The organism is Streptomyces sp. NPDC014006 (assembly GCF_043088925.1).
GTDB lineage: Bacteria > Actinomycetota > Actinomycetes > Streptomycetales > Streptomycetaceae > Streptomyces.
The window spans coordinates 328,082-441,309 of sequence record NZ_JBICAJ010000006.1; the positions used below are offsets into that span (position 1 = coordinate 328,082).

General features: G+C 71.7%; 104 protein-coding genes and 3 pseudogenes (1 of these 107 cut by a window edge). 46 read left to right on the top strand and 61 right to left on the bottom strand.

Annotated elements, in window-relative coordinates; translation table 11 throughout:
* Positions 1-324: 324 nt before the first annotated feature.
* Both ACF1GV_RS22395 and ACF1GV_RS22400 read right to left on the bottom strand, forming a co-directional pair.
* Positions 325-1,965 (bottom strand): DUF3152 domain-containing protein, encoded by a 1,641-nt coding sequence (locus tag ACF1GV_RS22395; protein ID WP_391683585.1) that lies wholly within the window; start codon positions 1,963-1,965, stop codon positions 325-327.
* A gap of 8 nt (positions 1,966-1,973) precedes the next feature.
* On the bottom strand, positions 1,974-2,990 hold the full coding sequence (locus ACF1GV_RS22400) for an alpha/beta fold hydrolase (protein WP_391683587.1): 1,017 nt from the start codon (positions 2,988-2,990) through the stop codon (positions 1,974-1,976).
* A 300-nt stretch (positions 2,991-3,290) separates the two neighbouring features.
* Between ACF1GV_RS22400 and ACF1GV_RS22405 the strand changes: the two genes are divergently transcribed.
* The 4 genes from ACF1GV_RS22405 to ACF1GV_RS22420 all read left to right on the top strand — a co-directional run bounded on the left by ACF1GV_RS22405 (position 3,291) and on the right by ACF1GV_RS22420 (position 5,269).
* A complete protein-coding gene (locus ACF1GV_RS22405; RefSeq protein WP_361631287.1) occupies positions 3,291-3,515 on the top strand; it encodes a hypothetical protein in 225 nt (74 codons plus the stop codon).
* A 190-nt stretch (positions 3,516-3,705) separates the two neighbouring features.
* A complete protein-coding gene (locus tag ACF1GV_RS22410) occupies positions 3,706-4,350 on the top strand; it encodes a TetR/AcrR family transcriptional regulator (RefSeq protein WP_363262667.1) in 645 nt (214 codons plus the stop codon).
* 166 nt (positions 4,351-4,516) lie between these two features.
* Positions 4,517-4,744: a DUF3107 domain-containing protein gene (locus ACF1GV_RS22415; RefSeq protein WP_363262668.1), complete on the top strand. Its 228-nt coding sequence runs from the start codon at positions 4,517-4,519 to the stop codon at positions 4,742-4,744.
* Between the two features lie 258 nt (positions 4,745-5,002).
* Positions 5,003-5,269 carry a hypothetical protein gene (locus tag ACF1GV_RS22420; RefSeq protein WP_363262669.1) on the top strand — a complete coding sequence of 89 codons (267 nt, stop codon included), beginning with the start codon at positions 5,003-5,005 and terminating at the stop codon, positions 5,267-5,269.
* A 93-nt stretch (positions 5,270-5,362) separates the two neighbouring features.
* On the opposite strand, the gene ACF1GV_RS22425 is transcribed toward ACF1GV_RS22420, so the two are convergent.
* The gene (locus tag ACF1GV_RS22425) at positions 5,363-6,100 is read right to left on the bottom strand and encodes a ferritin-like fold-containing protein (protein WP_391683591.1); all 738 of its coding nucleotides are present in this window, start codon (positions 6,098-6,100) and stop codon (positions 5,363-5,365) included.
* A 539-nt stretch (positions 6,101-6,639) separates the two neighbouring features.
* Between ACF1GV_RS22425 and ACF1GV_RS22430 the strand changes: the two genes are divergently transcribed.
* Entirely contained in the window at positions 6,640-9,360 is a 2,721-nt protein-coding gene (locus tag ACF1GV_RS22430; protein WP_391683593.1) for a DEAD/DEAH box helicase, read from the top strand.
* Positions 9,361-9,489: 129 nt separating this feature from the next.
* Complete coding sequence (locus ACF1GV_RS22435; RefSeq protein WP_391683595.1) at positions 9,490-10,386, top strand: alpha/beta fold hydrolase; 897 nt, start codon at positions 9,490-9,492, stop codon at positions 10,384-10,386.
* A 4-nt stretch (positions 10,387-10,390) separates the two neighbouring features.
* Here ACF1GV_RS22435 and ACF1GV_RS22440 read toward each other — a convergent pair whose 3' ends face one another.
* Positions 10,391-11,296, bottom strand: coding sequence for an NYN domain-containing protein (locus ACF1GV_RS22440; RefSeq protein ID WP_391684043.1), 906 nt, complete (start codon positions 11,294-11,296; stop codon positions 10,391-10,393).
* A gap of 222 nt (positions 11,297-11,518) precedes the next feature.
* On the opposite strand from ACF1GV_RS22440, the gene ACF1GV_RS22445 reads away from it, so the two are divergent.
* The gene (locus tag ACF1GV_RS22445; RefSeq protein ID WP_155060754.1) at positions 11,519-11,671 is read left to right on the top strand and encodes a hypothetical protein; all 153 of its coding nucleotides are present in this window, start codon (positions 11,519-11,521) and stop codon (positions 11,669-11,671) included.
* A gap of 80 nt (positions 11,672-11,751) precedes the next feature.
* On the opposite strand, the gene ACF1GV_RS22450 is transcribed toward ACF1GV_RS22445, so the two are convergent.
* From ACF1GV_RS22450 to ACF1GV_RS22460, 3 genes are all read right to left on the bottom strand, one after another.
* On the bottom strand, positions 11,752-12,357 hold the full coding sequence (locus tag ACF1GV_RS22450; RefSeq protein WP_363262674.1) for a MarC family protein: 606 nt from the start codon (positions 12,355-12,357) through the stop codon (positions 11,752-11,754).
* Between the two features lie 57 nt (positions 12,358-12,414).
* Complete coding sequence (locus ACF1GV_RS22455) at positions 12,415-13,272, bottom strand: PHP domain-containing protein (protein WP_391683598.1); 858 nt, start codon at positions 13,270-13,272, stop codon at positions 12,415-12,417.
* Between the two features lie 197 nt (positions 13,273-13,469).
* Entirely contained in the window at positions 13,470-14,111 is a 642-nt protein-coding gene (locus tag ACF1GV_RS22460) for a DUF6758 family protein (RefSeq protein ID WP_391683601.1), read from the bottom strand.
* Positions 14,112-14,301: 190 nt separating this feature from the next.
* On the opposite strand from ACF1GV_RS22460, the gene ACF1GV_RS22465 reads away from it, so the two are divergent.
* Complete coding sequence (locus tag ACF1GV_RS22465) at positions 14,302-15,525, top strand: MFS transporter (RefSeq protein WP_391683604.1); 1,224 nt, start codon at positions 14,302-14,304, stop codon at positions 15,523-15,525.
* Positions 15,526-15,556: 31 nt separating this feature from the next.
* Here ACF1GV_RS22465 and ACF1GV_RS22470 read toward each other — a convergent pair whose 3' ends face one another.
* Positions 15,557-16,141 (bottom strand): suppressor of fused domain protein, encoded by a 585-nt coding sequence (locus ACF1GV_RS22470; protein ID WP_391683606.1) that lies wholly within the window; start codon positions 16,139-16,141, stop codon positions 15,557-15,559.
* Between the two features lie 457 nt (positions 16,142-16,598).
* Between ACF1GV_RS22470 and ACF1GV_RS22475 the strand changes: the two genes are divergently transcribed.
* Both ACF1GV_RS22475 and ACF1GV_RS22480 read left to right on the top strand, forming a co-directional pair.
* Positions 16,599-17,723 (top strand): magnesium and cobalt transport protein CorA, encoded by a 1,125-nt coding sequence (locus tag ACF1GV_RS22475; RefSeq protein WP_391683608.1) that lies wholly within the window; start codon positions 16,599-16,601, stop codon positions 17,721-17,723.
* A 34-nt stretch (positions 17,724-17,757) separates the two neighbouring features.
* Positions 17,758-18,270, top strand: coding sequence for a hypothetical protein (locus ACF1GV_RS22480; protein WP_391683611.1), 513 nt, complete (start codon positions 17,758-17,760; stop codon positions 18,268-18,270).
* Between the two features lie 110 nt (positions 18,271-18,380).
* Here ACF1GV_RS22480 and ACF1GV_RS22485 read toward each other — a convergent pair whose 3' ends face one another.
* The gene (locus ACF1GV_RS22485; RefSeq protein ID WP_363262681.1) at positions 18,381-19,130 is read right to left on the bottom strand and encodes a hypothetical protein; all 750 of its coding nucleotides are present in this window, start codon (positions 19,128-19,130) and stop codon (positions 18,381-18,383) included.
* Positions 19,131-19,332: 202 nt separating this feature from the next.
* Here ACF1GV_RS22485 and ACF1GV_RS22490 point away from each other — a divergent pair, with 202 nt between their 5' ends.
* Genes ACF1GV_RS22490 through ACF1GV_RS22500 form a run of 3 tightly spaced genes read left to right on the top strand, consistent with a single transcriptional unit; the run spans position 19,333 to position 22,379 of the window.
* Entirely contained in the window at positions 19,333-20,616 is a 1,284-nt protein-coding gene (locus tag ACF1GV_RS22490; RefSeq protein WP_363262682.1) for a magnesium transporter MgtE N-terminal domain-containing protein, read from the top strand.
* Positions 20,606-21,202 (top strand): DUF1003 domain-containing protein, encoded by a 597-nt coding sequence (locus ACF1GV_RS22495; RefSeq protein WP_391683615.1) that lies wholly within the window; start codon positions 20,606-20,608, stop codon positions 21,200-21,202. The genes ACF1GV_RS22490 and ACF1GV_RS22495 overlap by 11 nt, the downstream gene beginning before the upstream one ends.
* Positions 21,203-21,245: 43 nt before the next feature.
* On the top strand, positions 21,246-22,379 hold the full coding sequence (locus ACF1GV_RS22500; RefSeq protein WP_391683618.1) for an Mrp/NBP35 family ATP-binding protein: 1,134 nt from the start codon (positions 21,246-21,248) through the stop codon (positions 22,377-22,379).
* Between the two features lie 3 nt (positions 22,380-22,382).
* On the opposite strand, the gene ACF1GV_RS22505 is transcribed toward ACF1GV_RS22500, so the two are convergent.
* The 6 genes from ACF1GV_RS22505 to sigE form a co-directional block, all read right to left on the bottom strand.
* Complete coding sequence (locus ACF1GV_RS22505; RefSeq protein WP_391683621.1) at positions 22,383-23,276, bottom strand: DMT family transporter; 894 nt, start codon at positions 23,274-23,276, stop codon at positions 22,383-22,385.
* A gap of 85 nt (positions 23,277-23,361) precedes the next feature.
* Positions 23,362-24,027, bottom strand: coding sequence for a hypothetical protein (locus ACF1GV_RS22510; protein ID WP_391683623.1), 666 nt, complete (start codon positions 24,025-24,027; stop codon positions 23,362-23,364).
* A 148-nt stretch (positions 24,028-24,175) separates the two neighbouring features.
* Positions 24,176-24,622: a sec-independent translocase gene (locus tag ACF1GV_RS22515; RefSeq protein WP_391683625.1), complete on the bottom strand. Its 447-nt coding sequence runs from the start codon at positions 24,620-24,622 to the stop codon at positions 24,176-24,178.
* Between the two features lie 104 nt (positions 24,623-24,726).
* On the bottom strand, positions 24,727-26,610 hold the full coding sequence (locus ACF1GV_RS22520; protein ID WP_391683628.1) for a trypsin-like peptidase domain-containing protein: 1,884 nt from the start codon (positions 26,608-26,610) through the stop codon (positions 24,727-24,729).
* Between the two features lie 134 nt (positions 26,611-26,744).
* A complete protein-coding gene (locus ACF1GV_RS22525) occupies positions 26,745-27,716 on the bottom strand; it encodes a zf-HC2 domain-containing protein (RefSeq protein ID WP_391683631.1) in 972 nt (323 codons plus the stop codon).
* A complete protein-coding gene (gene sigE / locus ACF1GV_RS22530) occupies positions 27,713-28,414 on the bottom strand; it encodes an RNA polymerase sigma factor SigE (protein ID WP_363262690.1) in 702 nt (233 codons plus the stop codon). The genes ACF1GV_RS22525 and sigE overlap by 4 nt, the downstream gene beginning before the upstream one ends.
* 235 nt (positions 28,415-28,649) lie before the next feature.
* On the opposite strand from sigE, the gene ACF1GV_RS22535 reads away from it, so the two are divergent.
* On the top strand, positions 28,650-29,348 hold the full coding sequence (locus ACF1GV_RS22535) for an O-methyltransferase (RefSeq protein WP_391684046.1): 699 nt from the start codon (positions 28,650-28,652) through the stop codon (positions 29,346-29,348).
* A 120-nt stretch (positions 29,349-29,468) separates the two neighbouring features.
* Here ACF1GV_RS22535 and ACF1GV_RS22540 read toward each other — a convergent pair whose 3' ends face one another.
* Positions 29,469-29,636 (bottom strand): DUF3117 domain-containing protein, encoded by a 168-nt coding sequence (locus ACF1GV_RS22540; RefSeq protein WP_003966491.1) that lies wholly within the window; start codon positions 29,634-29,636, stop codon positions 29,469-29,471.
* A gap of 387 nt (positions 29,637-30,023) precedes the next feature.
* On the opposite strand from ACF1GV_RS22540, the gene ACF1GV_RS22545 reads away from it, so the two are divergent.
* Positions 30,024-30,827 carry an enoyl-CoA hydratase/isomerase family protein gene (locus ACF1GV_RS22545; RefSeq protein ID WP_391683634.1) on the top strand — a complete coding sequence of 268 codons (804 nt, stop codon included), beginning with the start codon at positions 30,024-30,026 and terminating at the stop codon, positions 30,825-30,827.
* A 3-nt stretch (positions 30,828-30,830) separates the two neighbouring features.
* Here ACF1GV_RS22545 and ACF1GV_RS22550 read toward each other — a convergent pair whose 3' ends face one another.
* A complete protein-coding gene (locus tag ACF1GV_RS22550; RefSeq protein ID WP_391683637.1) occupies positions 30,831-31,415 on the bottom strand; it encodes a DNA-3-methyladenine glycosylase I in 585 nt (194 codons plus the stop codon).
* A complete protein-coding gene (locus tag ACF1GV_RS22555; protein ID WP_391684048.1) occupies positions 31,412-31,762 on the bottom strand; it encodes a DivIVA domain-containing protein in 351 nt (116 codons plus the stop codon). Before ACF1GV_RS22555 ends, ACF1GV_RS22550 begins: the two co-directional genes overlap by 4 nt.
* 134 nt (positions 31,763-31,896) lie before the next feature.
* On the opposite strand from ACF1GV_RS22555, the gene folP reads away from it, so the two are divergent.
* Complete coding sequence (gene folP, locus ACF1GV_RS22560) at positions 31,897-32,757, top strand: dihydropteroate synthase (RefSeq protein ID WP_391683640.1); 861 nt, start codon at positions 31,897-31,899, stop codon at positions 32,755-32,757.
* A 221-nt stretch (positions 32,758-32,978) separates the two neighbouring features.
* Here folP and ACF1GV_RS22565 read toward each other — a convergent pair whose 3' ends face one another.
* Together ACF1GV_RS22565 and dapE are read right to left on the bottom strand one after the other, a co-directional pair.
* A complete protein-coding gene (locus ACF1GV_RS22565) occupies positions 32,979-33,737 on the bottom strand; it encodes a TIGR00730 family Rossman fold protein (protein ID WP_391683643.1) in 759 nt (252 codons plus the stop codon).
* A 111-nt stretch (positions 33,738-33,848) separates the two neighbouring features.
* The gene (gene dapE, locus ACF1GV_RS22570; RefSeq protein WP_391683645.1) at positions 33,849-34,928 is read right to left on the bottom strand and encodes a succinyl-diaminopimelate desuccinylase; all 1,080 of its coding nucleotides are present in this window, start codon (positions 34,926-34,928) and stop codon (positions 33,849-33,851) included.
* Positions 34,929-35,024: 96 nt separating this feature from the next.
* Between dapE and ACF1GV_RS22575 the strand changes: the two genes are divergently transcribed.
* Entirely contained in the window at positions 35,025-35,996 is a 972-nt protein-coding gene (locus ACF1GV_RS22575; protein ID WP_391683647.1) for a heavy metal transporter, read from the top strand.
* 337 nt (positions 35,997-36,333) lie between these two features.
* A complete protein-coding gene (locus ACF1GV_RS22580) occupies positions 36,334-36,714 on the top strand; it encodes an ATP-binding protein (RefSeq protein ID WP_391683650.1) in 381 nt (126 codons plus the stop codon).
* Positions 36,715-36,960: 246 nt separating this feature from the next.
* On the opposite strand, the gene ACF1GV_RS22585 is transcribed toward ACF1GV_RS22580, so the two are convergent.
* A complete protein-coding gene (locus tag ACF1GV_RS22585; protein WP_391683653.1) occupies positions 36,961-38,064 on the bottom strand; it encodes a bifunctional succinyldiaminopimelate transaminase/glutamate-prephenate aminotransferase in 1,104 nt (367 codons plus the stop codon).
* A gap of 109 nt (positions 38,065-38,173) precedes the next feature.
* On the bottom strand, positions 38,174-38,494 hold the full coding sequence (fdxA, locus tag ACF1GV_RS22590) for a ferredoxin (protein ID WP_010474859.1): 321 nt from the start codon (positions 38,492-38,494) through the stop codon (positions 38,174-38,176).
* A 140-nt stretch (positions 38,495-38,634) separates the two neighbouring features.
* Between fdxA and ACF1GV_RS22595 the strand changes: the two genes are divergently transcribed.
* The 3 genes from ACF1GV_RS22595 to ACF1GV_RS22605 all read left to right on the top strand — a co-directional run bounded on the left by ACF1GV_RS22595 (position 38,635) and on the right by ACF1GV_RS22605 (position 41,917).
* Complete coding sequence (locus tag ACF1GV_RS22595; protein ID WP_391683656.1) at positions 38,635-39,642, top strand: GNAT family N-acetyltransferase; 1,008 nt, start codon at positions 38,635-38,637, stop codon at positions 39,640-39,642.
* Between the two features lie 7 nt (positions 39,643-39,649).
* The gene (locus tag ACF1GV_RS22600) at positions 39,650-40,510 is read left to right on the top strand and encodes a tetratricopeptide repeat protein (RefSeq protein WP_391683659.1); all 861 of its coding nucleotides are present in this window, start codon (positions 39,650-39,652) and stop codon (positions 40,508-40,510) included.
* Positions 40,511-40,678: 168 nt separating this feature from the next.
* On the top strand, positions 40,679-41,917 hold the full coding sequence (locus tag ACF1GV_RS22605; protein WP_391683662.1) for an acyltransferase family protein: 1,239 nt from the start codon (positions 40,679-40,681) through the stop codon (positions 41,915-41,917).
* Positions 41,918-41,924: 7 nt separating this feature from the next.
* Here the strand turns inward: ACF1GV_RS22605 and ACF1GV_RS22610 are convergent, their stop codons facing one another.
* From ACF1GV_RS22610 to ACF1GV_RS22655, 10 genes and pseudogenes are all read right to left on the bottom strand, one after another.
* On the bottom strand, positions 41,925-42,008 hold the full coding sequence (locus tag ACF1GV_RS22610) for a DUF397 domain-containing protein (protein ID WP_391684050.1): 84 nt from the start codon (positions 42,006-42,008) through the stop codon (positions 41,925-41,927).
* 33 nt (positions 42,009-42,041) lie between these two features.
* A pseudogene (locus ACF1GV_RS22615) lies at positions 42,042-42,650 on the bottom strand (MFS transporter); the annotation flags it as partial.
* A 43-nt stretch (positions 42,651-42,693) separates the two neighbouring features.
* Positions 42,694-43,308: a DNA-binding response regulator gene (locus tag ACF1GV_RS22620; protein ID WP_391683664.1), complete on the bottom strand. Its 615-nt coding sequence runs from the start codon at positions 43,306-43,308 to the stop codon at positions 42,694-42,696.
* Entirely contained in the window at positions 43,305-44,495 is a 1,191-nt protein-coding gene (locus tag ACF1GV_RS22625) for a sensor histidine kinase (RefSeq protein WP_391684053.1), read from the bottom strand. Before ACF1GV_RS22625 ends, ACF1GV_RS22620 begins: the two co-directional genes overlap by 4 nt.
* Positions 44,496-44,500: 5 nt before the next feature.
* Positions 44,501-45,241 (bottom strand): ABC transporter permease, encoded by a 741-nt coding sequence (locus ACF1GV_RS22630; protein ID WP_391683667.1) that lies wholly within the window; start codon positions 45,239-45,241, stop codon positions 44,501-44,503.
* Positions 45,238-46,164: an ABC transporter ATP-binding protein gene (locus tag ACF1GV_RS22635; RefSeq protein ID WP_391683670.1), complete on the bottom strand. Its 927-nt coding sequence runs from the start codon at positions 46,162-46,164 to the stop codon at positions 45,238-45,240. Before ACF1GV_RS22635 ends, ACF1GV_RS22630 begins: the two co-directional genes overlap by 4 nt.
* A gap of 172 nt (positions 46,165-46,336) precedes the next feature.
* Positions 46,337-48,544, bottom strand: coding sequence for a hypothetical protein (locus tag ACF1GV_RS22640; RefSeq protein ID WP_391683673.1), 2,208 nt, complete (start codon positions 48,542-48,544; stop codon positions 46,337-46,339).
* 186 nt (positions 48,545-48,730) lie between these two features.
* A complete protein-coding gene (locus ACF1GV_RS22645; RefSeq protein ID WP_391683675.1) occupies positions 48,731-49,147 on the bottom strand; it encodes a DUF6113 family protein in 417 nt (138 codons plus the stop codon).
* Positions 49,147-50,007 (bottom strand): N-acetyl-1-D-myo-inositol-2-amino-2-deoxy-alpha-D-glucopyranoside deacetylase, encoded by an 861-nt coding sequence (mshB, locus tag ACF1GV_RS22650; protein ID WP_391683678.1) that lies wholly within the window; start codon positions 50,005-50,007, stop codon positions 49,147-49,149. The genes ACF1GV_RS22645 and mshB overlap by 1 nt, the downstream gene beginning before the upstream one ends.
* 78 nt (positions 50,008-50,085) lie before the next feature.
* On the bottom strand, positions 50,086-50,280 hold the full coding sequence (locus ACF1GV_RS22655; RefSeq protein ID WP_363262710.1) for a hypothetical protein: 195 nt from the start codon (positions 50,278-50,280) through the stop codon (positions 50,086-50,088).
* A gap of 156 nt (positions 50,281-50,436) precedes the next feature.
* Between ACF1GV_RS22655 and ACF1GV_RS22660 the strand changes: the two genes are divergently transcribed.
* A complete protein-coding gene (locus ACF1GV_RS22660) occupies positions 50,437-52,548 on the top strand; it encodes a prolyl oligopeptidase family serine peptidase (protein WP_391683680.1) in 2,112 nt (703 codons plus the stop codon).
* Positions 52,549-52,678: 130 nt separating this feature from the next.
* Here ACF1GV_RS22660 and ACF1GV_RS22665 read toward each other — a convergent pair whose 3' ends face one another.
* From ACF1GV_RS22665 to ACF1GV_RS22685, 5 genes are read right to left on the bottom strand one after another with little or no spacing between them, the layout of a single operon-like run.
* A complete protein-coding gene (locus ACF1GV_RS22665; protein ID WP_391683683.1) occupies positions 52,679-53,770 on the bottom strand; it encodes an ABC transporter ATP-binding protein in 1,092 nt (363 codons plus the stop codon).
* A complete protein-coding gene (locus ACF1GV_RS22670; RefSeq protein ID WP_391683686.1) occupies positions 53,763-54,737 on the bottom strand; it encodes an ABC transporter ATP-binding protein in 975 nt (324 codons plus the stop codon). Before ACF1GV_RS22670 ends, ACF1GV_RS22665 begins: the two co-directional genes overlap by 8 nt.
* A gap of 6 nt (positions 54,738-54,743) precedes the next feature.
* Complete coding sequence (locus ACF1GV_RS22675; RefSeq protein ID WP_363262715.1) at positions 54,744-55,724, bottom strand: ABC transporter permease; 981 nt, start codon at positions 55,722-55,724, stop codon at positions 54,744-54,746.
* Complete coding sequence (locus tag ACF1GV_RS22680; RefSeq protein WP_391683688.1) at positions 55,717-56,640, bottom strand: ABC transporter permease; 924 nt, start codon at positions 56,638-56,640, stop codon at positions 55,717-55,719. The genes ACF1GV_RS22675 and ACF1GV_RS22680 overlap by 8 nt, the downstream gene beginning before the upstream one ends.
* Before the next feature lie 6 nt (positions 56,641-56,646).
* A complete protein-coding gene (locus tag ACF1GV_RS22685; protein ID WP_391683691.1) occupies positions 56,647-58,281 on the bottom strand; it encodes an ABC transporter substrate-binding protein in 1,635 nt (544 codons plus the stop codon).
* A 387-nt stretch (positions 58,282-58,668) separates the two neighbouring features.
* Between ACF1GV_RS22685 and ACF1GV_RS22690 the strand changes: the two genes are divergently transcribed.
* The 6 genes from ACF1GV_RS22690 to ACF1GV_RS22715 all read left to right on the top strand — a co-directional run bounded on the left by ACF1GV_RS22690 (position 58,669) and on the right by ACF1GV_RS22715 (position 65,380).
* Positions 58,669-59,205, top strand: a complete 537-nt coding sequence (locus ACF1GV_RS22690) for a hypothetical protein (protein ID WP_391683694.1) — start codon at positions 58,669-58,671, stop codon at positions 59,203-59,205.
* 358 nt (positions 59,206-59,563) lie between these two features.
* Positions 59,564-61,414, top strand: coding sequence for an ABC transporter substrate-binding protein (locus ACF1GV_RS22695; RefSeq protein WP_391683697.1), 1,851 nt, complete (start codon positions 59,564-59,566; stop codon positions 61,412-61,414).
* Between the two features lie 3 nt (positions 61,415-61,417).
* Positions 61,418-62,452 (top strand): ABC transporter permease, encoded by a 1,035-nt coding sequence (locus ACF1GV_RS22700; protein WP_363262720.1) that lies wholly within the window; start codon positions 61,418-61,420, stop codon positions 62,450-62,452.
* Positions 62,449-63,357, top strand: a complete 909-nt coding sequence (locus ACF1GV_RS22705) for an ABC transporter permease (protein ID WP_391683701.1) — start codon at positions 62,449-62,451, stop codon at positions 63,355-63,357. The genes ACF1GV_RS22700 and ACF1GV_RS22705 overlap by 4 nt, the downstream gene beginning before the upstream one ends.
* A complete protein-coding gene (locus ACF1GV_RS22710; RefSeq protein ID WP_391683703.1) occupies positions 63,354-64,385 on the top strand; it encodes an ABC transporter ATP-binding protein in 1,032 nt (343 codons plus the stop codon). The genes ACF1GV_RS22705 and ACF1GV_RS22710 overlap by 4 nt, the downstream gene beginning before the upstream one ends.
* Complete coding sequence (locus tag ACF1GV_RS22715; protein WP_391683706.1) at positions 64,382-65,380, top strand: ABC transporter ATP-binding protein; 999 nt, start codon at positions 64,382-64,384, stop codon at positions 65,378-65,380. Before ACF1GV_RS22710 ends, ACF1GV_RS22715 begins: the two co-directional genes overlap by 4 nt.
* 149 nt (positions 65,381-65,529) lie before the next feature.
* On the opposite strand, the gene ACF1GV_RS22720 is transcribed toward ACF1GV_RS22715, so the two are convergent.
* From ACF1GV_RS22720 to ACF1GV_RS22750, 7 genes are all read right to left on the bottom strand, one after another.
* Positions 65,530-66,678: an ABC transporter ATP-binding protein gene (locus ACF1GV_RS22720; protein WP_391683708.1), complete on the bottom strand. Its 1,149-nt coding sequence runs from the start codon at positions 66,676-66,678 to the stop codon at positions 65,530-65,532.
* Complete coding sequence (locus tag ACF1GV_RS22725) at positions 66,671-67,729, bottom strand: ABC transporter ATP-binding protein (protein WP_391683711.1); 1,059 nt, start codon at positions 67,727-67,729, stop codon at positions 66,671-66,673. The genes ACF1GV_RS22720 and ACF1GV_RS22725 overlap by 8 nt, the downstream gene beginning before the upstream one ends.
* 11 nt (positions 67,730-67,740) lie before the next feature.
* Positions 67,741-68,676, bottom strand: coding sequence for an ABC transporter permease (locus tag ACF1GV_RS22730; RefSeq protein WP_391683714.1), 936 nt, complete (start codon positions 68,674-68,676; stop codon positions 67,741-67,743).
* Entirely contained in the window at positions 68,669-69,601 is a 933-nt protein-coding gene (locus ACF1GV_RS22735; RefSeq protein ID WP_391683716.1) for an ABC transporter permease, read from the bottom strand. The genes ACF1GV_RS22730 and ACF1GV_RS22735 overlap by 8 nt, the downstream gene beginning before the upstream one ends.
* Before the next feature lie 164 nt (positions 69,602-69,765).
* The gene (locus ACF1GV_RS22740; protein WP_391683718.1) at positions 69,766-71,385 is read right to left on the bottom strand and encodes an ABC transporter substrate-binding protein; all 1,620 of its coding nucleotides are present in this window, start codon (positions 71,383-71,385) and stop codon (positions 69,766-69,768) included.
* Positions 71,386-72,000: 615 nt separating this feature from the next.
* Entirely contained in the window at positions 72,001-73,908 is a 1,908-nt protein-coding gene (typA, locus tag ACF1GV_RS22745; RefSeq protein WP_391683721.1) for a translational GTPase TypA, read from the bottom strand.
* 761 nt (positions 73,909-74,669) lie between these two features.
* Complete coding sequence (locus ACF1GV_RS22750; RefSeq protein WP_391683723.1) at positions 74,670-76,880, bottom strand: ABC transporter family substrate-binding protein; 2,211 nt, start codon at positions 76,878-76,880, stop codon at positions 74,670-74,672.
* A gap of 301 nt (positions 76,881-77,181) precedes the next feature.
* Here ACF1GV_RS22750 and ACF1GV_RS22755 point away from each other — a divergent pair, with 301 nt between their 5' ends.
* From ACF1GV_RS22755 to ACF1GV_RS22770, 4 genes are read left to right on the top strand one after another with little or no spacing between them, the layout of a single operon-like run.
* Complete coding sequence (locus ACF1GV_RS22755) at positions 77,182-77,469, top strand: hypothetical protein (RefSeq protein ID WP_363267384.1); 288 nt, start codon at positions 77,182-77,184, stop codon at positions 77,467-77,469.
* Between the two features lie 20 nt (positions 77,470-77,489).
* Complete coding sequence (locus ACF1GV_RS22760) at positions 77,490-78,314, top strand: hypothetical protein (RefSeq protein WP_391683727.1); 825 nt, start codon at positions 77,490-77,492, stop codon at positions 78,312-78,314.
* Positions 78,315-78,336: 22 nt separating this feature from the next.
* Positions 78,337-80,268: a fumarate reductase/succinate dehydrogenase flavoprotein subunit gene (locus ACF1GV_RS22765; RefSeq protein ID WP_391683729.1), complete on the top strand. Its 1,932-nt coding sequence runs from the start codon at positions 78,337-78,339 to the stop codon at positions 80,266-80,268.
* The gene (locus ACF1GV_RS22770; RefSeq protein WP_391683732.1) at positions 80,265-81,035 is read left to right on the top strand and encodes a succinate dehydrogenase/fumarate reductase iron-sulfur subunit; all 771 of its coding nucleotides are present in this window, start codon (positions 80,265-80,267) and stop codon (positions 81,033-81,035) included. The genes ACF1GV_RS22765 and ACF1GV_RS22770 overlap by 4 nt, the downstream gene beginning before the upstream one ends.
* On the opposite strand, the gene ACF1GV_RS22775 is transcribed toward ACF1GV_RS22770, so the two are convergent.
* The gene (locus ACF1GV_RS22775; protein WP_391683735.1) at positions 81,016-81,321 is read right to left on the bottom strand and encodes a hypothetical protein; all 306 of its coding nucleotides are present in this window, start codon (positions 81,319-81,321) and stop codon (positions 81,016-81,018) included. The two genes, ACF1GV_RS22770 and ACF1GV_RS22775, sit on opposite strands and share 20 nt — an antisense overlap.
* Before the next feature lie 17 nt (positions 81,322-81,338).
* A complete protein-coding gene (locus ACF1GV_RS22780; protein ID WP_391683738.1) occupies positions 81,339-82,490 on the bottom strand; it encodes a hypothetical protein in 1,152 nt (383 codons plus the stop codon).
* A 22-nt stretch (positions 82,491-82,512) separates the two neighbouring features.
* Here ACF1GV_RS22780 and ACF1GV_RS22785 point away from each other — a divergent pair, with 22 nt between their 5' ends.
* On the top strand, positions 82,513-84,051 hold the full coding sequence (locus tag ACF1GV_RS22785) for a hypothetical protein (RefSeq protein WP_391683740.1): 1,539 nt from the start codon (positions 82,513-82,515) through the stop codon (positions 84,049-84,051).
* A 15-nt stretch (positions 84,052-84,066) separates the two neighbouring features.
* Here the strand turns inward: ACF1GV_RS22785 and ACF1GV_RS22790 are convergent, their stop codons facing one another.
* The 7 genes from ACF1GV_RS22790 to ACF1GV_RS22820 form a co-directional block, all read right to left on the bottom strand.
* Positions 84,067-86,715, bottom strand: coding sequence for a SpoIIE family protein phosphatase (locus ACF1GV_RS22790; RefSeq protein ID WP_391683743.1), 2,649 nt, complete (start codon positions 86,713-86,715; stop codon positions 84,067-84,069).
* Positions 86,716-86,980: 265 nt separating this feature from the next.
* A complete protein-coding gene (locus ACF1GV_RS22795; protein ID WP_391683745.1) occupies positions 86,981-87,385 on the bottom strand; it encodes an ATP-binding protein in 405 nt (134 codons plus the stop codon).
* A 238-nt stretch (positions 87,386-87,623) separates the two neighbouring features.
* Positions 87,624-88,034, bottom strand: coding sequence for a (deoxy)nucleoside triphosphate pyrophosphohydrolase (locus ACF1GV_RS22800; RefSeq protein ID WP_391683748.1), 411 nt, complete (start codon positions 88,032-88,034; stop codon positions 87,624-87,626).
* A 31-nt stretch (positions 88,035-88,065) separates the two neighbouring features.
* The gene (locus ACF1GV_RS22805) at positions 88,066-88,266 is read right to left on the bottom strand and encodes an SPOR domain-containing protein (RefSeq protein ID WP_391683749.1); all 201 of its coding nucleotides are present in this window, start codon (positions 88,264-88,266) and stop codon (positions 88,066-88,068) included.
* 369 nt (positions 88,267-88,635) lie between these two features.
* Complete coding sequence (locus tag ACF1GV_RS22810) at positions 88,636-89,388, bottom strand: GntR family transcriptional regulator (protein WP_391683752.1); 753 nt, start codon at positions 89,386-89,388, stop codon at positions 88,636-88,638.
* A gap of 182 nt (positions 89,389-89,570) precedes the next feature.
* Positions 89,571-90,803 (bottom strand): DUF4190 domain-containing protein, encoded by a 1,233-nt coding sequence (locus ACF1GV_RS22815; RefSeq protein ID WP_391683754.1) that lies wholly within the window; start codon positions 90,801-90,803, stop codon positions 89,571-89,573.
* Positions 90,804-91,271: 468 nt separating this feature from the next.
* Positions 91,272-92,102 carry an oxidoreductase gene (locus ACF1GV_RS22820; protein ID WP_391683757.1) on the bottom strand — a complete coding sequence of 277 codons (831 nt, stop codon included), beginning with the start codon at positions 92,100-92,102 and terminating at the stop codon, positions 91,272-91,274.
* A gap of 77 nt (positions 92,103-92,179) precedes the next feature.
* Between ACF1GV_RS22820 and ACF1GV_RS22825 the strand changes: the two genes are divergently transcribed.
* Together ACF1GV_RS22825 and ACF1GV_RS22830 are read left to right on the top strand one after the other, a co-directional pair.
* Entirely contained in the window at positions 92,180-93,109 is a 930-nt protein-coding gene (locus tag ACF1GV_RS22825) for a LysR family transcriptional regulator (RefSeq protein ID WP_391683760.1), read from the top strand.
* Positions 93,110-93,146: 37 nt separating this feature from the next.
* Positions 93,147-93,716 (top strand): annotated as a pseudogene (locus ACF1GV_RS22830) (Uma2 family endonuclease); the annotation flags it as partial.
* 76 nt (positions 93,717-93,792) lie between these two features.
* Here the strand turns inward: ACF1GV_RS22830 and ychF are convergent.
* Positions 93,793-94,881, bottom strand: a complete 1,089-nt coding sequence (ychF, locus tag ACF1GV_RS22835) for a redox-regulated ATPase YchF (protein WP_391683762.1) — start codon at positions 94,879-94,881, stop codon at positions 93,793-93,795.
* 176 nt (positions 94,882-95,057) lie between these two features.
* Here ychF and ACF1GV_RS22840 point away from each other — a divergent pair, with 176 nt between their 5' ends.
* Positions 95,058-95,711, top strand: coding sequence for a DUF6542 domain-containing protein (locus tag ACF1GV_RS22840; protein ID WP_391683765.1), 654 nt, complete (start codon positions 95,058-95,060; stop codon positions 95,709-95,711).
* Between the two features lie 15 nt (positions 95,712-95,726).
* Here ACF1GV_RS22840 and ppgK read toward each other — a convergent pair whose 3' ends face one another.
* The gene (gene ppgK / locus ACF1GV_RS22845) at positions 95,727-96,473 is read right to left on the bottom strand and encodes a polyphosphate--glucose phosphotransferase (protein ID WP_391683768.1); all 747 of its coding nucleotides are present in this window, start codon (positions 96,471-96,473) and stop codon (positions 95,727-95,729) included.
* A 58-nt stretch (positions 96,474-96,531) separates the two neighbouring features.
* Positions 96,532-97,548 carry a 4-hydroxy-3-methylbut-2-enyl diphosphate reductase gene (locus ACF1GV_RS22850; RefSeq protein WP_391683771.1) on the bottom strand — a complete coding sequence of 339 codons (1,017 nt, stop codon included), beginning with the start codon at positions 97,546-97,548 and terminating at the stop codon, positions 96,532-96,534.
* Between the two features lie 65 nt (positions 97,549-97,613).
* Here ACF1GV_RS22850 and ACF1GV_RS22855 point away from each other — a divergent pair.
* The 4 genes and pseudogenes from ACF1GV_RS22855 (at position 97,614) to ACF1GV_RS22870 (ending at position 101,187) form a co-directional block, all read left to right on the top strand.
* A pseudogene (locus ACF1GV_RS22855) lies at positions 97,614-98,976 on the top strand (APC family permease).
* Positions 98,977-99,030: 54 nt separating this feature from the next.
* On the top strand, positions 99,031-100,239 hold the full coding sequence (xseA, locus tag ACF1GV_RS22860) for an exodeoxyribonuclease VII large subunit (protein ID WP_391683774.1): 1,209 nt from the start codon (positions 99,031-99,033) through the stop codon (positions 100,237-100,239).
* 9 nt (positions 100,240-100,248) lie between these two features.
* Entirely contained in the window at positions 100,249-100,470 is a 222-nt protein-coding gene (locus tag ACF1GV_RS22865) for an exodeoxyribonuclease VII small subunit (RefSeq protein WP_391683777.1), read from the top strand.
* Positions 100,471-100,596: 126 nt separating this feature from the next.
* Positions 100,597-101,187: a malonic semialdehyde reductase gene (locus ACF1GV_RS22870; RefSeq protein WP_391683779.1), complete on the top strand. Its 591-nt coding sequence runs from the start codon at positions 100,597-100,599 to the stop codon at positions 101,185-101,187.
* Between the two features lie 81 nt (positions 101,188-101,268).
* Here the strand turns inward: ACF1GV_RS22870 and ACF1GV_RS22875 are convergent, their stop codons facing one another.
* Positions 101,269-101,799, bottom strand: coding sequence for a DUF4245 domain-containing protein (locus ACF1GV_RS22875; protein WP_391683780.1), 531 nt, complete (start codon positions 101,797-101,799; stop codon positions 101,269-101,271).
* Positions 101,800-101,927: 128 nt separating this feature from the next.
* Between ACF1GV_RS22875 and glpX the strand changes: the two genes are divergently transcribed.
* On the top strand, positions 101,928-102,962 hold the full coding sequence (gene glpX, locus ACF1GV_RS22880) for a class II fructose-bisphosphatase (RefSeq protein WP_361638860.1): 1,035 nt from the start codon (positions 101,928-101,930) through the stop codon (positions 102,960-102,962).
* Between the two features lie 80 nt (positions 102,963-103,042).
* Here glpX and ACF1GV_RS22885 read toward each other — a convergent pair whose 3' ends face one another.
* Positions 103,043-103,414 (bottom strand): WhiB family transcriptional regulator, encoded by a 372-nt coding sequence (locus tag ACF1GV_RS22885; protein ID WP_391683782.1) that lies wholly within the window; start codon positions 103,412-103,414, stop codon positions 103,043-103,045.
* A 125-nt stretch (positions 103,415-103,539) separates the two neighbouring features.
* Complete coding sequence (locus tag ACF1GV_RS22890) at positions 103,540-104,241, bottom strand: DUF1707 domain-containing protein (protein WP_391684055.1); 702 nt, start codon at positions 104,239-104,241, stop codon at positions 103,540-103,542.
* A 168-nt stretch (positions 104,242-104,409) separates the two neighbouring features.
* On the opposite strand from ACF1GV_RS22890, the gene ACF1GV_RS22895 reads away from it, so the two are divergent.
* Complete coding sequence (locus tag ACF1GV_RS22895; RefSeq protein ID WP_391683783.1) at positions 104,410-106,080, top strand: fumarate hydratase; 1,671 nt, start codon at positions 104,410-104,412, stop codon at positions 106,078-106,080.
* Between the two features lie 68 nt (positions 106,081-106,148).
* Here ACF1GV_RS22895 and ACF1GV_RS22900 read toward each other — a convergent pair whose 3' ends face one another.
* The gene (locus tag ACF1GV_RS22900) at positions 106,149-106,541 is read right to left on the bottom strand and encodes a cupin domain-containing protein (RefSeq protein WP_391683785.1); all 393 of its coding nucleotides are present in this window, start codon (positions 106,539-106,541) and stop codon (positions 106,149-106,151) included.
* Positions 106,542-106,651: 110 nt separating this feature from the next.
* Between ACF1GV_RS22900 and ACF1GV_RS22905 the strand changes: the two genes are divergently transcribed.
* The 4 genes from ACF1GV_RS22905 (at position 106,652) to ACF1GV_RS22920 (ending at position 111,883) form a co-directional block, all read left to right on the top strand.
* A complete protein-coding gene (locus tag ACF1GV_RS22905; protein WP_391683786.1) occupies positions 106,652-107,347 on the top strand; it encodes a TetR/AcrR family transcriptional regulator in 696 nt (231 codons plus the stop codon).
* A 40-nt stretch (positions 107,348-107,387) separates the two neighbouring features.
* Positions 107,388-108,794, top strand: coding sequence for a class II fumarate hydratase (locus ACF1GV_RS22910; RefSeq protein WP_391683788.1), 1,407 nt, complete (start codon positions 107,388-107,390; stop codon positions 108,792-108,794).
* Positions 108,795-108,866: 72 nt separating this feature from the next.
* Entirely contained in the window at positions 108,867-109,565 is a 699-nt protein-coding gene (locus tag ACF1GV_RS22915) for a DUF402 domain-containing protein (protein ID WP_391683791.1), read from the top strand.
* A 227-nt stretch (positions 109,566-109,792) separates the two neighbouring features.
* The gene (locus tag ACF1GV_RS22920) at positions 109,793-111,883 is read left to right on the top strand and encodes a SpoIIE family protein phosphatase (protein WP_391683794.1); all 2,091 of its coding nucleotides are present in this window, start codon (positions 109,793-109,795) and stop codon (positions 111,881-111,883) included.
* A 57-nt stretch (positions 111,884-111,940) separates the two neighbouring features.
* On the opposite strand, the gene ACF1GV_RS22925 is transcribed toward ACF1GV_RS22920, so the two are convergent.
* Positions 111,941-113,228 carry the 3' portion of a transglycosylase domain-containing protein gene (locus tag ACF1GV_RS22925; RefSeq protein ID WP_391683797.1) on the bottom strand. It continues 1,013 nt past the right edge of the window, so only the last 1,288 of its 2,301 coding nucleotides appear in the window; the start codon falls outside the window, past its right edge — the gene reads right to left on this strand; its stop codon occupies positions 111,941-111,943.

Genomic DNA, 113,228 nt, shown 5'->3' on the forward strand with positions numbered 1-113,228 from the left:
GGGAGTTTGGTGGGCCCCTGTGGGCCCGTGGGGGTTGTTTCAGGTGGGGGGGGGGGGGGGGGGGGGGGGGGGGGGGGGGGGGGGGGGGGGGGGGGGGGGGGGGGGGGGGGGGGGGGGGCCCCCCGGCCGGCCCGGGGGGGGGGGGGGGGGGGGGGGGCCCCCCCCCCCCACCAAAAGGGGTGAACGGGAGTAACTTTCCCGTGCGGGCCGCGTTCGATCGCGCTAAGAGATCAGGCGGTTGCGAAACGTCATCCAGCACGCCGGTGCCGAGCGCCGCCGCGTCCCGGTTCGGGGGCGGCGGGCGGGCCTGTCGTCAGGAGGCCGTCATCGGCCCGGGTACGGCCAGGGGTTGGGCCGGCAATGGATGCCGTCGTGGTCCAGGAACTTGGTCTGCTGCTGCATGACCGGGGCGAGTTCGCCGTCCTTGTCGCAGGTGACGTGGCCGTGACCGAGGCGGTGGCCCACCTCGTGGTTGATCAGCATCTGCCGGTAGGCGTGGATCTGCGCGCCGTACGTCGGGGAACCCTGCGCCCACCGGTAGGCGTTGATCATCACGCGCTCGGTGGCAGCCGAGTCGCAGGAGACGTTGTCCTCGGTGGTGTCCAGGCCCGACTTGGCGCACCAGGCGGCGGTGGTGCCGGGGCTGGCGAGCGTGATGACGAAGTCGGGCTTGCCGGAGGAGACGCGCTCGAAGGTGCGCGCGCCGCCGTGCGCCCAGCTGCGGGGGTCGTTGAGCGTCTTCTGCACGGCCTCGGCGAACAGCGCGCCGTCGAGACCGAGGCCCTGCTCCACGTCCACGCGGTAGGTGTACTTCTGCCCCTTGCCGGGCGCCTTGTCGGTGCCGGGCACCGCCTCGAAGGCCCCCGGGCCCTTGAGGGTGGCGCCGAGCGGGTACTTCCGCGCCATCTTCTGCTCGTACGTCAGCGGGGCGACCGGCGCCGCCGCGCTCGGCCGGCCGTCGCCGCGCGAGGCGGAGTCACGGGCGTCACGCGCCTGGTCGGTGGCCGACTGCGCGTGTACGCCGTCCCCCTGGCCACCGGCGACCTGCCCCGCCACGACGACCGCGAGCACGGTGGTGACGGCGGCGGCCGCGATGCCGGTGAACGTGCGGCCCTTGCCGCTCTTGCCGCTCTTGCCGCCCTTCGCACCGTCGGGCTGATCGTCGGCGGCGAGACCCGCGTCCGGTGTGCGGGCACCGGGCGGGGCGACGGCGGAGTCGGCCCCGGCCGCGGCGGAGGGGCCGGCGGGCCGGTCAGGGGCGGTCCGGGGGCGGACGAGGACATCGTCGCGGGGGCCGCGGCCCCCTCGGCCGCCGCCGGCCTCGCCGCCGACGTCGCGGGGACCGCGGCCGTCGCCCTCGTAGCCCTCGAAGGCGTCGAGATAGTCCTGACGGGGGCCGGCCGGCGAGGCCTTCCGCTGCCGCGGCAGGGGAACATCGGCGACCTGCGGCCCCGCAGGGCGCGCCCGCCCTGCTCCACCGGGTCCGGCCAACTCACCCCAGCCACCGCCGGATTCGCGCTGCTCGGGATGGCCACCCCGCACGCGGGGGACGCCGTGCGCGGGAGTGCCGCCGGGAAACCGGGGCACACCGTGCGCAGGCGTCCCCTCAGCCGGCCTCCCCCCACCCTGCGCAGGCGCACCCGGCGCAGACATGCCCTGCATCCGCCCACCCGGCATCCGCGCACCGGGCATCCGGGCACCAGGCGCAGGCATCGGCGCACCCGGCGCCGGCAAGCCATGGGCGGAGCCGGGACCGGCCCAGGACCCGCCAGACCCGCCAGGCCGGCCAGACCCGCCAGGCGCCCCGGACCTTGCCGGACCCCTGGCGTAGTCCCCCGTGTCCTCCCCCGCCCCCGGTGTCGGCGGCTGTGGAGCCGGCGTTTCCGCACGCCTCGCCCCCGCCGCCCCCGTGGTGTCGCCAGGCGCCTTTTTGGGCGCGGGCCCCCGCCTGCTGTGGCGTCCCACGTCGCGCCTCAGCTCCCCTGGCTCGCGGACTCGGATGCGGACAGGGACATGGCGGCGGAGCCGGAAGCGGCCCTCTCCACGTCGGTCAGCAGCTCACGGAACCCCGTGGCCACGGCCCGGGGATACTCCATCATCGCCACATGGCCGGCCTCCGGCAGCGTCAGCAGGCGGGCGTCACGGAAGGTGCGCGCCGCCTTCTGGGCCATGCGGAAGCCGACGAGCCGGTCACGGCCGCCGTAGACGAGCAGGGTGGGCGCGAGGACGCGGGCGGCCTGGCGCCACAGCCCGTGCTGGCCGCCCAGTGTGTAGGCGTCGACGACCCCGCGCGCGGAGCGCGCCATGGCGTCCCAGAAGTACGGCAGCCGCATGCGCCGCTCCAGCTCCTCCACGGCGTGCCGGAACGCCTCCGGTGACACGCGCGAGGGGTCGCCGTAGCACAGGGCCATGGAGCCGCGGACGCGCTGCTCGGCCGTCCAGTCGCGGGTCAGCCGCGTGAACAGCGCGGCCACGCCGGGCACGGCCAGCAGCCCGGTCGGTACGGCGGAGCGCTGGATGCGCAGCTCCGGCAGCGCGGGGGAGACGAGCGTCAGGGTGCGCACGAGGTCGGGGCGCAGGGCGGCCACGCGCGTGGCGACGGCCCCGCCGAGGGAGTTGCCGAACAGGTGGACCGGTCCGCGCCCGGAGGAGTCGAGGTAGCGGATCACCGCACGCGCGTGCCCGCTGATGGAGTAGTTGCCGTCGTCCGGCGGTGGCGAGTCGCCGAACCCCGGCAGGTCCACGGCCTCGCTGTCCACGACGCCGTCCAGCTCGGCCATGAGCGACGACCAGTTCTGCGAGGAACCGGCGAGTCCGTGGACGTACAGCGCGGGCGGCAGTCCCTCACGTGCGGCGGGCCGCGAGCGCACGGTGAGAGTCATGCCGGGCAGTCCGACCGATGTCAGCCGCTCGCCCTCCGCGACCTTGACGGGCGCCGCCTTCGGGGCCAGGTCGGTGGGCGGCACGGACGGCAGCTCGGTCGAAGACATGCGGCAATGTTACGAGACGATCACGCATTGGTTCACGTGTTCGCCATCACAGGGGTCGCCGGAACCCCGAGGGGCACACGGCCGTCGCGGGCGTAGGACCGGGACACGTCGGCCACGTAGGCGCGCGTACGGCCGGCACGCGCCGGGCACGCACACGGGCGTACGGCATCCGCCCCATTCGCACGCGCGTACAGCCGCGACAGCATGGCGTCCGCATCGGGTGTCTCCTACGCTCAGGACAGGGCACCCGAGTGGGACCCCCTGCTTCTTCAGGGACATTCGAAGGAAGGGAGCCCGTCCATGGCCGTCGACCCCACCGACCCCGAGACGTTCGAGGAGATCGAGGAGGAGGGTGCCGCGGAGTTCGACGTGGAGGCGCCCGACGCGGACGCCGCCGAGCAGCACGCCGACGTCGCGCCCGATCGCGACGATCCGCTGACCGGCGTGGACCCCGCCCGGGCGAACGAGGCCGACCTGGTCGAGCAGGCGCGCGTCGTCTCGCTCGACGAGGACGACTACCGCTGACCTCCTGGCACCCCGCTGAGCTGGAGAGAGGCCATTTTTTGCCCGCTCGGATCAGGTTTGAAACCCTTTACCCGACTTTCGTCACCGTCCGGTCCGTGAAATTCTGCGCTCGCACCGCGCACACCCGGGTTACCGAAAAGTACGATGGCGGCGCGGCGCACACCGCATGTGGACGACTTTGGGAGGCGGCGTGACAGCCATCGAGCAGACAGAGGCGGTACGCCCGCGGGGTACGCGCCTGCCGCGCCGTGCCCGACGGAACCAGCTGCTGGGCGCCGCGCAGGAAGTCTTCGTGGCGCAGGGCTATCACGCCGCCGCGATGGACGACATCGCCGAGCGCGCCGGTGTCAGCAAACCGGTGCTCTACCAGCACTTCCCGGGCAAGCTCGACCTCTACCTCGCGCTGCTGGACCAGCACTGCGAGTCGCTGATCCAGTCCGTACGCAACGCGCTCGCCTCGACGACCGACAACAAGCAGCGCGTACGGGCGACGATGGACGCCTACTTCGCGTACGTGGAGGACGACGGCGGCGCGTTCCGCCTGGTCTTCGAGTCGGATCTGACGAACGAACCCGCGGTGCGCGAGCGCGTCGACAAGGTCACGAACGAGTGCGCCGAGGCGATCTGCGACGTCATCGCCGAGGACACCGGTCTCTCGCGTGCGGAGTCGATGCTGCTGGCCTCCGGCCTCGGCGGCCTCGCGCAGGTGGTGGCCCGCTCCTGGCTGCACAGCGACCGCAGCGTGCCGCGCGACCAGGCGGTGCAGCTGCTGGCGTCGCTGGCCTGGCGCGGCATCGCCGGCTTCCCGCTGCACGGCACCGAGCAGCACCACTGACACACCCCCCTATGGGGACCGCGACAGCCGACGGGAGTTTGTTCCCGTCGGCTGTTCGCTGTTGGCGTGCCCGGCGCGGAGCGTGCGGGTCCCCTCACCGGGCTAATGTGTGCTGGGTACGGCGCGGAAGGTCGCGCACTTCACTGACCGTCGGAGGGACATAGCCGTGGAGGTCAAGATCGGCGTGCAGCACGCGCCCCGCGAGATCGTTCTGGAGAGCGGTCAGAGCGCCGAGGAGGTCGAGCAGGCGGTGGCCGAGGCGCTGGCCGGCAAGTCGCAGCTGCTGAGCCTCAAGGACGAGCACGGCCGCAAGATCCTGGTCCCGGCCGACCGCATCGCCTACATCGAGATCGGCGAGCCCGCCCCCCGCAAGGTGGGTTTCGGCGCGCTGTAGGGACGCTGCACTGCGGAGGCGTGACGTGAGGGGGCCGACGGTTCGACACCGCCGGCCCCCTCCGGCGTCTCCTCCTGCGTTTCCTCCCGCTTTCCCTGCGGGTGCTCTACGGGGACTTCACGGGCTTCACGGACGGAGCACGGCGGCTCCACAGTCGAGGATTGGATTCCGCAGGTCACGGGTATGACGGGCTACGACCTTGGTACCGGGTGGGTGTCACCTTCGGTGCAATGTCCGGTCGTCTGGGAGGGACCCGCGATGATCTTCGAAGCGCTCGGTTCGGCAGTGATCGGTCTGGTCCTGGCGTGGGCCGCGCTGCACCGCCTGTCGCACCGGCTGCCGAACCGCGCGCTGGTCCTCGCGACGGGCGCCGCCGGCGCCCTCTTCGGCGACTTCGTCACCCACAGCGCCCTCGGCACCGGCAGCGCACTGCCCAGCCTGATCGGCGCGGCCATCGTCTCGGCGGCGTCCCTCTCCCTGCTCCTGCGCCCCGCAGGCCGCCTCCGTCGATCAGCGACGGCGTAGCCGGAGGGGAAGAAGCGCGGGGAACTGCGCGACCAGCCACAACGGGCCCGCAGCCGCGCACCTCCCGCAATCACCCCACGGAGCGAACCCTGCTCAGGCCGCGAGGCCCAGCGCAGCCATCCGCTTGGTGTGCGCCTCGGTGATCCGCGAGAACATCCTGCCGACCTCCGCGAGGTCGAACCCGTCCGCGACACCCCCCACGAGCATCGTGGACAGCGCGTCCCGGTTGGCCACCACCCGCTGCGACTGCGACAGCGCCTCGCCCATCAGCCGCCGCGCCCACAGCGCCAGGCGCCCGCCCACGCGCGGATCGGCGTCGATCGCCGCGCGCACCCGGTCCACGGCGAACCCGGCGTGGCCCGTGTCGTCCAGCACGGCCAGCACCAGCGAGCGCGTGTCGGAGTCCAGGCGGGCCGCGACCTCCCGGTAGAAGTCGCTGGCGATGGAGTCGCCGACGTACGCCTTGACCAGGCCCTCCAGCCAGTCCGAGGGCGCGGTCTGCCGGTGGAACCCGTCGAGCGCGGCGACGAACGGCTCCATCGCCAGCGTCGGGTCCTCGCCGATCTCGGTGAGCCGGTCGCGCAGCCGCTCGAAGTGGTGGAACTCGGCCGACGCCATCTTCGCCAGTTCCGCCTTGTCCGCCAGCGTAGGCGCGAGCTTGGCGTCCTCCGCCAAGCGCTCGAACGCCGCCAGCTCGCCGTAGGCGAGCGCGCCGAGCAGGTCCACGACGGCGGCCCGGTACTGCGGTTCGGCGGAGGCCGTCGCCCAGTCCTGGGCGGCGACTGCCGTAGGTGCGTCGGAGGCGTGGTCAGGCTTGTCAGAGCTCGTCATGCAGCGCACAATAGCCCGCTCTCCGCACGACGGAAGGGCTGGTCACCACAGGGGCGGCGGCTGTGCCGGTCTCCGCCGGACGGATGTGACGACCACAACGTGACCGAATCGGCCATCGCGTGTGCGCCGATCCGGGGTATGGTGGTAATGCGCCTGCCGAATACTCGGTCGTGTTCCGACGTAGTGTCTCGACGGGCCGCACGTATGAGGATGCCCGGTCGGTGGCCCGATCGGCTCCGACCCGACAGCCCTCCCCGACCGTACGGCAGGACGCGTACGGCCCCGGAGGGGGACACCCTCAGCGGTACGAGCGCTCGAGCGTCGGCAGAGGTCCCGTGCACTACGGCTTGCCCGTCCGGCTTTCCGTAAGGCGGCCGACGTCCCCGGCACGGTCCGACACGACCCCCGCGCTCGCCTCGCACCGCGCACACAGAAGAGGCAGCACCCTGACTACGACGTTCCGAGAGCTCGGGATCCTCCCCGAGACCGCCGAGGCCCTGGAGGCCGTCGGCATCATCACCCCCTTCCCCATTCAGGAGATGACCCTCCCCGTCGCCCTCTCGGGCACGGATGTCATCGGCCAGGCCAAGACCGGCACGGGCAAAACCCTCGGCTTCGGCCTTCCGCTCCTCGAGCGCGTGGTCGTCCCCGCGGACGTCGAGGCCGGCCGGGCCGCCCCCGAGGCGCTCACCGAGGCTCCCCAGGCGCTCGTCGTCGTCCCCACGCGCGAGCTGTGCACGCAGGTCACCAACGACCTGCTGACGGCGGGCAAGGCCCGTAACGTGCGTGTGCTGGCGATCTACGGCGGCCGCGCGTACGAGCCGCAGGTCGAGGCGCTGAAGAAGGGCGTCGACGTGGTCGTCGGCACCCCGGGCCGCCTGCTCGACCTCGCGGGCCAGAAGAAGCTGGACCTGAAGCACATCAAGTCCCTCGTCCTCGACGAGGCCGACGAGATGCTCGACCTGGGCTTCCTGCCCGACGTCGAGAAGATCATCAACATGCTGCCTGCCAAGCGGCAGACCATGCTGTTCTCGGCGACGATGCCGGGCGCGGTCATCGGTCTCGCGCGCCGTTACATGTCCCAGCCCGTCCACATCCGCGCCACCGCGCCGGACGACGAGGGCGTGACGGTCGCGAACATCAAGCAGTTCATCTACCGCGCGCACTCCATGGACAAGCCGGAGATGGTCGCCCGCATCCTGCAGGCCGAGGGCCGCGGGCTGGCGATGATCTTCTGCCGGACCAAGCGCACCGCCGCCGACATCGCCGAGCAGCTCCAGCGCCGCGGCTTCGCGGCCGGCGCGGTCCACGGCGACCTCGGCCAGGGCGCCCGTGAGCAGGCGCTGCGCGCCTTCCGCAACGGCAAGGTCGACGTCCTCGTCTGCACCGACGTCGCCGCGCGCGGCATCGACGTCGAGGGCGTCACGCACGTCATCAACTACCAGTCCCCCGAGGACGAGAAGACGTACCTGCACCGCGTCGGCCGCACCGGTCGCGCGGGCGCCAAGGGTACGGCGATCACGTTCGTCGACTGGGACGACATCCCGCGCTGGCAGCTGATCAACAAGGCGCTGGAGCTGGACTTCAACGACCCGGTGGAGACGTACTCGAGCTCCCCGCACCTGTTCTCCGACCTCGGCATCCCCGCGGGTACGAAGGGCACCCTGCCGCGTTCCGAGCGCACCCGCGCCGGCCTGAACGCCGAGGAGCTCGAGGACCTGGGCGAGCCGGGCGGCCGGGGTGGCCGCGGCCGCGGTGGCCGCAGCGAGCGCCGCGACGAGTCCCGTTCCCACGACCGGGAGGCGGAGCGCGAGCGCAGCCGTACGCCGCGCCGTCGCCGCCGTACCCGCAGCGGGTCGCCGCTGGAGGCGGGCGCCGAGCAGACGGCTCCGGCCGCCGCCGAGGCGACCGCGACCGCCGAGGGCGCCGAGGGCGGGCAGCGCGTCCTGCGCCGCCGTCGCCGCACGCGCGGCGGTTCCACGGCCGCTCCGGCGGTCCAGACCGCCACCGCCGCCGCGACGACGGAGAGCGCCCCGGCCGCGGAGGCCGCGGTCACGGCGTCGGAGGGCACGGCGCTCGACGCGCCCGAGACCCAGGCGAAGTCGCGCCGCCGCCGCACCCGTAAGCCTGCGGATGCGGCCACGGCTCCGGCCGAGGTCACGCCGGCGTCCGAGCCGACGGCCCCGTCGGTCCCGGAGCAGGCCGAGGTCACCGAGGCCCCTGCCGCCGCGCCGCGCCGCCGTACCCGTAAGGCGGCGGCTGCGACGGAGACGGCCGCCGAGGCAGCCGTGGACACGGCGGAGACCGCCGAGGCCAAGCCGAAGACCCGCCGCACCCGCAAGGCGACGGTGAGCACCGAGGACGCCGCCCCGGCGACCGAGGTGACCGCCGAGACCGCGGAAGCCGCCGAGGCGACCGAGGCGAAGCCGAAGACCCGCCGCACCCGCAAGACCGCGGCGAGCAAGACCGCCGAGGCAGCCACTGAGGCAGCCGTGGCGGCCATCGACACCGCCGAGGCCACCGAGACCAAGCCCAAGGCGCGCCGCACCCGCAAGACCGCGGCGAGCAAGGCCACCGAAGCGACCGCCCAGGCGACCGCCGAGATCCCGGCCCAGGCCACCGCCGAGCCGGACACCGACGCCAAGCCGAAGACGGCCCGCCGCACCCGCAAGACCGCGGCCACGACTGCGACCGATACGGCAGCCGAGGCAGCCGTCGACACGGCCGAAGCCACCGAGACCAAGCCCAAGGCGCGCCGCACCCGCAAGACCGCGGCGAGCAAGGCCACCGCGGAGCCGGAGGCGGAGGTGACGGCGGAGACCGCCGAGGCCAAGCCGCGCCGCACCCGCAAGGCCACGGCGACCGCCGAGGCGGCTGTGGACACGGCCGAGGGCACGGAGGCCGAGCCCAAGGTCCGCCGCACCCGCAAGACGGCGGCGAGCAAGGCCACCGAAGCGACCGCCCAGGCGACCGCCGAGATCCCGGCCCAGGCCACCGCCGAGCCGGACACCGACGCCAAGCCGAAGACGGCCCGCCGCACCCGTAAGACCGCGGCCACGACTGCGACGGAGACGGCAGCCGAGGCCGCCGCCGACATGGCCGAAGCCACCGAGACCAAGCACAAGGTCCGCCGCACCCGCAAGACCGCGGCGAGCAAGGCCACCGCGGAGCCGGAGGCGGAGGTGACGGCGGAGGCCAAGCCGAAGACCCGCCGCACCCGTAAGGTCGCCGCGAGCGCCACGGAGCCGGCCGACGGCTGATCCGCGCCCCGGCAAGCGCATCCGACGGCCCGTCCCACCTCCGCGTGGGCCGGGCCGTCGGCGTGTGCGCGTCTCCCGGCCCCCCAGGCCCGCCCGTTGCCCTTAGGGCCGCCCGATACCCTTCGGCTCGTGACCGATCGCACCGCGCCCGAAAACGCAGCAACCCCCTCCCCCTTCACTCCGCCCCCCGGCGCCCGCGCCCACCGTCTGCGCACCGCGCGTGGGGAGTTCGCGGTGGTGGACATGCCGGTGTCACCCGGCGTCGCCCAGCGGGGCATCGCGCTGCTGGTGCCCGGATACACCGGCAGCAAGGAGGACTTCGCGCTGCTGCACGAGCCGCTGGCCGAGCGCGGGTACCGGACGGTCGCCGTGGACGGACGCGGGCAGAACGAGTCCGACGGCCCCGCGGACGACGAGTCGCCGTATGCCCAGGGCGAGTTGGCGCGGGACGTGCTGGCGCAGGCGGCGGCCCTCGGGGAGCCGGTGCATCTGTTCGGGCACTCGCTCGGCGGTCAGCTGTGCCGGGCGGCCGTGCTGCTCGACCACACGCCGTTTCGGTCCTTCACGCTGATGTCCTCGGGGCCGGCGCAGATCTCCGTCTCGCAGGAGCAGCGGGTGAAGCTGCTGCGGGACGCGCTCGCGGTGATGACGATGGCCGAGGTGTGGGACGTCATGCAGACGATGGGCCCGCCGGAGGAGGTCGGCGGCGCGGCCCGCGGACCGGTGAGCCCGGAGCAGCTGCGGCAGCGCTGGCTGAACACCCGTCCGGCGCAACTGCTCGCCACGGGACGGCAGTTGTGCGCCGAGCCGGACCGGGTGGCGGAACTGGCCGCTCTCCCGCTGCCGCTCCACGTGCTGTCCGGTGCCCACGACGACACCTGGCCGGTGCCGCTGCTGGACGACATGGCCGTACGCCTGGACGCGCGCCGCACGGTCATCGAGGGCGCCGAGCACTCTCCCAACGCCGACCAGCCGCAGGCGACGGCCCGGGCGCTCGCCGACTTCTGGGACACCGTCCCGGCGTGAGCGGCTAGTACTGCGTCCGCAGGTGCTCCCAGAACCCGTCCCGCAGTGCGCGCCGCAGGTCCGCCTGGCCGCGCAGGGAGTACTGGAGCAGGCCCTCGGCCTCGACGAGCAGGTCCTGGTCGACCGAGCCCGGCAGATAGGGGTGCCCGGGCAGCAGCTCCACCAGGGCCTCGCGTCCCCGCGCCGCGAACCACTTCGCCGCGATCTGCGCACCGACGAAGCGGACGTCCTCGCGCGTGGGCCGGTTGGCCTGCGCGCCTTCGTAAGTGGCGGCGGTGCGCCGGGAGACGTACGGCTTGAAGAAGTCGAGGTCGAGGGTGCGCTGGCTGTCGACCTCCCACAGCAGCGGTTCCGCCTGGTTGCGGCCCTCGGGTGCCTCGATGCCCCACAGGTGCACCCGGGCGCCGTAGCCCTGGGCCGCCTCGACCGCCGAGACCAGGTCCTCGTCACCGCCGAGCAGGGCCGCGTCGCTGATGGCGCGGTGCCGGGCGAGGGACTCCAGGTCGGAGCGGATCAGCGAATCGACGCCCTTCTGCTGGTTGTTGGCGTTGAGGTTGCCCAGGCGGACCTTGACGTCGGGCAGTTCCGCGATGCACTGCTGTTCGGCGGTGTGGATACGGCGCCGGGCGCCGTCGTACCAGTAGACGCGCAGCAGACGGCTGTCGGCGAAGACGTTGCGGGCGCGGTCGATGAGCGCCTCGATGAGACCCTCGGCGTCGAGATCGAAGGCGCGGCGGTCCTCGGTGCCGGCGACCAGGCGACCGGCGGCCGCGTAGAGGTAGCCCGCGTCGACGAAGATCGCGTGGGTGGAGGGCGTCTTGGCCACCTCGGCGAGCATGCGCTGGAGCAGCTCGTTCGTGCGGTCGATGCGGGCGGCCAGCGCCGCCGGGTCGTCGTTCATCGTCTCCATTGTCCTGTTGGTCACGCTGTGGACACAACCGGTCCCGTTCGGTCCCGCGCCCGACGTCTTACTCGTCAGTAATTAGTCGTTCGAAAAATTTCTTTAGCGTAGGGAATGTTCGTAACATGCGGCGGGTTGACTAAGACGTACGGATCGCGGGCACCGACGCTCAGTGGTCCACTGATGAGTAGTTCTCCCCAGGAGGATGACCAGACGAAGGGGGAAGCCACCATGCGCTTCGAAATCATGCGACTCGACGACGTCGACGGTACGCCCGTGGACACGACTGTCGTGGACGCCGCCTCCGTCAACAGGATCGTTCAGCAGGCCGCCGCCATCGGGCAGCGCCTGTGGATCCGCCCGGCCGACACCACGGCCTCATAACAGGGCGGCTCCCCCACCAGAAGCTTCAGGGCCCCGCACGGCACATCGCCGCGCGGGGCCCTGCTGCGTGTACGGGCGGATCAGCCGCCCCGGATCACCTGGGTGACGCCGTTGATGATCTGCTGCACCGCGATCGCGGAGAGCATCATGCCGGCGAGCCGGGTCACCAGGACCACGCCGCCGTCCTTGATGACCTTGATGATCAGCAGCGAGTAACGCATCACCAGCCACAGCACGACGTGGATCGCGAGGATCGCCGCCCAGACCGACACCTGCGAGGAGACGCTGCCGGCCTTCTGCACGGCCAGGATGACCGACACGATCGCGCCGGGCCCGGCGAGCAGCGGCATGCCCAGCGGGACCAGGGCGACATTGACGTCCTTGGTCTGCTTGGGCTCGTCAGTCTTGCCGGTGAGCAGGTCGAGGGCGATGAGCAGCAGGAGCAGCCCGCCCGCGATCATCAGCGCGGGCACGGAGACATGCAGATAGTTCAGGATCTGGTGGCCGAGCAGACCGAAGACGGTGATCACGCCGCCGGCCACGCAGACGGCCTGCAGCGCCATCCGCTTCTGCACCCGTGCGGGGCGGCCGCCGGTCAGCGCGATGAAGATCGGGGTGATCCCAGGGGGATCCATGATGACAAAAAGGGTCAGAAAGAGAGAACCGAAGACAGCGACGTCGAACATGAGTGTGGTGCAAGCCTTGCCGAGAAGTGAGAAAGAGAGGGGGCGTGAGCGGGCGGCTCACGCTCCGCCGGCGCCGGGCACCGGGAACGCGCCGGTCGCGCGCCGGGTGATCTCCCCGTAGACCTCGGGGTCGGTCGTGTACGTGCCGAGTTCGACCGTCTTACGGCTGCCGTGGTAGTCGGAGGAGCCGGTGACCAGCAGGCCGAGGTCCTTCGCCAGGCCGCGCAGCCGGGCCCGGGTCGCCTCGTCGTGGTCCATGTGGTCGACCTCGATGCCGTCGAGACCGGCCGCGGCCATCTCGGCGATCGCGGACTCCGGCACGGTCCGCCCGCGCTTGCTCGCGGCCGGGTGCGCGAAGACCGTGACCCCGCCCGCGCCCTTGACCAGGCGGATGGCCTCGAAGGGGTCTGTCTCGTGCTTCTCGACGTACGCCCGGCCGCCGTCGGCGAGCCAGTCGGCGGTGAAGGCGTCGCTCACGGTGGGGACGACACCCAGCTCGACCAGCGCGGTCGCCACGTGCGGCCGCCCCACCGATCCGTCGCCGGCGATCCGGGCCACCTGCTCCCAGGTGACCGGCACGCCCAGCGCGTTCAGCTTGGCGACCATGCCCTGGGCCCGCGGCACCCGGTCGTCCCGCACCAGCTCGCGCTCGGCGAACAGCGCGGGCTCCTCGGGATCGAAGAGGTAGGCCAGCAGATGCATCGAGACGCCGTCGATACGGCAGGACAGCTCGGCGCCGGTGACCAGCGTGAGCCCCTCGGGCAGCGCGGCGATCGCCTCGGCATACCCGCGGGTGGTGTCGTGATCGGTCAGCGCTACGACGTCCAGCCCGGCCTCGGCGGCGTTACGCACCAGCTGAGCCGGGGTGTCCGTACCGTCGGACGCGGTGGAGTGGCAGTGCAGATCGATACGCACGACGCGAACTCCAGGCGGGACGGTACGGAAGGGGACACTCAAGGATAGCCGGGTTTTCGCACCCCCCTGTCACACCCCCAGGCAGGGGGCACCCCCTACACCGAGGGCGCCTGCAGCGCCGCCAGGGGCGCGGGGAGCTGCGCGGCCGGCCACGACGAACCCGCAGACGACCACACACCCCCACCGCTTACGGCGTCCTACGGCTTGAGCAAGCGCGGCGACAACGCCCCACACGGCACCAGTTCGACCTCCGCCCCCGCCTCCCGGAGATCCGCCAGCACCAGCTCGTCGTACATCAGCAACCCCGACTGCTCGGGCCACACCACGGCCCACAGCCACAACCCGAGCGCCTCCCCCGCGAAGACGGCACGGTCGGCCGGTCCGCCGGACACGTGCCACAGCGGTGTCGGCCGCCCGGCGGCCAGCACCTTGACCTCGGCGGGTTTCTCGACGTTCATGTACGGCCCCGGGTCGGGCCCGTCCAGACCGGCGTACCGCGCCCCGAGACCGACGCCCAGTTCCTCGGCGACGAGGATCAGCTCCCCCATGCCGCCGAGCGGACCGGGACCCGTACAGGCCACCGCGGTCGCACGCCCGCCGCTGCGGTCGTCGCCGGCGCAGGCCACACCGGTGAACAACCAGCCGACCGGCAGCGGCCACGGCATCCACACCGGGACCTGGGTGCGCCGCACCACCGCATTGAGGGCCTCGACGCTGGGTGGGATCACAGGCTGCAACGGATACACCGTCCCGTGGACATCGCACTGCCAGGAGTCGGCGAAGAGGCCGGGAGCCCTGACCCGGCCACCACACTTCGGGCAACTGGGTTCGCCCCTCATAGGGCTCCACGGTCCTACCCCGGCCGCGCCACGTCAAGGACGATCACCCGTCCGGACTCTCCCCGTCCGCCGCATCCCCCCAGGCAGAACCAGATGCTAGTTGCACTAATTAGCTCGCCTAACTTACTGTACCTACTGCATGCATATTGCAACCATCTTTCGTCGGGCACTCGCCGGGATCGGAGAAGACATGGACCCCTTCGACGCGGAAGCCGGCAGCATCCTGCGGCAGCCCAAGGCGGTCTGGGCGACCGCGGGCGCGTCCGTCGTCGCCTTCATGGGCATCGGACTGGTCGATCCGATCCTGCCGTCCATCACCAAGGGGCTTCAGGCCACCCCCAGCCAGGTCTCCCTGCTGTTCACCTCCTACTTCCTGATCACCGCGATCGCCATGCTGGTCACCGGCTTCGTCTCCAGCCGCATCGGCGGCCGCAAGACGCTGCTGGCCGGTCTCGCGCTGGTCGTGGTCTTCGCGGGCCTGGCCGGCACCTCGAGCTCGGTCGGTGAGCTGGTCGGCTTCCGCGCGGGCTGGGGCCTCGGCAACGCACTCTTCGTCTCGACCGCGCTCGCGGTGATCGTCGGCGCGGCGGCCGGCGGCAGCGCGGCGGCGATCCTGCTCTACGAGTCGGCGCTCGGCCTCGGCATGGCCTGCGGCCCGCTGCTGGGCGCGCTGCTGGGTGACGCCAGCTGGCGCTATCCGTTCTTCGGCACCGCGTTCCTGATGGCGGTGGGGTTCCTGTGCATCACGGTGTTCCTGAAGGAGCAGCCGAAGCCCGCCCGCAAGACGTCGCTGCTCGACCCGCTCAAGGCGCTCGGCCACGGCGGCCTCGCCTCCGCCGCCGTCTCGGCGTTCTTCTACAACTACACGTTCTTCACGATCCTGGCCTTCACGCCGTTCGTGCTGAACATGACGCCGTACAAGTCGGGCGCGGTCTTCTTCGCCTGGGGCGTGCTGCTCGCGGTGTTCTCGGTGATCGTGGCGCCGCGCATGCAGGCCCGGTTCGGTTCGCTCAAGGTGCTGGGCGGCTCGCTGGTGCTGCTCGCGGTCGACGTGACCGTCCTCGGCTACGGCGACCACGCCATGGCGATCGTCTGCACGATCCTGTCCGGCGCGTTCATCGGCGTGAACAACACCGTCTACACGGAGCTGGCCCTCGGCGTGTCGGACGCCCCGCGTCCGGTGGCGAGCGCCGGCTACAACTTCGTGCGGTGGTTCGCGGCGGCGGCCGCGCCCTACCTCGCGCCGAAGATCGAGGAGTGGAGCGACCTCCACATCCCGTTCGTGGTCGCAGCGGTCACCGCGCTCGTGGGCGCGCTCGTGGTCCTCGTACGGCGCAACGCCCTTACCCACGAGGCCGAGGAACTGCAGCCGAAGCATGCCACCGAGGACGGTGTCACGGTCTTCGCCAACTGACCCCTGCCGCCATGGGGTTGGGTGACATCGGTCACTCCAGCGGGACGGACCTGCGGGACGGATCCCGCAGGTCCGTTCCCTGCGTCAGCCACTTCTCCTGGAGGGCCTGGGCGCCGTGCACACGCTTCCAGGCGGCCTCGTTCGGGGTCATCGGCAGCAGCGGCAGGAAGCGGACCGGGTCCATCGGGTCGTCCAGCTCAAGGTCCTCCACCAGCCCGCCGGGCTCGGCGACGAGGACGGAGGTGAAGGGGGCTCCCGGCCACAGCGGTTCCCCGACGTCCAAGGACGCGCCCGGGGTCACGACCAACCCCTCGACCTGCGGGGACGCGGCCAGCACGGCGAGCGGGCGGAGCACTTTGTCGGTCTCGGTGACGCCGGCGCGCACCGACAGCACCAGCTCGGCCCGGGGACCCTTGACGGGATCGGCGAGCATCGCGGTGGGGTCGGTCATCGGCTGCGCGGACATGCCGAGGGTGGCGTAACGCACGATGTCCCCCTCGTGGAAGCGCAGCACCTCGATCCGTTCCGTGCCGAGGAAGGTGACCGCCGCGCGCGCGTCCGGCTCGCCCAGCGCGGTGCGCAAGCGGGCCTCGACCAGAGGAAGAACATCTGCCATGCGGCGAGCATAGAACTCGTCAGTAGCGGGCAAAGCGGCGCCTTGACACACCGGTCGGCTGATACTCTTGGCCGGTCGGGCAGCACGCAGAAGCGTTGCGCATCCAGCCCGGCGCCGAAGGAACTCCCTTACGAGGGACCGACCGGAGGAGGTGGGGCTGTCATGGATCGAAGTCGACCGTGCAGTACCACTCGCTCTTCCGGCCGCTGATGCGGTTGCCCTGAATCCGGCCTGCTGCCGCCTTTCGCGCTCGCGCCTTCACTCGGAAGAGCACTTCGTTTCGTTTTGCCTGATCTGTCTGATCTGAATCAGCAGCGAAGCTCGTCACCGCAACGGTGCGGTGCTCCCCGCTTTGTGGATGTGCCAAACATACGCACGCAGGACGTCCTCATTCCGGGTAGTTCCACCCGCTGTGGGTGACCGGGGTCTTCGCTGCCCGATGCGAAGGAGCCCGCCCATGTCGATGATCCGCGACCTGCGCGCTGTGGTCCGCCCCTCCCGTGTCTCCCTGCGCAAGGAACTGCCCAGGACCGGCGGCTACGACACCTCCCCCCGCCCGGCCCGTCCGTCTGCCGTCGTCGACTGCGCCGTGTACCGCGACGGCGCCCGCCTGCCCAGTGACCGCCCGATCACCCCGCAGGAGGCCATGCGCCGGGTGCGGCGCGACGGCGGCTTCGCGTGGATCGGCCTGCACGAGCCGACCGAGGCCGAATTCGCCGGAATCGCCACCGAGTTCGGGCTGCACCCGCTGGCCGTGGAGGACGCCGTGCAGGCGCACCAGCGGCCCAAGCTGGAGCGGTACGACGACTCGTTGTTCACCGTCTTCAAGACGGTCCACTACGTCGAGCACACCGAACTCACCGCCAACAGCGAGGTCGTCGAGACCGGCGAGGTGATGTGCTTCACCGGGCGGGACTTCGTCATCACCGTCCGGCACGGCGGCCAGGGCAGCCTGCGCGCGCTGCGCCACCGCCTCCAGGACGACCCCGAACTGCTCGGCAAGGGCCCCTCCGCGGTGCTGCACGCCATCGCCGACCACGTGGTGGACGGTTACATCGCGGTCGCCGACGCGCTCCAGGACGACATCGACGCCGTCGAGACGGACGTCTTCTCGCCCGGCCGCAAGGGCACCCCGCGCGGCACGGACGCCGGCCGGATCTACCAACTCAAGCGGGAGATCCTGGAGTTCAAGCGGGCGGTGTCGCCGCTGCTGCGGCCCATGCAGCTGCTGAGCGAGCGGCCGATGCGGCTGGTGGACCCCGACATCCAGAAGTACTTCCGCGACGTCGCCGACCACCTCGCCCGCGTCCAGGAGCAGGTCGTCGGCTTCGACGAGCTGCTGAACTCCATCCTGCAGGCCAACCTCGCGCAGGCGTCCGTGGCGCAGAACGAGGACATGCGGAAGATCACCTCGTGGGCCGCGATCATCGCCGTACCGACGATGGTGTGCGGGGTGTACGGGATGAACTTCCAGCACATGCCGGAGCTGCACTGGCGCTACGGCTACCCGGTGATCATGTCGATCACGGTGGCGATCTGTCTCGGCATCCACCGCACCCTCAAGCGCAACGGCTGGCTGTGACAGGCGCGGCAAAGACGCTGGTTAGGCTGGGCGCATGACTAGCGAGCTGCTCGACCAGGCCCTCGTCGAGGAGGCCACGAAGAAGTCCGGCCTCATCTGGGTCAAGGCCGCCGGCGCCCCGGCCGCGCATGCGCTGTGGCACGTGTGGCACGAGGGCGCGGTGTGCCTGGTCGGTGACGGGACCGGGGAGCAGCCGCTGACCGGGCTCACCGACGGCGGCACCGCCGAGGTGACCGTGCGCAGCAAGGACAAGGGCGGCCGGCTGGTGTCCTTCCCCGTGAAGGTCGTCGAGCCGGCGCCGGAGTCCGAGGCGTGGCAGGCGGCCGTCGCCGAGCTGAAGGGCAAGCGGCTCAACGCGCCCGACGGTGAGGCGATGGTGGAGCGGTGGGCGCGGGAGTGCCGGGTGCTCCGCCTCGAGCCTTCCGGTTCTGTGCTGCCGTTGCCGGACGGGTCGCTGGCCGCGGTGCCGGTTGCCTCGTCGGCGACTACGCGGGAGGCCGTTCCGGCGGGGTTGCCTCGGTTGCTTTTCAAGAAGCGCAAGCGGTAGCGCTCCGCTGTAGTGCCGGGTTCTGTCGCGTTTTGGCTGCGGGCTCGTTGTGGCTGGTCGCGCCGTTGCCCGCGCGCCTTTGGGGCGCTCCTGACGGCCGGAGCTTGAAGCTACGACGTCGGCAGTTGCTTGCCGTAGTCCACCGTTTCGCCCTTGGCCGGTTCGGCCAGGGTGAAGTCCTTGCCCCACTCCGAGAAGACCAGCGTGCCCGCGCCGCCCGCGCGGACCAGGCGCAGGGGGTACGGCTTGCCTTCGAGGGAGACGTCGAGGGTGCCGCCGGAGCCCTTGTCGCCGGTGATGCGGATGGTGCGGACGCCGGACTGTTCGTGGTGGCCGTCGGTGGCGAGTGAGCCGTGCAGGGTCAGCACACTGTCGAGGAGGACGTCCTTGTCCGTGAAGCCGCTGAACCGCTGGTACGCGGGGTCGCGCTGCGGCACCTTCACATACTTGCCGCCGAGCTTGTCCGCGGCCGCGGTGTCCGCCACCTTCGGCCCGCCCTTGGAGTCCTCGTGGTCCCAGAAGTCCGAGCCCGCCTTCAGGAACAGCTGCTTGTCCACGCGCAGCAGCTGGAAGGTGCCCGCCTCGGAGGTGACCGAGCCGGTGCCGCCGTCGTCCTTGAGGCGCATGTCCAGCGTGTACGTGTGCCCGCTCGCAACCACGCTTCCCGACAGGTGCACGGCGTCGACGGAGTCCGCGGCCTGCTGGGTACGGCTCTGGATCTGCTCGACCGGCAGCTTGCCGACGCCGTTGGTGCCCGCGTCGGGATCGTCGGAGCACCCCGCGAGCCCGGTCACGGCCAGCACGGTGAGCGCGCCGGCGAGCGCGTTCCGGCGGGTGATTCCCAGGGCAGTCGCAGTCACGGAAGCAGGTGCCTTTCCGTCGGGGTCCACAGCGGCGTACGGCAGCGTACCGGGGGCCGGGCCGCCGGGCGGAGCCAGTCCGTCCGGACCGCCCGCCGGGACGTTTCCGAACGGGACGGGCTAGCCTGAAGCCCGACTCGGCGGGCAATTGGGGAAAGACTCACCGATACCGTCACGCACCCATGTAAAGGAGGCCCCGGTCATGGCAGGGGGCGCCCCCCGGATCTTCGTCTCGCACCTCGCCGCCGTCGCCGTGTTCGATCCGACCGGCGACCAGGTGGGGCGGGTGCGCGATCTGGTCGTCATGCTGCGCGTCGGCCGCCGGCCCCCGCGGCTGCTCGGCCTGGTCGTCGAGCTGGCGACCCGGCGCCGCATCTTCCTGCCCATGACCCGGGTGACCAGCATCGAGTCCGGCCAGGTCATCACCACCGGCGTGCTCAACGTGCGCCGTTTCGAGCAGCGGCCCACCGAGCGGCTCGTCTTCGGCGAGCTGCTGGACCGGCGCGTCACCCTCGTCGAGACCGGCGAGGAGGTCACCGTGCTCGATCTGTCGGTGCAGCAGCTGCCGGCCCGCCGGGACTGGGAGATCGACCGCGTCTTCGTCCGCAAGGGCAAGAAGTCCAGCGCCTTCCGGCGGGCCAAGGGCGAGGCACTGACCGTCGAGTGGTCCCAGGTCACCGGCTTCTCCCTGGAGGAGCACGGGCAGGGCGCCGAGAGCCTGCTCGCCACCTTCGAGCAGCTGCGCCCGGCCGACCTCGCCAACGTGCTGCACCACCTCTCCCCCAAGCGCCGCTCCGAGGTCGCCGCCGCCCTCGACGACGACCGGCTCGCCGATGTGCTGGAAGAACTGCCGGAGGACGACCAGATCGAGATCCTCGGCAAGCTCGCCGAGGAACGCGCCGCCGACGTCCTGGAGGCCATGGACCCCGACGACGCCGCCGACCTGCTCTCCGAGCTGCCGGAGGAGGACACCGAGCGGCTGCTGAGCCTGATGCAGCCCGCCGACGCGGCCGAGATGCGGCGCCTGATGTCGTACGAGGAGCACACCGCCGGCGGTCTGATGACCACCGAGCCGATCGTACTGCGCCCCGACGCCACCGTCGCCGACGCGCTCGCCCGGGTCCGCAACCCCGACCTGTCCCCGGCGCTCGCGGCGCAGGTGTACGTGTGCCGGCCGCCCGACGAGACGCCGACCGGCAAGTACCTCGGCACCGTCCACTTCCAGCGCCTCCTGCGCGACCCGCCGTACACCCTGGTCAGCTCACTGCTCGACCAGGACCTGCAACCACTGGCGCCGGACGCGGCACTGCCGGTCGTCGCCGGGTTCTTCGCCACGTACGACATGGTCGCGGCGCCCGTCGTCGACGAGTCGGGGTCGCTGCTGGGCGTCGTGACCGTGGACGACGTACTGGACCACATGCTGCCCGAGGACTGGCGCGAGACCGAGTTCCACCTGGGAGAGGGGGCGAACGCACATGGCACCTGACCGCGACACCACGCGTGACCGCATGCCCGCCGGGGCGACCGCGACCAGCCGCCCGCGCGCCCGGCTCGACCAGCCGCGACCGCCGCGGCGCAGGCTGCTGCCCGAATGGGACCCGGAGGCCTTCGGGCGGCTGTCGGAGCGGATCGCCCGCTTCCTGGGGACGGGACGGTTCATCGTCTGGATGACCGTCGTCATCATCCTGTGGGTGGTGTGGAACGTGGCCGCCCCGGTGCATCTGCGCTTCGACCGCTACCCGTTCATCTTCCTGACGCTGATGCTGTCCCTGCAGGCCTCCTACGCCGCCCCGCTGATCCTGCTCGCGCAGAACCGGCAGGACGACCGCGACCGGGTCAACCTGGAGCAGGACCGCAAGCAGAACGAGCGGTCCATCGCCGACACCGAGTACCTGACCCGGGAGATCGCCGCGCTGCGGATGGGCCTCGGCGAGGTCGCCACCCGCGACTGGATCCGCTCCGAGCTGCAGGACGCGATCAAGGAGCTGGAGCACCGGCAGAACGGCCACCACGCGGAGGCGGTGGTATTCCCGGCAGAACGGCCGCACGGACGTGACGTAGACGACCGCTGACGGGCATCCCGGGCGATGGCTACCGGGCCGTACCATCGACCTTATGGTTACGGAAGACGCGGTGCGCGAAGCGCTGGCGACGGTGAACGACCCCGAGATCAACCGGCCCATCACCGAACTCGGGATGGTCAAATCGGTGGAGATCGGCGCCGATGGTGCGGTCGCGGTCACCGTGTACCTGACGGTGTCCGGCTGTCCGATGCGCGACACCATCACCCAGCGCGTCACGGACGCGGTCTCCCGCGTCGAGGGCGTCACGGGCGTCGACGTCACGCTCGACGTGATGAGCGACGAGCAGCGCAAGGAGCTGGCGGCGGCGCTGCGCGGCGGCCAGACCGAGCGCGAGGTGCCCTTCGCCAAGCCCGGCAGCCTCACCCGCGTCTACGCGGTCGCCTCCGGCAAGGGCGGCGTCGGCAAGTCCTCGGTGACGGTGAACCTGGCGGCGGCGATGGCGGCCGACGGGCTGAAGGTCGGTGTCGTGGACGCCGACATCTACGGCCACAGCGTGCCGCGCATGCTGGGCGCGGACGGCCGTCCCACCCAGGTCGAGAACATGATCATGCCGCCGTCGGCGAACGGCGTGAAGGTCATCTCCATCGGCATGTTCACCCCGGGCAACGCCCCGGTCGTGTGGCGCGGCCCGATGCTGCACCGCGCGCTGCAGCAGTTCCTCGCGGACGTCTACTGGGGCGACCTGGACGTCCTGCTGCTGGACCTGCCGCCCGGCACCGGTGACATCGCGATCTCCGTGGCCCAGCTGGTCCCGAACGCCGAGATCCTCGTGGTGACGACCCCGCAGCAGGCCGCCGCCGAGGTCGCCGAGCGCGCCGGTTCCATCGCCGTGCAGACCCACCAGAAGATCGTCGGCGTGGTCGAGAACATGTCCGGCCTGCCGTGCCCGCACTGCGGCGAGATGGTCGACGTCTTCGGCACGGGCGGCGGCCAGACGGTCGCCGACGGCCTCACCCGTACGACGGGTACGTCGGTGCCGGTGCTGGGCTCCATCCCGATCGACGTGCGGCTGCGCGAGGGCGGCGACGAGGGCAAGCCGGTCGTGCTGTCCGACCCGGACTCCCCGGCGGGTTCGGCGCTGCGCGCCATCGCGGGCAAGCTGGGCGGGCGTCAGCGTGGCCTGTCGGGTCTGTCGCTGGGCATCACGCCGCGCAACAAGTTCTGACGTTCACCTGGGCGACGGCGGCCTTTGCAGGCTGTCGTCGCCCACGAGCGTCTGCTGGGCGCCCGGCACGACCCGGGTGAGCCGCAGGACGCCCCAGACGATGCACCCGACGCCCAGCGCCTCGGGCACCAGCCACCAGCCGGTGCGGATGTGCTCGTCGAACAGCAGGACGCCGAGCAGCAGACTGACCGTGGCGTCCCCGATGGTCAGCGCCGGCTGGGACGCGGCCAGCGAACCGGCCTGCAGGGAGTTCTCCAGCAACAGCAGCGCCGCGCTTCCGACCAGCGCGAAGCCGTACGTCTGCCAGGTGCTCAGGAAGCCCGGCAGGCCGCCCTCGGCGAACGAGTCGCTCGCGGTCTTCAGCAGGGCCGCCGTGAGGGCGTTGCCGACGGCGGCCGCCGCCGCGAGCGCCGCCGCGCGGAACAGGGGCGGCCGGCCCGGGCGGGCGACCACCACCGCCGCTCCCATCGCTCCCAGACACAGCACGAGCACCGGCACCCAGCGCACCATCGGCGCCTCGTTGTCGCCGCCGGAGGGCGCCGCCGACGCCAGGATCAGCACCAGTCCGGTGACCACCGCGGCCACCGCCCACCAGCCCGGGGCCGGCATCCTGCGGTGCATCAGCCGGGCGCCGATCAGCAGGGCGAACGGCAGCTCCAGGATGAACAGGGGCTGCACCAGGGCCATCGGCCCGTTGAGCAGTGCGATCGCCTGACAGGTGGCGGACGCCAGGACGCCGCCGATGCCGATCAGCCAGACCGGACGCCGCGCCAGAGCCAGCAGCAGACGCAGTCCGCCGCCGCTCGGGACGGACGAGGCCGCCTTGCGCTGGAACGCCGTACCCACGGCATTGCACGCCGCTCCCAGCACGGCGAAGGAGGCGGCCACCAGGATCACATGTCCACCATGCCCGACCCCGGCCGCCACGTCCTGCGGGGACCGCCCTTCGGGGGCGGCCGGGAGGCCACCCCGTGATCCCCGGTCAGGCGTACGTGGCGATGTCCTTGATCATCGCGAACCCGAGGCCGTAGGCGCTCATGCCGCGGCCGTACGCGCCCACGTGCACGCTCTGCTGGGTGGTGCCGGCGAGGACCCAGCCGAACTCGGACTCCCGGTAGTGGAAGGGCGTCGGCACGCCGTCCACCGGCAGGGACAGCGTGGACCAGTCCTCGCCGTCGAGGTCGTCGGCCAGCACCCAGGCCGTCTCCGTCTGCTGCTCCAGCCAGTCGTCGCGCAGGGTGTGGTCCATCTGCCCCGGCCAGGTGAACGACAGCAGCCCGACCCCGGCGAGCCACGCCGCCGACGACACGGACGTCGCCTCCAGCAGCCCCGTGCCGTCGGCACTGCGGCGGGAGGGGTGCGCTGCGACGGTGACCACCACGGCGAACTTCTCGCGCGGCTCACCGGCCGCACCGCTCTCACCCCGCAGGGAGGGCTCGTCCCCGTGCCCGATCGAACCATGCTCGACGGCCCCGTCGGCCGCCGTACCCACCTGCATCAGCCAGCGCGGCCCGGTGAACGCCTCGTCGAGGCCGTACCACGGGAAGGGCGCGCGCAGGTAGCCGTCGACCGTGCGCCGTGCGGTGGGGACCTGCTGTCCACCCTCCGCGGCCGGCGCCTGTGCGGCTGCCCGACTCGTCGTCTCCATGCCCGGACGCCTCCTCGCTCTCGTCGGACCGGACGGCCCGCCCCCCTTCGGGCGTACTCGTCCGATCCGCACAACAACTCGGCAGCATATCCATCTCACCGCGGGCAGCCGGGAACCCGCCCGGCGCGTGGGTCGCGCGGCGGCGCGTTCAGGTCGCGTCGGCGTCGAACGGCGGGCGGTCGTCCTTGCCGCCGTCCTCGGGCTTCTTGGTCATGTCGACCCGGCCGGAGCCGGTGGCGGCCGGAGAGCCGTTGGCGGAGGCGATCTCGGTATCCCGACTGTGCACCGCGTCGGTGACCTCGGCCATCTCCTTCTTCAGGTCGAAGCCGTTGCGGATCTCCTTAAGCCCCAGGTCCTCGTTCTCCATGTGCTTGCGGAGGAACGTCTTGGGGTTGAGGTCCTCGAACTCGAAGTCCTTGAACTCCGGGCCCAGTTCCTGACGGATGTCCTGCTTGGCGCTCTCCGAGAACTCGCGGATCTTCCGGATCGTACGCATGACGTCCTGGATGACCTTGGGGAGCTTGTCCGGACCGAAGACGAGCACACCGAGCACGATGATGGTCACCAGCTCGAGTGGTCCTATGTCATTGAACACCTGTAGCTCCTCGCGATGTCCTCGGCCGGGTCCACGGTACCTGTCCGACCTGTCCGACCGGTACCGTCCCGGGGTGAGGTTTACGTCAGGCGCGCGACGGGGGTTCAGTCGCCGCCGGCCGAGCCCAGGACCAGCGAAACCTTTCGTTCGTGTCCCCCTCGCCCGATCGTCAGCTCCAGACGGTCGCCGGGGCGGTGCGCGCGGATCTTGACGATCAGCTCCTCGCCCGAGTGGACGCCCTGGCCGTCGACCGCGGTGATCACGTCGCCGGGCCGGATCCCGGCCTTGGCGCCGGGTCCGCCCGGGGTGACGGAGGGTCCGCCGCCGTCGCCCTGCGCGCCGACGCGGGCGCCGTCGCCGGTGTAGTCCATGTCGAGGGTGATGCCGATGACCGGGTGCGTGGCGTGGCCGGTGTTGATCAGTTCCTGGGCGACGCGTCTGCCCTGGTTGATCGGGATGGCGAAGCCCAGGCCGATGGAACCGGCCTGCCCGCCGCCCTCCGCGTCGCCGCCGCTGTCGGCGGAACGGATGGCGGAGTTGATCCCGACGACCCGGCCGCGCGAGTCCAGGAGCGGGCCGCCGGAATTGCCGGGGTTGATCGGCGCGTCGGTCTGCAGCGCGTCGACGTACGACACGTCGCTCCCGTCGCCCGTCTCCCCGCCGGCGGTGATCGGCCGCTCCTTGGCGCTGATGATGCCGGAGGTCACGGTGCCCGCCAGGTCGAAGGGGGCGCCGATGGCGACGACGGGGTCGCCTACACGGACGTTGTCGGAGTTGCCGAGCGGCATGGGCTTGAGGCCCTTGACGCCGCTGACCTGTACGACGGCGAGGTCGTAGCCGCTGTCGCGGCCGACCACCTTGGCCTTGGCGGTCTGTCCGCCGTTGAACACGACGGTTATCTCACCGCCGGTGCCGGCGGGCTGCACGACGTGGTTGTTGGTGAGGATGTGCCCGCGGGTGTCCAGCACGAAGCCGGTGCCGGTGCCCTGCTCCTGGCTGCCGGTGACATGCAGGGTGACCACGCTCGGCAGTGCGCGGGCGGCGATCCCGGCGACGCTGTCCGGGGCGCGGCCGGTGGGCTCGTCCCCGGCCTGCGGCAGCTCGACGGCCGTCCCGACACCGCCGTTGCGCTCCAGGTACGCGCCGACGACTCCGCCGACGCCGCCGGAGACCAGCGCGACCGCGAGCAGGAAGACCACGGCCGCGCGTCGCTGCTTACGTCGCCGCTGCTGCTCGGTGTCGACGGCGGCACCGGTCTGATGAAGGGGCGCGTGCGCGGCCGCGCCGGGCGCGGGCCCCTGGGCCGCGCCGGCGGCGGCCCAGGGGTCGTACCGCTGCCAGGGGCCGGCGGGGGGCGCGGCGTCCTGGGGGGCGGGGGCGCCGGGTATGGGGCCGGGGGCGGGGGGGCCGGGGGCGTCCTCGGGGACGACGGGCGCGGGGGCCGGGGCCGCCATGGGCGCGGGGGCGCCCGGAACGGCGCTGTGCGGTGGCGCGGTGAGGTGCGGGGCGGGGGCCGGCGGCGCCGTGAGGTGCGGGGCCGGGGCCGGCTGCGGTGCGGGGGCCGGTTGCGGTGCCGGTGCGGTCAGCGTGCCGTGGGCGGGGGTCGCCGCCGGTACCGCCGGGTGCTGCACCGGCGGAGCCGGTGCCCAGGGGCCGGGTTCGCCGTAGGGCGGGGTGCTGTAGGGGTCGGGATCGTGCAGCGGCCCGGGCCGCTCGAGCGGGGTGGCGGCCTCAGGCACCGCACCGGAGCCCATCGGGACCGGCTCGGGGACCGGCTCGCTCAGCTCGTAGTCCCCGTCGCCCAGCGCCGGACGCCTCCCGACGTCCGATCCCTCGTCGTCGTCGCTTTCGTGGGCCTGCGGCCGGGCCAGTTCGAAGTCGGCGTCCAGGTCCTGGGACCCGTCGCCCTTCGCGCCGGCGGCCATGGCCGCGTCGGGCCCGGTGTCGCGTTCCTCGGACGGCCCCTGCGTGGGCTTCCCCTCGTTCATGCTCTCCCCACGGGTGGCCGCGGCACGGCTCGTCGACGGCGGCCGCGGATGGTCGAACCCCGCGCCCGACGGCATGCCGAGGGCGCGGCTGATCTGGATTCAACCAGGTTCGCGGGCCCGCCGCGCAGGGGCCGTCAGGGAGAGGATGTGGCGGAAGGTGATGCGGAGGCGGAGGTGGGGCCGCCGGAGGCCGACAGGGACAGCACGCCCGGTGCCGTCGCCGGCGGCGCCGGGGACAGCGTGGTCAGCGCAACAGGCGCGGTGACGCTGAGCGGGCGTATCAGCGGTGACATGGCGGCCGCACCGGCCATGACGGGCGTGGTCAGGGTGCGCGCCACGTCCTGGACGGTGCCGCGAGCGGGCAGGCCCGGCAGCAGCGGCGCAGACAGGGACGTGGGCACCACCGGGGCGCCCCCGGCCGTGCTCTGGCCGCTCTGTGCCGGCAGCGGTGTCGCGCCCCGGCGGCGCTGGGACTCCGGCGCCGTGGCTACGCCCGTGCCCGGGGAGCCGGCCGGGGTGACATTGCTGCCGGAACCGGCCCGGGTGTCCGTGGCGGCCGGGCTGCCGGGGGTGACGCCGCCCAGCGCGATCGCGGCCAGCGACACGGCGCCCGCCGCGACGAACGCGAACCGCAGCCCCCGGGAGGGACCGGCCTCGCCCCGGCTGACGGGGTGGATACGGAATCCCGACTCGGCGGGCAGCGGCACTGCGGCGGCGTGCCCGTGTCCCGGCGCGTAGTCGAAGTCGAACGACGCGTCGCCGCCCCGCCTCACGCCGAAGACGCCGGGCGCCCCGGGCCGCCCCGGGAAGCCATCGGGGAATCCGCCGAGTCCTCCCCCGCCGAACGGCGAGCCGCCGTCGGGGCCGCCTCCCCCGGGCAGCCCCTGCAGGCGGGCCAGGAAGCTCTCGGACGGGGGCGGCGGCGCCACCTCCGCGAAGACGTTCTTCAGACGGCGCTGCGCGTCGACCTCCGCCTTGCATTTCGGGCAGGTCGCCACGTGCGCCAGGACGCGCTCACGCGTCTCATGACCGAGTTCGCCGTCCACCAGGGCGGAGAGTCGGTCTCCCAGGTGCTGCTCTGCCGGGTTGGGACGTGATCCACTCACGCGGTCGCGCCCCCTCCCCCCAGTACGGGCACGCGGGCCATCAGGGAGCGGCGCTCCCGGGCCTCGGGCGAGCGGTGGGCGAGCGCCTTGCGCAGCTGGGAGCGGCCGCGGTGGATGCGCGAGCGGACCGTGCCGAGCTTGACGCCGAGGGTCGCGGCGATCTCCTCGTAGCTCAGCCCCTCGATGTCGCACAGGACGACCGCGGCGCGGAACTCCGGCGCGAGCGTGTCCAGCGCCTGCTGGATGTCGGCGTCGAAGTGGGCGTCGTTGAAGACCTGCTGCGGGCTGGGCTCCTTGCTCGGCAGCCGCTCGGCCGCGTCCTCGCCGAGCGCGTCGAAGCGGATGCGCTGCTTGCGGCGCACCATGTCCAGGAAGAGGTTGGTGGTGATGCGGTGCAGCCAGCCCTCGAAGGTGCCCGGCGAGTACGTCGACAGGGAGCGGAAGACACGGACGAAGACCTCCTGGGTGAGGTCCTCGGCGTCGTGCTGGTTGCCCGTGAGGCGGTAGGCGAGGCGGTAGACCCGCCCGCTGTGTGTGCTGACGATCTCCTCCCAGGTGGGCGGAGTCCACGCCTGGCCGTCCGCGTCGGTGGAGAAGGTCGCGGTCTGGCCGGCGGTGAAGCCTGCGGCGTGGCTGGTGTCAGCGGTGTCGGTCACGGATTTCGGCCTGCCCGCCGATCCGAGGAAGCGCCGCAGCACTCCTCCCCGATCTTCAGGTGCGGCCGCACCTCCCCTGTCGGCTCTGGTGGTGTCCAGTGGAGCCCCTACCATAGCCACCTCGCCCGTTAGGACCGGATAAGCGGTTTTACGAGAATTTGATCTGTGCTGATACGGCTCATACGGCTGCGTCAGCACTTGCTCGGCGCCCCGCGCCGCATCGTGATCCAACTGTGTCCCCCCGGTGCGTCTCCCACCCTTCTAAACGCCCGGTCCCATCTGCGGGTTCCCGGGCCCAACGGATACAGTCACGCCGAGGCAACCATGGGGACAGGAGAGGGTCATTACCGGCAACCGGCAGACGGACTGGGCGTTCGCCGACGCCTTTGTCGCCGAGGACGACGCCCTGCTGTGGGCCCGCGACCGGGCCCGCGAGGCGGGGCTGCGTTCGGTGTCGCCCGGCACGGGCGCGGCGCTGCGGTTGCTGGCCGCCACCGTGGACGCCAAGGCGGTCGCGGAGATCGGCACCGGTTGCGGCGTCTCCGGCATCCATCTGCTGCACGGCATGCGTCCCGACGGGGTGCTGACCACCGTCGACCCCGAGCCGGAGCACCAGCAGTTCGCCCGGCAGGCCTTCCGCGCCGCCGGTTTCGCCAGCAACCGGGCCCGCTTCATCCCCGGCCCGGCCCTCGACGTCCTGCCCCGGCTCGCGGACGCCGGCTACGACCTCGTCTTCTGCGACGGCGACCGGCTGGAGTTCCTGGACTACCTCGCTGAATCGTTGCGCCTGCTGCGCCCCGGCGGTCTGGTGGTGTTCGAGGGCGTCTTCGCTGCCGGGCGCACGGTCGACTCCGGTCCGCAGCCCACGGAGGTCATACGGATCCGGGAACTGCTGCGCGCGGTGCGCGAGAGCCAGGATCTGGTGCCGTCGCTGCTGCCGGTCGGGGACGGCCTGCTGTGCGCGGTCAAGCGCTGAGGCGACGACCCGCCGGATCAGGCCTGCGTACTGAAAAGCACCGCCCTCACCTGCGCAAACGGCCGCCCCGGCACCCACTTGGGGCGCCGGGGCGGCCGAAAGGATATGGTCGCTTGCGCGTCAGCCGACGACCTTCTTGAGGGCGTCGCCGAGGGCGTCTGCCTCGTCCGGGGTCAGCTCGACGACGAGCCGACCGCCGCCTTCGAGCGGAACGCGCATGACGATGCCCCGCCCCTCCTTGGTCACCTCGAGCGGGCCGTCGCCCGTCCGCGGCTTCATGGCCGCCATGCTCGTTCCCCTTCCTGAAACCAGCTCATCGTCAAGGCCGACGGCCCGTGAAGGGCAGGCGCGGGCCCACCGCCCGGAAGGGCCCAGGACACGCGTCACCGGCATCGAACACATTGCTTCCAGGCCATTATCCCGCATCTCAGGACCCGATGACCAACATCAGTCCGCATCGCTTGGGCAACGCGCGCGAGCAAAACCACTCAATTCGGCGATGTGGCTGCGATACTGCTCGACCCCGCGGACGGCACCCGAGTGCGCCGTGCGTGGAATTGTTTGACGCAGCTCACACGGCCGGCCCGGCCCACCACCGGTGATCTCCGCCATGCTGTCCTTCGTACGTCGGCGTACCGAGCGGTACGCCGTGCCTCGACACCGGAGGGATGCGCCATGGCCGACACCGTGCTCTACGAGGTGAGCGACGGACTCGCGACGATCACGCTGAACCGCCCGGAGGCGATGAACGCGCTGAACATCGCGACCAAGGTCGCCCTCCGGGAGGCGGCCGAGTCCGCGGCGGGCGACAGCGCCGTACGGGCGATCCTGCTCACCGCGGCCGGGGACCGGGCGTTCTGTGTGGGCCAGGACCTCAAGGAGCACATCGGGCTGCTGGCCGCGGACCGGGAGTCCGGCTCGGGGCAGACGATGAGCACGGTGAGGGAGCACTACAACCCGATCGTGCGGGCCCTGGCCGGCGCCCCGAAGCCGGTGGTGGCCGCGGTGAACGGCGTCGCGGCCGGCGCGGGCTTCGGCTTCGCGCTCACCGCGGACTACCGGATCGTCGCGGAGACGGCCTCGTTCAACACGTCCTTCGCGGGTGTGGCGCTCACCGCGGACTCCGGCATCTCCTGGAGCCTGCCGCGCGTGGTCGGGCCCGGCCGCGCCGCCGACCTGCTGCTCTTCCCGCGCAGCATCACCGCCCAGGAGGCGTACGAGCTGGGCATCGCCAACCGGCTGGTGCCTGCGGCCGAGCTGCGCGCCGAGGCGGAGAAGCTGGCGCGGCAGCTGGCCGAGGGGCCGACGGTGGCGTACGCGGCGCTGAAGGAGTCGGTGGCGTACGGCCTGACGCACTCCCTCGCCGAGACGCTGGAGAAGGAGGACGAACTGCAGGCGCGTGCCGGGCAGTCCGAGGACCACGCGATCGCGGTGCAGGCGTTCGTCGGCAAGGAGAAGCCGAAGTACCTGGGGCGGTAGGCCTCACCGGCGGCGTGCGACGCAGTCGGTCAGGTGGTCGTCGACCAGGCCGCACGCCTGCATCAGGGCGTACGCCGTCGTCGGGCCGACGAAGCGCAGGCCGCGCTTCTTCAGCGCCTTGGACAGGGCCGTCGACTCGGGGGTGATCGCGGGCACGTCGGCGAGGGTTCTGGGGGCCGGACGGGCGTCCGCGTCCGGGGCGTGGGACCAGATGAGGTCGTCCAGCTCGCCGGGCTGCCACTCGGCGAGCACGCGCGCGTTGGCGAGCGTGGCGTCGATCTTGGCACGGTTGCGGATGATGCCGGGGTCGGCGAGCAGCCGTTCGCGGTCACCGTCGTCGAAGGTGGCGACCTTGGCGATCTCGAAGCCGGCGAAGGCGGCGCGGAAGCCGGGGCGGCGGCGCAGGATGGTGATCCAGGACAGGCCGGACTGGAAGGCCTCCAGGGCGAGCCGTTCGAAGAGGGCGTCGTCGCCGTGGACCGTGCGCCCCCACTCCTCGTCGTGGTACCGCACGTACTCCGGCGCGGACAGGGCCCACGGGCAGCGCAGGGCGCCGTCCGGGCCGGCGATGGCGATCCCCGTGGTCACCGCTCCTCCTGCTGCTCGTGCTTGTCCATCGGCACCCGGGCGGCCGCCGCCCGGGCCCCCGCCAGCGCGGACTCCAGGTCGGCGATTCGGGCGTCGCGCTCGGCGAGTTCGGCGGCGACGCGGTTGAGGGCGTCGTCGACGTCGGCCATGCGGTAGCCGCGGGCGGCGAGCGGGAAGCGGAGGGCGTCGATGTCGTCGCGGGTGACGGGGCGGTCGGGGGGCAGCGGGTCGTGGAGCCGCTCTGGGGCCGCCTCCGGCAGCGGGCCGGTGCCCTCGCCGCCGCCCAGCACGGCGAGCGTCACCGCGGCGACCACGACGGCGAGCGCGATGACCAGGAACAGGAACATAACCATCGCCGGCTACCCCACGTTCGGTGTCTTCAGTGTCAGGGTCCGATCGTGCCATGCGACGCTGACAGTTAGGGTCACAGGCGGCGCAAGACCAGGAAGAACCCAGGACGTACGAGGAGAGGTCACAGCGGATGCTCAGGCTGGGCAGGCGGGAATTCGGCGCGCACGAGCCGGTGATCATGGCGATCGTGAACCGGACGCCGGACTCCTTCTACGACCAGGGGGCGACGTTCCGCGACGAGCCGGCTCTCGCGCGCGTGGAGCAGGCCGTGGCCGAGGGTGCGGCGATCATCGACATCGGCGGGGTGAAGGCCGGTCCGGGCGAGGATGTCGGCGCCGAGGAGGAGGCGCGGCGCACGGTCGGCTTCGTGGCCGAGGTGCGGCGGCGGTTCCCGGACGTGGTCATCAGCGTGGACACCTGGCGCGCGGAGGTCGGCGAGGCGGTCTGCGAGGCGGGGGCCGATCTGCTGAACGACGCCTGGGGCGGGGTCGATCCGGGCCTCGCGGAGGTGGCGGCGCGCTACGGCGCGGGGCTGGTGTGCACGCACGCGGGCGGGATCGAGCCGCGGACACGGCCGCACCGGGTGGCGTACGACGATGTCATGGCCGACATCCTGGAGGTGACCGTGGGGCTCGCCGAACGTGCGGCCGCGCTCGGGGTGCCGCGGGAGTCCATCATGATCGACCCGGGGCACGACTTCGGCAAGAACACCCGGCACAGTCTGGAGGCCACGCGGCGGCTGGACGAGATGGTCGCGACGGGGTGGCCGGTGCTGGTGTCGCTGTCCAACAAGGACTTCGTGGGCGAGACGCTGGACAAGCCGGTGAAGGAACGGCTGCTGGGGACGCTGGCCACGACGGCGGTGTCGGCGTGGCTGGGGGCGCAGGTGTACCGGGTGCACGAGGTCGCCGAGACCCGGCAGATCCTGGACATGGTGGCGTCCATCGCGGGGTGGCGTGCGCCGGCGGTGGCGCGGCGCGGATTGGCGTAGGGCTCCGCCGGTTGCTGGGGTTCGGTCGGCTGCGGGTGCCGTCCCCGGGGCTGCGCCCCAGACCCCGGAGGGTGCGTGGCCACCCACCCACCCGACTCGCTTGGACAGAAGGTGCCGTCACGGGGCTCCGCCCCTGCACCCCGGCGGGGCTCCGCCCCCGGACCCCGGGGGCGCGGGGGGCTCAGCCCCTGTATCCCGATCCGCTCAGGCAAGCGCAGCGCTTACCGCCCCGCCTCCTTCGACACCAGCGCCACCGCCTCCTCCACGTCGTCCGTGACGTGGAACAGCAGCAGATCCGCCTCGGACGCCTTGCCCTCGGCGACCAGGGTCTTCTTCAGCCAGTCGACCAGGCCGCCCCAGTACTCCGTGCCGAAGAGGACGATCGGGAACTGCGTGACCTTCTGGGTCTGGACCAGGGTCAGCGCCTCGAAGAGTTCGTCCAGCGTGCCGAGGCCACCGGGCAGGACCACGAAGCCCTGCGCGTACTTGACGAACATCATCTTCCGCACGAAGAAGTAGCGGAAGTTGAGCCCGATGTCGACGTACGGGTTCAGCCCCTGCTCGAAGGGCAGCTCGATGCCCAGCCCCACCGAGGTGCCGCCCGCCTCGCAGGCCCCCTTGTTGGCGGCCTCCATGGCGCCCGGGCCGCCGCCCGTGATCACCGCCCAGCCGGCCTCCACCAGCGCGCGTCCCAGCCGTACCCCCGCCTCGTACTCGGGAGAGTCCACCGGTGTGCGTGCGGAGCCGAAGACGCTGATCGCCGGCGGGAGTTCGGCCAGCGTGCCGAAGCCCTCGATGAACTCCGACTGGATGCGCAGGACCCGCCAGGGATCGGTGTGCACCCAGTCGGACGGCGCGCGTTCGTCCAGCAGCCGCTGGTCCGTGGTGCTGGTCTGCACCTGGTCCCGTCGCCGGAGGACCGGTCCGAGTCGCTTCTCGTCCGGCGGGATCTTCTTCCCCTCGGGGTTCCCGGTCGGCATGTGCGCTCCCTCCGTCGTACGGTTCGTGCACCTCAGCGTAGATCCGCGCGGGTTACGGCTGAGGGACCTGAATATGTCCGCCGCGCTGCGTCGTAAACACGGCCGAACGGGTCATGACGTCAGCCACGACCGCAGGCGCTCCTCCCCGGCGAGGATCTTCGCCGTCTCCACGCGCTCGTCCCGCTTGTGCGCGAGGAGCGGATTGCCGGGGCCGTAGTTGACCGCCGGGACGCCCAGCGCGCTGAAACGCGCGACGTCCGTCCAGCCGAACTTGGGCTTCGGGGTGCCGCCGACCGCGTCGATGAAGGCCCGGGCGGCCGGGTGCGACAGGCCGGGGAGCGCGCCGCCGCTGTGGTCGTCGATCACGAACTCCTCCACCCCGCAGTCCGCGAAGACCTCCCGCACATGCGCGACGGCCTCCTCCTCGCTGCGGTCCGGCGCGTAACGGAAGTTGACCGTCACCACACAGGCATCGGGGATCACATTGCCCGCGACCCCGCCGGAGATCGCCACCGCGTTCAGGCCCTCGTGGTACTGCAGGCCGTCGATGACCGGCCGGCGCGGCTCGTAGGCGGCCAGCTTGGCGAGGATCGGCGCCGCCGCGTGGATGGCGTTGGACCCCATCCAGCTGCGCGCGGAGTGCGCGCGCTCGCCGCTCGTCTTCAGCAGCACCCGCAGCGTCCCCTGGCAGCCGCCCTCGACCTCACCGTCGGACGGCTCCAGCAGCACCGCGAAGTCGCCCTCGAGCCACTCCGGGTGCGCCTCGGAGACGTGCTTGAGGCCGTTGAGCTCGGCGGCGACCTCCTCGTTGTCGTAGAAGACGAAGGTCAGATCGCGGTTCGGGGCCGGCACGGTCGCGGCGATGCGCAGCTGCACCGCGACGCCCGCCTTCATGTCGCAGGTGCCGCAGCCCCACAGCACGCCGTCCTCGTCCAGCCGGGAGGGGACGTTGTCGGCGATCGGCACGGTGTCGATGTGGCCGGCGAGGACCACCCGCTCGGGGCGGCCCAGGTCCGTGCGCGCCACCACGTTGTTGCCGAGGCGGTCCACCGTCAGGTGCGGCAGGGCGCGCAGCGCGGCCTCGATCGCGTCCGCGAGCGGCTTCTCCGTACCGCTCTCGGAGGGGAAGTCGACGAGCTGCGCGGTGAGAGCCGCGGCGTCCAGCGTGAGGTCAAGCGGGGTGTCGGCCATGGGCCCGACCCTATCCCGCGCTCTCGCCCGCCCGCGGTGTGCGCGGTGTGCGCACCCCTGGCGACGCCCACGGCACTCTCCAGTAACTTGTACGACGTGCCAGAGCCGTCCCCCACCTCTCCCAGACGTCGCAGCCGTCTCCTCCGTCTCGGCGCGGCCGTCGTGGTGCTGTGCGCGGTCGCCGGTTACCTCGTGGTGCAGTACCTCACCGGAGGCGCCGGCGTGCCGGGCTGCAAGGTGGTCTCGGGCAGGGACGACGGAGCGACGTACTCGTTCACGCCGGAGCAGGCGGTGAACGCGGCGACGATCGCGGCCGTCGGCACCAACCGGGACCTGCCCGAACGCGCCGTGACGATCGCGCTCGCCACCGCGCTGCAGGAGTCCGGGCTGCGCAACATCGACCACGGTGACCGCGACTCCCTCGGTCTGTTCCAGCAGCGGCCCTCGCAGGGCTGGGGCAGCGAGCGGCAGATCATGGACCCGACGTACGCGGCGGGCATCTTCTACGAGCATCTGGTCAAGGTCCCCGACTACACGGAGTTGCCGCTCACGGTGGCCGCGCAGCGGGTGCAGCGCAGCGGTTACCCGGAGGCGTACGCCAAGCACGAGCCGGACGCGTCCCTGCTCGCCGCGGCTCTGACCGGGCAGTCCGCGGCCACCCTGACCTGCACCGGCCGTCCCGGCGCGAACGCCTCGGTGGGCGCGGACGCGGTGCGGGCCGCGCTGGTGCGCGACTTCGGGCGGGGCGCCTTCCAGGAGACCGGCGCGGAGGTCGGCGCCAAGGGCCGGACCGCTCCGTCGCCGTCGGTGAGCGCCGAGGCCGACGGGCAGGCGGTGAGCGTGCCGGTGCCCGCCGGGGACGGCCGGCGCGGTGTGCGCGAACGCGGCTGGCAGCTGGCGCACTGGGCGGTGGCCAACGCCTCCGCGCTGCACATCCGGCGCGTGACGTACGCCGGGCGGCAGTGGAGCGCCGGGAACACCGACAGCACATGGCGCGAGGCAGTGCGGGACGCGGCCACGGCCGCGGACGCGGACACCGGCGCGGTCCGGATCATCACTGCGCAGTAGTGCGGGTATTCACTCTCAGGAGTTACTCGGCAGGGGTTCGGCGGGGGCGGCGCGCAGGTTTTCGCGCCGTCACCCCCGCTTACGCGAAATCCCTTGGAAACACAGAGGCGGAAGGATTCAGCGGACTTTCGCACCGGACGCTCTTTGCCCGTGTTTATCCGCAGCCGATAATGCGACGCATTGCCAACTCTTTACGTTGCCGATCCGCAACCTTCGTGGGCTTCGAGCGGTAGTCACTGCGTCCGAGCCCGAACGACCGCAGCCAGTCGGTCGGCCAACTCACGGGCCAGGACGGACAGTTCAGCGTTTCACCGATCTCTCCCGTCGAAGGAGCATCATGTCCCTCCCCCTGACCCGCCGGATCGCCCGTGCCGCGCTGCTCGTCGCTGCAGGAGCGGCCGCCGGGGTCGGTGCGGCCGGCTCCGCCAGCGCAGCCCCCTCCCTGCCCGCCACCCCCGACCTGGGCGGGCTCACGGCCCTGGACGGGGCGAGCGTCGCCAACCAGGCCGACAGCGCGCTGCAGCACTCCTCCGCCGCCGCGGGCAAGTCCGGTGGCAGCGCGGTGAAGAAGCTGACGCCGGTGGCGCAGAAGGCGGCCGGTGAGGCTGCCGGTTCCGCGGGTGGCCTCCTCGGCGACACGGCCAAGACCGCCACGCAGGGCAGCCTGCCGACGGACTCGCTCACCAAGGGCGCGCCGTCCCTGCCGCTGGGCGGCTGACGGTCCGCTGCGCGGCTTGAACGGCTGGTGCGGCGACGGGGCCCGGGTTCCCCCTGGGCCCCGTCGCTTTGCGCTGCCGTGCCTGCGCCGGCGGGGCGGCCGGGCCGGCCCCCGCCCGGGTGCTGCGGCTGCTGATTCGGGCAGCCAAGCGCCCACATCGTGTTCTGACGTCATTCGGCTGCGGACCGTCGTGGCTGGTCGCGCAGTTCCCCGCGCCCCTTTCGGGGCGCGCCGACCACGTCCGCGTCAGGACAGGCGGGCCACGGCGGCGGCCACCCGCTCGTCCGTCGCGGTGAAGGCCACGCGCACGTACTGCTCGCCGGCCGTGCCGTAGAAGTCTCCCGGGGCGACCAGGATGCCCAGGTCGGCCAGGTGGCCGACCGTGTCCCAGCAGGACTCGTCACGGGTCGCCCACAGGTAGAGGCTGGCCTCGCTGTGCTCGATGCGGAAGCCGTGCTTCAGCAGCGCGATGCGCAGGGCCTCGCGGCGGGCGGCGTAGCGCTCGCGCTGGACGCGCACGTGCTCGTCGTCGCCGAGCGCCGCCACCACCGCCGCCTGGGTCGGGGCCGACGTCATCATGCCGCCGTGCTTGCGGATCTCCAGCAGCGGACCGAGGACCGCCGGGTCGCCCGCGAGGAACGCCGCGCGGTAGCCGGCCAGGTTGGAGCGCTTGGACAGCGAGTGGACGGCGACGAGGCCGTCGTAGGAGCCGCCGTTGACGTCCGGATGGAGGACGGAGACCGGGTCGGCCTCCCAGCCCAGCTCCAGGTAGCACTCGTCGGAGAAGACCAGGACGCCGTGCTCACGGGCCCAGGCCACGATCCTCGTCAGCTCGTCCTTGCCGAGGACCTTGCCGGTCGGGTTGGACGGCGAGTTCAGCCAGAGCAGCTTCAGTCCGGCGGGGTCCAGCTCGGTCGGGTCGTCGTAGACCTCGTACTCCGCGCGGGCCAGGCGGGCGCCCACCTCGTACGTCGGGTAGGCGAGGCGGGGGTAGGCGACGCGGTCGCCGGGGCCGAGGCCCAGCTGGGTCGGCAGCCAGGCGACCAGCTCCTTGGAACCGACGATGGGCAGCACGTGCCGGTGCGTCACCTCACGGGCGCCCAGACGCCGCTCGACCCAGCCGGTGATCGCGTCGCGCAGCGCCGGCGTGCCCCAGACCGTCGGGTAGCCCGGCGAGTCGGCGGCGTCGATCAGGGCCTTCTGGATCAGCTCGGGCACCGGGTCGACCGGCGTGCCGACGGAGAGGTCGACGATGCCGTCCGGGTGGGCCGCGGCCGTCTTCTTGTACGGCTCCAGCTTGTCCCAGGGGAAGGTGGGGAGTCGGCCGGAAAGTGCCGAGACTGCGGACACGGATCTTGCTCGCTTTCGTCGGTTCGGCAAACGCCTCGGTCCCGTACGGCGATCACGACGGTGATCGGGCCGTACGGGACCGAGGCGGCGCTTCAGAGGCGGCCGGGTGTCAGCCGTTCTGCGGCGGGAGCGCGGCGATGAAGGGGTGGTCCCGCTCGATCAGCCCCAGCTTGCTCGCACCGCCCGGGGAGCCGAGCTCGTCGAAGAACTCGACGTTCGCCTTGTAGTAGTCCTTCCACTCCTCCGGAGTGTCGTCCTCGTAGAAGATCGCCTCGACCGGGCAGACCGGCTCACAGGCACCACAGTCGACGCATTCGTCCGGGTGGATGTACAAGGACCGCTGGCCCTCGTAGATGCAGTCGACCGGGCACTCCTCGATGCACGCCTTGTCCTTGACGTCGACACAAGGCTGCGCGATGACGTAGGTCACGCTGTCGTTCCTCCTCGATAGGGCGCTGGCGGGCCTCCTCAGGCTCCGCCGCCTGGCGCGCGGGAGCGCGGCGTCGTCGATGCCCGCCCCTAGTATCTCCGTTCCTGGGCATGATCCGAACAGGAGGGGTGAACTGACCAGTGGAAATCTCCGCCACCGGGCGCCTCGAGGTCCGTATCACCACTGCTGACGTGGGCAAACGGGTCTCGGTACGACGCCTTGACGACACCGGCGTGGCTGGGGAGAAATTCACCGACACGGTGGGTGTTCTCACATCATGGAACGACGGTGTGCTGCTGATCACACGTAAGGACGGGGAATCCGTCCGGATCGCGGAATCCTCGCTGGTCGCGGGGAAGGTCATCCCGGCCGCCCCGGCGCGTCGCCGCGGCCCCGCCACCTCCTACGAGGAGCTGGCGCACGTCTGCACGCGCGCGTGGCAGCCGCTGGAGAGCGAGCGCCTCGGTGAGTGGGAGCTGCGGGCGTCCGCCGGCTTCACCCGGCGGGCCAACTCGGCGCTGCCGCTCGGCGACCCCGGCCTGCCCCTCGGCGAGGCGCTGACGGCCGTACGAGGCTGGTACGGCGGACGCGGACTGCCCGCCTACGTCCAGACCGCGACCGGCGCCGAGGGCACCCAGGAGCTGCTGTGCGCGGAGCTGGAGCGGCGCGGCTGGGTGCGCGAGGTGAGCGCCGAGCTGTGGATCGGGGGGCTGGCCCCGGTCGCCGATCTCGCCGAGCCGGCCGGGGTCGCGCTGTCCCTCCGGGCCGACGAGGCGTGGCTGGCCCGCTACCAGCGCAAGGGGATGAGCGAGGTGGCGCTGAAGGTGCTGCACAGCGGCCCGTCCGTGTGGTTCGCGACCGTGCCCGGTCCGGCGGGTGAGCCGCCGGCCGCCATCGGCCGCTGTGTGGTCGACGGCCGCTGGGCCGGCTTCGGCGCCGTGGAGGTCGACCCGGCGCGGCGGCGGCAGGGGCTGGCGACCGCCGTCATGGCCGCGCTGGCCCAGCGGGCGCTCGACGAGGGCGCCTCGGCCGCCTGGCTCCAGGTCGAGACGGACAACGCGGCCGCGCGGACGCTGTACGCCGGGATGGGCTTCGCGGCGCATCACGCGTACCACCACTACCGCGAGCCCGGATCCGGGAAGGCGTGATCCGCTGATGCGTCCCCCGTTCCCACCGTTCCCCCCGCCGCCCGAGCGTTCGGCCGAACTGCGCGACCGTTTCGCCGCCGAGGCTCGGGCCGAGCGACCCGACCTGTCCGCGCTGTGCCTGCTGATCGGCGCGGTGGCGGACGGCTCGCTGGGCGAGGCCGGCCTCGACGCGGCGCAGATGGAACTGGACCGGCTGGCCGGGCAGCTGCCGTTCCGCCCCGGTGGCCCCGCGGACTGGGCGGACGCGCTCCACCGCGTGCTCGGCGACCGCCTCGGCTTCCACGGCACGCCCGGCGACTACCGCCACCTCGAGTCGTCGTTGCTCCACGAGGTGCTGCGCCGCCGCCGGGGCCTGCCCATCCTGCTGTCGGTGGTCTGGATGGAGGTCGCGCGCCGCGCCGGGGCGCCGGTGTACGGCGTGGCTCTGCCGGGTCACTTCGTGGTCGGCTTCGGCCCCGAGGAGGACCAGGTCCTCGCCGACCCCTTCGACCGGGGGCGGGTCCTGACGGGTCCGGACGCGGAACTCCTGGTCGTCGGAGCGACGGGCAACACGCTGCACCCGTCCCACCTCACCCCCGCCGACCCCCTGGACCTGGTCCTGCGCATCCTGAACAACATCCGCGCCTGGGCGGCGGCCCGCCCGGAACGCTCGGACGTCTCCCTGTGGGCGGTCGACCTGTCCCTCCTCCTCCCCTCGCACCCGGCCCGCCTGCGCCAGGAACGCGCCGAGATCCTGATCCGCCGCGGGCAGTTCACCGCGGGCGCGGAGGAGTTGGAGGCGTACGCGGAGGTGGTGGCGGCGGTGGACGAGAGCGCGGCGGAACAGCTGCGGGGGGAAGCGCGGGCGGCGCGGGCGCTGCTCAACTGACGGGCACCACCGCGAGCCGGCGGGGGCGGAACGGGAACCTACCCCGATCTTCGCCACTCTTACGCCGCGGCTCCGGCTCGCACACGTCACTCCGGCGGTGACGCCTGTGCGCGACTCCGGGGGTTTTGTCGCCCATCATCACCCACGCGCACAAAAACGGGGAAAAGCATGCATCGCGGTTTCCCGCTTCGGTGGTCGCACGGCACCGTCGCGGAGCTTCTGACCGGCCGCAACAACAGCCTGGGCCTGCTCAGGCTGTGTCTGGCCCTGGCGGTGGTCTTCTCACATGCCCGCGTCCTGGGCTACGGCGGGAAGGAGTACCTGCACTACTTCAGCGGCGGTCAGGCCGATCTCGGCAAACTCGCCGTCTACGGCTTCTTCGTCCTGTCCGGGATTCTCGTCACCCGCAGCGGGGCACGCCTGACGGTCGGCCGCTTCCTCTGGCACCGGATGCTGCGCATACTCCCCGGTTTCTGGGTGTGCCTGGGCGTCACGGCCTTTGTCCTGGCACCCCTGCTGTACTGGCGCCTGCACTCCACGCTCCACGGCCTCAACGGCCCCCACGGACCGGTGGACTACCTGCGCGCCGACTGGGGCCTGTCGACGGACGAGCAGGACATATCGCGCATCATGACCGACGCGCGCTCGGCGGGACGCACCCACGCCGTCTCCTTCAACGGCGCGCTGTGGAGCCTGCATTACGAGGTGATGTGCTACGTCGGCGTGGCCGTCCTCGCCGTCACCGGCATCCTCACCCGTGCCCGCCGTGCCGTCCTGGTCATCACGGCGGTGCTGGGCTGGCTGGTCATACGGCACGCGAGCCGGGACCCCCTCTGGGCAGGCCAGTACGACTCCCACTACCTGCACTACGTCCGCCTGCCCCTGGTGGGTCAGGTCAGCCCGAGCTTCATGATCTACCTGGGCTTCGCCTTCGGCCTCGGCGCGCTCATCGAGGTCGCCCGTCACCGAATACCCGTCAGCGACCCCCTGGGCGTCGCGTCGCTCCTGGTCCTGGCCGGCAGCCTCCACTACGGCTACCTCTTCACCGTCGGCATACCGGCCTTCGCCTACCTCCTCGTCTGGCTCGCCGTCCGCCTCCCGGCGCCCTTCCGCCGCATCGGCGCCCGCAACGACTACTCCTACGGGATCTACATCTACGGCTTCCCGGTGCAGCAGACGCTCGCCCTGCTCGGCTGGACCCGGTGGGGCATCGGCGCCTACCTCGCCCTCACCCTGGTCTTCACCCTGCTGCTGGCGGCAGCCTCCTGGCACCTCGTCGAACGCCCCGCTCTGCGATGGAAGGACGTCGGCAAGGACCACCGCGGCAGGCCCACGTTCTCCTCCCGGCCTGTCCACAGGCACGTGCCGGAGCAGCGCACCGCCGATGCGACGGCGGGCCGTCGGTAGAACCCGCTCAGCCGACGAGAGACACGAACCCGGTCCAGGCCTCCCGCGTGAACGTGAGGCGGGGGCCGGTGGCGTTCTCGGAGTCTCGCATTCCGGCGACCGGGCTGCCGCTCTGCGAGAACGGCTAGTGCGGGTGCCTCCTGATGCGGACCCAGATGTCCCTCGCCCGGCGGCCCGCTTCCGTGCGGCTTTCGGCGACCAGGCGCGCGGCCTGTTCCGGGGTTTCCACCATGGGGCCCGAGCCGCGCAGGGGGCGGCCGGCCGTCTCGTAGAGGACCAGGCTGGAGAGCAGGCCGACGACGCCCGCGCCCATCAGGTAGTACGCCGGGATCATCCTGTCGTCCAGGCCGGTCACCAGGGCCGAGGTGAACAGCGGTGTCGTGCCGCCGAAGAGGGAGACCGAGACGTTGAAGGCGATCGACAGGGCGCCGTAGCGGATGCGGGTAGGGAAGAGGGCGGGCAGGGTCGCCGCCGAAGTGCCCGCGAAGCAGACCAGGAGCAGGCCGAGGATCAGGCAGCCGATCGCCGGGCCGAGGATGCCGCCCTGCCGGATCAGCAGGAACGCCGGGACCGACAGGGCGATCAGGGCCACGCTGCCCGCCATGAAGACCGGGCGGCGGCCCCAGCGGTCCGTGGAGCGGCCGACCGTGGTGATGGTGAGGGCGACGACGACCATCGTGCCCAGCACCAGCAGCTGCGCGGTGTTCTCGTCCTGGCCGAGAGTCGCCGTCATGTCTACCCGCAGCGGGGCCGGACGGGCATCGTCCGCGGCAGGGCTACAGCCAGCCCTTCTCCCGCGCGATCCGTACCGCCTCCGCCCTGTTGCGGACCGCCAGTTTCTGGATCGCCGTCGAGAGGTAGTTGCGGACCGTGCCCTGGGACAGATGCAGGGCGGCGGCCAGTTCGGCGTTGGTGGAGCCGTCGGCCGCGGCGCGCAGCACCTCGCGTTCGCGGTCGGTCAGCGGGTTGGCGCCCTCGGCGAGCGCGGCCGCCGCGAGCGTCGGGTCGATGACCCGCTCGCCGGCCAGCACCTTGCGTACCGCGGCGGCGAGTTGGGCGGCCGGCGCGTCCTTGACCAGGAAGGCGTCGGCGCCGGCCTCCATCGCGCTGCGCAGATAGCCGGGGCGGCCGAAGGTAGTGAGCACCACCAGCTTGAGCGCCGGGAACTCCCGGTGCAGCAGGCCCGCCGCCTCGATGCCGGTCATGCCCGGCATCTCGATGTCGAGGAGGGCCACGTCCAGGTCGTGCTCGCGCGCGGCCGGGAGTACCTCGTCGCCCCGGGCGACCTGCGCGACGACCTCGATGCCCTCCTCCAGGCCGAGCAGTGCGGCCAGGGCCTCGCGGACCATCGACTGGTCCTCCGCCAGCAGGACCTTGATCGTGGGGCTCATGCCCCGGATCCTACGTGCCGGGCGGTACCGGCCGGTACGCGGGCGACGAGTTGGAAACCGTGCTTGAACCGGCCGGCGTCCAGCGTGCCGCCCGCCTTCTCGAGACGTTCCGTCAGGCCGGTGAGCCCGTTGCCGGGACCGGTGCCGGGGCCGCCGCTGCCGTTGTCCTCGACGGTGAGCTGGACGACGGGTCCGTCCAGGGTCTGGTGCCGGGTCAGCTCCACCGCGCAGCGGCGGGCGCCGCTGTGCCGCACCACGTTGGTGATCGCCTCGCGCAACGCCCAGGCGAGCGCCGCCTCGCTCTCCTCGGGCAGGCCGGCGAGGTCGGGATCGGCGGGGAGTTCGGCGCTGACCCCGGCCGCCGTCAGCGCGACCTGCGCGCCTGCGATCTCGGCGGCCAGGCGCGGGCGGCGGTAACCGGTGACGGCCTCGCGGACGTCCACCAGCGCCTGGCGGCTGACCTGTTCGATGTCGGCGACCTGCTGGGCCGCCTTGTCCGGGTGACCGGGGAGCATCCGGCCGGCCAGCTCGCTCTTCAGCGTGATCAGGGACAGTGAGTGGCCCAGCAGGTCGTGCAGGTCACGGGCGAGCCGCAGCCGCTCCTCGTTGGCGGCGAGCTGGGCGACGGTGGCCCGGGCCTTGCGCAACTCGATCGTCGTGCGGACCAGTTGGCCGACGCCGCTCATCGCGAACCCGATGAGCAGCACCAGCAGGAACAGGCCGCGCGCCTCCTTCTCGTTGGAGTGCAGTCCGACCAGGTACATGCCCACGGCCACCGTGGGGACGGCCCAGTACGCGGCGCGCAGCGGCAGGGTGGCCCCGCAGGCGACCGACACGTACACGAACAGGCCCAGCCAGGCGCTGCCCAACGTGTAGGCCAGCAGCGGGGCGAGGACGCCGAGGACCGCGGTCAGCGATATGACGAGCGGCGCGGAGAACGGCCGTCCCATGTTCCGGAAGACCAGCGTCAGGTACGCGCCGACGAAGGCGGCGAGCCCCACCGAACCGGCGGCGGTCGCCGCGCCGGTGTGATGGCCGCCCACCAGGTCGCCGATCGGTGAGGCCAGGAACACGAGCCAGACGCCGATCCACATGATCTTGACGTACATCTCGCGCCGGGTCCGCGGGGGCCATCCCAGCCGCACCGTGCGTTCGGAATCGTCCGCGCCGTTGTGGTCCACCCTCATGGTGCTCACGCCTTCAGCGTGTCCTTCCGGTACAGCCACGCCGCTCCGCCCGCGAAGAGGAGGAAGAAGACGGCGAGGATGGCGATGTCCTGGCTCTGCGGGGCCTGGCTCTGTTCGATGGACCGCCCCAGGGCAGCGTACGCGTGCGTGGGCAGCCACTCGGCGATGTCCTGCAGCCACTGCGGGAAGGTGGTCGTCGGCATCCACAGGCCGCCCAGTATGGACAGGCCGAAGTAGGTGATCATGGTGATCGGCCGTACCGCGTCCCCGCTGGCCAGGTAGCCGAGGGCGACGCCGAGCGCGGCGAAGACCAGGCTGCCGGCCCAGATCGCGCCGGTCAGGGCGAGCCACTGCCAGGCGTCGAGGCGCACGTCCTTCACGACCGCGGCGACGACGAACACGATGACGATGGACGGCAGGCTCACCACGGCCGCGCTCGCGGTCTTGGCGAGGACGTAGCCGCGCCCGGGCAGGGTGGTCAGCCGCAGCTGCCGCACCCAGCCGCTCTCGCGCTCCTTGGCGATGCGCTCGCTGTTGCCCATCAGCACGGCCGTCAGGGCGCCGAAGGAGGCCATGGACACCATCATGTACGTCGGCAGGGTCAGCCCGCTGCCGTCGATCTCGGTGCCGGCGTCGGCGTTGCCCGCGATGATCAGGAAGATCAGCGACGGGTAGAGCACGGAGAAGAACAGGAACTTGCGATTGCGCAGGGCGCGGGTGAGTTCCAGCTTGATCAGGCTGTTCACAGCGACTTCGCCTCCTCGGCGGCGGTGATGGCGACGAAGGCCTGCTCGAGGCCGAGTCCGGCGACTTCGAGGTTGCGGGGGTAGAGGCCGGTGCCGTACAGGGCGTGCACGGTGGCGTCGGCGTCGGAGGACTGGATGCGCACGGTGGCGCCGGACACGTCGAGGGAGGTGAGGAAGGGCAGCGCGCGCAGGGCGGCCTCGTCGATGACGCCCTCCAGGTCGAACGACACCCGGCGCGCCCCGGCCTTCGCCTTGATCTCGGCGGCGGTGCCGTCGGCCAGCAGCCGGCCCCGGTGCAGCACGAGCACCCGGTCGGCGATGGCGTCGGCCTCCTCCAGGTAGTGCGTGGCGAACAGCACCGTGCGGCCCTGGTCGGCCTGCTCGCGCATGGTCGCCCAGAAGGCATGGCGGGTGGTGACGTCCATGCCGGTGGTCGGCTCGTCGAGGACGATCAGGTCGCTGTCGCCGGCGGTGGCGAGGGCGAAGCGCACGCGCTGGGCCTGGCCGCCGGAGAGCTTGTTGACCTTGCGGTCGGCGATGTTCGCGACTCCGGCGCGGGCGAGCACGTCCGAGGCGCGGTACGGCCGCGGGTGCAGGTCGCAGGCGAGGCGGACCAGCTCGGCGACGGTGACCTCGTCCATCAGGCCGCCGCTCTGCAGCATCGCGCCGACCTTCCCGGCGACGATGGCCTCGCGCGGGCTGGTGCCGAAGACGCGGACCGTGCCGGCGTCGGGCTGCTTGAGGCCGAGCATCAGGTCGAGGGTGGTCGACTTGCCGGCGCCGTTGGGGCCCAGCAGGGCCACGGTCTCACCCGGGTGCAGCGCGAGCGACAGCCCGTCCACCGCCCGTACGTCCCCGTAGGCCTTGCTCACCTGATCGAAACCGACCACCGGTGTGCCGGTGGCCGTCGCTGTCGTGGTCATGCCCCCATCGTCGCGGCGCGGGCACCGGCGGCGGCAGTGTCGGCCGTCCGCAGTGCCGGATGACAGATGTCATGCGGACCGGGTGACAGCGGAGGACAGCGGGCGGCAAGCAGGTCGCATACGACGAAGGGGGCGCCCGGCGATGTGCCGTGCGCCCCCTCGTCGTGGCCCGTCAGCTGGGTTCGGTGTCGATGACGGCGACCCGGTTCGTGGTGCTCTTCAGCGCCAGCCGCAGGGCGCCGTAGACGTCCTGGACGGTGACCGGGGTCTTCTGGCCGTTCGCCCGGGCGATCAGCACCCCGTCGAAGGTCTTGCCGTACAGCTCCTTCAGGGCCGCTTCGTCGTAGGAGTCGACGAGCTTGCCGTTCACGGCCTTGACCTTGAGGAACTTCCACAGCGACTTCTGCGGGCTGAAGGCGACCTTGTGCGCCGCGTCCGTCATGACGGTGACCTTGGCGGACATCGCCGGCCGGGCGAACTCCTTCATCATCCGGTCGACCTCGGCGTCGGACACCGTGGGCTGCCGGTTCGTCGTCGCCACCCGCACGGGCGTGACCGCGCCGGTCTCCACCTGGGTGCGGTACGCCTGCTCGACGGCCTGCTTGGAGGCCGCGACGTCGATGCCCTTGCCGGCCTTGCCGTAGACGGCGACGGCCTTGCCTGCCTCGAAGCGGACGGTGCCGTCGGTCATCGACCCGGAGCCGCCCGCGGCGTTCTCCAGGGCGGCCTGGAGCTTCTCCTCGTCGACCGGCATGACCGGGTCGACCTGGCGCTGCTGCCCGAACAGGGAGCCGATGACGGAGACCGGGTTGTAGTCGCTCTTCGCGGCGGCGCCGACCGTGGCGGCCTCGTCGAAGTGCAGCCCCGCCTGGTCGGGCTTCAGGGTGACCGTGGAGCCGTCGACCGACAGCTTCAGCGGCTCGTTGACCCACTTGCCGAGCGCCTCGTCGAGCTTCTTGACGGCCTCGTCGCGGGTGCCGCCGCCGATGTCGACGCCGAGCACGGTGGTGCCCTTGGGCACGTCGGAGTGGTTCATCAGCAGCCCGGCGCCGTAGACGCCGGCGGCCAGGACGATCACGCCGCCGACGAGCAGCGGGAGCTTCCTGCGGCCCTTCTTCTTCGGCGGACGCGACGCGGGCACGTTCTGCGCGACGGGCTCCGGCAGCCTCGGCGGGGTCTGCGGCAGCGGGGTGTCGGGACCCACGCCGAACGGGCCGGTGCCGCGCTCGCCGGACGGCACCACGGGGATGCCGCTGGTGACGGTGTGTCCGGAGACGTTGTCGTGGGGCTGCCCGCCGTAGCCGCCCGCGGGCGGTTCGGGGGCGAGCTGCTGCGGGGTGAGGATCGCGGTGTCGTCGCTCAGCCCGACGCCGGGAGTGGTTCCGGGAGCCCAGACTCCGGGCACGCCCGGCGGGGTGTTCACGGGGCCCGGACCGGCCGCACCGGGGACCGGCGGTACGACGGGCCCGTCACCCGTGACCGGGCCGCTGGTGGGGCCCGAGGGGCCGTGGGGGCCGCGGCCACCGGGCGCGCCGGGGCCACCGGGGCCGTTGAAGCCGGTGCGGTTGCCGGGACCGGCGGGGCTGCCGGGGCCGCCCGGGGTGTCGAAGTCGCGGCGGTCGTCGCCGCCCTCTGCGAAGTACGGCAGGTCGTCGCGGGTGGGCGCGTCGGTGCCGGGGCGCGCCGAACTGCCCAGCGGGCCCGCGCCGAGCGCCTCGGTGACGTCGAAGGAGCCGGTGCCGCCGCCGTGGCCGGGCGCGACCGGGCCGCCGGTGGCGCCGGACAGACCGGAACCGGTGCCCGGGCGGCCGGAGCCGCCGGCACCCGGCAGACCGGAGCCGTTGCTCCCGCCGGAGCGGGCGGAGCCGTTGGCGCCGGGCGCGCTCATCGAGCCGACCACACCGCCGGGGCGCCCCGCTCCCGGGCCCGTGGGGGCGCCGGAACCGCCGGGCGCGGACGCCGCGTTGCCGTCCGGAGCGGCCTGGCCGCCCTTGGGCGCGGCGGACTTGCGGGGCGCGAACCAGTCGCTGGTCTTCTCCTCCGCCTGCGGCTCGGACTCGGCGGACGGCTCGACGGTGCCGGTGGACGTGGCGGCGGCCGCGGACTGCGGCTCGGCGCTACCGCCCTCGGCGGCGTCCCTGTCGCCGACGGGCTTGCGCACGACGACGGGCGGAATCGGCCGGGATCCGGGGATGTTGATCCGGATCCGGGTCGTCAGCGTCGTCTCGGTCTTCTTCTCCTCCGGCTGCGTGCCCGCACGGCCCGCGTCCGTACCGTCACCGGAAGCCGTCGGCGTTCCGTACGGCGGAGTCCCCGAGGGGTAGGCGGCTCCGCCGCGCCCCTTGGGCCCGGAGGACGGAGTGTCAGTTTCACGACTCAAGGCAGGTTCTCCCGGTTGGCTCCGCCGCCCGCGTCATCGTCCTTCGCTGGGGGTCCCCCCGGCTCGTGGAGCCTGAGGGCGTCTCGGCGGCGCGCACCACCATACTGGCCACTTCTGGCCCGTATCCCACGACCGCTGGGGAAACCCACACGGGAATCGCACGAGCGCGCTGCGGCGAAGGGGACGTCACTTGCCAAGTCGGGCGGGGTCCGGCCCCGGTTGGCGCCCCCCGCCGAGGGTGGCGCAGATCACAGCCACGGCCATGCCGCCGAGCAGGAAGAGATAGGAACCGCCGCCGGCGCCGAACAGGAAGTCGCCTTCCGGGCGGCTGGCGGTGAGGAAGATTACGGTGACCATCCAGCCGGCGACGGGAGCGACGGCCCCGGCCCGGCTGCCCGCGGCGCGCGCCCCGCCGAGGAAGAGTCCGGCTGCTCCGGCGAGCGCCAGCAGCAGCCCGCCCGGGAACCATGCGGCCTGCACCAGCGCCCCGGCCACGGCGACGACCCCGCCGAGGACGAACAGGCCGAGGTAGGCGACGGCCCGCCCGGGGGACGGCGGCCGCAGCGGCTGAGCCAGCAGGGAACCGGATCCGCGCTGCTCCATCACGCCTCCCCGATCCCGGCGAACAGGTCGCTCTCGCGCGAGCTCCCGCGCTCCCCGTGCACCAACTCGTAGTACTCGGTGGTGAACAGCGGCTGTGCCAGCTCGTTGGAGAGCGCGAAGTACGGCCGCCCCGGGGCGACCTCGATCTGGGTGGCGTGCGCGGCCATCGCGGCGGCCTTGGCGGCGGAGTGCGCACTGCCGTCGACGGCGGTGGTCACCCGGTCGTCGGCGACGACACCGGGTACGTCGTCGACCGTGGCCGTCTTGGTGAACGGCAGCCCCGGCAGCTCCCGCTGGAGTCGGGTGAAGGAGTCGTCGGCGACCGTGCGCGGCACCCGGTTGAAGTAGATCTTGGGGATGGGCCGGCCGGCGTCGGCGGCGAGTTCGGCGGCGCGCATGGCGACGCGGTGCGCCTGGATGTGGTCGGGGTGGCCGTAGCCGCCGTTGTCGTCGTAGGTGACGAGGACCTGGGGCCGTACCTCGAGGATCACCTGAACGAGGTGTCCGGCGGCCTCGTCGAGGTCGGCCTGCCAGAAGCAGGCGGGGTCGTCGTTGTCGGGCAGGCCCATCATCCCGGAGTCGGTGTAGCGGCCGGCGCCGCCGAGCAGCCGGTGGTCGTGGACGCCGAGTTCACGCATGGCCGCAGCCAGCTCGCCCAGCCGGTGCCGGCCCAGCGCGGCGCCGGTCAGATGCCGCAGCTCGGGCGGGATGACCTCGCCACGCTCCCCGAGGGTGCAGGTCACCAGCGTGACCTGGGCGCCCTCGGCGGCGTACTTGGCCATGGTGGCGCCGTTGTTGATCGACTCGTCGTCCGGGTGCGCGTGCACCAGCAGCAGACGTCGGGAGGGCAGAGCGGTCATGGGGCCACCCTAAGGGTGGCGGCCCATGACGGCCCGCGACGGTCCCCGGGCGGACGGCCCGGAGGGTGGTACGGCAGCTCAGAACTTGATGCTGCCGATCATTCCCGCGATGTTCGAGGTCAGGTCGCTGATGGTGGGCGCGACCGTCGAGGATGCGAGATAGAAGCCGAGCAGCATGCAGACGATCGCGTGCCCCGCCTTGAGCCCGGACTTCTTGACCAGCAGGAAGACGATGATCGCCAGCAGCACCACCGCCGAAATCGAGAGTGCCACGGCGGTTCACCTCCAAACAGAGCAGGGCACTTCGTAAGTCCATGCACGAGCCGACAGGTTCATACCCACACAGCGTTAGTGATCATAGCTTTACGTACTCGCGCATGGCTCGGCGCACGGGCGCACAAGGGGGCTCATGGCCAATATGGTCAGGGCATGACGAGCGAGCCTGACTCCTTCCCGCGGCGGCATGCCCGCACCCAGCGATTCACCCTCGGCGCGCCGCGTTCGTTCACCGTCGCGCCCGACGGTTCCCGTGTCGTGTTTCTGCGGTCGTCCTCCGGCACCGACCGGGCCGGCGCGCTGTGGGTCCTCGACGTGGCCGACGGCGCCGAGCGCATGGCGGCCGACCCGTACGCCCTGCTCGGCGGGGCCCTGGAGAACCTGTCGCCCGAGGAGCGCGCGCGCCGCGAGCGCAGCCGGGAGGGCGGCGCCGGCATCGTCGGCTACGCCACCGACGCGGCCGTCGAACTGGCATCCTTCGCCTTGTCGGGGCGGCTTTTCACGGCCGAACTGCGCGCCGGTACGGCACGTGAACTGCGCGTTCCGGGGCCGGCGATCGACCCGCGCCCCTCCCCCGACGGCCGCCATGTCGCCTACGTCGCGGGGGGCGCCCTGCGGGTGGTCGGCGCGGAGGGCGAGGGTGACCGGGCGCTGGCGGAAGCGGAATCCGAGGGGGTGAGCTGGGGGCTGGCCGAGTTCATCGCGGCCGAGGAGATGTCGCGTTCGCGGGGTTTTTGGTGGTCGCCGCAGTCGGACCGGCTGCTGGTGGCACGCGTGGACGACACGCCGGTGCGGCGCTGGTGGATCGCCGACCCCGCCCATCCGGAACGTGAGCCACGTCATGTCGGCTATCCGGCGGCCGGGACGGCGAACGCCGAGGTGCGGCTGTTCGTGGTCGGGCTCGACGGGGTGCGCACGGAGGTCTCCTGGGACCGGGCGCGCTACCCGTATCTGGCGCGAGTGCACTGGTCAGCGGCGGGGGCGCCGCTGCTGCTGGTGCAGGCGCGGGACCAGCGCAGCCAGCTGTATCTGGCGGTGGACCCGGACACCGGGGTGACCCGGATGGTGCACGCCGATGAAGATCCGATTTGGCTGGAACTTTTCGCCGGGGCGCCGGCCTGGTCACCCTCCGGACGGCTTGTCCGGATCGCGGACGAGGGCGGGGCGCGGGTCCTGGCGGTCGGGGAACGGCCGCTGACCGGACCGCAGTTGCATGTGCGGGCTGTGCTCGACGTCGCCGACGAGGACGTGCTGGTCTCCGCGTCCGCGGGCCAGGAGGCGGAGGCGCCGGAGACCGGTGAGGTGCACGTCTACCGGGTGAACGAGCTGGGCTGGGAGCGCCTGTCGCAGGAGCCCGGGGTGCACTCGGCGGTGCGCGCCGGGGGCGTGACGGTGCTGGTGTCGGCGACGCCGGACCGGCCGGGCGCGCGGGTGCAGGTGCTGCGGGACGGCAAGCCGGTGGCGACCGTCGCGTCGTATGCCGAGGATCCCGGCCTGTCCCCGCGCGTGACGCTCACCGAGGGGGGCGCACGGCGGATCCCGTGCGCCGTGCTTATGCCTGCGGACTACCCCGGTGACACCCCCCTGCCGGTGCTCCTCGACCCCTATGGTGGCCCGCACGGTCAGCGGGTGGCCGCCGCGCACAACGCGCATCTGACCTCGCAGTGGTTCGCCGACCAGGGCTTCGCCGTCGTCGTGGCGGACGGGCGGGGCACGCCGGGGCGCTCGCCGGCCTGGGAGAAGGCGATCCACCGCGACTTCACGGTGACCCTGGACGACCAGATCGAGGCGCTGCGGGACCTCGCGCAGCGCTACCCGCTGGACCTGACCCGGGTCGCCATCCGCGGCTGGTCCTACGGCGGTTACCTCGCGGCCCTAGCCGTGCTGCGCCGCCCGGACGTCTTCCACGCCGGCATCGCGGGCGCCCCGGTCACCGACTGGCGGCTGTACGACACGCACTACACCGAGCGCTACCTCGGCGACCCGGGCGCGGACCCGGCGCCGTACGCGCACAGCTCCCTGGTGGACGACGGCGGTCTGGTCTCCCCCGCCGAACCGCACCGCCCGCTGATGGTGATCCACGGCCTCGCCGACGACAACGTCGTGGTCGCCCACTCGCTGCGCCTGTCCTCGGCCCTGCTGGCCGCGGGCCGCCCGCACGAGGTGCTCCCCCTGTCCGGGGTGACCCATATGACCCCCCAGGAACAGGTCGCGGAGAACCTGCTCCTGCTCCAGGTGGACTTCCTCCGGCGGGCCCTCGCATAGCGGCACAAAGAACCGCTAACTCCGTTAACACACCGGCAACTTGGTGGAAGCGGCACCGATATACGGACGCGTGAGACTGATCAGCGTACGGCCGTGCGGGTGCCGTGAGCGGGCCGGGGTGGCAGCGATGTCACCCCGGCCCGTCTCCCTGTTGCGGCGGGCGCTGTTCGGTGGGCACCTCGGGCGGCCGGCCGGGGCGGTCCTCCGCGGGGACGACCTGTTTCTCCTCGGCGAAGTGGCAGGCCGAGGGGTGGGCGGCCGGGCCGCCGGGCAGGTGGGGCGGGATCGTCAGGAGCGGCACCTCCAGCGCGCAGCGTTCGCGGGCCTTGAAGCAGCGGGTGCGGAAGCGGCAGCCGGAGGGGATGTTCGTCGGGGAGGGGACGTCGCCGGCGAGGATGATGCGCTCCCGGTGTTCGCGGGCCTCCGGATCGGGGACCGGGACGGCGGAGAGCAGCGCCTGGGTGTACGGGTGCGTGGGGTGGACGTAGATCTGCTCGTCCGTGCCGATCTCGACGATGCGGCCCAGGTACATCACGCCGACGCGGTCCGAGATGTGCCGGACGATCGACAGGTCGTGCGCGATGAAGACGTAGGAGAGGTCGAACTCGCTCTGCAGGCGGTCCATCAGGTTGATGACCTGCGCCTGCACCGACACGTCCAGGGCCGAGACCGGCTCGTCGGCGACGATCACCTCGGGGCGCAGCGCGAGGCCGCGGGCGATGCCGATGCGCTGGCGCTGGCCGCCGGAGAACTGGTGCGGGTAGCGGTTGATGTACTCGGGGTTCAGACCGACGACGTCCAGCAGGTCCTGCACCTTGCGGCGCCGGTCGCCCTTGGGCGCGACCTCGGGGTGGATCTCGTAGGGCTCGCCGATGATGTCGCCGACCGTCATCCGCGGGTTGAGCGAGGTGTACGGGTCCTGGAACACCATCTGGATGTTGCGGCGGACCGCCTTCATCGCGCGCCCGGAGAGCCTCGTGACGTCCTCGCCCTTGTAGCGGATCTGCCCGGCGGTCGGCCGTTCCAGGTTGACCAGCATCTTGGCGACCGTGGACTTGCCGCAGCCGGACTCGCCGACGATGCCGAGGGTCTCACCCCGGTCCAGGGTGAAGTCGACGCCGTCGACGGCCTTCACCGCACCGACCTGCTTCTTGAACAGGATGCCCTGGGTGAGCGGGTAGTGCTTGACCAGCCCGCTGACCTCGAGGATCGGCTCAGCCATGCAGGCACTCCCTGAAGAAGTGGCAGGCGCTGCCGCGCTCTTCGGACACCTCGTACAGCGGCGGCACGTCCGTGCGGCACACGTCCCGGGCCATGGGGCAGCGCGGGTGGAAGGCGCAGCCGGGCGGGATGTTCATGAGGTTGGGCGGCAGGCCCTTGATGGCGTACAGCTCGTGGCCCTTCTGGTCCAGCCGCGGGATGGAGTCCAGCAGGCCGCGGGTGTACGGGTGGGCGGGCGCCTTGTAGATGTCGTGCACCGGCGCCGACTCCACGATGCGGCCGGCGTACATCACGGCGATCCTGTCGGCGACGTCGGCGACCACGCCGAGGTCGTGGGTGATGAGGATCAGGCCCATGTTGTACTCGCGCTGGAGGTCGGCGAGCAGCTCCATCACCTGGGCCTGGACCGTCACGTCCAGGGCCGTGGTCGGTTCGTCGGCGATGATGAGCGCGGGTTCCAGGGCCAGCGCCATGGCGATCATGATGCGCTGGCGCATACCGCCGGAGAACTGGTGCGGGTACTGCCGCACCCGCTCCCTGGCGGCCGGGATGCGCACCCGTTCCATCAGCTCCACGGCCTTGGCGCGGGCGTCCTTGGTCGTCATCCCGCGGTGCACCACGAACATCTCGCCGAGCTGGTCGCCGACCGTCATCACCGGGTTGAGGGAGCTGAGCGCGTCCTGGAAGATCATCGCCATCCCGGCGCCGCGGATCTTGCGCCGCTCGTCCTCCTTCAGCTTCAGCAGGTCCTTGCCCTGGAAGAGGATCTCGCCGCCGGTGATCCGGCCCGGCGGCATGTCGAGGATGCCCATGACGGTCTGCGCGGTGACCGACTTGCCGGACCCGGACTCACCGAGCACGGCGAGCGTCTCCCCCGCTTCCACGCCGTAGGTGACACCGTTGACGGCCTTGGCGACCCCGTCCCGCGTCCGGAACTCCACGTGCAGATCACGCACTTCGAGCAGCACGGCGACTCACCTCAGCTTCGGATCGAGGGCGTCGCGGACCGCGTCGCCGAGCATGATGAAGGCCAGCACCGTGACGGCCAGGGCGCCGGAGGGCCACAGCAGGGCGTGCGGGGCGTTGCGGATGTAGGGCGCGGCGGCGGAGATGTCGATGCCCCAGGACACGCTGGGCGGTTTCAGGCCGACGCCGAGGAAGGACAGGGTGGCCTCCAGGGCGATGTACGTACCGAGCGCGATGGTCGCCACGACGATCACCGGGGCGACCGCGTTGGGCGTGATGTGCCGCAGCAGGATGCGGGAGCTGGAGGCACCGAGCGCGCGGGCGGCCTGCACGTAGTCGTTCTGCTTGGCGGTGATGACCGAGCCGCGGGCGATGCGGGAGAGCTGCGGCCAGCCCAGCAGCACGATGAAGCCGACGACCGGCCAGACGGTGTTGCTGGTGACCACGGACAGCAGCACCAGGCCGCCGAGCACGACCGGGATCGCGAAGAAGATGTCGGTGATCCGGGACAAAAACCCGTCCCAGGCGCCACCGAAGTACCCGGCGAGCCCGCCCAGCACGCTGCCGAGCAGCGCGACGCCGAGCGTGGCGCACACGCCGACCGTCACCGACGTACGGGCCCCGTACACGGTGCGCGTGTACACGTCGCAGCCCTGGCCGTCGTAGCCGAAGGGATGGCCGGCCGAGGAGCCCTGCTGGGCCTTGGAGAGGTCGCACTTGAGGGGGGAGCCGGAGGTGATGGCCGACGGCCACAGGGAGATGAAGACCAGGAAGAGGATGATGACCCCGGAGATCAGGAACACCGGGTTGCGGCGCAGGTCGCGCCAGGCGTCGGACCACAGGGAGCGCGGCTTGGCCTGCGGACCGGTGCCCTGCGGGCCGCCCGGCGTCTTCTCCAGCGTCGTCGCTTCACTGGACGCGAGGTCCATCGCGCCGCCCATGCCGGTGCCGGCGATGGCGCCCTCGGGCTCGTACGGCTGCTCAGGCATAGCGGATCCTCGGGTCGAGTACGGCGTACAGCAGGTCGACGACCAGGTTGGCGACCAGGAAGACCAGCACGAGGACGGTCACGAACCCCACGACGGTCTGGGTGTTCTGCCGCAGGATGCCCTGGTAGAGCTGGTAGCCGACGCCGTGGATGTTGAAGATGCGCTCGGTGACGATCGCGCCGCCCATCAGCGCGCCGATGTCGGTGCCGATGAAGGTGACGACGGGGATGAGGGAGTTGCGCAGCAGGTGCCGGACGACGACCCGGCGCCGCGGCAGCCCCTTGGCGATGGCGGTGCGCACATAGTCCGAGCGCCGGTTCTCCGCGATGGAGGTGCGGGTGAGCCGGGTGACGTAGGCCAGGGACACCGACGCCAGCACCAGGCCGGGCACGATCAGCTCGTTGAAGGGCGCGGCCGGGGACACCGAGGGGCTGATCCAGCCCCACTCCACGCCGAGGAGCAACTGGAGCAGCAGGCCGGTGACGAAGGTGGGCACGGAGATCACGACGAGGGTCGCGAGCAGCACCCCGGTGTCGACGGGCCGGCCGCGGCGCAGGCCGGTGACGACGCCGAGGGTGATGCCGATGACGATCTCGAAGAGGATCGCGACGATGGTCAGCCGGATGGTGACGGGGAACGCGGTCCGCATCAGCTCGGTGACCTCCTGGCCGTTGAACGCCGTACCGAAGTCACCGGTGAAGACGTTCCCCATGTAGGTCAGGTATTGCTGCCACACCGGCTTGTCGAGCCCGAACTCCTTCTTCAGCTGGGCGGCGGTGGCCGGATCGCACTGCCGCTCGCCGCACAGCCCCGCGATGGGGTCGCCCATCACGTTCACCATCAGGAAGATCAGCAGCGTCGCCCCGATGAACACCGGGATCATCTGCAGCAGACGCCGGACGACGTAGCGCCCCATGACCGGTCAGCTCACCTTGATCTCGTCGTACACGGGCACGCTGAACGGGTTCAGCTTCACGTTGGACAGGCGGTCCGACCAGCCGGCGCTGCCGTTCTGGTACCACAGCGGGATCGCGGCCATGTTGTCCCGGACGACCCCCTCGGCCTGCTGGAACAGGCCGACGGCCTGGGCGGTGTCGGTCTCCTGGTTGGCCTTGTCGACGAGGCCGTCGAACTGCTTGTTGGACCAGTGACCGTCGTTGGAGGAGGCATTGGTGTAGTACAGGGGCTGCAGGAAGTTCTGGATGAGCGGGTAGTCCATCTGCCAGCCGGCCCGGAAGGGGCCGCTCATCTTCTTCTGCGTGATCTGGTTGCGGAAGTCGGCGAAGGTGCCGACCGGGTTGCCGACGCACGCCTTGGTGTTGCCGAGCGCGTTGTTGATGGAGTTGCACACGGCGTCGACCCACTGCTTGTGGGAGCCGGTGTCGGCGTTGTAGGTGATCTTCAGCTGGCCGCCGGGGATACCGCCGCCCTGCTGGACGTACTTCTTGGCCTCGGCCGGGTTGTAGTCGCAGAACTTCCCGCACAGGCCCGGCTTGTAGCCGCCCGCCGCGCCGAGCACGGGTGAGGTCCAGTCGGTGGCGGGGGTGCGGGTCTTCGCGAAGATCGTGTCGGTGATCTGCTTGCGGTTGATGGCCATCGACAGGCCCTGGCGGAGCTTCGCGGAGTTCGGCTTGTTCCAGCGCGCGTCGTAGAAGGGGAACGAGAGGGTCTGGATGATGCCGGCCGGGGTGTTGAGGTAGCGATCGCCCAGGTCGCTCTTGACGTTCTTCAACTGCGCGGCCGGGACGTCGTCGACCAGGTCCACGTTGCCGGCCATCAGGTCGGTGTAGGCGGTGTTGTTGTCGGTGTAGACCTTCAGGTCGACGCCGCCGTTCTGCGCCTTGTCCGAGCCCGGGTAGCCGTCCCACTTGCGCAGGGACATCTGCGAGCCCTTGGCGTACGACTGGATGGCGTACGGGCCGTTGCCGATCGGCTTCTTGGTCCAGCCGGCGTGGTCGGTGAAGAACGCCTGCGGCAGCGGGGCGAAGGCCGGGTAGCCGAGGGTGTCGGGGAAGGTGGAGAACTTCTGGCTGAGCTTGACGGTGAAGGTCTGGTCGTTGACGAGCTTCAGGCCGGACAGGGTGTCCGCGGTCTGCTTGCCGCTGTCGGGGTGGACCTTGTCGTAGCCGTCGATGTAGCTGAAGAAGTAGGCGTTCTTCTGGTTGTTCTTCAGGCTCGCGCCATAGTTCCAGGCGTCGACGAAGGACTTGGCGGTGACCTTCTCGCCGTTGGAGAAGGTCCAGCCGGGCTTGATGGTGATCTTGAAGTTCTGGGAGTCGGAGGTCTCGATCGACTGGGCGAGCATGTCCTCGGCCTTGCCGTTCTGCGGGTTGTACCGCTTCAGCCCGCGGACGATCATGTCGAGGACCTTGCCGCCCTGGACCTCGTTGGTGTTGGCCGGCTCCAGCGGGTTCTGCGGGTCGCCCCAGGAGGAGCTGAGGACGCCGCCGCCGTTGCCGCCACCGCTGCCGCTGTCTCCCCCGCTTCCGCAGGCCGTCGCCGCGAGGACTACCGCGGCCGCGCAGGTGGCCCAGGTGGCGTGCGTGGCTCCGCGCATGGAGTGCCTCCTCGTCCCTGCGCCCCCGCCGGGCGACGCGATGCCGCCGGCGCCGGGGCGCTGATCGTTATGGTCACTATCCGCTTGAATGCCACATACCTCACATTCACGCCATCCGTCCGGGGCACGGGTCGCCCGTCCGGGTGCATACGGCGCACCGCGCGGGAGGGACGGAAGAGCAGGAGATACGGCGCCTCGTCGCATCGGATGAAGAGACGGACCTCGGGTGCGACGACACGCCGGGCACCGCACGCGAAGCTCAAGAGTCACTCAGATCGCTTCCCCCTCAGGGGAGTTGGGAGAAGTATCTGGCGTGTTCTCTTCAAGTCGGCGCGCCGGGACACGACCGGTCCGGCCGCCGGCCCGTGTGTGCCTGAAAGGCGATCCATGAAGCGTGTGATGAGCGCGGCCCTGTCCACCGCTCTGCTCGGCTGCGGTGCGGTGGTGGTCTCCGCCCCGACGGCGGCCGCCGGGGTCCGGTGCGACGACACCCCCATCTACAGCATCAGCGACAAGAAGACCGTGTGGGAACCGACCAACGTGCACAGTGACTGGGCGCGGCCGGGCGTGACCATCAGCTACGCAAAGAACAAGACCGGCAGCTGGACCGCCACCGGCACGGCCACGCTGGGCACCGAGGCCGGCGTCATCTTCGCCAAGGCGTCGACGTCCTTCAGCGTCTCCGTCGGCAAGACCTGGACGAAGTCGGACACCTGGACCTACTCGGCGACGGTGCAGAAGAAGTCCGGCAAGACCAAGGGCCGCCTGATGATGTACCACGAGGCCAAGGGCTTCAGCGTCACCAAGTACCACCTGGAGCCCAACGGCCAGCAGCAGTGCGTGAAGCACAAGATCTGGAAGAAGTCGGGCATCGTCGCCCCCGCCAAGCGCAACAACAACCTGTGGGGGATCCAGTACGGGTGATGCCCACTCGTACCTCCTGAGGGAACCGGCACATACGGGAGGGCGCCGGTTCCACCCCTGCCCCGTCGGACCATGTCCGGCGGGGCTCCTTCGCGTGCCGGGAGTTCTCCCGAGGGGCCGTCAGGGCTTCACCTGGGGGGCTTCAGTGGACTGGACCAATGGTGTGCGCAGGAAGCCGTCGAAGTGCCGTTTTCGCAGGCGGCAAGGGGTTTGACGGACCGTTGACGCGCGCAGACAGCCACTGATAGACACAGCCGTCCCCGAGTGATCAGCCACTTCCAGACACACCCGTCCCCGAGCGAGGGGCCACTTCCGGACACTGTTGTCCCCAGCGAGCGACGACGCGAGGTCACGTTCCATGAAGCGAAACGATCAGCACGGACCCGTAAGAGCGCGCCCCACCACCCGCCTCGCCGCCGCGGCCGGCACCGCCGCGCTGGCGCTGACCGCCGCCCTCGTCACCCCGCTCGCCCCCGCGCCCGCCCAGGCCGTGGCGGCGGACGGCGGCCCGAAGGTGCTCACCGTCGCCGTCGCGCAGAGCGTCGACTCGCTCAGCCCCTTCCTCGCCACCCGCCTGCTCTCCACGAGCATCAACCGGCTGATGTACGAGTACCTCACCGACTACGACCCCGGCGACGCGCACGCGGTCCCGGGCCTCGCCACCCGGTGGGCGCCCTCGGCCGACAAGCTCACCTGGACGTACACCATCCGCTCCGACGCCACCTGGTCCGACGGGCAGAAGGTCACCGCCGAGGACGCGGCCTGGACCTTCACCAAGATGATGACCGACGAGTCCGCCGCCACCGCCAACGGCAGCTTCGTCGGCAACTTCCGCAAGGTGACCGCCCCGAGCCCCACCCGACTGGTCATCGAGCTGAAGAAGCCCCAGGCCACCATGACGGCGCTCGACGTGCCGATCGTGCCCAAGCACATCTGGGAGAAGGTCGGCGACTTCTCCAAGTTCAACAACGACAAGACCTTCCCCGTCGTCGGCGACGGCCCGTTCGTGCTCGCCGACTACAAGCCCGACAGCTACGTACGGCTCAAGGCCAACAAGACGTTCTGGCGTGGCGCGCCCAAGTTCGACGAGCTGGTCTTCAAGTACTACAAGGACGGCGACGCCGCCGTCGCCGCCCTGCAGAAGGGCGAGGTGTCCTTCGTCGGCAACCTCACCCCCGCCCAGGCCGCCGCCCTGAAGAACCAGCACGGCGTCAAGGTCAACGACGCCCCCGGCCGGCGCTTCTACGCCCTCGCCGTCAACCCCGGCGCCCGCGCCAAGGACGGCACCCGCCTCGGCGACGGCAACCCCACGCTGCTGGACCAGCGGGTGCGCCAGGCGCTGTTCCTCGCCGTCGACCGCAAGACGCTCATCGACAAGGTCTTCCAGGGCCACGCCGTCGAGGGCGCCGGATACATCCCGCCGCGCTTCTCCACGTACTTCTGGAAGCCTTCGCCCGAGCAGGAACTGGCCTACGACCCGGCGAAGGCAGCGCAACTCCTCGACCAGGCCGGCTACCGGAAGAACGGCTCCGGGCAGCGCGTCGGCAAGGACGGCAAGCCGCTCAGCTACCGTCTGCTGTGCCACGCCACCGACCCCAACGACAAGGCCGTCGGCCAGTATCTGAAGGAGTGGTGGGGCAAGCTCGGCGTCGGCGTCCGCCTCGACTGCCTGGACAACGTCAGCGACCCCTGGCTGGCCGGCACCTACGACCTCGCCTTCGACGGCTGGTCGGTCAACCCCGACCCGGACTTCGTGCTCTCCATCCACACCTGCGCCGCCCTGCCCGCCGATGCGAAGAAGACCGGCGCGACCGACAACTTCATCTGCGACAAGCGGTTCGACGACCTGTACACCCGTCAGCTCGCCCAATACGACCCGGCCAAGCGGGCGGACCTGGTCAAGCAGATGGAGTCGCGGCTGTACGACACCGGGTACATGAACGTCATGGCGTACCCCAACGCGCTGGAGGCCTACCGTAGCGACCAGATCGCCTCGATCGAGACGATGCCGAAGGCCGCGGGCAACATCTACGGCCAGGACGGCTACTGGAGCTGGTGGTCGGCCGAGCCCGCCGCCTCCGACGGTTCCTCGGACTCCGGAAGCTCGACCGGCGTGGTGGTCGGGATCGTCGCGGGTGCCGTCGTCCTCGTGGGCGCCGCCGGCTTCCTCGCCCTGCGCCGCCGCTCCACCGCCGAGGACCGCGAGTAGCCGATGACCGCCACCACTCTCGCCACGGCGGGCGAGCGCACCCGGCGCCGCCCGTCACCGGTCCCCTACCTGCGCTACGGGGCCGGCAAGCTGGCCGGCGCCGCCGTGTCGCTGCTGGCCGTGCTCGTCACCGGCTTCTTCCTGTTCCGGCTGATCCCGGGCGACCCGGTCCGCACGATGACCGGCGGTCGCCCGATCTCCGCCGAGCAACTGGCCGCCTACCGCCGGGAGTTCGGTCTGGACCTGCCGCTGTGGCAGCAGTTCACGGACTACTGCGGCAAGGCGCTCACCGGCGACCTCGGCACCTCGTACCAGTTCCGCGCCCCGGTCGTCGACAAGATCACCGAGGCGCTGCCCAACACCCTGCTGCTCACCGGCACCGGGTTCGTGCTCTACACCCTGCTCGGCGTCTTCCTCGGCACCCGCGCGGCCTGGCGGCGCGGCAGCCTCTCCGACCGCTTCCACACCGGCCTGGCGCTGACCCTGTACTCGGTGCCGTCGTTCTGGCTGGGCCTGCTGCTCATCATCGTGCTGTCGGTCGGCATCGGCCCGCTCCCCGGGCTCTTCCCCACCGGCGGCATGGAGTCCGGCGGCAAGGAGGGCTTCGCGTACGTCCTCGACGTCGCCCACCATCTGATCCTGCCGGTAGTCACGCTGGTCGCCGTCGAGTACGGCCAGACGCTGCTCGTGACCCGCTCGGCGCTGCTGGACGAGATGGGCAGCGACTATCTGACGACCGCACGGGCCAAGGGGCTGCGCGACGACCTGGTGCGCCGCCGCCACGCGGTGCCCAACGCGCTGCTGCCGACCGTCACGCTCGTCTTCGTCAACCTCGGCCGGACCGTCGCCGGGGTGATCCTGGTCGAGACCGTCTTCTCCTGGCCGGGCCTGGGCGGCTTGTTCTACCAGGCGCTCAGCGTGCCCGACCTGCCGCTGGTGCAGGGCCTGTTCCTCTTCTTCGCCGCGGCGGTGATCGTCATGAACACCCTGGCCGACCTGGTCTATCCGTTGCTCGACCCGAGGGTGGGACGGACATGAGCGCAACCGCGCCGCCCACCGTGGCGGCCCTGACCCGGCAGCGCCGCCGCCGCGCCGCCGCACGGTTCTGGCGGCAGTACACCACCCACCGCGCCGGGCTGGTGGGCCTCGCGGCCCTCGTGCTGCTCGCCCTGCTCGCGCTGAGCGCGCCCCTGACGGTCGGTTCGGACGTGGCGAGCGTGACCGGCGCACCCGGGCGGCCGCTGCAGAGCCCGAGCGGAGAGTTCTGGCTGGGCACCGACCGCTTCGGCCGCGACCTGCTCGGCCTGCTGGTGTGGGGCTCGCGGGTCTCCCTGCTCATCGGCCTGCTCGCGGCCGTGCTGTCGGTGGCGATCGGCGCGGTCGTCGGGATCACCGCCGGACACTTCCGGGGTGCGTACGCGACCGTCCTGATGCGGGTCACGGACTGGTTCCTGGTGATGCCGACACTGGTGCTGGCCATCGCGCTGGCCACCGTGCTGCCCCGCTCGCTCGGTACGGTCGTGCTGGCGATCGGCGTCACCACCTGGCCGACGACCGCGCGGCTGGTGCGGGCGCAGACCCTCGCGGTGGAGTCACGGCCGTACATCGAACGGGCGAAGGCGCTCGGCGGCGGGCACTGGCACATCATGACCCGGCACGTACTGCCGAACGTGATGCCGCTGGTGCTGGCGCAGACGACGCTGATGATCTCCTCCTCCATCCTCGCCGAGGCCACGCTCGCCTTCCTCGGGCTGGGCGATCCGACGGTCGTGTCCTGGGGCGGGATGCTCCAGGAGGCGCGGGAGGCGGGCGCGGTCAGCTCGGGCGACTGGTGGTACCTGGTGCCGCCCGGCATCGCGATCGCGGGGGTGGCGCTGGCGTTCACGCTGTGCGGACGGGCCGTGGAGGCAGTCCTCAATCCGAGGCTGGGGGTGGCGCGATGACGCTGCTGGAGGTGCGGGACCTCGCCGTGACGTACCAGGGCGGGGCGGCCGCCGTACGCGGCGTGGACCTGACGCTGGAGGCCGGGCAGAAACTCGGCGTCGCGGGCGAGTCGGGCTGCGGAAAGTCGACGCTGGCCCTGGCGCTGCTGCGGCTGCTGCCTGCGGGCACGCGGATCACCGGCCGGGTCACGCTGGACGGCGAGGACGTGCTCGGCATGCGCTGGGGGCGGCTGCGCGCGGTGCGCTGGGCGGGGGCGTCGATCGTGTTCCAGGGCGCGATGCACTCCCTCAACCCCGTGCACCGGGTCGGCGACCAGATCGCCGAACCGATCCTGCTGCACGGACGGGCGACGGCCGCCGCCGCCCGCAAGCGCGCCGGGGAGCTGCTGGAGCAGGTGGGCCTGCCGGCGGCGCGCGCCTCGGCCTTCCCGCACGAGCTGTCCGGCGGCCAGCGGCAGCGCGTGATGATCGCCATGGCGCTGGCCTGCGAGCCCCGGCTGATCATCGCGGACGAGCCGACGACCGCGCTGGACGTGATGATCCAGGCGCAGATCCTGAGGCTGATCGAGCACCTGGTCGCCGACCAGGACGTCGGCCTGATCATGATCAGTCACGACCTCGCCGTGCTGGCCGACACCTGCGACCGGCTGGCGGTGATGTACGCCGGGCGCGTGGTCGAGGAGGGCCCGGCCCGCTCGGTCCACGAGGACGCCCGGCACCCGTACGCGCGTGCCCTGTCGGCCGCGTTCCCCCGCATCGGCGACCCGGCGTCCCGGTTCGCCCCGCGGGGCCTGCCCGGCGACCCGCCGGACCCGTCCGCCCTCCCCGCCGGCTGCGCCTTCCACGCCCGCTGCCCGGTGGCCCTGCCGGTGTGCGCGGCCGACGACCAGCCGCTGCGGGACGCCGGCCCGAGCCGCGCGGCGGCCTGCGTGCACGTGACCGGCGTACCGGAGTCCGCGGGGCCGCCCGGTGACCCGGCCGCGCCTCCCGCCGGGCCACCGCCCGAGAACGCGAGGAGCACGCCATGACGACGACACCGAACGCCCCGCTGCTCACGGTGCGGGACCTGGGCGTGACGTTCCCGGGCCGGCAGGGCGCCGGGCCGGCCCGCGCGGTCGACGGGGTGCAGCTCGACATCCGCCCCGGCGAGATCGTCGCGCTGGTCGGCGAGTCCGGCTGCGGCAAGTCGACGCTGGCCCGCGCGCTGCTGGGGCTGGTGAAACCGACGGCGGGCCGGGTGACGTACGACGGACGGGAACTGTCCTACTCGCAACGAGCCCTGCGCGCCCACCGCCGCCAGGTCCAGCTGGTCCTCCAGGACCCCAGCGGCTCCCTCAACCCCCGGCACACGGTGTACGACGCGGTGGCGGAGGGCCTGCGCATCCACGGGCACGCCGGGGACGAACGCGAGGCGGTCGCCGACGCCCTGTCGCGCGCGGGCCTGCGCCCCCCGGAGCGCTTCTTCCTGCGCTACCCGCACGAACTGTCCGGCGGCCAGCGCCAGCGCGTCGTCATCGCGGGCGCGCTGGTGCTGGAACCGAAGCTGCTGGTGGCCGACGAACCGGTGGCGTCCCTGGACGCCTCGGTGCGCGGCGAGATCCTGGCCCTGCTGCTCCGCCTGCGCACCGAACTCGGCCTGGCGGCGCTGGTGGTGACCCACGACCTGGGCCTGGCATGGAACATCGCCGACCGGGTGGCGGTGATGTACCTGGGCCGGATCGTGGAGACGGGAACGGTGGAAGAGGTCCTCACCTCCCCGAGGCACCCCTACACCCGGGCCCTGCTGTCGGTCCTCCCCGAGGCCCCCGGCACCCCGGTCGTCCTGTCGGGCGAACCCCCGGACCCCTCCCGCATCCCCTCCGGCTGCCGCTTCCACGTCCGCTGCCCGGCTCTGGCCGGCGGGGAGGCGGAGCGAGCGGGGGTGGCAGAGTCCTGCCGCTCACAGGACCCAGGCGTCCTGAGTGCCGGTACGGCCCCCCAATCGGCCTGTCACTTGTCGCTGACGGGAGCGAAGCCGACTTGAGGGGCGCGGGGCTGTACTGACATGCGGCTACCGCCGCGCGGGCGCGACCAGCCACAACGCGCCCGCATCCGAAAGACCACCGCAGAAAACCAAAGTTCCCGGCACCCCAAATCAAAGGGCACCGGGAACAACGGCTCAGCCGACGGCGGTCACACCGCGTGGACGACGTCCTTCTCCTCGGCGAAGTGGCACGCCGACTCGTGCGCCGCAGGCGTGTCCTCGCCCTTGAAGCGCTCCGGGATCGCCAGGATCGGAACCTCCTGCGCGCACTTGTCCTGCGCCTTCCAGCACCGGGTGCGGAAGCGGCACCCCGACGGGGGGTTCGCCGGGGACGGCACATCACCGGTGAGGATGATGCGCTCGCGGCGCTCACGCGCGTCCGGGTCCGGGACGGGGACCGCGGAGAGCAGCGCCTGGGTGTAGGGGTGCGTCGGGTGGTCGTAGATCTGCTCGTCCGTGCCGATCTCGGCGATCTTGCCGAGGTACATCACGCCCACACGGTCCGAGATGTGCCGGACGATCGACAGGTCGTGCGCGATGAAGATGTAGGACAGGTTGAACTCGTCCTGCAGGCGCTCCATCAGGTTGACGACCTGCGCCTGGACGGACACGTCCAGCGCGGAGACCGGCTCGTCGCAAATGATGATCTCGGGGTTCAGGGCCAGGCCGCGGGCGATGCCGATGCGCTGGCGCTGGCCGCCGGAGAACTGGTGCGGGTAGCGGTTGATGTACTCCGGGTTCAGACCGACGACATCGAGCAGCTCCTGCACCTTGCGGCGCCGGTCACCCTTCGGGGCCACCTCGGGGTGGATGTCGAAGGGCTCGCCGATGATGTCGCCGACCGTCATCCGCGGGTTGAGCGAGGTGTACGGGTCCTGGAACACCATCTGGATGTTGCGGCGGACCGCCTTCATCGCCCGCCCGGACAGCTTGGTGATGTCCTGGCCCTTGTAGAAGATCTCGCCCGCGGTGGCGCGCTCCAGGTTCATCAGGAGCTTGGCGACCGTGGACTTGCCACAGCCGGACTCGCCCACGATGCCGAGGGTCTCGCCCTGGTACAGGTCGAAGGAGACACCGTCGACGGCCTTGACCGCGCCGATCTGCTTCTTGAACAGGATGCCCTGGGTCAGCGGGAAGTGCTTCTTCAGGTCACGCACCTGAAGGATCGGCTCGCCGCGCGACACGGGCGCCTCGATCGCGGCGACCGCCTCATCCTCGGAGTGGGCGTCGACGACGTCCACCTCGGAGACGTTCGGCGTGGCATCCGGCTGCTCGTCGTTCTTGCTGAGCTCAGCCATGGAGCGTCTCCTTCCAGAAGTGGCAGGCCGAGGCGCGGCCCGGCAGGTCCGTGCCGTCCTGCTCGGTGACCGGCGCCAGCGGCGGGACCTGCTCGCGGCAGATGTCCTGGGCCTTGGGGCAGCGCGGGTTGAAGGCGCAACCGGTCGGGATGTGCAGCAGGTTGGGCGGCAGACCCTTGATCGCGTACAGCTCCTGGCCCTTCTGGTCCAGGCGCGGGATGGAGTCCAGCAGACCCCGCGTGTACGGGTGCGCCGGCCGCTTGTACAGCTCGTGGACCGGGGCGCGCTCCACGATCCGGCCCGCGTACATCACCGCGATCTTGTCCGCGACGTCGGCGACCACGCCGAGGTCGTGGGTGATCAGGATCAGGCCCATGTTGTACTCGCGCTGCAGCTCGGCGAGCAGGTCCATGACCTGCGCCTGGACTGTCACGTCGAGGGCCGTGGTCGGCTCGTCGGCGATGATCAGGTCCGGCTCGAGCGCCAGCGCCATGGCGATCATGATGCGCTGGCGCATACCGCCGGAGAACTGGTGCGGGTAGTCGTTGACGCGGGCGGCAGCGGCCGGGATCTTGACCTTGTCCATCAGCTCGATGGCCTTGGCCTTGGCGTCCTTCTTGGACAGACCCTGGTGGATGCGGAACATCTCACCGAGCTGGTAGCCGACGGTCAGCACCGGGTTCAGCGAGCTGAGCGCGTCCTGGAAGATCATCGCGATACGGCGGCCGCGGATCTGCCGGCGGTCCTCGCCGGACATCTTCAGCATGTCCTGGCCACGGAAGAGGATCTCGCCCTGCGGGATCTTCGCCGGCGGCATGTCGAGGATGCCCATGATGGCCTGCGCGGTGACCGACTTGCCGGAGCCGGACTCGCCGAGCACGGCGAGGGTCTCACCCGCGGAGACGCTGTAGTTGACGCCGTTGACGGCCTTGACCACGCCCTCACGGGTGTGGAACTCGACGTGCAGGTCACGCACTTCGAGCAGCGGACCGCCGTCGGCGCCCTCGCCGCGCGGCGAGGGCACGGAAGTGGTGTCTTCGATGATGGTCACGTACGCCTCCCTCAGCGCGACTTCGGATCGAGGGCGTTGCGGACGGCCTCACCGAGCATGATGAACGCCAGCACCGTGATGCTGAGCATGATCGACGGGTAGAGCATGATGTACTGCGCGACGCGGATCTGGTTGCCGCCGTCGGAGATGTCGTTGCCCCACGAGACGCCGTTCAGGCCCAGGCCCAGGAACGACAGCGTCGCCTCGGCGCCGATGTAGACACCCAGCGAGATGGTGGCGACGACGATCACCGGTGCGACCGCGTTGGGCAGCACATGGCGGAACAGGATCCGGCTGGTCGAGGCGCCGAGCGCCTTGGCCGCCTGCACATAGTCCGTCGCCTTGACGGTGATCACCGAACCGCGCATGACACGCGCCGTCTGGGTCCAGCCCAGGAAGGCCAGGGCGGTGATGACGACGGGGATGTTGCGCTCGGTGAAGGAGTTCAGCATCACCATCGCGCCGAGCAGGAACGGGATGCCGAAGAACATGTCCGTGATCCGGGACAGCACCGCGTCCAGCCAGCCGCCGAAGTAGCCGGCGAGCATGCCGACCAGACCGCCGAAGACGGTGACGACCAGCGTGGTGCCCGCGCCGACGAGCAGCGAGGCGCGGGTGCCGTAGATGGCACGGGCGTAGACGCTGCGGCCCTGGGCGTCGTAGCCCAGCCAGTCCTCGGCGAAGACCTTGCCGTAGTGCGGGTGCTGGAGGTAGTGGGCCGCCAGGTCCTTGTTGTTCGGGTCCGCGCCCGTGAACAGGCTCGGCCAGGCCGCCATCACCATCAGCAGCAGGATGAGCACCGCCGAGACGATGAACACCCAGTTGGTGCGCAGGTCCCGCCAGGCGTCACCCCACAGGCTGCGGGTCTTCTCCGGCTTGCCCGCGGGGGCGCCGCCTGCGGCGACGGCGACGACGGGCTCGTCTGCGGTCTTGGTCAGCTCAGGCATAACGGATCCTCGGGTCCAGAACCGCGTACAGCAGGTCCACGATCAGGCTGGTGACGAGGTACACGAGGACGAGGATGGTGACCAGGCCGACCAGCGTGGTGCCCTCACGGCGGGTGATCGAGTCGGCGATGGTGCCGCCGACGCCGTGGATGTTGAAGATGCTCTCGGTCACGACGGCGCCGCCCATCAGGGCACCGAGGTCGGTGCCGAGGAAGGTGACGACGGGGATGAGCGAGTTGCGCATCAGGTGCACACCGACGATACGGCGGCGGGGCAGGCCCTTGGCGACGGCGGTGCGGATGTAGTCGGCGCGCAGGTTCTCCGCGATCGACGTCCGGGTGAGCCGGGCCACATAGGCCAGTGAGGCGCTGGCCAGCACGATGGCCGGCAGCAGCAGCTGGTTGAGGTTCGTGTCGTCGTTGACCGCCGGTTCCAGCCAGCCGAGCTGGAAGGCGAACACCGTCTGGAGGATGTAGCCCAGGACGAAGACGGGGACCGAGATCAGCAGCAGCGTCACGAAGAGGATGACGGTGTCGGCCCACTTGCCGGCACGCATGCCGGAGACGACGCCGAGGACGATGCCGAGGATCGCCTCGATGACGAACGCCAGGGCGGACAGGCGCAGCGTCACGGGGAAGGCGTCGCCCAGGATTTCGGTGACCGGACGCCCGCTGGCGATCTGGTTGCCGAAGTCGAAGTGCAGGACGATGCCCTTCATGTAGTCGAAGTACTGGACCAGAACGGGCTTGTCGAGGCCGTACTCGTGCCGCAGCGCCCGAAGGACCGCCGGGCTCGTGCCCTTGTCACCGAAGAGCCCCCGCACGGGATCGCCGGGCAGGGCGTAGACCATCAGGAAAATCAGCAGGGTTGTCCCGATGAAGACCGGGATCATCTGGAGCAGTCGTCGTGCGACATAGCGCCCCATGGTGCCTCCATGTCAGTCACAGCGGCAGGCCCTTTCCATCACACACGAACGGCTCCCCCGAGCTTGTCCGTACGTGTGTGCTGAAAAGGGCCCCCCGGCCTGTTGTCGGCCGACGCCGTGCCGCACCCCCCCGGGTGCGGCACGGCAACGCTGTTCGCCAGCGGTTACTTCTTGACCTGAACGCCGGTCAGGATCGGGTCACCGTCCTGGGCGTACTTGACACCGGAGACCTTCTCCGAGTAGCCCGCGTTGACCTTGTAGTACCAGAGCGGGATGCTCGGCATGTACTTCGGCAGTTCCTTCTCGATCTGCTGGTACTGCTTCTCCGAGTCCTCCAGCGTCTTCGCCGCGTCAGCCTTGGCGATCAGATCGTCGATCTGCTTGCTGTTGAAGTCACCCTGGTTGCCGTCGGCCTTGGAGCCGAACAGGTCGCGGATGAAGTTGGAGATGAACGGGTAGTCGAGCACCCAGCCGGAGCGGTACAGCGACTTGACCTGCTTGGCGTCACGCGCGTTGGTGTCCGCCTGGAAGTCGGGCTTGGAGTCGCCCGTGCAGGCCACGCCGGTCGCCTTGGTGATGGAGCCGCAGACGGCCTCCACCCACTCCTTGTGACCGCCGTCCGCGTTGAACTGGATGGAGATCTTGTTGCCCGGGACGCCGCCGCCGGCCTTGATGAGCTCCTTGGCCTTGGCCGGGTCGTACTTGGTGATGTCGCCGACGGCGTTCGGCTCGTAGCCGAGGACGCCCTTGGCGACCCAGCCGGTGGCCGGCTCACGGGTGCCCTGGAGGACCGTCTTGGTGATGGTGTCCCGGTCGATCGCCATCGACAGACCCTGCAGGACGCGGGGGTCGATCTTCTTCCACTGCGGGGAGTAGTACGCCACCGCGATGGTCTGGATGGCGGAGTACGCCTGGTCCACGGCGCGGTCGCCGAGGTCGGCCTTGTAGACCGGCAGGTCACGCGGGGCGACCTGGCGCATCACGTCGAGGTTGCCGGACTTGAGGTCCTGGTAGGCGGTCTCGAGCTTCGCGTAGTTCTTGAAGATCACACCGCCGTTCTGGGCGGCGTTCGGACCCTTGTAGCCGTCGAACTTGGTGACCTCGATCTGCTTCTTGTGGTCCCACTTGACGAACTTGTAGGGACCGTTGCCGATCGGGTGCTCGCCGGCCTTCTTCGGGTCCGCGTAGAAGGACTCGGGCAGCGGGTCGAAGACCTCGTAGCCGAGCTTGTACACGAAGTACGGGATCGGCTTGGACAGCGTGATGGTGAAGGTGTTGTCGTCGACGACCTTCAGGCCGGACATCTCGGTGGCCTTGGCCTTGCCGCTCTCCGGGGCGACGTCGCCGTAGCCCTGGATGTCGGCGAACCACGCGCTGTTGGTCTGCTTGTTGGCCGGGTTGGCCGCCCAGTTCCACGCCTTGACGTAGGACGTGGCGGTGACCGGGGTGCCGTCGTGGAAGGTCCAGCCCGGCTTCAGCTTGACCGTGAAGGTCTTGTTGTCCTTGGTGTCGATCGACTGCGCGTTGACGTTGACGATCTTGCCGCTGCTGTCGTAGTCGACGAGCCCGGAGAACAGCGACTTGATGACGATGCTGCCGTTGGACTCCATGGTGTTGGCCGGCTGCAGCGGGTTCTGCGGCTCGCCCACCTCGACCGAGAACTTGCCGTTCGGGTCGATCGCGGCCTTGCCGTCGCCCTTGTCGCTGCCACCACCACAGGCGGTCGCACCAAGCGCCACAACCGCGGCTATCGCGACCCACTTGGCGCTTTTCGCACCGCGCATGGGTTCCTCCTTATGAGTCCTTTGGTTCACCGCATAGAGGGGCACGCGTCACACCACCGTCATGGACGGTGCAGATGGTGAGGTGTCCCCCCGCTCGCGAGTCGGCGCCGCAGCTGGCGCGACCCGAGATCCGAGCTCTACGCGCCTAACTATCTGCCATGGGCCACCAGCCGAACCACACCCCTAAGGTCTCGGTTCGATCACACCTGTCGCCTACTTCTTCCAAAATCCGGACAAACAGTTTGCAGATAGATCGCTGCGAAACGGACTTGTTACACATCTATCGGTGATCACTGTCCGCATTCCGGACACACGGGTGGGAAAAAGCACTTGCGGCTACCGTGGCCGCCGTGCGGGGCGCTTCGCGCTGCCCCGAAGAAGGGGCGGCCGGACGCGAACGGCGAGGGCCCGCCGGGCACTTGAGCGCATGACAGATCACGCCCACCCGCTCAGCAGACTAGTAGAAATCGGCCACCCTGTGCGGCTTAGAGCCCAGGATGAAGGGTTTTCCCTACCCTCTGGCGGATTCCCCCGGCACGCACGGTATGGGTACGGCAACGCAGACGAGCCGGGCCCCCGCTCAACGCGGGGGCCCGGCTCGTCGCTGCCGGTGTGTCAGCCGTGCTTGGCGCGGCTCGCGGCGCGGGCGCGCTCGCGGGCGTCCAGGTTCACCTTGCGGATGCGGACGGCCTCCGGGGTCACCTCGACGCACTCGTCGTCGCGGCAGAACTCCAGGGACTGCTCCAGCGACAGCTTGCGCGGCGGGACGATCGCCTCGAACGAGTCGGCGGAGGAAGACCGCATGTTGGTGAGCTTCTTCTCCTTGGTGATGTTGACGTCCATGTCGTCGGCGCGGGAGTTCTCACCGACGATCATGCCCTCGTACACCTCGGTACCCGGCTCCACGAACAGCACGCCGCGCTCCTGCAGGTTCGTCATCGCGAAGGCGGTGACGGCACCGGCGCGGTCGGCGACCAGCGAGCCGTTGTTGCGGGTCGTCAGGTTGCCGAACCAGGGCTCGAAGCCCTCGTGGATGGAGTGGCCGATACCCGTGCCACGGGTCTGGGTCAGGAACTCGGTGCGGAAGCCGATGAGACCACGGGACGGCACCACGAACTCCATGCGGACCCAGCCGGAGCCGTGGTTGGACATGTTGTCCATCCGGCCCTTACGGACGCCCATGAGCTGGGTGACGGCACCCATGTGCTCCTCGGGCACGTCGATCGTCATGCGCTCGACCGGCTCGTAGGTCTTGCCGTCGACGTCCTTGGTGACGACCTGCGGCTTGCCGACGGTCAGCTCGTAGCCCTCGCGGCGCATCTGCTCGACCAGGATGGCGAGCGCCAGCTCACCACGGCCCTGGACCTCCCAGGCGTCCGGACGCTCGGTGTCCAGCACCCGCAGCGAGACGTTGCCGATCAGCTCGCGGTCCAGGCGGTCCTTGACCTGGCGGGCGGTGACCTTGCGGTCCTTCACGGCCGCCTTGGCGTCGGCGCCCTTGCCGGTGCCGCCGCGGCCGACCAGCGGCGAGGTGTTCGTGCCGATCGTCATCGAGATCGCCGGCTCGTCGACCGTGATCAGCGGCAGCGCGACCGGGTTCTCCGGGTCGGCCAGGGTCTCGCCGATCATGATGTCCGGGATACCGGCGACGGCGCAGATGTCACCCGGGCCGGCCTTCTCGGCGGGCTTGCGGGTGAGCGCCTCGGTCATCATCAGCTCGCTGATGCGGACGTTGCTGATCGAGCCGTCGCGCTTGATCCAGGCGACCGTCTGGCCCTTGCGCAGCTCCCCCTGCTCGACACGGAGCAGCGCGATACGGCCGAGGAAGTTGTCGGCGTCGAGGTTGGTGACGTGGGCCTGGAGCGGGGCGTCCTCGTCGTACGCCGGGGCCGGGATGTGCTCCAGGATGGTGGAGAAGAACGGCTCCAGGCTGTCGCTGTCGGCCGGGACCGTGCCGTTGTCCGGCTTGGTCAGCGAGGCGATGCCGTCACGGCCGCAGGCGTAGACGATCGGGAACTCGATCTGCTCCTCGTCCGCGTCCAGGTCCAGGAAGAGGTCGTAGGTCTCGTTGACGACCTCGTCGATCCGGGAGTCCGGGCGGTCCGTCTTGTTGATGCACAGGATGACGGGCAGGCGCTGCTGGAGCGCCTTGCGCAGCACGAACCGGGTCTGCGGCAGCGGGCCCTCGGAGGCGTCCACCAGCAGCACGACACCGTCGACCATCGACAGACCGCGCTCGACCTCGCCGCCGAAGTCGGCGTGGCCGGGGGTGTCGATGATGTTGATCGTGATCGGGTCCCCGCCGTCCTTCGGGTGGTACTTGACCGCCGTGTTCTTGGCGAGGATCGTGATGCCCTTCTCACGCTCCAGGTCGTTCGAGTCCATCATGCGGTCGTCGACGCCCTCGAGCTGGTGGGCGGCGAAGGCGCCGGCCTGCTTCAGCATGCCGTCGACGATGGTGGTCTTGCCGTGGTCGACGTGGGCGACGATGGCGACATTGCGGATGTCGTGGCGCGTGGCCATATTGCGGCGATCTCCCGGAGTGTGAGGACGGCCCTGCTGCGCGGGCCCTGCCGGGCTGAACATGCCACGGCCTCACCCCATGGTACGGGGCCGCCGCCCGGGCGGCTTGGCGACCTACGTCCCCGCAGCTCACGGCTCCGCGGAGACCTTCCCGAGGGCTCCCCCGGGGGGCGCTGGGCTCCGGCCGGGGTGGGGCGGCTCCGCCCAGGGGTTGGTCGGCTCCGGCCAGGTGCCGTGGGCTCCGGCCGGGTGGGGGTGGTGCGGGTGCCGTCCCTGGGGTTCTGCCCAAGATCCCGGCAGGGGCTCCGCCCCTGGACCCCGGGGGTTGCCCACCCACCCGACTCGGTCGGCCAGGAGCCTCCGGCACGGGGCTCCGCCCCGGACCCCGGCGGCGACTCCGTCCCCTGGGGAGTCGCCGGGCCACGGGGGCGGCTCCGCAGCCTCGCCGCAGTTCACCGGCCGACGACCCCCAGCAGGGGCTCCCGGGCTCAGCCGAAGAACTGGGCTGGTGCACAGCCCCAGGACGGGGTGCGGGGCGGGGATCCAGGGCGCAGGCCCGGGGCGGGGTCCGGGGCAGAGCCCCGCGGCGGCCCCTCCTGGGCCAAGCGAGTCGGGTGGGCGGGTGGGCGAACGCCCCCGGCGGCGCAGCCCCACGCCGCCTTGGGCCCCCGGGGCGGGCCGCTACCCACCCCGGGGCCCGGGGCGCAGCCCCTGGGCGGACCCTGACCAAGAGCGTCCGCCCCGTCCCCGTCCCCGTCCCGTTACGACGACGGGCTCGCCGTGATCTTCTCGCCCTTCTTCAGGTACCCCATGTCCTCGTACACCGGCGTCTGGAAGCCGAACGCTCCCGCGTTGGCGAGGGACGTGCGCGTGGCCACCAGTTGCGGGCGCTGGAAGAGGGGAATCGATCCTGCAGCGGCCCAGATGCGGGAGTCCGCCTTGCGGATCAGGTCCTGTTCCTCGTCCTGGTCCAGCGTCGCGATCGCCTGGTCGAAGAGCTGGTCGACCTGGTCCGTGCCGACCCGTGTGTAGTTCTGCTCCACGGTCAGCGAGCCGTCGGCGGCCGGTACCGGCTTCGCGTAGATCGGGCGGGCGTCGGTCGCCGGGAAGGCGGAGGCCGGCCAGGAGTACAGGGCCAGGTCGTACTGGCCGGTCGCGATGTGGTCCTTGAAGTAGCTGTCGTCCGACACCTTGGTGATCTCGGTCCGGATCCCGACCTTCGCCAGCATCGCGGAGATCCGGTCCGCGACCTGCCGCAACGTCTGCGAGCCCGCCCCCGACGGCAGCACGAAGCGGAGCGTCAGCGGCTTGCCGTCCTTCGCCAGCACCCGCGACCCCGCTCCCGCGGGCGCCGCCGTTCCCTTCGGCGCGTACGCCCCCGGCGCCCCGCCCTGCCGCAGCTGCCACTCGGCGAGCGGCCGGCCGTCCTGCGCGAGGTGGCGTCCGCCGTCCTCGCCGTGCCCGGGCTGCCACCCGGCCTTGTCGTCCTGGCCGACGATGTAGGTGCCGACGTCGCCGCCCCCTGACGCGTCCGGGCCGGGCTTGCCGCGGCCCGGCTTGTCCTCCGACACCCCCTGCTTGTCCCCTTCCGCGCCGGCCGCCTTCTCCCCCTTCTTCTGCTCGTCCACCGGCCCGCCCGGCACCCATCCCGCGTCCGCGAGCAGCGCCTGCGCCTCCGCGGTGTCCTGGTCGCCGAGCGCCCCGCTGTTGTCGGCGTACGCCGGCTGCCCGGACAGCGCCAGATGGCTGCCCACCGGCACCGCCGGCAGCCCCAGAGGCTTCAGCACCAGCTTGGCCAGCTGCTTCCGGTCCAGCGCCCGCGCCACCGCCCGCCGCACCCGCTCGTCGGCCAGCGGACCCTCGGAGCCGTTGAGCGCGAGCTGCGTGTACGCCGCCTCGAAGGACTTGCGCACCTCGAAGGCGCGCAGCTCCTCCTTCTCCTTCTGCTCCTGGGCGACCGCCTTGGTCAGCTTCTCCCAGGCCCGCAGCTCCTCGTCACCGGGCTCGGCGTCGGCGCCGTGCTGCGCCGCCCAGGTGCGCAGCGCCTTGACCGCCGTACGGCCGCCGGGCCCCTGCAGCGGACCGGCCGCGCCCCCGGCGCTTCCGGTGACGCGCTGGGCGTCGGACGGGTCGATCTCGGCCATGTCGACGCTGCCCGCGGCCAGCGCCTGCGCCCGCTTGTCGCGCGGCACGGCCTGCAGCACGATCTCGTTCAGCTTGGCCGGGTGCCCCCACCAGCGCGGATTGCGGGTGAGGACGACGTCCTTGGCCTTGCTGTCCACCGTCTGGACCTTGAACGGCCCGGCGCTGACCTTCAGCTTGCGCCGCGCCCCGTCGTTGAACGCGTCCGGCGTCCCCGTGACGTCCTTCGGGTACAGCGGCGAGAACAGCGACCGCCAGTCGGCGTAGGGCTTGGCGAAGGTGACCTTGACCTCGAGGTCGTTCGCGCCGCGCTCGATCTTCTCGATGCGGTCGTACCCGGCGTTGCGGGCGGACCAGTAGGCGGAGTCCTTGCCGGACAGGGCGCGCCACTGCGCGGCGAAGTCGGCGGCGCCGATCTCCCGGCCGTCGCTCCACACGGCCTGCTGGTTCAGCTTGTACAGCACGACCTGCTTGGGCTCGGTCTCGACGACCTTCGCCGACTCCAGGAAGTCGGCGTTGCGCTGTGGCCGGCCCTGCGCGTCGAGCCGGTACATGGAGGGCAGCACGGCCTGCGCGACGCGCGAGGTGGTGGCGTCGGCGTCGGACTGGAAGGTGTTCAGCGTCTCGGGGACCGCGTCGACGGCCCAGCGCAGCGTGCCGCCGTCGGCGATCTGGGCGCGGGCGGCCCGGGCGATGTCCTGCCCGGCGAGGGGCTTGCCGGCCTTGTCCTCGGAACTGCAGCCGGTGAGCACGGTCACCGCGAGCGCGCCCGCGGTGAGGAAGGCGACCGAGCGCATGACGGCGCGCGGTCCGACGACGTCGTGGGACATCTTGGGAGTACCTCCGGGAAGCCGCGGGCGTTATGATCACGTTTGGCGGTATATGGAGCTGATCACACGTATGCAGATTTGATGGAGCCACTGAAGAGGAAAGGATCCGGACACAGCCAGCGACACGACGGCGACGGCCCGTAAAGCCACCCGTGCGGCGCAACGCAACCGGCGATGCATCCGTACGCCTCCGCCAATCGGTGCACGTCACTTCACAGCGCGTGGTGTGACGCGCAACACTCGCAGGCGCATGAGCGTTGCCACCCAGGGCCTGAAAGACCCGCGGAAGTGAGGGCAAGTCATGTCCGTGCACGACGAACTGACGTCAGTCCAGCGCAGCCTCGACGACCTCTACCGGTCGCTGGTGCGTCTGGAGAAGCAGCTCGGCAGCGGCAGCCTGGAGATGCGCCGGGCCCGGATGGACGCCGACCATCTGCGTGAGAGCATCTCGCTGCTGCGCTCGGCGATCTCCCCCGCCCAGGCCGCCCGGCCCGAGGTCGTCAGCATCCCCGACACCCCCTACGACGGGTCCCTGTGGACCGACTCCGACGACGAGGGCCTCGGCGCCCGCGACCGGCACGCCCCCTGACCGGACGGGAGCCGTAAACGGTGGCCACTGGTACGGAACCCCGTCCGAGCAGCAGCGGCGGCGTCCGGTCGACGACCCGCGCCGCCATTGCCGCCGCGCACCTGCGCACCGACCGCTGGTGGCTGGCCCCCGCCGCCACCGCGGCCGGTCTGCTCGCCTTCGTCGTCTACTCGACCTGGCGGGCCTTCGCCAACGCTCACTACTACGCGGCGCCGTACGTCTCGCCGTTCTACTCGCCGTGCCTGGCGGAGAACTGCCGCACCATGCACGCCGGGCCCAACGCCGACCTCTTCGGCAGCTGGTGGGGCATCTCGCCGGCGATCATCATCCTGATCTTCCCGCTGGGCTTCCGGCTGACCTGCTACTACTACCGCAAGGCGTACTACCGCGGGTTCTGGGCGTCCCCGCCGGCCTGCGCGGTGCCCGAGCCGCACGCGAAGTACACCGGCGAGACCCGCTTCCCGCTCATCCTGCAGAACGTCCACCGCTACTTCTTCTACGCGGCGCTGCTGGTCGCGGGCGTGCTGACGTACGACACCGTGCTCGCCTTCCGCGACCCCCATTACCGCTGGGGACACATGGGTCTGGGCACCGTGGTGTTCCTCGTCAACATCGTGCTGATCTGGGCGTACACCCTGTCCTGTCACTCCTGCCGGCACATCGTCGGCGGGAAGCTCAAGCACTTCTCGATCCATCCCGTGCGCTACCGCATGTGGCAGTTCGTCGGCCGGCTCAACGCCCGGCACATGCAGCTCGCCTGGGCGTCCCTGCTGAGCGTGGCCCTCGCCGACTTCTACGTGTACCTCGTCGCGTCCGGGGTCTTCGCCGATCCGCGCTTCTTCTAGTGACTCAAGTGAGGACTGACCGATGTCCGTGGTCGACCGGCAGGAGTGGGACGTCGTCGTGGTCGGTGCCGGCGGCGCCGGGCTGCGGGCGGCGATCGAGGCGCGCGAGCGGGGCGCCCGTACGGCGGTGATCTGCAAGTCGCTGTTCGGCAAGGCGCACACCGTGATGGCCGAGGGCGGCATCGCGGCGGCGATGGCCAACGCCAACGAACACGACAGCTGGCAGGTCCACTTCCGCGACACGATGCGCGGCGGGAAGTTCCTCAACCAGTGGCGCATGGCCGAGCTGCACGCCAAGGAGGCCCCGGAGAGGGTCTGGGAGCTGGAGACCTGGGGCGCGCTGTTCGACCGTACGAAGGACGGCCGGATCTCCCAGCGCAACTTCGGTGGCCATGAGTACCCGCGCCTGGCGCACGTCGGCGACCGCACCGGCCTGGAGCTGATCCGCACCCTGCAGCAGAAGATCGTGGCGCTCCAGCAGGCCGACCACCGGGAGACCGGCGACTACGAGTCGGGTCTGAAGGTGTTCCAGGAGTGCACGGTCACCAGGGTCCTGAAGGACGGGGACCGGGTCAGCGGGGTCTTCGGCTACGAACGTGAGAGCGGGCGCTTCTTCGTGCTGGAGGCGCCCGCCGTCGTGATCGCCACCGGCGGCATCGGCAAGTCGTTCAAGGTCACGTCGAACTCGTGGGAGTACACCGGTGACGGGCACGCCCTCGCCCTGCTCGCGGGCGCGCCGCTGCTGAACATGGAGTTCGTGCAGTTCCACCCGACCGGCATGGTCTGGCCGCCGTCGGTGAAGGGCATCCTCGTCACCGAGTCGGTGCGCGGCGACGGCGGGGTCCTGCGCAACTCCGAGGGCAAGCGGTTCATGTTCGACTACATCCCCGACGTCTTCAAGGAGAAGTACGCCGAGACGGAGGAGGAGGCCGACCGCTGGTACGACGACCCGGACCACAACCGCCGTCCCCCCGAACTGCTGCCCCGCGACGAGGTGGCCCGCGCGATCAACTCCGAGGTGAAGGCGGACCGCGGCTCCCCGCACGGCGGGGTCTTCCTGGACGTGTCGACGCGGATGCCGGCGGAGGTCGTCAAACGGCGGCTGCCGTCGATGTACCACCAGTTCAAGGAGCTGGCCGACGTCGACATCACCGCGGAGGCGATGGAGGTCGGGCCGACCTGCCACTACGTGATGGGCGGCATCGCCGTCGACTCCGACACGGCCGCCGCGCGCGGGGTGCCCGGGCTGTACGCGGCCGGTGAGGTCGCCGGCGGCATGCACGGCTCGAACCGGCTCGGCGGCAACTCGCTGTCCGACCTGCTGGTGTTCGGCCGCCGTGCGGGCCTGCACGCCGCCGAGTACGCGGGGGCGCTGACGTACGAGCGGCCGCGGGTCGACGACGCCCAGGTCAACACGGCGGCGGCGGAGGCGCTGCGGCCGTTCTCGGCGGAGACGGAGGGCGAGGAGGGGCCGCCGGAGAACCCGTACACCCTCCACCAGGAGCTCCAGCAGACCATGAACGACCTGGTCGGCATCATCCGCCGGGAGGGCGAGATGGAGCAGGCGCTGCGCAAGCTCGGTGAGCTGCGGGCGCGGGCCCGGCGGGCCGGGGTGGAGGGCCACCGGCAGTTCAACCCGGGCTGGCACCTCGCGCTGGACCTGCGGAACATGCTGCTGGTCAGCGAGTGCGTGGCCCGGGCGGCGCTGGAGCGCACCGAGTCGCGCGGCGGCCACACCCGGGAGGACTTCCCGTCGATGGACCGCACCTGGCGCCGGGTGAACCTGCTGTGCCGGCTCACCGACCCCACCGGCACGCTCGCGGCGTCGGACCCCGCGCGCGGTCAGATCACCCTGGTCCGTGGGAGCACCGAGCCCATCCGCCCCGACCTGCTCGCCCTGTTCGAGAAGGAGGAGCTGGTCAAGTACCTCGCCGAAGAGGAGCTGTACGAATGAGCGGCTACCAGGCACGGTTCAAGGTGTGGCGGGGGGACGCGGCCGGCGGCGGCCTGGAGGACTTCACCGTCGAGGTGAACGAGGGCGAGGTCGTCCTCGACATCATCCACCGCCTCCAGGCGACGCAGGCGCCCGACCTCGCGGTGCGCTGGAACTGCAAGGCCGGCAAGTGCGGTTCGTGCTCGGCGGAGATCAACGGCCGTCCCCGGCTGATGTGCATGACCCGTATGTCGGTGTTCGACGAGGCCGAGACGGTCACCGTCACGCCCCTGCGCGCCTTCCCCGTCATCCGGGACCTGGTCACGGACGTCGGCTTCAACTACGCCAAGGCCCGCGAGGTCCCGGCGTTCGTGCCGCCGACCGGCCTCGGCCCCGGCGAGTACCGGATGATGCAGGAGGACGTGGACCGCTCGCAGGAGTTCCGCAAGTGCATCGAGTGCTTCCTGTGCCAGGACACCTGCCATGTCGTGCGCGACCACGAGGAGAACAAGACGGCGTTCGCCGGCCCGCGCTTCCTGATGCGCATCGCCGAACTCGACATGCACCCCCTGGACGCGGCCGCCGAGAGCGGCCTGGACCGCAAACGCACGGCCCAGGACGAACACGGTCTCGGCTACTGCAACATCACCAAGTGCTGCACGGAGGTCTGCCCCGAAGGCATCAAGATCACGGACAACGCCCTGATCCCGCTGAAGGAACGGGCCGTGGACCGCAAGTACGACCCACTGGTGTGGCTCGGCTCGAAGATCAGGAGGCGTTCGTCGTAGCGGGGCGGGGCCGCTGGGCGCGGTGCTGAAGCAGGCCTCCGGCGAGGATCTGCACCAGCGTGGCCACCGCCAGGCCGTCGCCCAGGCCCAGGGACACGTCGAAGAACCGCGTCGAGAGGCCCGTCGCCATGCCCGCGGCGAACAGAAGCGCCCCGGAGCCCCACAGCGCCGGGCGGACGATCCTGCCCCGCACCCAGGGCGCCACCCGTCCCGTCGTCAGCGTCACCACACCGAGCGCCGCGACCACCACGGTGGCCAGCAGAGCCGCCACCCACGAGTAATCCATCTCCCCCACCCCTTCGTTCAGCGAAGCCAGCCGTCACGGTACGCCTGCCAGTCGTCCTCCGTCGCCGCGAAGTCCACGTACAGGGCGACCCCGAAGTTCCCGCGGTCGGCGTCCGTGCGGGACAGGCCGAGGCGGACGCCGCGTACGCCCGCGGGGACCGTCTCCGCCGCGCCGCGGTGGCCGAAGCGGTTCTCGTGGTAGAAGGGCAGGCCCATCAGCAGGTCGGTGGACGGCGGGGTCACCTCGAGGGCGAGGGAGGTCTGCTGGGCGACGTAACCGCCGTAGGTGCTCTCCCACTGCTGCATCGTGTCGTACGACATGACGGCGATCTGGTCGACGCGGCGCGCGACCTGGCCGAAGAACTCCTGCGACCACCACTTGGGGTGCCCGGAAACCGCGCCGATGACGGAGTGCAGGCCCGGCAGCGGGTCGATCTGGTGGGCGGCGACGGACAGCAGCGCCCCGCGGGCGGTCGTCTCGCGGTGCAGGGCGTCCAGAAGGCCGAGGTAGTCGCGGTCGCCGGAGTGCAGCGGCTCCAGGTCGAAGTGGGCGCCGTCGAAGCCGGCGCCGAGGATCGCGCGGGTGGAGCCGACGATCGCCGCCCGGGTCGCGGCCCGCTCCAGGCGCAGCCCGTCCGGCCCCTCCGTGGCCAGCACGTCACCGAGCCAGGCCTGCACCCGCACCCCCGGCAGCTCCCGGTGCACCGCCGCGACCAGCCACCGCGCCCGCGGGTACGCCGACGCGGGCAGCGTCCCGTCGTGCTCCAGCGGCCCCGCGTGCACATACAGGTCGCGGATGCCGGTGCCGGCGAGCCGCCGGCCGAGGGCGGTGACGTCGGCGTCCTTCATGCGGCCGTCGACCCAGGCGTGCCCGAGCCACAGGGCGTCCCGGCCGCGGGTGCGGGTGCCGTCGGCGGGGTCGCCGGTGTAGTTCACGCGCAGGGCGATCTGGATGGCGAGCACCGGCAGCAGCAGGACCAGCACGACGACGAGGGCGATACGCCGGGCCAGACGCCACCGGCGTCCCGCGGGGCGGGGTGCGGTCGGCTCCGGCTCGCCGCCCTCCCCGGATATCGCCTCCGGGTCCTTCGTACGCTGCGGCTGTTCCATCCCCGTACCCCTCCCTCGTCCGTGCGCCCCACCGGACGCGCCCGGCTCGCGGCCCGTCATACCGGGCCATACGCTCCGAAACGTGACGTCATCCTCGCCCAGGGGCCGGCCGCGGCACACCACGTCGCACATATCCGTGCGGGTGGCGCATGCGCTGCTGGGCGGCACCACGGGCGTGGTGTGGCTGCTGTTGCCGGGGATGACGACGGCCGGCGAGCCCCCGGTTGCGATCACCCGTCCCGCACCGGCCGCGCGCACGGCGGCGGCGCAGCCGCGTGAGGACGAGACGTCCCCGACGGATCTCGTCCTGCCGGTGGCCGCCGTGGCGGCGGCCGGACTGCTCGCCGGCTACGGCTATGTGCGCATCGTCCGGCGCTCCCGCACCCGTACGACGCCCGCGACCGCGGCCCCACCCCCGGCCGCCTCTTCCGGCGTCCTGCCGTCCCACCCCTACACACCGAGCCCCGGCGAACTCGACCGGCAGGCACAGGCGGCGCTGGTGGAGGCCGACGAGTGTGTACGCGCCAGCCGGGAGGAGCTGGACTTCGCGCGGGAGCTGTACGACGAGCCGCGCCTGGAGCCATTCAGGCGGGCGCTGCGGGAGGCGGAGGGCGAGCTGGCGGCGGCGTTCGCGCTGCGGCAGCGCGACGACGAGGGCCTGCCGCGGCAGGACGAACCGGCGCGGCGGCACACGCTCGCCGGGATCGTCGGCCGGTGCGCGGAGGCGGGCCGCGTCCTGGACGCGACGGCGGCCGCCTTCGGTGAACTCCGCGCGGTGGACACCGCGGGGGCCGACGCGCTCGCGGTCGCGGAGGCCCGTTTCCGGGCGCTGGCCGGCCGCACCGGGCAGGCGCAGGACACGCTCGCGGACCTGCACGGTGCGTTCGCGGCCGGCGCGCTCGATCCGGTCACCGGGTACGTCGAGCTGGCCAAGGACCGCCTGGTGACGGCCACCACCCGGCTCAACGAGGCCCGGCAGGCCGCCGACCGGGGCGAGAGGGACCGCGCGGCGGCACGACTGCGGTCGGGTGAGGGGGCCGTGGCGCAGGCGGAGGTCTTCGTCACCGCGGTCGACCGGCTGGCGCGTGAACTGACAGCGGCCCGGCAGATGCTTCCGGCGGCCCTGACCGGCGCGGAGGCGGAGCTGACGGCGGCTCGCCGGACCGCCCCGGCGGATGTGCCGCCCGGGGATCTGCACTCCCGTATCGCGCACGCGGACGCCGTGCTGGCCTCCGTCCGCATGGAGCTGACCGGTGGTCGGGCCTACGACCCGCTGGCGGAGCTGCGGCGGATCGTGCGGGCGCTGGCGCCGGTGAGCACCGGGCGGGCGGGGGTGCTGACGGCGGCCGCGCGGCTGACGGCGCACAGCGCGGTGGCCGCGGCGGACGGTTTCGTCGCCACGCACCGGAGCGTGGTCGGCGCCCAGGCGCGCACCCGGCTGGCGGCGGCCGAGCGGGCTCTCACGTCGGACACGCTGCCCGGCCTGGTCGGCGCGGACACCCTGGCGGCCGCGGCCCGCGACCACGCCGAACAGGACGTCCGCGTGCACGGCCCGCCGCAGGAACCGGAGCCGGCGGCCTACGGCGGCCCCGCGACGCGCCGCCGCCTCGACAGGCCCTAGGCCCCGGGGCCGGCGTCAGAACAGGCTCAGCAAGGCCTCCGCCGGGTCCACCGGGCCTGACTCGCCGTCGGGGAGGGCCAGTTCGAACCAGACCGTCTTGCCGCGCGGGGTGCGGCGTGAGCCCCAGGACGCGGAGAGCAGGCCGACGAGCTGCAGTCCGCGGCCGCCCTCGTCGGTGTCGCGGGCGCGGCGGCGGCGCGGCTGTACCAGGCCGGAGTCCCAGACCTCGCAGACCAGGGTGCGGTCCAGCAGCAGCCGGAGCCGGATCTCGCCCTCGCCGTATCTCAGGGCGTTGGTGACCAGCTCGCTGACCAGCAGTTCGGTGGTGTCGACGAGCGGCTCCAGGTCCCAGGCGAGCAGCTGGGAGCGCGCGTACTCGCGGGCCCGGCCCACGCTGCGCGGCTCGCGCGGCAGGGTCCAGTCGCCGACGGAGTCGGCGGGCAGGCCCTGGACGCGGGCCATCAGCAGGGCGATGTCGTCCTCGCCGTGGTGGGTGTCGAGGGTGTTGAGGACCTGGTCGCAGACGTCCTCCAGGGGCAGCGCGGGGTCGGTCAGCGCGCCGACGAACGCCTGCAGGCCCTCGTCCAGGGGGTGGTCGCGGGACTCGACGAGCCCGTCGGTGTACAGGGCGAGCAGCGCGCCCTCCGGCAGCTCGACCTCGACCTCCTCGAACGGCTCCCCGCCGACGCCGAGCGGCATCCCGGGCGGCACGTCGAGCATCAGCGCCGCCTCGCCGGGTTCGACCAGCACCGGCGGCAGGTGGCCGGCGTTGGCGAAGGTGCAGCGGCGGGTGACGGAGTCGTAGACGGCGTAGACGCAGGTCGCGAGGTACACCTCGGACAGGTCCGCCTCGCGCGGGCGCCGGGCGGCCCGGGTGGCCTGCTGGACGCCGCCGGGGGTGCCGAGGCCGCGGGCGATCTCGTCCAACGCGGAGAGGACTTCGGCGGGTTCGAGGTCGAGCAGGGCCAGTGTGCGTACGGCCGTGCGGAGTTCGCCCATGGCGACGGCGGCGCGCAGCCCGCGCCCCATCACGTCGCCGACCACCAGTGCCGTGCGGTGGCCGGGCAGTTCGATGACGTCGAACCAGTCGCCGCCGACCTCGCTGGGCCGCCCGGTGGAGACGTTGCCGGGCAGGTAGCGGCAGGCGATGTCCAGCCCGGAGGCCACCGGGTCGCCGGGCGGCAGCAGGGACCGTTGCAGTATCAACGCCCGCTCGTGCTCACGCCGGTAGAGCCGGGCGTTGTCGATACAGACCGCCGCCCGCGCCGCCAGTTCGACGGCGAGATCCCGGTCCCGGTCCCCGAACGGCTCACTGCCCTTGGTCCGCGCGAACAGCGCGAGTCCTACGACGGTGTCGTGGGCGACCATCGGCACGGCGAGCATGGACTGCACCAGGCCGCCCTCCTCGCCCGGCACGCGCTGCGGGCGGGCGGTGCGCAGGGCTTCGGCGCAGGGCGAGTTGAACGAGTAGTGGTGGACCGCGCCGACCTCGACGCTCTCGCCGGGGCCGCCCCGGACCGGTGTGTCGGCGACGGCGCTGGCGTAGGCGACACGCCGCATCTCCGCGCTGCCGTCGGCGAGGCCGGGCGGGGTCTCGTCGCCGGCCAGCAGGCCCTGGTAGAGGTCGACGGTGGCGAGGTCGCAGAAGCCGGGGACGACGACGTCGAGGAGTTCGCGGGCGGTGGTCTCCAGGTCGAGGGAGTTGCCGATGCGGGCGCCCGCCTCGTTGAGGAGGGCGAGATTGCGCCGCGCGGCGGCGGCCTCGCGGGCGGCGGCGCGGCGGGCGGTGATGTCGGTGCCGAGCCAGGCGACGCCGATGGGCCGGCCGGAACCGCTGTGCACGCGATAGAGGTTGACGGACCAGTGGCGGCGCTCGTCGGAGCCGGGCACGTATCCGGTGACGTGCATGTCCGTGATGGAGTCGCCGGTCTGCAGGACCCGGCGCAGCGTCGCGGTGACCCGCTCGGCCTCCGGCCGGGGCAGATAGTCGTACACCCCCTTGCCGCGGTGGTCGTCGGGGGTGCCGCCGAAGGTGGACGCGAACCGCTGATTGGCGCGGCGCACCTTCAACTCGGTGTCGATGAGCAGAAAGCCGAACGGAGATTGGCCGAATATGGCCTGCGAGGCGGCGAGGTCGGTTTCGATGCTGCGCAGGGTGCGTACGTCCACGACGATGCAGACGGCGGCCCTCTCGCCTTCCTTGGTGCGCGTCGGCATGACGTACACCTCGGCGAGTCCGTCGACTCCGCGCCCGCCGTCCCCGGTGCCGGGCGGGCCGTCGACGGCGTCGCCCTCGGTGCGGGGCACACGGAAGGGGACCACGCCGGTCCACTCACGGCCGTCGAGGATCTCGGCCATCTTGCGCTGACTGCGGTCGCGCAGGTCGGGGTCGACGAACGCCTCTATGGGGTCCATGCCGACGGCGCGTTCGGCGGAGATGCCGAAGATCTGCTCGGCGCGCAGGCTCCACTGGTCGACGAGGCCGTCGGCGCCGATGCAGAAGGACGCGACCTTGATGTAGTCGTAGATGGAGCCGGGCGGGCTGCTCTGCCACAGCGTGTCACCGGTCCGCTCCGTATCGGAGGCGAGCGCGCCCGCGGCTGTTGCCCTCGCGCCGTCCGACGGGTCCTCGGACTCCGTGGCCTTCGCTGGTATCTCGCTCACGCGAACCGTCCCCTCCAGCTCACCGCGTCGGCATCGGTCACCGGCAGCGGCTGCCCGCAGTATCCAGCACTACGGCGCCGCACGACACGGTGTTCACGATCACAGCACGGTCCAGGCCCTTTTTGGTCCGTCCTGCGACAACACTTCCTGTCTTCTAACCGGGCGGCAGGTGCTCGAATCCCGCAGTTCGGCATTGGTCACGACCGGTACGGCCCCGGTGCCCGGCCCCGCGCGGTCGCGAACCGGTGGTGCGTCCGCCGGGCGTTCACCCGGGAAGCGCGAGTTCGAACCACACGGTCTTGCCGCCCTCGCCGGGCCGGGTGCCCCAGCGCCGGGAGGCCGATGCCACCAGTTGCAGCCCGCGGCCGCTCTCGTCGTCGGGGTGCGGGGTGCGCTCGCGGGGCGGGTCGGGCAGCGGGTCGGAGACCTCCGCCCGCAGCACGCCCTGGCCGTCGTGCCCGGCCAGCCGCACCAGGCGGACACCGATGGGGCCGGTGGCGTGCCGGAGCGCGTTGGTGACGAGTTCGCTGACCAGCAGGGCGGCGGTGTCGCCGAGGCTGTCCAGGTCCCAGGTGTGCAGCCGCGCCCGCACCACGGAGCGGGCGGCGCGCACGGCGCCCGGCTCAGCGGGGAACGTCCACTCGACGCAGTCGCCGTCGGTGTCGATCACACCGATCACTTCCCAGGCCAGCGGTCTCCCACCCTGTCCGGTTTCGTGGGGTTAATGGGCACATACCCGATATCCCGCACCCGGTACCGCTCGCGTGGGCGCACTGTGGCACAAACGGCGTAAAGACGCTCGCGGGGCGGCCGACGTGGGGCGCCGGCCTGCTTTCCCTTCCCTGCCGGGGGTTGGGCGGTGGGGAGGCGTCAGCTCTGCCGGGTGGGGGCTGGGCGGTGGGATGGCGTCAACGCACCCCGGAATCCAACGCCGACAGCGTTGCCCGTACCGCCGGGACGTCCTGGTCCAGCCAGTCGACGTCCCAGATCTCGCCGGGTCCGAGCCAGCGCAGCGCGTCGTGGTCCTCCAGCGGGCGCGGCAGGGGCGAGCCGGGCAGCAGGCGGGCGGTCCACACCTGTAGTACGTACGGCTCCCTGAGCGGCCACTGTCCCGGCACGCGCCCGACCGTCTCCGCGTCGACGCCCAGTTCCTCACGCAGTTCGCGCACCAGCGCGGCCTCGGGCGTCTCGCCCTGCTCCACCTTGCCGCCGGGCAGCTCCCAGCGGCCGGCCAGCTCCGGGGGCGCACTGCGGCGCGCGGCGAGCAGCCGGCCGCCGTCGAGCAGGGCGGCGCCGACGACCACGATCCGATCCGTCATGCGCCGGAGCCTATGCCAGGGCGCCCCCGGGTCAGTTCCGGGTGCCGTCGGCGCTCTGGGCGTGCTGGCCGATCCGTTCGACCCAGTAGAGCTGCTTGTGGCCGGTGGCATCGAGGCCGTCGGCGATCCTCTGGGCCTCCGCCCGGGTCGCGTACCTGCCCACGCGGTAGCGATTGCCGTTGTCGTCCTGCCGTATGACGAGCCAGGGAAGGGAGATCGTGCTCTCGTTCATCGCGCCCCACCGCTCCTTCCCACCCCGGCTCGTCCGCGCCCCGTCCGCGGCGCGAACCGGTCCCCGCCCGACAAGGAAACCGCAATCCGCATATGCCCGAGCCTACGCCCAGCCTTTACGCAGCGAACACGGGTTTTCACGAAGAGGTAGGCAACCGGCCAGTACGGACGGGGCGCACGAGGACGAATGCGCCGTGCGCGCGTCACGACAGGCCCGCTCGGCGCGTTGCCGGGCCTGCGGAGCCACAACGGGGACGACCTGCGAAGACGACCGAAACGCTACGGTTCGCGCGGGCGGCCCACAGCCGGGCGCCGAGCGCGCGGACCGGGCCCCAGGGGGCGGCCGGGGCGCATACCGCAAAGGTGTGCGCTACCTCACCGGCAGGTGGTACGCGACCCGGTAGCGGTCGGCCGGGATGACGACGTCGGCGGTCTCCACCGGGCGGCCGGAGGCGTAGTAGGTGCGCTGGACGACCAGGACGACATGGCCGGGCACACCGCCGAGCGCCTGCAACTCCTCGGCGAGTCCGGGGCGGGCGCCGACCTCCTCGGTGACGTTGTCCACGATGACGTCGATGGCGCGCATCCGCTCCACCACGCCCATCCCGCCGAGCGGCCCCTCCTCGGGCAGCATCACGGGCGTACGCCCGGTGACCGCGAGCGGCTCCCAGGAGGTGGACAGCATCATCGGCTCACCGGACTCGCGGAAGAGGTACCGGGTGCGCATCACACGCTCGCCGGGCTCGATGCCGAGCCGCGCGGCCACGGCGCGGCTCGCCTGCGCCTGCTCGCTGCTGGACTCCCAGGTGCCGCGCGCCTCGGCGTCCGCCTGCTCCTGCCGGAACGGGGTCGCGCCCCGTTCGGGCCGGAAGCCGGAGCGCGCGATACGGCGCGGCACCGGCCGCTCGCGCACATACGTCCCGGAGCCGGAGCGGCCCTCGACCAGCCCCTCGGCCATCAGGACCTTGCGGGCCTCCAGCGCGACGGTGTCGGAGACGCCGTACTCCTCGCGGATGCGGGCCTGGGAGGGCAGCCGGGTGTGCGGTGGCAGCGAGCCGTCGACGATCTTCTTGCGGAGATCACCCGCGACGCGCAGGTACGCCGGCTGCTCACCGAATGTCACTGGCCGCTCCCATCAGCTTGTACAGACAGCAACAGCGTGGCAACCGTGGGTTCGGCGGTGCAAGCGAAGGCCAGAGAATCACTCGAAGTGATGAAAGGGGGCGTGGTGGGGCGTCGGGCAGGGCACTGCTCGAAACCTCAACCAGGCGTCACGCAGGCACTTTCTCCCCGCTCCGGACGGGATCACACATCGAGTCCGCCGCCACCGCCGGAGCCGCCGAGGTCACCGGCGTCGCCGGTCCCGCCCGAGTCGGTCCCGCCCGAGTCGCCGTAGGTGTCCGACGGTGGCGTCGTGGCGAGATTCAGGGCCTTGCGGACGGCCACCGCCGGGGCGCCGTCGACGGCCTTGAACCCCGCGGCGTAGTGCGCGTCGAAGGTGTCCGGGTCCGTGGCGCTCGCGGCCTTCGCCCACTGCCCGCGGGCGGTCCGCAGCTCCTCGACGTAGGCGGCGACCTGCCTGCGGTGGCCGGCCCCCCAGCCGTACGACTCGAGCTGGGAGATCTGCCGGTCCAGCGCGCTCTTCATCTCGCGGGCCCAGACCCGGTTGCCCTCGAGATCGTCCTCGGCCAGGTCCTCGGGCTCGTCGTCCAGCGCCCTCTCGACCTCCTGGGCGGCCGTCAGGAAGGCGACCTGGTCCGCGTCCAGCGTGGTCGCGTCGGCGCGCAGCGAGCCGGTGAGCGTGCCGTCCTCGTCCGTGTTGCCGAAGACGCAGGCCACCTCGCGGTCGCCGAGGGCCCAACTGTCCTTGCTGGGGCTGAAGTAGTAGACGTCGACATCGCCGGGCCACGCCCAGCTGTCCATGGCGTAGGCGTCCGCGAGCGGATAACAGCGGCTCTCCGCCGCGGTGTCGATGGCGCGCTCGCCCGGGTAGTGGGAGCCGGCCGGGAGGTTGAACGTGCCGAACACCTCGCCGTCATGCCGGCCCGCGCAGGGCACCTCGTCGACGTCGTAGGTGGCGCCGCCCAGCGCGCCGGGCTCGTCGAAGCACTGGCCCTTGTGCAGCGAGAAGGCCGCGCTGTCGCGGGCGCCGTCCTTCATGCCCTGCCAGAAGTCGGCGACGCCGCCGGTGGCGAGGGCCAGCACCCACAAGGCGAGCCCGATCGTCGACAGGACGGCGCCGCCGATCGCCAGCCCCTTGCCCCGCTCGCCCCGCTTGCGGATCTGCACCAGCGCGATGACGCCCAGCACCAGACCGACGGCGGGCAGGAAACACAGCGCACCGAGGACCAGGGCGGCGATGGCCACGCCGTTGACCGGAGCGGGCCGGTTGAACGGGGTGTAGCCCTGCCCCCAGGGCTGATACGGCGGCGGGTAGCCGCCCGGTGCCGGGTACGGCCCCTGCGGCGGGGGCGCCTGGTACGACCCCGGCGTGGTCGGAGGCTGCTGGGGACCGGGGGGCGGGGGCGGTATGGACACGGGTGCCGTGCTCCTGCTTCGGGCGGGCGGGCGGGCGAGCGGGTGTGACTCGGATAGTCGCATGCGTCGGGGGCGGGTGGTGGCCGGGGGTGGCTGGCGACTGGGCCGGTTCTTTGTCTGCGGGTTCGTTGTGGTTGCTCGCGCCCACGCGGCGGAGCCGCATGTCGAATACAGCCCCGCGCCCATTTTTGTGCCTGCGGCGGCCCGTTGCGGTGCGTGGTGGGCTGTCGCGCCTGCGGTCGTCCGTCAGTCGGAGCCGGGGCGGGGGGTGTCCGTCCTCGGTCCGGCCGCCCGTATCCGACGGGGGTGCTGTTGCCCGGTACCGGCCACTGCGGGCGGACACCCCCCACCCCGTCCCCTTCCCGCCGTCGGCGACTACGGCCCGTCGCGTCTTCCGCCGCGGGTGCGGGCCGCCACGCGTGCGTCCGTCCGGGACCGGCTCGGCGGTGCGCTCGGTCTGACTGCCGGTTACGCGTCGAACGCCGTGGCCCGGGTCCGCTTCTCCCAGGCGGTGATGTCGGCGCGGACCTGGTCGAGGTGGCCGAGGACCGCGTCGACGCCGTCCTCGCCGAGCGGCAGACGCAGCGGGGTCTCCTCGGCGTTCAGGGCGTCCAGGATGAGCGCGGCAGCCTTGGCCGGATCGCCCGGCTGGGTGCCGTCGCCGCCCTCGACGAGCCCGCGTGTCGCGGTCACCTTCGGGTAGAGCCCGCTGTCGGCGCTGACGCCCGCGCGGCCCTCGGCGAACAGCGCGGTGCGGAAGGCGCCGGGCTCCACGATCAGCACCTTGATGCCGAACTCCCGTACCTCGTCGGCGAGTCCCTCCGACAGTCCCTCCAGGGCGAACTTCGTTCCGCTGTACGCCGAGAAGCCGGCGAAGGACATCTGCCCGCCCATGCTGCTCATCTGCACGATCGCGCCCGAGCGCCGCTCGCGCATGTGCGGCAGCACCGCGCGGGTGAGGGCCGCCGGCCCGAAGACGTGCACCTCGAACAGCTCGCGCAGCTCGGCCTCGCCGGTCTCCTCGAAGGCGCCGACGTGGGTGCGGCCCGCGTTGTTCACCAGCACGTCGATCCGCCCGTGCCGGGCGATGACGTCCTCGACGGCCGCGGCGGCTGCCGTCGTGTCGGTGACGTCCAGACGCAGCGCCTCCACCTGGTCGGGGTGCGCGGCGACGAGGTCGTCCAGCACCTCGGGTCGCCGCACGGCGCCCACGACCACATCACCGGTGGCGACGGCCGCCTCGGCGATCGCCCGCCCGAACCCGCTGCTCGCCCCGGTCACCAGCCACACCTTGTTCATGACCTCTCCTCGCTCTCGTCCTGAAACCAGCCTGCCGGTGTGGGGAGTTGTGCGTCCAAGACCTCCGGTGATAACCGATGGGCATGACCACGGACGTCCACGTGCGGGACCTGCGCTACTTCCTGGCCGTCGCCGAGGAGCTGCACTTCACCCGTGCCGCCGAGCGGCTGTACGTGTCGCAGCCCGCGCTGAGCAAGCAGATCCGGGCGCTGGAGCGGCAGGTGGGTGTGCAACTCCTGCACCGCGATCACCGCGGCGTGTCCCTGACGCCGGCGGGCGAGGCCCTGCTGCCGCACGCGCGGAACGTGCTGGCCGCGTGGGAGGAGGGCTCGGCCGTGCTGGAGGCGGCCAGGGCCGCGCAGCGCAGCACGCTGGTGGTGGGCATGAGCACCAGTCCGGGCCGCGGGGGTCTGCTCCCGGCGATCCGCTCCCGCTTCACCGCGGCCCACCCGCAGGTGACGCTGCGGCTGCGGCAGGTCGGCTGGGACGACCCGACGGCGGGACTCGCGGACGGCACGGCGGACGTCGCCTTCGTCTGGCTGCCGCTGCCCGACGAGACCCGCTACGGCTGGACGGCGCTCGCGGAGGAACCCCGCCTGGTCGCCCTCCCCGACACCCATCCGCTCGCCGACCGGCCCGAGATCGACTTCGCGGACCTGGCGGACGAGCCGTTCCTCGCCCTGCCGCCGAGCGCCGGCGTCCTGCGCGACCACTGGCTCGCCCTGCCCGAACGCGCCGGCCGGCCGCCCCGCATCGGCGCGGAGATCGCCGGCACGGAGGAGACCTACGAGGCCCTGGTCGCCGGCCTCGGCATCTGCCTGGTCGCGGCGGGCAACGCCCCCCTGATCACCCTCGGTGGCGTGACCACCCGCCCGGTACGGGGCCTGTCCCCCAGCCGGTACGTACTGGCGTGGCGGCGAGCGGACGCGGACCGACCACTGGTCCGGGCGTACGCCCGGGCGGCGCGGGAGGCGGTGCGGGCGGGGGGCACCGCGGTCGTTCGTTGACGATCTCGTGGCCCGGACCTCGCCGAGTGGTTTAGCCATGACCGCACTGCCCGACTGGATGCGCCCGCCGCGCGAGGAAGGCTGGTTCGCGGAGGACCTGGACCGCCTCCCCGAGGCACCCCGCCACACCGAGCTGATCGACGGAGCCCTCGTCTTCATGACGTCGCCCCAGTGATGGCGGCATGGCCACCTCGTCACCATGCTCACTGTCGCCCTCATGGAGCAGGCGCCCAGCGATGTCAGAGTCGGCCGCGAGATGACCACAAGGCTCGACGAGCGAAACCGGCCCGAGCCCGATCTGCTCTTGACGACGGCCGCCTACGACGGCGACCGCACCTGGTTCACCCCTGATGAGGTGCGGCTCGTCATCGAGGTCGTCTCACCGGAGTCCGCGCACCGGGACCGCACGGTCAAGCTCCGCAAGTACGCGGAGGCCGGCATCCCGCACTACTGGTGCGTCGAGGACGAAGGCGGCACCCCCGTCGTCCACGTCTACGAACTCGACGAACCGACTGGTGTCTACGCGCCCGCCGGCATTTTCCGGGGCAGTCTGAAGCGGCCTGTGCCTTTCGAGATCAGTCTGGATCTCGACCAGCTCACCCCGCCGGAGGAGCAAGTAGGCGGCAGCACGGGAAAACAGAAGGGGGTCGGACTCCGGAGAGTCCGACCCCCTTCTGCCGCGCTCACACGTTGAACCGGAACTCCACCACGTCCCCGTCCTGCATCACGTAGTCCTTGCCCTCCATGCGGGCCTTGCCCTTCGCGCGGGCCTCGGCCACCGAGCCGGTGGCGACCAGGTCGTCGAAGGAGATGACCTCGGCCTTGATGAAGCCCTTCTGGAAGTCGGTGTGGATCACGCCGGCGGCCTCGGGGGCGGTGGCGCCCTTCTTGATCGTCCAGGCGCGGGACTCCTTGGGGCCGGCCGTCAGGTAGGTCTGCAGGCCCAGGGTGTTGAAACCGACGCGCGCGAGGGTGGCGAGGCCCGGCTCGTGCTGGCCGACGGACTCCAGCAGCTCCATCGCCTCCTCCTCGTCCAGCTCGGCGAGGTCCGCCTCCAGCTTGGCGTTGAGGAAGATCGCCTCGGCGGGGGCGACCAGGGTCCGCTGCTCGTTCTTGAAGTCCTCGTCGACCAGCTCGTCCTCGTCGACGTTGAAGACGTAGAGGAAGGGCTTCGTCGTCAGCAGGTGCAGGTCGTGGAGGAGCTCCGCGCGCGCGGTGCCCTGGACGATGCCCTGGGAGAACAGCGTGTCACCCTTCTCCAGCATCTCCTTGGCCTCCTCGACGGCCTTGACCTTCGGCGCCACGTCCTTCTTGATCCGGGACTCTTTCTGGAGGCGCGGGAGGACCTTCTCGATCGTCTGGAGGTCCGCCAGGATCAGCTCCGTGTTGATCGTCTCGATGTCGTCCTTCGGCGAGACCTTGCCGTCGACATGGACGACGTTCTCGTCCTTGAAGGCGCGGATGACCTGGCAGATCGCGTCGGACTCGCGGATGTTCGCGAGGAACTTGTTGCCCAGGCCCTCGCCCTCGGACGCACCGCGCACGATGCCGGCGATGTCGACGAAGTCGACCGTGGCGGGCAGGACCCGCTCGGAGGAGAAGATCCCGGCCAGCTTCGCCAGGCGGGGGTCGGGCACGCCGACCACGCCGACGTTCGGCTCGATCGTGGCGAACGGGTAGTTGGCCGCCAGCACGTCGTTCTTGGTCAGGGCGTTGAACAGGGTCGACTTGCCGACATTGGGCAGACCGACGATTCCGATCGTGAGCGACACGTTGCGACTTCCCGTTACGTGAGGGTGGAGGGCGGCGGGTCCCGGGGAGGGGCCGATCCACCAGTCTACGGGGTGAGTGCGCCGGGACCCGAGGTCGTCCCGAACGGTTGGCCGGGCTCCGCCGAACGGCGTGTCCGGGGTGTGAGCGGACGTGCGAACCGACCTAAGTTGGTCCAATGGAGCAGCACAGGACGCGACACGCCCAGCCCGCACCGCGCCGCCGCACGCCGGCACCGTCGCCGCTGCCGCCGCAGGCCCGGCGCGGGAGGCCCGGTCCGGACGGCGGACGCCCGGGCCGGCCGGCTGCGGGGGCCGACCGCCGGGCCGACGCAGGCCGCGACGCGGGGGCGGTTCAGCGCCGTGCGGTCACCGTGCGGCGGCCCGCTCCCCCACTCGCCCGGCCCGCGCGCCGACTGCCCAACCCGCGGCTGACCGGGCTCGGCGGCGGGCTGTTCTGCGGGGCCGTGATGATCGTGCTGGGGCTGGCCCTGCGGGTGCTGTTCGGCTCCTGGTCCGCCACGCCGACCGCGTACGGCGTGCTCTTCCTGCCGGTGTGCGTGCTCACCACGGTATGGGTGCGCAAGGGGGATCTGCTGACCGCCCCCGTCGTGCTGCCCATCGCCTTCGCCGCGGGGCTGGTGCCCCTGGTCGACAGCGGTGACGGACTCGGCGCACGGCTGATGAACCTCGTCACGGCGCTGGCCACCGAGGCGGGCTGGCTGTACGCCGGCACCCTGACCGCCGGCGCCATCGCCGTCACCCGCCGCCTCGCCCTGGCCCACCACCGCCGGCGGCAGGCCACGGGACGCGGACAGACGGGGCCGGCCTGACCCGAACGACGGACCCTAGCTGCGGGCCGCCGCGCGCATCGCCGCGCCCACGATGCCCGCGTTGTTCTGCAGCTGGGCGGGGACGATGTCGGCTCTGATGCCCTCGATCAGGTGCAGGAACTTGTGGGACTTGCGGCTGACGCCGCCGCCGATGATGAACAGCTCCGGGGAGAACAGCATCTCCACGTGCGCGAGGTACTTCTGCACCCGGTGGGCCCACTGCTCCCACGACAGGTCGTGGTCCTCCTTGACCTTGCTGGAGGCGCGCTTCTCCGCGTCGTGGCCGTTCAGCTCCAGGTGGCCCAGCTCGGTGTTGGCGACCAGGGCGCCGTCGGTGAAGACCGCGCTGCCGATGCCGGTGCCGAAGGTCAGCATGATCACCGTGCCCCGGCGGTCCTTGCCGGCGCCGTAGCGCATCTCGGCGACGCCCGCCGCGTCGGCGTCGTTGACCACGGTCACCGGCAGCCCGCCGAGCCGTTCGGCGAACAGGGCGCGCGCGTCGGTGTCGATCCAGCCGGGGTCGACGTTGGCCGCCGTGCGGATCATGGCTCCGCCGGTGACCACGCCCGGAAAGGTGAGGCCGACCGGGCCGCTCCAGCCGAAGTGGTCGACGACCTCCTTCACGCCGTCGGCCACGCCGTCCGGTGTCGCCGGGTGTGGGGTCAGGACCTTGTGGCGCTCCTGCGCGAGGTCGCCCCTGTCCAGGTCGACAGGGGCACCCTTGATCCCGGATCCGCCGATGTCCACGCCGAAGATCTGCATGGCACCACGTTACGACGGACCACTGACGGTCACGTCACGGACCGACCCGATCGGACCGTCACGCCTCGGCCGGACCGGATCCGCCGCGCTCGGCGACCAGGGAGGTCGCCTCCTCGCGCAGGTCGCGGCGCAGCTCCTTGGGCAGCGAGAAGGTGATGGACTCCTCGGCGGCCTTGACGATCTCCACGTCCTCGAAGCCGCGCTCGGCGAGCCAGGCCAGCACCTGCTCGACCAGCACCTCGGGCACGGACGCGCCGGAGGTGACGCCGACCGTGCCGACGCCCTCGAGCCACGCCTCGTCGATCTCGTCGGCGAAGTCCACCAGGTACGCGGCGCGGGCGCCGGCCAGCTTGGCGACCTCGACCAGGCGCTTGGAGTTGGAGGAGTTGCGCGAGCCGACGACGATGACGAGGTCGGCCTCGGCGCCCATCTGCTTCACGGCCTGCTGACGGTTCTGCGTGGCGTAGCAGATGTCGTCGCTGGGCGGGGAGACGAGCCCGGGGAACTTCGTCTTCAGCGCGTCGACGGTCTCCATGGTCTCGTCCACGGACAGTGTGGTCTGGGACAGCCAGACCACCTTCGACGGGTCGCGGACCTCGACCTTGTCGACGTCACCGGGGCCGTCGACGAGCTGGATGTGGTCGGGGGCCTCGCCGGAGGTGCCGATGACCTCCTCGTGGCCCTCGTGGCCGATCAGCAGGATGTCGTAGTCCTCGTTCGCGAACCGGACGGCTTCCTTGTGGACCTTGGTGACCAGCGGGCAGGTGGCATCGATGGTGGCGAGCCGGCCCTGCCGGGCCTCCTCGTGGACGGTCGGGGCCACGCCGTGCGCCGAGAACATCACGATGTTGCCCGGCGGAACCTCCTCCGTGCGCTCGACGAAGACGGCGCCCTTCTTCTCCAGGGTCTGCACGACGTACTTGTTGTGGACGATCTCGTGCCGGACGTAGACCGGGGCCCCGTACTGCTCCAGGGCCTTCTCGACGGCGATCACGGCGCGGTCCACACCCGCGCAGTAGCCCCGGGGGGCGGCGAGCAGGACACGGCGGCCAGGCGAAGCAGTCATGGGTCCCATCGTAAGGGTGCGTTCGGCGGCACAGAGATCGCGTCGCGCGGGGCGCCGGGGGAAACCTGGTTTCCATGTCCGACAGGGAGGCGACGGCGTCCCCGGCCGAGGCCCACGACCGGCTGCATCGCAGCCTGGGCTTTCGCGACCTGGTGGTCTACGGGCTGCTCTTCATCGCCCCCATGGCGCCCGTCGGCGTCTTCGGCACGCTGGACGCCAAGTCACACGGGGCGGTGGCCCTGGTGTACGTGGTGGCGACCGTCGCCATGGCGTTCACCGCCTTCTCCTACGCGCAGATGGTGCGGGTCGTCCCCCTCGCGGGCTCGGTGTCGCATACGCGCGCGTGGGGCTCGGCGAGGGCGCCGGGTTCGTGGCCGGCTGGATGGCGATGCTGGACTACGTGCTCATCCCGGCGGTGGCCTACCTGTTCTCCGGGATCGCGATGAACTCCCTGGTCCCCGAGGTGTCCCGCTGGGTGTGGACGGCACTCGCGGTGGTCGTCACGACGCTGCTGAACCTGTGGGGGGTGCGCACGGCGGCGCTGGTGGGTTTCCTCGTGCTGGCGCTGGAGATCGTGGTGCTGCTGGTGTTCATGGTGGCGGCACTCGTGGTCCTGGCGCGGGACGGCGCCCAGCGGGACGTCCTGTCGCCGCTGTCCGGGGACGGCTCGCAGGGCGCGTTCGCGCTGTCGGCGGTCGTCGGGGCGGTGTCCGTGGCGGTGCTGTCGTACCTGGGGTTCGACGCGATCGCCACGTTCGCGGAGGAGACGACCGGAGGGTCGCGCAAAGTGGCGCGGCGCTGCTGTTCTGCCTGGCGCCGGCCGGTGTGCTCTTCGTCGCGCAGACCTGTCTGGTGGCCCTGCTGGAGCCCATGACGTCGGCGCAGCTGGCCACCGACCCGGTCAAGCAGGGCTCGGCGTTCTACGACGCGGTGGACTCCTCCGTCGGCGGCTGGCTGCACGACCTGGTCGCCGCGAGCAAGGCCGTCGGGGCGGCGTTCGCGGCGCTGGCCGGGCAGGCTGCGGCCGGGCGGCTGCTGTTCGCGATGGGCCGGGAGCGGCGGCTGCCGAAGGGGCTGGCGCGCACCGACGACGGGGTGCCGCGGGTGGCGCTGCTGTGCGCGGCGGTGATCACGCTGGTCGCGGCGGGCTGGGCGGCGCGGCGCGACGACGGCCTGGACAAGCTGGTGTCGGTGGTCGACAGCGGCGCGCTGACGGCGTTCACGCTGCTGCACGCGAGCGTGGTGGGGTACTTCGGGCGGCGGCGGGGTGAGCTGAGCTGGTGGCGGCATGTGCTGGTGCCCGTCGTCGGCGCCGCCATCACCCTCGCGGTCATTGTCGAGGCGTCGGGCACGGCCCACGTGGTGGGTGCGGTGTGGCTGGTGATCGGCCTGCTGGTGCTGCTGGGACCGCGGGGCAGGCTGCGGCCGCGTGCGTAGCTGCGCGGGCCGTCATCCGCGGCGCTGTCAGTGGCGGCCATTACTCTCGACCGCATGGCTGTCTCCTCGTCCCCCGAAACCCCGCTCCCCGTCGGTGAGGTGTCCCGGCTGATCGGCGGCTGGATCGACCGCCTCGGCGCGGTGTGGGTCGAGGGGCAGATCACGCAGTTGTCGCGCCGCCCGGGCGCCGGCGTCGTGTTCCTGACGCTGCGCGACCCGTCGTACGACATCTCGGTGAGCGTGACCTGCTACCGGCAGGTGTTCGACACCGTCGCGGACGTCGTCGGCGAGGGCGCCCGGGTCGTCGTCCTGGCCAAGCCGGAGTGGTACGCGCCGCGGGGGCAGCTGTCCCTGCGGGCCGCCGAGATACGGCCCGTGGGCGTCGGGGAGCTGCTCGCCAGGCTGGAGCAGCTGAAGAAGGCGCTGGCGGCCGAGGGGCTGTTCGCGCCCGAGCGCAAGAAACCGCTGCCGTTCCTGCCGCAGCTGATCGGGCTGGTGTGCGGCCGGGCGTCGGCCGCCGAGCGGGACGTTCTGGAGAACGCCCGGCACCGCTGGCCGCACGTGCGCTTCGAGCTGCGCAACGTCGCCGTGCAGGGTGTGCACGCGGTGTCGCAGGTGGTGCAGGCCGTGAAGGAGCTGGACACGCTCGACGAGGTGGACGTGATCATCGTCGCGCGCGGTGGCGGCAGCGTGGAGGATCTGCTGCCGTTCTCCGACGAGCAGCTGGTGCGCGCGGTGGCGGCGTGCCGTACGCCGGTGGTGTCGGCGATCGGGCACGAGCCGGACAACCCGCTGCTGGACCATGTCGCCGACCTGCGCGCCTCCACCCCGACGGACGCCGCGAAGAAGGTCGTGCCGGACGTCGGCGAGGAACTGGAGCGGGTGCGGATGCTGCGGGGGCGGGCCCGGCGGTGCGTGGAGGCGTATCTGGAGCGCGAGGAGCGCGGGCTCGCGCACGCGCTGGCGCGGCCGGTGATACAGGATCCGCACCGGATGCTGGACGAGCGGACCGACCAGGTGGAGTCCCTGGTGGAGCGCTCCCGGCGGTGCCTGGGCCATCTGCTGGACCGCGCGGACTCCGAGCTGACGCACACGCACGCACGCGTGGTGGCGCTGTCCCCCGCGGCGACGCTGAAGCGCGGGTACGCGGTGCTGCAGAAGGCCGACGGGCACGTGGTCCGCGATCCCGCCGAGGTGGAGGCCGAGGAGCCGCTGCGGGCGCGGGTGGCCGAGGGTGAGTTCACTGTCCGAGTCGACGTTTAGGTTGGGTGGATGACCAGCAAGGTGGATGAGGCGCTCGGGTACGAGCAGGCGCGGGACGAGCTGATCGACGTGGTACGGCGGCTGGAGGCCGGTGGGGGGACGCTGGAGGAGTCCCTCGCCCTGTGGGAGCGCGGGGAGGAGCTGGCGAGGGTGTGCCGGCGCTGGCTGGAGGGCGCCCGGGCGCGGCTGGACGCGGCGCTGGCGGAGGAGGAAGAGAAGGCCGAGGAGTAGCCCGCGGCGGGTGTGAAGGCGCTCACGCCCCTTATTGTTGAAATTTGAACCTTCTCTGGCGTACCGTCGAGGACGTCAGACGGTCCGGCATGCCGGATCCGGACGCACACCAGAGAAAGTTCACGCATGTCTCTCGTTCTTGACCCCGCCGCCCAGGACCTGCTCTTCCGCGAGGCCCGCACCGCGAACGCCTTCACCGACGAGCCGGTGACCGACGAGCAGATGCAGGCGATCTACGACCTGGTCAAGTACGGCCCGACCGCCTTCAACCAGACCCCGCTGCGCATCACCCTGGTCCGCTCCCCCGAGGCCCGTGAGCGCCTGGTGCAGCACATGGCCGAGGGCAACCAGCCCAAGACCGCCTCCGCCCCGCTGGTCGCGATCCTCGCCGCGGACAACGAGTTCCACGAGGAGCTGCCGGCCCTCTTCCCGGCGTTCCCGCAGGCCAAGGACGTCTTCTTCGCCGAGCGTCCGGTCCGGGAGAGCTCCGCGCTGCTCAACGCAGCCCTCCAGGCGGCGTACTTCATCGTCGGCGTGCGCGCCGCCGGTCTGGCCGCCGGCCCGATGACCGGCTTCGACGCCGAGGGCGTGCGCAAGGAGTTCCTGGACGACGACCACACCCCGCTGATGATCGTCAACATCGGCAACCCCGGCGAGAACGCCTCCCACCCGCGCGCCCCGCGCCTGGCGTTCGACGAGGTCGTCACCACCGTCTGACGCCGTCGTTCTCCCGTACGGCAAGAGGCCCCCAGCACCGCCGGGGGCCTCTTTCGCGTGCCGGGAACCGCGTGCGCGGGCTCAGGCCAGCTTCAGAGCCTTCACCATCTCGGCCAGCTGGGTGAAGGACCCGGTGCCCGCGACCACGGTGGTCGAGCCGCCGGGGGTGTCCTGCAGCACCAGCGCGTCGTAGCGGCCGCCGGTGTAGCGGATCCAGGTGCGGCCGGCGATCTTCTCGGTGACGTCCGTGGCCTTCGCGCCCTGGCTCGCCTCGGCGATGAACGCCGAGCGCTTCTGCGTGGACTGCTCGACGGCCACATACTGGCCGTCAGGGGCGTCGAAGCCCAGATGCCAGGCGTCGGACTGATCACCCCGGAAGCGGACCGAGGTCGCCTTCCAGCTGCCCGGCAGCCCCTCGGGCGCGGCCACCGGATACGAGGCCGCGCGGCGCGCCGTGGCCAGCTCGACGCTGTAGTCGACCCGCTTGAGATCGGGAGCGTGATCGTCGTGCGGGATGGCGAAGAAGTAGACGACCAACGCCGCGATCCCGATCACGGCCAGGGAGAGGATCATGTCCCGGGCCGTCTTCTGCTTGCCGTTCGAACCTGCCACGCCCCCTATCGTCGCAGGTGCCCGGTCCGCTCATCCGTGGGGTCCCCTGCTCATTTTGTCGGACTGACGATAGAGTCGAGGCCGAACACCCTCATCCGGCCGTCGTCGTATCAGAAAGGTGCGCTCCGATGACCGAGCATCATCACTTGCCGTCCGAGCTGGACGTCCCGTCCGAGGCCCCCGACCGCAACCTCGCCCTGGAACTCGTCCGGGTGACCGAAGCTGCGGCCATGGCCGCCGGCCGCTGGGTCGGACGCGGCGACAAGAACGGCGCCGACGGTGCCGCGGTGCGCGCGATGCGCACCCTCGTCTCCACCGTGTCGATGAACGGCGTGGTCGTCATCGGCGAGGGCGAGAAGGACGAGGCGCCGATGCTCTTCAACGGCGAGCGCGTCGGTGACGGCACCGGGCCCGAGGTCGACATCGCCGTCGACCCGATCGACGGCACGACGCTGACCGCGAAGGGCATGCCGAACGCCATCGCGGTGCTGGCCGCCGCCGAGCGCGGCGCCATGTTCGACCCGTCCGCCGTCTTCTACATGGACAAGCTGGTCACCGGCCCGGAAGCCGCCGACTTCGTCGACATCGACGCGCCGGTCGCGGTCAACATCCGCCGGATCGCCAAGGCCAAGCGGGCCACGCCCGAGGACGTCACCGTCGTGATCCTCGACCGGCCGCGCCACCAGGGCCTGATCAAGGAGGTCCGGGAGGCCGGCGCGCGCATCAAGCTGATCTCCGACGGCGACGTGGCGGGGTCCGTCTACGCGCTGCGCGAGGGCACCGGCGTCGACCTGCTGCTCGGCATCGGCGGCACGCCGGAGGGCATCATCTCCGCCTGCGCCGTGAAGTGCCTGGGCGGCACGATCCAGGGCAAGCTGTGGCCCAAGGACGACGAGGAGCGGCAGCGGGCGATCGACGCCGGGCACGACCTGGACCGGGTCCTCACCACCGACGACCTGGTGTCCGGGGAGAACGTGTTCTTCGTCGCGACCGGTATCACCGACGGTGAGCTGCTGCGCGGTGTGCGCTACCGGTCGGACACCGCGCTGACCGAGTCGATCGTGATGCGGTCGAAGTCGGGCACGGTACGCAAGATCGACTCCGAGCACCGGCTGCGGAAGCTGCGGGCATACAGCGCGATCGATTTCGACCGGGCGAAGTAGGGCCCCTGCACCGGCCCCACGCCGGCACCCAAGAGGCGCCCCCTGTGCGGAGGGGGCGCCTCTTGGCGTGTCCGTAGGGCTCAGCCCGCTGCCGCTATGCGGCCCGTCGTCGCCGTTTTCTTCAGTTCCATCTCGCGGCGGCGGCGCCGGGCCAGGACCACGCGGCGTTCCGCTGCCGTCAGGCCACCCCAGACGCCGTACGGCTCGGGCTGGAGCAGGGCGTGCTCGCGGCACTCGACCATGACCGGGCAGCGGGCGCAGACCCGCTTGGCGGCCTCCTCGCGGGAGAGCCGGGCCGCGGTGGGCTCCTTGGACGGTGCGAAGAACAGGCCGGCCTCGTCGCGCCGGCACACCGCCTCGGTGTGCCAGGGGGCGTCTTGGTCCCTGTCTCGCGGCCCTCGCTGGGCCGGAACGGCAGCTACCTGCAGAGACGAATGCGGCGGTTGCAGCACGGTCTTCTCCTGACGAGACGGCTTCGCGAGCGAGAGACGATGCAGCAAGCCCTACCCGCTGTACGCGCGCCTATGCACTGAGTTCCGGACCGCGCGGTCGGTGCCGCCCGCGGGATGCACGGCCGTCAGTGATCCAGATGTCTGCGCAGACCCCGGTCGACCTTGCGCTGGACCTTGTCGAGGATGTCCGCGACGAGCCTGCCGCGCTTGGCCCGCGCCTCGATGTTGCCGAGCACGGCCCAGCCGTCGACGTAGACGACCGGCGCGTCGGCCTCGGTGGAGTCGAGGGTGTCCACCTCAAAGTTGCCCAGCACGCCGCCGCCGGTGCCGCGCAGCGAGACGTTCTCCGGGACGCGCACCTCGACGCTGCCGAACACCGAGATCGCCTTGACCACGACCTGCTGGTACTCGAACAGGGCCTCGCTCAGGTCGATCTCGACGCTGCCGAAGATCGCGTACGCGTGGATGCGGCGGCCCGCGCGCCAGCGGCCCCGGCGCACGGAGCTGCTGAAGACGGCGACCAGGTTCTCGTCGGGGTCGGCCGGGACCACGCCCGGGGCCGGCCGCTGCGGGGCGGCGGCGTGGGCCGGTGCGGCCGCGCGCCGGCCCGCGGGCAGATCGCGGACATAGATCTCCAGCTCGCCGACCGTCTTCGCGGCGAGCGCGCCCTCGACGCGCTCGGCGTGCTCCTCGGCGGTGAGCCGGCCCTCGGCAAGCGCCTCGCGCAGAATGTCGGCGATGCGGTCGCGGTCGGCGTCGGAGGCGCGCAGCTCGGCGGCGGGGGCGGCGGTCTGCGCGGGAGGGGCCACCTGCTTCTGAAGGTCCACGAGCAGCAGCATAGCGAAACACGATAGATCGCGATAGCCCCGCTCGAGGGCGAACCGGGAGACGAACTGAGCCTTACCTCACAGACTCCGCGCCGGCGGCAGGTTCTACGCTGGTGGGGCCCGCCAGCGTCGGCGGGCGCCGTCCGTCAGAGTGAGGAATGGGCTGAGATGCCTGAGTTCGCGTACACCGATCTGCTCCCCCAGGGCGAGGACACCACCCCCTACCGGCTGGTGGCCTCCGAGGGCGTCTCGACGGTCGAGGGACCGGACGGGCGGACGTTCCTCAAGGTGGAGCCGGAGGCGCTGCGCAAGCTGGCCGAGGAGGCCATCCACGACATCCAGCACTACCTGCGACCGGCCCACCTCGCCCAGCTGCGCCGCATCATCGACGACCCCGAGGCGTCGAGCAACGACAAGTTCGTCGCGCTGGACCTGCTGAAGAACGCGAACATCGCGGCGGCGGGCGTGCTGCCGATGTGCCAGGACACCGGCACGGCGATCGTGATGGGCAAGCGCGGACAGAACGTGCTGACGGCGGGTCGCGACGAGGAGGCGCTGAGCCGCGGCATCTACGACGCCTACACCAGGCTCAACCTGCGCTACTCGCAGATGGCTCCGCTCACCATGTGGGAGGAGAAGAACACCGGCTCCAATCTCCCCGCCCAGATCGAGCTGTACGCGACGGACGGCGGCGCCTACAAGTTCCTGTTCATGGCGAAGGGCGGCGGCAGCGCCAACAAGTCCTTCCTCTACCAGGAGACCAAGGCCGTCCTGAACGAGGCCTCCATGATGAAGTTCCTGGAGGAGAAGATCCGTTCGCTCGGTACGGCCGCCTGTCCGCCGTACCACCTGGCGATCGTCGTCGGCGGCACCAGCGCCGAGTACGCGCTGAAGACCGCGAAGTACGCCTCCGCGCACTACCTGGACGAGATCCCGGCGGAGGGCTCGGAGCTCGGCCACGGCTTCAGGGACAAGGAGCTGGAGGAGAAGGTCTTCGAGCTGACCCAGAAGATCGGCATCGGCGCGCAGTTCGGCGGCAAGTACTTCTGCCACGACGTGCGCGTGGTGCGCCTGCCGCGGCACGGCGCGTCCTGCCCGGTCGCCATCGCCGTGTCCTGCTCGGCGGACCGCCAGGCCGTCGCGAAGATCACCGCCGAGGGCGTCTTCCTGGAGCAACTGGAGACCGACCCGGCGCGCTTCCTGCCGGAGACGACGGACGAGCACCTCGACGAGGCCGGTGACGTCGTCAAGATCGACCTCAACCAGCCGATGGACCCGATCCTCGCCGAGCTGACCAAGTACCCGGTGAAGACCCGCCTGTCGCTGACCGGCCCGCTGGTCGTGGCCCGCGACATCGCGCACGCCAAGATCAAGGAGCGGCTGGACGCGGGCGAGGAGATGCCGCAGTACCTGAAGGACCACCCGGTGTACTACGCGGGCCCGGCGAAGACCCCCGAGGGCTACGCCTCCGGTTCCTTCGGCCCGACGACCGCCGGGCGCATGGACTCCTACGTGGAGCAGTTCCAGGCCGCGGGCGGCTCCAAGGTGATGCTGGCCAAGGGCAACCGCTCGAAGCAGGTCACCGACGCCTGCCACGCGCACGGCGGCTTCTACCTCGGCTCGATCGGCGGCCCGGCCGCGCGTCTCGCCCAGGACTGCATCAAGAAGGTCGAGGTCCTGGAGTACGAGGAGCTGGGCATGGAGGCGGTCTGGAAGATCGAGGTGGAGGACTTCCCGGCGTTCATCGTCGTTGACGACAAGGGCAACGACTTCTTCCAGGACCCGGCCCCGCAGCCGACGTTCACGTCCATCCCGGTGCGCGGCCCCGGTCTCGCGTGACGCATTCCTGACGCAGGTCGCGACGGCCCCCACCCGGCAACGGGCGGGGGCCGTTCCCGTCCCCGGGATCAGGGCAGCACCGGCTCCAGCCGCGTTCCCTCCCGCATTGACAGGGACAGCAGCCGGACCGGGCCGTCGACCTCCATGCGGTGCCACCTGCCACGCGGCACGACGACCGCCGTACCGCCGGTGAGGGTGGCCGTCCGCTCCGGGGTGTCCGCGGTGTCCGGCCGGAGGAAGAAGCGCACCCGGCCGCTGAGCACGCAGACCAGTTCGTCGGCCTCGGGGTGCATCTCCCACTGGTCGGCGTGGACATCGGCGTCCGACGCCGCGTGGAAGGCCGCCAGCTGCCAGGAACCGGGGCGGCCCTCGGTCATCTCGCGCTCGCCGGCGGTGACACCGGGGCCGGGCCCGACGTGGACGGCGGCCGTGAACAGGTCGATCGGGGTGAGCGTGGTCATGACGGAAGTCCCTCCGGTCGGCTCGATAAGTTTTTGTACACGTAAGAAAATTACCTCGCCACTCCCCCGCCCGTCCACCCCCCTTTGGCCGGTGCGCCATCATGGGGCCCATGTCCACCGCCCCCTCGCACCCCGGCCGCCCCGGCAGGCCGCCCCGGCTCTCCCGCGCGGAGATCGTCACGGCGGCGCGCCGGATCATCGACGAGGAGGGCGTCGCGAAGCTCACCATGCGGCGTCTGGCCAAGGAGATCGGCAGCACGCCGATGGCCCTCTACCACCACGTGCGGGACAAGGAGGAGCTGCTGCTGCTCCTGCTGGAGGACTACGCCGGACAGGCGCCCCGGCCGTCGCTGCCGGCCGATCCGCGCGAGCGGCTGCTCGCCGCGGCGACCGCCATGCGGGACCTGCTGGCCCGGTGCCCGTGGCTGGTCGAAGTCCTCACCGCCGACGACCTGTTGGCCCCCTCCGCGCTGTGGTTCGTGGAGCAGGTCGTGGACGCGGCGATCGCCTGCGGCCTCAGCCCGGAGCAGGCCGTGCACGCCTACCGGTCGATCTGGTACTACACGGCCGGGGAACTGATCGTCCGCGCGACGGCCGCCCGCCGGCGTGCGACCGACGACCGGCCGACCTACCGTGACCAGGTGTTCGCCGGCCTCGATCCGGCCGGCCTGCCCCGCCTCGCCGCGCTCGGCCCGCGCTGGGCGGAGCTGACGGCAACGGACACCTACGCCGCCGGCCTGCGCGCCCTGGTCGACGGACTGCTGAGTGCGGGCCGGGCGGGAACACCGTACGGGAACGGGGAATAGGCGTCCCCCGGCCCGCGCTGATCTTGGTGGAGGTACGACGATGACGACGACCGGAAGCAGCGGCACCGACTACCGCATCGAGCACGACTCCATGGGCGAGGTCCGCGTCCCCGCTCACGCCAAGTGGCGGGCGCAGACGCAGCGGGCCGTGGAGAACTTCCCCATCTCCGGGCAGCGCGTCGAGCGCGCCCACATCGAGGCGCTGGCGCGGATCAAGGGCGCCGCGGCGAAGGTGAACGCGCGGCTGGGGGTCCTCGACAAGGATGTCGCCGAGGCCGTTCAGGAGGCGGCCCAGGAGGTCGCCGAGGGGAAATGGGACGACCACTTCCCGGTGGACGTCTTCCAGACGGGCTCCGGCACCTCGTCCAACATGAACACAAACGAGGTCATCGCCACCCTCGCGAGCGAGCGGCTCGGCCGGGACGTGCACCCCAACGACCACGTGAACGCCTCCCAGTCGTCCAACGACGTCTTCCCGTCCTCGATCCACATCGCGGCCACCGCGGCCGTCACCCGGGACCTGATCCCGGCCCTCGACCATCTCGCCGCCGCGCTGACCCGCAAGGCGGAGGAGTTCGCGGACGTGGTGAAGTCCGGCCGTACGCACCTGATGGACGCCACGCCCGTCACCCTGGGCCAGGAGTTCGGCGGTTACGCCGCACAGGTCCGCTACGGCGTCGAGCGGCTGAACGCCTCCCTGCCCCGGCTCGCGGAACTCCCGCTCGGCGGCACGGCCGTGGGCACCGGCATCAACACCCCGCCCGGCTTCTCCGCCGCCGTCATCGAGGAGGTCGCCCACACCACCGGGCTGCCGCTGACCGAGGCGCGCGACCACTTCGAGGCGCAGGGCGCGCGGGACGGCATCGTCGAGACCAGCGGGCAGCTGCGCACGATCGCGGTCGGCCTGACGAAGATCGCCAACGATCTGCGCTGGATGTCCTCCGGCCCGCGCACCGGCCTCGCCGAGATCTCCCTGCCGGATCTGCAGCCCGGCTCCTCGATCATGCCGGGGAAGGTCAACCCGGTCATTCCCGAGGCCGTCCTGATGGTCGCCGCGCAGGTGATCGGCAACGACGCCACGGTGGCCACCGCGGGCGCCGCCGGCAACTTCGAGCTCAATGTGATGCTGCCGGTCATCGCCAAGAACGTCCTCGAATCGATCCGGTTGCTCGCGAACGTCTCCCGGCTGCTCGCCGACCGCACGGTCGACGGGATCGTCGCGCACCGCGAACGCGCCCGGGAGTACGCCGAGTCCTCGCCGTCGGTGGTGACCCCGCTGAACAAGTACATCGGGTACGAGGAGGCCGCCAAGGTCGCCAAGAAGGCGCTGGCGGACCGCAAGACGATCCGGCAGGTGGTCCTGGAGAGCGGCTACGTCGAGCGGGGCGACCTGACCGAGGAGCAACTGGACGAGGCACTGGATGTCCTGCGGATGACACGGCCGTAACAGGCGGGGCCGCGTTGGCGAACCGTGACGCGAACCGCAGCATCGGATGGCCATGACACCTAATATCTGTGCATGGCAGACGGTGATGTGATGAGACGCGCGGACACGGACGGCGGTGCTGCGGCGGGCTTCTGGGCGCCCGGGACACAGGTCCTGTGGCGCTATCGGGACAACGGCGGCGAGGGCTTCCACATCGCGCGGCCCGTCACCGTCGTCCGCGACGACGAGGAGCTGCTCGCCGCCTGGATGGCGCCGGGCACCGAGTGCGTCAAGCCCGTCCTCGCCGACGGCACGCCGGTGCACCGGGAGCCGCTGGCGACCCGGTACACCAAGCCGCGCACGGTGCAGCGCGACCGGTGGTTCGGCACGGGCGTGCTGAAACTGGCCAGGCCGGGCGAGCCGTGGTCGGTGTGGCTGTTCTGGGAGCCTGGCTGGCGGTTCAAGAACTTCTACGTCAACCTTGAGGACCCGCTGGCCCGTTGGGCGGGCGGGGTGGACTCCACCGACCACTTCCTGGACATCGAGGTGCGGCCGGACGGCGGTTGGCAGTGGCGTGACGAGGACGAATTCGCGCAGGCCCAGCGGGACGGGCTGATGAGCGCCGAACTCGCCGAGCGGGTCCGGGCGGCCGGTCAGGACGCGGTCGAGGCGATCCGTACCTGGCGGCCGCCGTTCTCGGACGGCTGGCAGGACTGGCGGCCCGATCCGTCGTGGCCGGTGCCGAAGCTGCCGGACGACTGGGATCGTACGCCCGCGCATGTGTCCTCATGAGACCCTTGATGCGCCCCCGGGCAGGAAACGTAGGATCGTCCTCCGCAAGGGCGCGCAGCAGCAACCACGGGCGCGCGTACCGAGTCTGATCCGACGTCACCGAGGGGCGGGCAGGACGTGAGCGAGGGGAACCAGGGCGCCGCCGGAATTCCGTTCCTGGGGCATGTATTGCGGGTATCGGCATGTCGGCGGGCGGAACTGCGTGCCCGGCGCGCAGCCCCGGACGGATGGATGCGACACGCGTGACGGAGCACCCCACCTACGAACGTCCCCAGCAGGGCGTCGACCCCACGGACCCCCGTGGGGCGCTTCTGCGTACCCCGACGCCGACGCGTGCGCCCGGCGCGGGGGCCTTACCGCTGCAGGGCGCCCAGGCCCGTGCCGGGGACACCCCCGGCGCGGCCAGGCCGAGCGGGCCGGAGCCGGCCGGCCCCGGCCCGGAGCACGCGCAGCCCGCGGCGGCCGCCGAGCCGGACAGGCTGCGGCCGCGCCCGGTACCGGAGGCCATACCGCTGCAGCCGGGAGGTGAGCAGGGCGTGCGTGGTGGGCAGGAGCGGCGTACCGGGCAGGGTCCCGCGCCGGGCCGGCCCACGCCGATGCGCCGGGACGGCGACCGGCTGCGGTTCGTCGGCGCGGCGACCCGGCGCATCGCCCGCGGCCTGGACCTGGACGAGATCGTGATGGGGCTGTGCCGGGCGACCGTGCCCACGTTCAGCGACGCCATCCTGGTCTACCTGCGCGACCCGCTGCCCGTCGGTGACGAACGGCCCATGGGTCCCGTCGTGCTGCGGCTGCGCCGTACCGACCGGATCCCGGAGGACCGGGACACCGAGGGCGGTTTCGCGCCACTTCCGCAGTCCCAGCAGCCGGAGCCGTGGGAGCTGGCGGACCTGGCGTCGGTGACGGCCGAGCTGTGCGAGGTGCGCCCCGGTGGCGCGCTCGCCGAAGTACTGCGCGGGGTGCGCCCGGTGTTCGCCGACGCGCCCGCCGCGCGCGCCGCGCTCCCCGACCTCCTCGGCGCCGGCGGCGACCTCGTCATCCCCAGCGGGCAGCGGGCGATCCTCGCGCCGCTGCGCGGGCGGCGCCGGGTGATCGGCGCGGCGGTGTTCCTGCGCCGCCCCGACCGCATCGCGTTCGAGACGGACGACCTGCTGGTGGCGGCGCAGCTCGCCACGCACAGCGCGCTCGGCATCGACAAGGCGGTGCTGTACGGCCGTGAGGCGTACATCGCCGACGAGCTGCAGCGCACGATGCTGCCGGAGACCCTGCCCCGCCCCACGGGCGTCCGGCTGGCGTCCCGGTACCTGCCGGCGGCGGAGACCGCGCGGGTGGGCGGCGACTGGTACGACGCGATCCCGCTGCCCGGCAGCCGCGTCGCCCTCGTCGTCGGCGACGTCATGGGCCACTCCATGACCAGCGCGGCGATCATGGGCCAGCTGCGCACCACCGCGCAGACCCTGGCCGGCCTCGACCTGCCGCCGCAGGAGGTGCTGCACCACCTCGACGAACAGGCGCAGCGCCTGGGCACCGACCGCATGGCGACCTGCCTGTACGCAGTCTACGACCCGGTCTCGCACCGCATCACCATCGCCAACGCCGGCCACCCGCCGCCCGTCCTGCTGCACCTGGGCGGCGAGGCGGAGGTGCTGCGGGTGCCCGCGGGCGCCCCGATCGGCGTCGGCGGCGTGGACTTCGAGGCCGTCGAGCTGGACGCACCCGCCGGGGCGACGCTGCTGCTGTACACCGACGGGCTGGTGGAGTCGCGGCTGCGCGACGTGTGGACCGGCATCGAGCAACTGCGCGAGAAGCTCGCCGCGACCGCGGCACTGACGGGCCCCGACCATCCGCCGCCGCTGGAAGCGCTGTGCGACGAGGTGCTGGACATGCTCGGGCCGGGCGACCGGGACGACGACATCGCGCTGCTCGCCGCCCGCTTCGACGGGATCGCGCCGAGCGACGTGGCGTACTGGTTCCTGGAGCCGGAGGACGCGGCTCCGGGCAAGGCGCGCAGGCTGGCCCGCCGCCAGCTGGAGCGCTGGGGCCTGGAGGAGCACATCGACTCGGTGCAGCTCCTGGTCAGCGAGGTCGTCACGAACGCCGTGCGGTACGCCTCCCGCCCGGTCACCCTGCGGCTGCTGCGCACCGACGTGCTGCGCTGCGAGGTCGGCGACGACGTGCCGCAACTGCCCCGGCTGCGGCAGGCGCGCGCCACGGACGAGGGCGGGCGCGGGCTGTACCTGGTGAACCGGATGGCCCGCCGCTGGGGCGCGACCCGGCTCAGCACGGGCAAGGTGGTGTGGTTCGAGCTGAACCGCTGAGCGCGGTCGTACGACGAAGAAGGGCGCCCGGTGTCGACCGGGCGCCCTTCTCTCATGTCATGGACGTTTGACGCTGTTGCTGCCGCCGGTCCCGCCGAAGATCGGGTCCTCCGGCTGGCCGCTCGGTGTCCCGGACGGCGTCTGGGACGGCGGCTGGGTCGTCGGCGTCTGCGACGGCGGCTGGGTCGTCGGCGTCTGGGACGGCTTCTGGGTCGTCGGCGTCTCCGAGGGCTTCTGGGTCGTCGGTGTCTGCGACGGCTCCTGGGTCGTGGGCGTCGAGGACGGGGTCGGCGTGAACGACGGCTCGACCGCGGCGCCCTGGTCGGTGTCCAGGTCGAACTCGCTGACCTCCTTCTGGACGCCGAACGTGTAGTCGGCCCAGATCAGCGCCGGGAACTTACCGCCGTTGATGCGCTTCAGGCCGGCGGCGCCGTGCATCGAGACGTGCGCGAACGTCTTCGCGTCCTCACCGAACAGACCCACCGAAGTGACCAGGTCCGGCGTGTAACCGGTGAACCAGGCCGACTTGTTGTCGTCGGAGGTACCGGTCTTGCCCGCCACCTTCTGCCCGTTGCGCAGCGGGTTGTTCCGCACCGACTCACGGGCCGTACCGTCGCCGATCACGCCGGTGAGGACCGAGGTGACCGTGTCGGCGGCGTTGGGGCTGATGACCTGGTCACCGATCGGGTCGGGCAGGTTCACCGGGTGGGCGCTGGACTCGACCTTCTTCAGCAGCGCCGGGGTGACCTTCTTGCCGTGGTGGTCGAGCGTGGCGTAGACGCCGGCCATCTGCAGCGGGCTCGCGCCCATGGAGCCGAGCGTCTGCGCGGGCACGGCCTGCAGGTCCTTGGTGTCCATGCCGAGCTTGCCGGCGACCTCCATCACCTTCGGCATGCCGACGTCGACACCCATCTGCGCGAAGACGGAGTTCACGGACTGGTTCATCGCGTTCTGCACGGTGATCGGTCCGTAGTCCTGGTCGTCCTCGTTCTCCGGGGCGAACCCGACGGGCGTGCCGTGGTCCAGGACGGGACGCTTGCTGGTGCCGTCGTAGATCGTGTCGGCACCGATCGCCTGTCCCTTCTGGGTCGTCGCGGCCTCGTCGATCGCGGCGGCCAGGATGACCGGCTTGAAGGTGGAGGCGGGCTGGTAGTCGGTGCGGGTGGCGTTGTTCGTGTAGTGCTTGTAGTAGTCCACGCCGCCGTACATCGCCACGACCGCGCCCGTCTTGGGGTCGACCGAGACACCGCCGGCCTGGACGTCCCCGTCGACCTTGCGGGTCTTCGGCTTCAGCTTGCTGGTCAGCTGCTCCTTGACGGAGTTCTCCAGCGCCGCCTGCTTCTTC

Coding starts and splice junctions, on each gene's coding strand:
- ACF1GV_RS22510 (WP_391683623.1), bottom strand. CDS start 24,027: ATGGAGACGACGAGTCGGGCAGCCGCACAGGCGCCGGCCGCGGAGGGT.
- dapE (WP_391683645.1), bottom strand. CDS start 34,928: ATGGCCGACACCCCGCTTGACCTCACGCTGGACGCCGCGGCTCTCACC.
- ACF1GV_RS22645 (WP_391683675.1), bottom strand. CDS start 49,147: ATGGAGCAGCGCGGATCCGGTTCCCTGCTGGCTCAGCCGCTGCGGCCG.
- ACF1GV_RS22920 (WP_391683794.1), top strand. CDS start 109,793: ATGGATGCGACACGCGTGACGGAGCACCCCACCTACGAACGTCCCCAG.
- ACF1GV_RS22840 (WP_391683765.1), top strand. CDS start 95,058: ATGGAGCAGCACAGGACGCGACACGCCCAGCCCGCACCGCGCCGCCGC.
- ACF1GV_RS22915 (WP_391683791.1), top strand. CDS start 108,867: ATGGCAGACGGTGATGTGATGAGACGCGCGGACACGGACGGCGGTGCT.
- ACF1GV_RS22905 (WP_391683786.1), top strand. CDS start 106,652: ATGTCCACCGCCCCCTCGCACCCCGGCCGCCCCGGCAGGCCGCCCCGG.
- xseA (WP_391683774.1), top strand. CDS start 99,031: ATGGCTGTCTCCTCGTCCCCCGAAACCCCGCTCCCCGTCGGTGAGGTG.
- ACF1GV_RS22470 (WP_391683606.1), bottom strand. CDS start 16,141: ATGGCAGATGTTCTTCCTCTGGTCGAGGCCCGCTTGCGCACCGCGCTG.
- ACF1GV_RS22685 (WP_391683691.1), bottom strand. CDS start 58,281: ATGCGCGGAGCCACGCACGCCACCTGGGCCACCTGCGCGGCCGCGGTA.
- ACF1GV_RS22775 (WP_391683735.1), bottom strand. CDS start 81,321: ATGGATTACTCGTGGGTGGCGGCTCTGCTGGCCACCGTGGTGGTCGCG.
- folP (WP_391683640.1), top strand. CDS start 31,897: ATGCTCAGGCTGGGCAGGCGGGAATTCGGCGCGCACGAGCCGGTGATC.
- ACF1GV_RS22680 (WP_391683688.1), bottom strand. CDS start 56,640: ATGGGGCGCTACGTCGTCCGGCGTCTGCTGCAGATGATCCCGGTGTTC.
- ACF1GV_RS22610 (WP_391684050.1), bottom strand. CDS start 42,008: ATGCGAGACTCCGAGAACGCCACCGGCCCCCGCCTCACGTTCACGCGG.
- glpX (WP_361638860.1), top strand. CDS start 101,928: ATGACCGAGCATCATCACTTGCCGTCCGAGCTGGACGTCCCGTCCGAG.
- ACF1GV_RS22660 (WP_391683680.1), top strand. CDS start 50,437: ATGACGAGCGAGCCTGACTCCTTCCCGCGGCGGCATGCCCGCACCCAG.
- ACF1GV_RS22475 (WP_391683608.1), top strand. CDS start 16,599: ATGTCGATGATCCGCGACCTGCGCGCTGTGGTCCGCCCCTCCCGTGTC.
- ACF1GV_RS22770 (WP_391683732.1), top strand. CDS start 80,265: ATGAGCGGCTACCAGGCACGGTTCAAGGTGTGGCGGGGGGACGCGGCC.
- ACF1GV_RS22750 (WP_391683723.1), bottom strand. CDS start 76,880: ATGTCCCACGACGTCGTCGGACCGCGCGCCGTCATGCGCTCGGTCGCC.
- ACF1GV_RS22490 (WP_363262682.1), top strand. CDS start 19,333: ATGGCAGGGGGCGCCCCCCGGATCTTCGTCTCGCACCTCGCCGCCGTC.
- ACF1GV_RS22495 (WP_391683615.1), top strand. CDS start 20,606: ATGGCACCTGACCGCGACACCACGCGTGACCGCATGCCCGCCGGGGCG.
- ACF1GV_RS22625 (WP_391684053.1), bottom strand. CDS start 44,495: ATGAGGGTGGACCACAACGGCGCGGACGATTCCGAACGCACGGTGCGG.
- ACF1GV_RS22675 (WP_363262715.1), bottom strand. CDS start 55,724: ATGCCTGAGCAGCCGTACGAGCCCGAGGGCGCCATCGCCGGCACCGGC.
- ACF1GV_RS22580 (WP_391683650.1), top strand. CDS start 36,334: ATGTCCCTCCCCCTGACCCGCCGGATCGCCCGTGCCGCGCTGCTCGTC.
- ACF1GV_RS22600 (WP_391683659.1), top strand. CDS start 39,650: ATGCGTCCCCCGTTCCCACCGTTCCCCCCGCCGCCCGAGCGTTCGGCC.
- ACF1GV_RS22555 (WP_391684048.1), bottom strand. CDS start 31,762: ATGTTCCTGTTCCTGGTCATCGCGCTCGCCGTCGTGGTCGCCGCGGTG.
- ACF1GV_RS22665 (WP_391683683.1), bottom strand. CDS start 53,770: ATGGCTGAGCCGATCCTCGAGGTCAGCGGGCTGGTCAAGCACTACCCG.
- typA (WP_391683721.1), bottom strand. CDS start 73,908: ATGGCCACGCGCCACGACATCCGCAATGTCGCCATCGTCGCCCACGTC.
- ACF1GV_RS22800 (WP_391683748.1), bottom strand. CDS start 88,034: ATGACGGATCGGATCGTGGTCGTCGGCGCCGCCCTGCTCGACGGCGGC.
- ACF1GV_RS22715 (WP_391683706.1), top strand. CDS start 64,382: ATGACGACGACACCGAACGCCCCGCTGCTCACGGTGCGGGACCTGGGC.
- ACF1GV_RS22730 (WP_391683714.1), bottom strand. CDS start 68,676: ATGCCTGAGCTGACCAAGACCGCAGACGAGCCCGTCGTCGCCGTCGCC.
- ACF1GV_RS22765 (WP_391683729.1), top strand. CDS start 78,337: ATGTCCGTGGTCGACCGGCAGGAGTGGGACGTCGTCGTGGTCGGTGCC.
- ACF1GV_RS22705 (WP_391683701.1), top strand. CDS start 62,449: ATGAGCGCAACCGCGCCGCCCACCGTGGCGGCCCTGACCCGGCAGCGC.
- ACF1GV_RS22900 (WP_391683785.1), bottom strand. CDS start 106,541: ATGACCACGCTCACCCCGATCGACCTGTTCACGGCCGCCGTCCACGTC.
- ppgK (WP_391683768.1), bottom strand. CDS start 96,473: ATGCAGATCTTCGGCGTGGACATCGGCGGATCCGGGATCAAGGGTGCC.
- ACF1GV_RS22850 (WP_391683771.1), bottom strand. CDS start 97,548: ATGGGACCCATGACTGCTTCGCCTGGCCGCCGTGTCCTGCTCGCCGCC.
- ACF1GV_RS22540 (WP_003966491.1), bottom strand. CDS start 29,636: ATGGCGGCCATGAAGCCGCGGACGGGCGACGGCCCGCTCGAGGTGACC.
- ACF1GV_RS22780 (WP_391683738.1), bottom strand. CDS start 82,490: ATGACGGGCCGCGAGCCGGGCGCGTCCGGTGGGGCGCACGGACGAGGG.
- ACF1GV_RS22735 (WP_391683716.1), bottom strand. CDS start 69,601: ATGGGGCGCTATGTCGCACGACGACTGCTCCAGATGATCCCGGTCTTC.
- ACF1GV_RS22820 (WP_391683757.1), bottom strand. CDS start 92,102: ATGAACAAGGTGTGGCTGGTGACCGGGGCGAGCAGCGGGTTCGGGCGG.
- ACF1GV_RS22545 (WP_391683634.1), top strand. CDS start 30,024: ATGGCCGACACCGTGCTCTACGAGGTGAGCGACGGACTCGCGACGATC.
- ACF1GV_RS22710 (WP_391683703.1), top strand. CDS start 63,354: ATGACGCTGCTGGAGGTGCGGGACCTCGCCGTGACGTACCAGGGCGGG.
- ACF1GV_RS22440 (WP_391684043.1), bottom strand. CDS start 11,296: ATGGAGACGATGAACGACGACCCGGCGGCGCTGGCCGCCCGCATCGAC.
- ACF1GV_RS22805 (WP_391683749.1), bottom strand. CDS start 88,266: ATGAACGAGAGCACGATCTCCCTTCCCTGGCTCGTCATACGGCAGGAC.
- ACF1GV_RS22430 (WP_391683593.1), top strand. CDS start 6,640: ATGACCCTCCCCGTCGCCCTCTCGGGCACGGATGTCATCGGCCAGGCC.
- ACF1GV_RS22480 (WP_391683611.1), top strand. CDS start 17,758: ATGACTAGCGAGCTGCTCGACCAGGCCCTCGTCGAGGAGGCCACGAAG.
- ACF1GV_RS22700 (WP_363262720.1), top strand. CDS start 61,418: ATGACCGCCACCACTCTCGCCACGGCGGGCGAGCGCACCCGGCGCCGC.
- mshB (WP_391683678.1), bottom strand. CDS start 50,007: ATGACCGCTCTGCCCTCCCGACGTCTGCTGCTGGTGCACGCGCACCCG.
- ACF1GV_RS22825 (WP_391683760.1), top strand. CDS start 92,180: ATGGGCATGACCACGGACGTCCACGTGCGGGACCTGCGCTACTTCCTG.
- ACF1GV_RS22565 (WP_391683643.1), bottom strand. CDS start 33,737: ATGCCGACCGGGAACCCCGAGGGGAAGAAGATCCCGCCGGACGAGAAG.
- ACF1GV_RS22405 (WP_361631287.1), top strand. CDS start 3,291: ATGGCCGTCGACCCCACCGACCCCGAGACGTTCGAGGAGATCGAGGAG.
- ACF1GV_RS22460 (WP_391683601.1), bottom strand. CDS start 14,111: ATGAGGGGCGAACCCAGTTGCCCGAAGTGTGGTGGCCGGGTCAGGGCT.
- ACF1GV_RS22755 (WP_363267384.1), top strand. CDS start 77,182: ATGTCCGTGCACGACGAACTGACGTCAGTCCAGCGCAGCCTCGACGAC.
- ACF1GV_RS22740 (WP_391683718.1), bottom strand. CDS start 71,385: ATGCGCGGTGCGAAAAGCGCCAAGTGGGTCGCGATAGCCGCGGTTGTG.
- ACF1GV_RS22425 (WP_391683591.1), bottom strand. CDS start 6,100: ATGACGAGCTCTGACAAGCCTGACCACGCCTCCGACGCACCTACGGCA.
- ACF1GV_RS22870 (WP_391683779.1), top strand. CDS start 100,597: ATGTCTCTCGTTCTTGACCCCGCCGCCCAGGACCTGCTCTTCCGCGAG.
- ACF1GV_RS22720 (WP_391683708.1), bottom strand. CDS start 66,678: ATGGCTGAGCTCAGCAAGAACGACGAGCAGCCGGATGCCACGCCGAAC.
- ACF1GV_RS22635 (WP_391683670.1), bottom strand. CDS start 46,164: ATGACCACGACAGCGACGGCCACCGGCACACCGGTGGTCGGTTTCGAT.
- ACF1GV_RS22400 (WP_391683587.1), bottom strand. CDS start 2,990: ATGTCTTCGACCGAGCTGCCGTCCGTGCCGCCCACCGACCTGGCCCCG.
- ACF1GV_RS22520 (WP_391683628.1), bottom strand. CDS start 26,610: ATGAACGAGGGGAAGCCCACGCAGGGGCCGTCCGAGGAACGCGACACC.
- ACF1GV_RS22910 (WP_391683788.1), top strand. CDS start 107,388: ATGACGACGACCGGAAGCAGCGGCACCGACTACCGCATCGAGCACGAC.
- ACF1GV_RS22445 (WP_155060754.1), top strand. CDS start 11,519: ATGCGCTTCGAAATCATGCGACTCGACGACGTCGACGGTACGCCCGTG.
- ACF1GV_RS22450 (WP_363262674.1), bottom strand. CDS start 12,357: ATGTTCGACGTCGCTGTCTTCGGTTCTCTCTTTCTGACCCTTTTTGTC.
- ACF1GV_RS22690 (WP_391683694.1), top strand. CDS start 58,669: ATGAAGCGTGTGATGAGCGCGGCCCTGTCCACCGCTCTGCTCGGCTGC.
- ACF1GV_RS22620 (WP_391683664.1), bottom strand. CDS start 43,308: ATGAGCCCCACGATCAAGGTCCTGCTGGCGGAGGACCAGTCGATGGTC.
- ACF1GV_RS22865 (WP_391683777.1), top strand. CDS start 100,249: ATGACCAGCAAGGTGGATGAGGCGCTCGGGTACGAGCAGGCGCGGGAC.
- ACF1GV_RS22420 (WP_363262669.1), top strand. CDS start 5,003: ATGATCTTCGAAGCGCTCGGTTCGGCAGTGATCGGTCTGGTCCTGGCG.
- ACF1GV_RS22465 (WP_391683604.1), top strand. CDS start 14,302: ATGGACCCCTTCGACGCGGAAGCCGGCAGCATCCTGCGGCAGCCCAAG.
- ACF1GV_RS22605 (WP_391683662.1), top strand. CDS start 40,679: ATGCATCGCGGTTTCCCGCTTCGGTGGTCGCACGGCACCGTCGCGGAG.
- ACF1GV_RS22895 (WP_391683783.1), top strand. CDS start 104,410: ATGCCTGAGTTCGCGTACACCGATCTGCTCCCCCAGGGCGAGGACACC.
- ACF1GV_RS22500 (WP_391683618.1), top strand. CDS start 21,246: ATGGTTACGGAAGACGCGGTGCGCGAAGCGCTGGCGACGGTGAACGAC.
- ACF1GV_RS22695 (WP_391683697.1), top strand. CDS start 59,564: ATGAAGCGAAACGATCAGCACGGACCCGTAAGAGCGCGCCCCACCACC.